General features: G+C 45.9%; 107 protein-coding genes, 1 pseudogene and 1 riboswitch (2 of these 109 cut by a window edge). Of the genes and pseudogenes, 72 read left to right on the top strand and 36 right to left on the bottom strand.

What is annotated here, in order from left to right; all coding sequences use genetic code 11:
* Nucleotides 1-895: the 5' portion of a styrene monooxygenase/indole monooxygenase family protein gene (locus G395_RS0111825; RefSeq protein WP_026630228.1), read on the bottom strand. 356 nt of this gene lie to the left of the window's left edge; the window shows 895 of its 1,251 coding nt (coding positions 1-895); it begins with the start codon at nucleotides 893-895; its stop codon lies off the left edge, out of view.
* Nucleotides 896-1,088: 193 nt separating this feature from the next.
* Between G395_RS0111825 and G395_RS0111820 the strand changes: the two genes are divergently transcribed.
* Entirely contained in the window at nucleotides 1,089-6,683 is a 5,595-nt protein-coding gene (locus tag G395_RS0111820; protein ID WP_026630227.1) for a hybrid sensor histidine kinase/response regulator, read from the top strand.
* Nucleotides 6,684-6,702: 19 nt separating this feature from the next.
* Here G395_RS0111820 and G395_RS0111815 read toward each other — a convergent pair whose 3' ends face one another.
* Together G395_RS0111815 and G395_RS0111810 are read right to left on the bottom strand one after the other, a co-directional pair.
* Nucleotides 6,703-7,020, bottom strand: a complete 318-nt coding sequence (locus G395_RS0111815; RefSeq protein ID WP_084439579.1) for an Hpt domain-containing protein — start codon at nucleotides 7,018-7,020, stop codon at nucleotides 6,703-6,705.
* 3 nt (nucleotides 7,021-7,023) lie between these two features.
* Entirely contained in the window at nucleotides 7,024-7,716 is a 693-nt protein-coding gene (locus G395_RS0111810) for a response regulator transcription factor (protein ID WP_026630225.1), read from the bottom strand.
* A 260-nt stretch (nucleotides 7,717-7,976) separates the two neighbouring features.
* On the opposite strand from G395_RS0111810, the gene G395_RS0111805 reads away from it, so the two are divergent.
* Nucleotides 7,977-9,389: a mandelate racemase/muconate lactonizing enzyme family protein gene (locus G395_RS0111805; protein ID WP_026630224.1), complete on the top strand. Its 1,413-nt coding sequence runs from the start codon at nucleotides 7,977-7,979 to the stop codon at nucleotides 9,387-9,389.
* A gap of 2 nt (nucleotides 9,390-9,391) precedes the next feature.
* On the opposite strand, the gene G395_RS0111800 is transcribed toward G395_RS0111805, so the two are convergent.
* The 3 genes from G395_RS0111800 to G395_RS0111790 form a co-directional block, all read right to left on the bottom strand.
* Entirely contained in the window at nucleotides 9,392-9,694 is a 303-nt protein-coding gene (locus G395_RS0111800; protein ID WP_026630223.1) for a hypothetical protein, read from the bottom strand.
* 222 nt (nucleotides 9,695-9,916) lie between these two features.
* Nucleotides 9,917-10,279 carry a hypothetical protein gene (locus G395_RS0111795; protein WP_026630222.1) on the bottom strand — a complete coding sequence of 121 codons (363 nt, stop codon included), beginning with the start codon at nucleotides 10,277-10,279 and terminating at the stop codon, nucleotides 9,917-9,919.
* Nucleotides 10,276-10,479 carry a hypothetical protein gene (locus G395_RS0111790; RefSeq protein WP_026630221.1) on the bottom strand — a complete coding sequence of 68 codons (204 nt, stop codon included), beginning with the start codon at nucleotides 10,477-10,479 and terminating at the stop codon, nucleotides 10,276-10,278. Before G395_RS0111790 ends, G395_RS0111795 begins: the two co-directional genes overlap by 4 nt.
* A 199-nt stretch (nucleotides 10,480-10,678) precedes the next feature.
* Here G395_RS0111790 and G395_RS0111785 point away from each other — a divergent pair, with 199 nt between their 5' ends.
* The 10 genes from G395_RS0111785 to G395_RS0111740 all read left to right on the top strand — a co-directional run bounded on the left by G395_RS0111785 (nucleotide 10,679) and on the right by G395_RS0111740 (nucleotide 21,966).
* Nucleotides 10,679-11,197: a GFO_1088 family ECF-type sigma factor gene (locus tag G395_RS0111785; protein ID WP_026630220.1), complete on the top strand. Its 519-nt coding sequence runs from the start codon at nucleotides 10,679-10,681 to the stop codon at nucleotides 11,195-11,197.
* The gene (locus G395_RS0111780; protein WP_026630219.1) at nucleotides 11,181-11,954 is read left to right on the top strand and encodes a HEAT repeat domain-containing protein; all 774 of its coding nucleotides are present in this window, start codon (nucleotides 11,181-11,183) and stop codon (nucleotides 11,952-11,954) included. Before G395_RS0111785 ends, G395_RS0111780 begins: the two co-directional genes overlap by 17 nt.
* A gap of 57 nt (nucleotides 11,955-12,011) precedes the next feature.
* Nucleotides 12,012-12,797, top strand: a complete 786-nt coding sequence (locus G395_RS0111775) for a DUF4097 family beta strand repeat-containing protein (protein ID WP_026630218.1) — start codon at nucleotides 12,012-12,014, stop codon at nucleotides 12,795-12,797.
* Between the two features lie 21 nt (nucleotides 12,798-12,818).
* Nucleotides 12,819-13,520 carry a DUF4097 family beta strand repeat-containing protein gene (locus G395_RS0111770; RefSeq protein WP_026630217.1) on the top strand — a complete coding sequence of 234 codons (702 nt, stop codon included), beginning with the start codon at nucleotides 12,819-12,821 and terminating at the stop codon, nucleotides 13,518-13,520.
* Between the two features lie 273 nt (nucleotides 13,521-13,793).
* The gene (locus G395_RS0111765) at nucleotides 13,794-14,003 is read left to right on the top strand and encodes a hypothetical protein (protein ID WP_026630216.1); all 210 of its coding nucleotides are present in this window, start codon (nucleotides 13,794-13,796) and stop codon (nucleotides 14,001-14,003) included.
* 472 nt (nucleotides 14,004-14,475) lie between these two features.
* Entirely contained in the window at nucleotides 14,476-14,973 is a 498-nt protein-coding gene (locus G395_RS29270) for a sensor histidine kinase (RefSeq protein WP_051350132.1), read from the top strand.
* A 78-nt stretch (nucleotides 14,974-15,051) separates the two neighbouring features.
* Nucleotides 15,052-15,708, top strand: a complete 657-nt coding sequence (locus G395_RS0111755) for a response regulator transcription factor (RefSeq protein ID WP_026630215.1) — start codon at nucleotides 15,052-15,054, stop codon at nucleotides 15,706-15,708.
* 425 nt (nucleotides 15,709-16,133) lie between these two features.
* Nucleotides 16,134-19,109, top strand: coding sequence for a glycosyltransferase family 117 protein (locus G395_RS0111750; RefSeq protein WP_026630214.1), 2,976 nt, complete (start codon nucleotides 16,134-16,136; stop codon nucleotides 19,107-19,109).
* A 91-nt stretch (nucleotides 19,110-19,200) separates the two neighbouring features.
* Nucleotides 19,201-20,829: an alpha-amylase family protein gene (locus G395_RS0111745; protein ID WP_026630213.1), complete on the top strand. Its 1,629-nt coding sequence runs from the start codon at nucleotides 19,201-19,203 to the stop codon at nucleotides 20,827-20,829.
* Nucleotides 20,830-21,084: 255 nt separating this feature from the next.
* Nucleotides 21,085-21,966 (top strand): hypothetical protein, encoded by an 882-nt coding sequence (locus G395_RS0111740; protein WP_229204147.1) that lies wholly within the window; start codon nucleotides 21,085-21,087, stop codon nucleotides 21,964-21,966.
* Here G395_RS0111740 and G395_RS29265 read toward each other — a convergent pair.
* Nucleotides 21,941-22,348, bottom strand: a complete 408-nt coding sequence (locus G395_RS29265; protein ID WP_035361136.1) for a winged helix-turn-helix transcriptional regulator — start codon at nucleotides 22,346-22,348, stop codon at nucleotides 21,941-21,943. The two genes, G395_RS0111740 and G395_RS29265, sit on opposite strands and share 26 nt — an antisense overlap.
* A gap of 100 nt (nucleotides 22,349-22,448) precedes the next feature.
* Between G395_RS29265 and G395_RS0111730 the strand changes: the two genes are divergently transcribed.
* Nucleotides 22,449-22,823 carry a DoxX family protein gene (locus tag G395_RS0111730; RefSeq protein ID WP_026630211.1) on the top strand — a complete coding sequence of 125 codons (375 nt, stop codon included), beginning with the start codon at nucleotides 22,449-22,451 and terminating at the stop codon, nucleotides 22,821-22,823.
* Here the strand turns inward: G395_RS0111730 and G395_RS32725 are convergent.
* The 4 genes and pseudogenes from G395_RS32725 to G395_RS29255 all read right to left on the bottom strand — a co-directional run bounded on the left by G395_RS32725 (nucleotide 22,820) and on the right by G395_RS29255 (nucleotide 26,576).
* A complete protein-coding gene (locus G395_RS32725; protein ID WP_229204146.1) occupies nucleotides 22,820-23,497 on the bottom strand; it encodes a c-type cytochrome in 678 nt (225 codons plus the stop codon). The two genes, G395_RS0111730 and G395_RS32725, sit on opposite strands and share 4 nt — an antisense overlap.
* Nucleotides 23,494-24,948, bottom strand: a pseudogene (locus G395_RS33230) (outer membrane protein assembly factor BamB family protein). The gene G395_RS32725 and the pseudogene G395_RS33230 overlap by 4 nt, the downstream one beginning before the upstream one ends.
* Before the next feature lie 32 nt (nucleotides 24,949-24,980).
* On the bottom strand, nucleotides 24,981-25,757 hold the full coding sequence (locus G395_RS0111720) for a DUF899 domain-containing protein (RefSeq protein ID WP_035361133.1): 777 nt from the start codon (nucleotides 25,755-25,757) through the stop codon (nucleotides 24,981-24,983).
* A 285-nt stretch (nucleotides 25,758-26,042) separates the two neighbouring features.
* A complete protein-coding gene (locus tag G395_RS29255; protein ID WP_211237771.1) occupies nucleotides 26,043-26,576 on the bottom strand; it encodes a hypothetical protein in 534 nt (177 codons plus the stop codon).
* A gap of 143 nt (nucleotides 26,577-26,719) precedes the next feature.
* Here G395_RS29255 and G395_RS29250 point away from each other — a divergent pair, with 143 nt between their 5' ends.
* The 9 genes from G395_RS29250 to G395_RS0111670 all read left to right on the top strand — a co-directional run bounded on the left by G395_RS29250 (nucleotide 26,720) and on the right by G395_RS0111670 (nucleotide 33,783).
* On the top strand, nucleotides 26,720-26,926 hold the full coding sequence (locus G395_RS29250) for a hypothetical protein (protein WP_211237770.1): 207 nt from the start codon (nucleotides 26,720-26,722) through the stop codon (nucleotides 26,924-26,926).
* A gap of 176 nt (nucleotides 26,927-27,102) precedes the next feature.
* Nucleotides 27,103-28,680 carry a M1 family metallopeptidase gene (locus tag G395_RS29245; protein ID WP_051350131.1) on the top strand — a complete coding sequence of 526 codons (1,578 nt, stop codon included), beginning with the start codon at nucleotides 27,103-27,105 and terminating at the stop codon, nucleotides 28,678-28,680.
* Nucleotides 28,677-28,847, top strand: a complete 171-nt coding sequence (locus G395_RS31680; RefSeq protein WP_084439577.1) for a T9SS type A sorting domain-containing protein — start codon at nucleotides 28,677-28,679, stop codon at nucleotides 28,845-28,847. Before G395_RS29245 ends, G395_RS31680 begins: the two co-directional genes overlap by 4 nt.
* 53 nt (nucleotides 28,848-28,900) lie before the next feature.
* Entirely contained in the window at nucleotides 28,901-29,770 is an 870-nt protein-coding gene (locus G395_RS29240; protein WP_051350130.1) for a ThuA domain-containing protein, read from the top strand.
* Between the two features lie 83 nt (nucleotides 29,771-29,853).
* Nucleotides 29,854-30,087, top strand: coding sequence for a type II toxin-antitoxin system Phd/YefM family antitoxin (locus G395_RS0111690; RefSeq protein WP_026630209.1), 234 nt, complete (start codon nucleotides 29,854-29,856; stop codon nucleotides 30,085-30,087).
* Nucleotides 30,084-30,482, top strand: coding sequence for a type II toxin-antitoxin system VapC family toxin (locus G395_RS0111685; RefSeq protein WP_026630208.1), 399 nt, complete (start codon nucleotides 30,084-30,086; stop codon nucleotides 30,480-30,482). Before G395_RS0111690 ends, G395_RS0111685 begins: the two co-directional genes overlap by 4 nt.
* A 46-nt stretch (nucleotides 30,483-30,528) precedes the next feature.
* Nucleotides 30,529-31,953 carry a sulfatase gene (locus tag G395_RS29235; RefSeq protein WP_084439575.1) on the top strand — a complete coding sequence of 475 codons (1,425 nt, stop codon included), beginning with the start codon at nucleotides 30,529-30,531 and terminating at the stop codon, nucleotides 31,951-31,953.
* A 97-nt stretch (nucleotides 31,954-32,050) separates the two neighbouring features.
* A riboswitch (SAM riboswitch) is annotated at nucleotides 32,051-32,144 on the top strand.
* A 168-nt stretch (nucleotides 32,145-32,312) separates the two neighbouring features.
* Nucleotides 32,313-33,488 (top strand): cysteine desulfurase family protein, encoded by a 1,176-nt coding sequence (locus G395_RS29230; RefSeq protein ID WP_051350129.1) that lies wholly within the window; start codon nucleotides 32,313-32,315, stop codon nucleotides 33,486-33,488.
* A gap of 43 nt (nucleotides 33,489-33,531) precedes the next feature.
* Complete coding sequence (locus tag G395_RS0111670) at nucleotides 33,532-33,783, top strand: hypothetical protein (protein ID WP_026630207.1); 252 nt, start codon at nucleotides 33,532-33,534, stop codon at nucleotides 33,781-33,783.
* A 22-nt stretch (nucleotides 33,784-33,805) separates the two neighbouring features.
* On the opposite strand, the gene G395_RS0111665 is transcribed toward G395_RS0111670, so the two are convergent.
* Nucleotides 33,806-34,753 (bottom strand): EamA family transporter, encoded by a 948-nt coding sequence (locus tag G395_RS0111665; protein ID WP_035361130.1) that lies wholly within the window; start codon nucleotides 34,751-34,753, stop codon nucleotides 33,806-33,808.
* 134 nt (nucleotides 34,754-34,887) lie between these two features.
* Between G395_RS0111665 and G395_RS0111660 the strand changes: the two genes are divergently transcribed.
* From G395_RS0111660 to G395_RS0111650, 3 genes are read left to right on the top strand one after another with little or no spacing between them, the layout of a single operon-like run.
* Nucleotides 34,888-36,846: a UbiA family prenyltransferase gene (locus tag G395_RS0111660; protein ID WP_026630205.1), complete on the top strand. Its 1,959-nt coding sequence runs from the start codon at nucleotides 34,888-34,890 to the stop codon at nucleotides 36,844-36,846.
* A complete protein-coding gene (locus G395_RS0111655) occupies nucleotides 36,839-37,534 on the top strand; it encodes a methyltransferase domain-containing protein (RefSeq protein ID WP_026630204.1) in 696 nt (231 codons plus the stop codon). Before G395_RS0111660 ends, G395_RS0111655 begins: the two co-directional genes overlap by 8 nt.
* On the top strand, nucleotides 37,518-38,654 hold the full coding sequence (locus G395_RS0111650) for an NAD(P)/FAD-dependent oxidoreductase (protein ID WP_026630203.1): 1,137 nt from the start codon (nucleotides 37,518-37,520) through the stop codon (nucleotides 38,652-38,654). Before G395_RS0111655 ends, G395_RS0111650 begins: the two co-directional genes overlap by 17 nt.
* Here the strand turns inward: G395_RS0111650 and G395_RS29225 are convergent.
* From G395_RS29225 to G395_RS0111620, 6 genes are all read right to left on the bottom strand, one after another.
* Nucleotides 38,631-39,356, bottom strand: a complete 726-nt coding sequence (locus G395_RS29225) for a lycopene cyclase domain-containing protein (RefSeq protein ID WP_035361127.1) — start codon at nucleotides 39,354-39,356, stop codon at nucleotides 38,631-38,633. The two genes, G395_RS0111650 and G395_RS29225, sit on opposite strands and share 24 nt — an antisense overlap.
* Nucleotides 39,353-39,826, bottom strand: coding sequence for a sterol desaturase family protein (locus G395_RS0111640; protein ID WP_026630202.1), 474 nt, complete (start codon nucleotides 39,824-39,826; stop codon nucleotides 39,353-39,355). The genes G395_RS29225 and G395_RS0111640 overlap by 4 nt, the downstream gene beginning before the upstream one ends.
* A 39-nt stretch (nucleotides 39,827-39,865) precedes the next feature.
* Nucleotides 39,866-40,387: an isopentenyl-diphosphate Delta-isomerase gene (gene idi / locus G395_RS0111635; RefSeq protein ID WP_026630201.1), complete on the bottom strand. Its 522-nt coding sequence runs from the start codon at nucleotides 40,385-40,387 to the stop codon at nucleotides 39,866-39,868.
* Between the two features lie 69 nt (nucleotides 40,388-40,456).
* Nucleotides 40,457-41,293 (bottom strand): phytoene/squalene synthase family protein, encoded by an 837-nt coding sequence (locus G395_RS0111630; RefSeq protein WP_026630200.1) that lies wholly within the window; start codon nucleotides 41,291-41,293, stop codon nucleotides 40,457-40,459.
* Nucleotides 41,294-41,296: 3 nt separating this feature from the next.
* The gene (gene crtID, locus G395_RS0111625; RefSeq protein ID WP_026630199.1) at nucleotides 41,297-42,799 is read right to left on the bottom strand and encodes a bifunctional phytoene desaturase/3,4-desaturase; all 1,503 of its coding nucleotides are present in this window, start codon (nucleotides 42,797-42,799) and stop codon (nucleotides 41,297-41,299) included.
* Nucleotides 42,771-43,688 (bottom strand): MerR family transcriptional regulator, encoded by a 918-nt coding sequence (locus tag G395_RS0111620; protein ID WP_026630198.1) that lies wholly within the window; start codon nucleotides 43,686-43,688, stop codon nucleotides 42,771-42,773. Before G395_RS0111620 ends, crtID begins: the two co-directional genes overlap by 29 nt.
* A gap of 100 nt (nucleotides 43,689-43,788) precedes the next feature.
* On the opposite strand from G395_RS0111620, the gene G395_RS0111615 reads away from it, so the two are divergent.
* The 6 genes from G395_RS0111615 to G395_RS31120 all read left to right on the top strand — a co-directional run bounded on the left by G395_RS0111615 (nucleotide 43,789) and on the right by G395_RS31120 (nucleotide 51,228).
* Nucleotides 43,789-44,637, top strand: a complete 849-nt coding sequence (locus tag G395_RS0111615) for an XRE family transcriptional regulator (RefSeq protein WP_229204143.1) — start codon at nucleotides 43,789-43,791, stop codon at nucleotides 44,635-44,637.
* A 380-nt stretch (nucleotides 44,638-45,017) separates the two neighbouring features.
* Nucleotides 45,018-47,108, top strand: a complete 2,091-nt coding sequence (locus G395_RS0111605) for a choice-of-anchor A family protein (RefSeq protein WP_026630196.1) — start codon at nucleotides 45,018-45,020, stop codon at nucleotides 47,106-47,108.
* Nucleotides 47,109-47,318: 210 nt separating this feature from the next.
* Nucleotides 47,319-47,735, top strand: a complete 417-nt coding sequence (locus G395_RS0111600) for a DKNYY domain-containing protein (protein ID WP_229204142.1) — start codon at nucleotides 47,319-47,321, stop codon at nucleotides 47,733-47,735.
* A 162-nt stretch (nucleotides 47,736-47,897) separates the two neighbouring features.
* On the top strand, nucleotides 47,898-49,022 hold the full coding sequence (locus tag G395_RS0111595) for a phage tail-like protein (protein WP_026630194.1): 1,125 nt from the start codon (nucleotides 47,898-47,900) through the stop codon (nucleotides 49,020-49,022).
* A 37-nt stretch (nucleotides 49,023-49,059) separates the two neighbouring features.
* Nucleotides 49,060-50,070 carry a T9SS type A sorting domain-containing protein gene (locus tag G395_RS31125; RefSeq protein WP_051350128.1) on the top strand — a complete coding sequence of 337 codons (1,011 nt, stop codon included), beginning with the start codon at nucleotides 49,060-49,062 and terminating at the stop codon, nucleotides 50,068-50,070.
* 21 nt (nucleotides 50,071-50,091) lie between these two features.
* Complete coding sequence (locus G395_RS31120; RefSeq protein ID WP_051350127.1) at nucleotides 50,092-51,228, top strand: FAD-dependent monooxygenase; 1,137 nt, start codon at nucleotides 50,092-50,094, stop codon at nucleotides 51,226-51,228.
* Between the two features lie 98 nt (nucleotides 51,229-51,326).
* Here the strand turns inward: G395_RS31120 and G395_RS0111580 are convergent, their stop codons facing one another.
* Both G395_RS0111580 and G395_RS0111575 read right to left on the bottom strand, forming a co-directional pair.
* Entirely contained in the window at nucleotides 51,327-52,478 is a 1,152-nt protein-coding gene (locus G395_RS0111580; RefSeq protein WP_051350126.1) for a glycosyltransferase, read from the bottom strand.
* A 4-nt stretch (nucleotides 52,479-52,482) separates the two neighbouring features.
* Nucleotides 52,483-53,502 (bottom strand): lysylphosphatidylglycerol synthase transmembrane domain-containing protein, encoded by a 1,020-nt coding sequence (locus G395_RS0111575; protein WP_035361122.1) that lies wholly within the window; start codon nucleotides 53,500-53,502, stop codon nucleotides 52,483-52,485.
* A gap of 7 nt (nucleotides 53,503-53,509) precedes the next feature.
* On the opposite strand from G395_RS0111575, the gene ruvC reads away from it, so the two are divergent.
* Nucleotides 53,510-54,094 carry a crossover junction endodeoxyribonuclease RuvC gene (gene ruvC, locus G395_RS0111565; protein WP_051350151.1) on the top strand — a complete coding sequence of 195 codons (585 nt, stop codon included), beginning with the start codon at nucleotides 53,510-53,512 and terminating at the stop codon, nucleotides 54,092-54,094.
* Nucleotides 54,095-54,122: 28 nt separating this feature from the next.
* On the opposite strand, the gene G395_RS0111560 is transcribed toward ruvC, so the two are convergent.
* Nucleotides 54,123-57,266, bottom strand: a complete 3,144-nt coding sequence (locus G395_RS0111560) for a M12 family metallo-peptidase (protein WP_169720030.1) — start codon at nucleotides 57,264-57,266, stop codon at nucleotides 54,123-54,125.
* Between the two features lie 282 nt (nucleotides 57,267-57,548).
* On the opposite strand from G395_RS0111560, the gene G395_RS0111555 reads away from it, so the two are divergent.
* Genes G395_RS0111555 through G395_RS0111540 form a run of 4 tightly spaced genes read left to right on the top strand, consistent with a single transcriptional unit; the run spans nucleotide 57,549 to nucleotide 62,237 of the window.
* Nucleotides 57,549-58,193, top strand: a complete 645-nt coding sequence (locus tag G395_RS0111555; protein WP_026630189.1) for a TetR/AcrR family transcriptional regulator — start codon at nucleotides 57,549-57,551, stop codon at nucleotides 58,191-58,193.
* Nucleotides 58,171-59,505: a TolC family protein gene (locus G395_RS0111550; RefSeq protein ID WP_229204141.1), complete on the top strand. Its 1,335-nt coding sequence runs from the start codon at nucleotides 58,171-58,173 to the stop codon at nucleotides 59,503-59,505. The genes G395_RS0111555 and G395_RS0111550 overlap by 23 nt, the downstream gene beginning before the upstream one ends.
* Before the next feature lie 15 nt (nucleotides 59,506-59,520).
* A complete protein-coding gene (locus G395_RS0111545) occupies nucleotides 59,521-60,630 on the top strand; it encodes an HlyD family secretion protein (protein ID WP_026630187.1) in 1,110 nt (369 codons plus the stop codon).
* A gap of 32 nt (nucleotides 60,631-60,662) precedes the next feature.
* A complete protein-coding gene (locus tag G395_RS0111540) occupies nucleotides 60,663-62,237 on the top strand; it encodes a DHA2 family efflux MFS transporter permease subunit (RefSeq protein ID WP_026630186.1) in 1,575 nt (524 codons plus the stop codon).
* A gap of 86 nt (nucleotides 62,238-62,323) precedes the next feature.
* Here the strand turns inward: G395_RS0111540 and G395_RS0111535 are convergent, their stop codons facing one another.
* Together G395_RS0111535 and G395_RS0111530 are read right to left on the bottom strand one after the other, a co-directional pair.
* Nucleotides 62,324-62,728 carry a putative toxin-antitoxin system toxin component, PIN family gene (locus tag G395_RS0111535; protein ID WP_026630185.1) on the bottom strand — a complete coding sequence of 135 codons (405 nt, stop codon included), beginning with the start codon at nucleotides 62,726-62,728 and terminating at the stop codon, nucleotides 62,324-62,326.
* A 3-nt stretch (nucleotides 62,729-62,731) separates the two neighbouring features.
* A complete protein-coding gene (locus tag G395_RS0111530; protein ID WP_026630184.1) occupies nucleotides 62,732-62,950 on the bottom strand; it encodes a DUF8507 family protein in 219 nt (72 codons plus the stop codon).
* A 141-nt stretch (nucleotides 62,951-63,091) separates the two neighbouring features.
* On the opposite strand from G395_RS0111530, the gene G395_RS0111525 reads away from it, so the two are divergent.
* The 4 genes from G395_RS0111525 (at nucleotide 63,092) to rodA (ending at nucleotide 69,099) form a co-directional block, all read left to right on the top strand.
* Complete coding sequence (locus G395_RS0111525; RefSeq protein ID WP_026630183.1) at nucleotides 63,092-64,150, top strand: PLP-dependent cysteine synthase family protein; 1,059 nt, start codon at nucleotides 63,092-63,094, stop codon at nucleotides 64,148-64,150.
* 36 nt (nucleotides 64,151-64,186) lie between these two features.
* Nucleotides 64,187-65,758 (top strand): NFACT RNA binding domain-containing protein, encoded by a 1,572-nt coding sequence (locus G395_RS0111520; RefSeq protein ID WP_026630182.1) that lies wholly within the window; start codon nucleotides 64,187-64,189, stop codon nucleotides 65,756-65,758.
* 118 nt (nucleotides 65,759-65,876) lie between these two features.
* Complete coding sequence (gene mrdA, locus G395_RS0111515; protein ID WP_026630181.1) at nucleotides 65,877-67,802, top strand: penicillin-binding protein 2; 1,926 nt, start codon at nucleotides 65,877-65,879, stop codon at nucleotides 67,800-67,802.
* 13 nt (nucleotides 67,803-67,815) lie between these two features.
* On the top strand, nucleotides 67,816-69,099 hold the full coding sequence (gene rodA, locus G395_RS0111510) for a rod shape-determining protein RodA (RefSeq protein WP_026630180.1): 1,284 nt from the start codon (nucleotides 67,816-67,818) through the stop codon (nucleotides 69,097-69,099).
* A 13-nt stretch (nucleotides 69,100-69,112) separates the two neighbouring features.
* On the opposite strand, the gene G395_RS0111505 is transcribed toward rodA, so the two are convergent.
* Nucleotides 69,113-69,490, bottom strand: a complete 378-nt coding sequence (locus G395_RS0111505) for a DUF423 domain-containing protein (protein ID WP_026630179.1) — start codon at nucleotides 69,488-69,490, stop codon at nucleotides 69,113-69,115.
* A gap of 193 nt (nucleotides 69,491-69,683) precedes the next feature.
* Between G395_RS0111505 and G395_RS0111500 the strand changes: the two genes are divergently transcribed.
* Entirely contained in the window at nucleotides 69,684-70,730 is a 1,047-nt protein-coding gene (locus G395_RS0111500; protein WP_026630178.1) for a glycosyltransferase family 9 protein, read from the top strand.
* On the opposite strand, the gene G395_RS0111495 is transcribed toward G395_RS0111500, so the two are convergent.
* On the bottom strand, nucleotides 70,722-71,384 hold the full coding sequence (locus G395_RS0111495) for a YggS family pyridoxal phosphate-dependent enzyme (RefSeq protein WP_026630177.1): 663 nt from the start codon (nucleotides 71,382-71,384) through the stop codon (nucleotides 70,722-70,724). The two genes, G395_RS0111500 and G395_RS0111495, sit on opposite strands and share 9 nt — an antisense overlap.
* A gap of 140 nt (nucleotides 71,385-71,524) precedes the next feature.
* On the opposite strand from G395_RS0111495, the gene G395_RS0111490 reads away from it, so the two are divergent.
* From G395_RS0111490 to rplI, 4 genes are all read left to right on the top strand, one after another.
* A complete protein-coding gene (locus G395_RS0111490) occupies nucleotides 71,525-72,466 on the top strand; it encodes a DUF8428 domain-containing protein (RefSeq protein WP_026630176.1) in 942 nt (313 codons plus the stop codon).
* 137 nt (nucleotides 72,467-72,603) lie between these two features.
* A complete protein-coding gene (rpsF, locus tag G395_RS0111485) occupies nucleotides 72,604-72,984 on the top strand; it encodes a 30S ribosomal protein S6 (RefSeq protein ID WP_026630175.1) in 381 nt (126 codons plus the stop codon).
* A 3-nt stretch (nucleotides 72,985-72,987) separates the two neighbouring features.
* Nucleotides 72,988-73,239 (top strand): 30S ribosomal protein S18, encoded by a 252-nt coding sequence (gene rpsR, locus G395_RS0111480; RefSeq protein ID WP_026630174.1) that lies wholly within the window; start codon nucleotides 72,988-72,990, stop codon nucleotides 73,237-73,239.
* Nucleotides 73,240-73,259: 20 nt separating this feature from the next.
* Nucleotides 73,260-73,706: a 50S ribosomal protein L9 gene (rplI, locus tag G395_RS0111475; protein WP_026630173.1), complete on the top strand. Its 447-nt coding sequence runs from the start codon at nucleotides 73,260-73,262 to the stop codon at nucleotides 73,704-73,706.
* A gap of 128 nt (nucleotides 73,707-73,834) precedes the next feature.
* On the opposite strand, the gene lysM is transcribed toward rplI, so the two are convergent.
* Complete coding sequence (gene lysM / locus G395_RS0111470; RefSeq protein ID WP_026630172.1) at nucleotides 73,835-74,293, bottom strand: peptidoglycan-binding protein LysM; 459 nt, start codon at nucleotides 74,291-74,293, stop codon at nucleotides 73,835-73,837.
* Nucleotides 74,294-74,486: 193 nt separating this feature from the next.
* Between lysM and G395_RS0111465 the strand changes: the two genes are divergently transcribed.
* On the top strand, nucleotides 74,487-76,121 hold the full coding sequence (locus tag G395_RS0111465) for a glycerol-3-phosphate dehydrogenase/oxidase (protein ID WP_026630171.1): 1,635 nt from the start codon (nucleotides 74,487-74,489) through the stop codon (nucleotides 76,119-76,121).
* A gap of 17 nt (nucleotides 76,122-76,138) precedes the next feature.
* On the top strand, nucleotides 76,139-77,182 hold the full coding sequence (locus G395_RS0111460) for a beta-ketoacyl synthase chain length factor (RefSeq protein WP_026630170.1): 1,044 nt from the start codon (nucleotides 76,139-76,141) through the stop codon (nucleotides 77,180-77,182).
* Here G395_RS0111460 and G395_RS0111455 read toward each other — a convergent pair.
* Genes G395_RS0111455 through G395_RS0111445 form a run of 3 tightly spaced genes read right to left on the bottom strand, consistent with a single transcriptional unit; the run spans nucleotide 77,172 to nucleotide 83,871 of the window.
* On the bottom strand, nucleotides 77,172-78,431 hold the full coding sequence (locus tag G395_RS0111455; protein WP_026630169.1) for an NAD(P)/FAD-dependent oxidoreductase: 1,260 nt from the start codon (nucleotides 78,429-78,431) through the stop codon (nucleotides 77,172-77,174). The two genes, G395_RS0111460 and G395_RS0111455, sit on opposite strands and share 11 nt — an antisense overlap.
* 2 nt (nucleotides 78,432-78,433) lie before the next feature.
* Complete coding sequence (locus tag G395_RS0111450) at nucleotides 78,434-79,966, bottom strand: phytoene desaturase family protein (RefSeq protein ID WP_026630168.1); 1,533 nt, start codon at nucleotides 79,964-79,966, stop codon at nucleotides 78,434-78,436.
* 38 nt (nucleotides 79,967-80,004) lie between these two features.
* The gene (locus G395_RS0111445) at nucleotides 80,005-83,871 is read right to left on the bottom strand and encodes a trifunctional MMPL family transporter/lysophospholipid acyltransferase/class I SAM-dependent methyltransferase (RefSeq protein ID WP_229204140.1); all 3,867 of its coding nucleotides are present in this window, start codon (nucleotides 83,869-83,871) and stop codon (nucleotides 80,005-80,007) included.
* Nucleotides 83,872-83,988: 117 nt separating this feature from the next.
* Here G395_RS0111445 and flxA point away from each other — a divergent pair, with 117 nt between their 5' ends.
* The 20 genes from flxA to G395_RS0111345 all read left to right on the top strand — a co-directional run bounded on the left by flxA (nucleotide 83,989) and on the right by G395_RS0111345 (nucleotide 101,442).
* Complete coding sequence (gene flxA, locus G395_RS0111440; protein WP_026630166.1) at nucleotides 83,989-85,518, top strand: flexirubin biosynthesis tyrosine ammonia-lyase FlxA; 1,530 nt, start codon at nucleotides 83,989-83,991, stop codon at nucleotides 85,516-85,518.
* Nucleotides 85,515-86,246: a flexirubin biosynthesis SDR family reductase FlxB gene (gene flxB / locus G395_RS0111435; protein WP_026630165.1), complete on the top strand. Its 732-nt coding sequence runs from the start codon at nucleotides 85,515-85,517 to the stop codon at nucleotides 86,244-86,246. Before flxA ends, flxB begins: the two co-directional genes overlap by 4 nt.
* Before the next feature lie 3 nt (nucleotides 86,247-86,249).
* Entirely contained in the window at nucleotides 86,250-87,470 is a 1,221-nt protein-coding gene (locus tag G395_RS0111430) for a beta-ketoacyl-[acyl-carrier-protein] synthase family protein (protein ID WP_026630164.1), read from the top strand.
* A gap of 195 nt (nucleotides 87,471-87,665) precedes the next feature.
* Nucleotides 87,666-87,932, top strand: a complete 267-nt coding sequence (locus tag G395_RS0111425; RefSeq protein ID WP_084439573.1) for a phosphopantetheine-binding protein — start codon at nucleotides 87,666-87,668, stop codon at nucleotides 87,930-87,932.
* Nucleotides 87,933-87,934: 2 nt separating this feature from the next.
* Nucleotides 87,935-88,801, top strand: a complete 867-nt coding sequence (locus G395_RS0111420; RefSeq protein WP_026630162.1) for a lysophospholipid acyltransferase family protein — start codon at nucleotides 87,935-87,937, stop codon at nucleotides 88,799-88,801.
* The gene (locus G395_RS0111415; RefSeq protein WP_026630161.1) at nucleotides 88,801-89,220 is read left to right on the top strand and encodes a hotdog family protein; all 420 of its coding nucleotides are present in this window, start codon (nucleotides 88,801-88,803) and stop codon (nucleotides 89,218-89,220) included. The genes G395_RS0111420 and G395_RS0111415 overlap by 1 nt, the downstream gene beginning before the upstream one ends.
* Before the next feature lie 21 nt (nucleotides 89,221-89,241).
* Complete coding sequence (locus G395_RS0111410; protein WP_026630160.1) at nucleotides 89,242-89,658, top strand: acyl-CoA thioesterase; 417 nt, start codon at nucleotides 89,242-89,244, stop codon at nucleotides 89,656-89,658.
* 7 nt (nucleotides 89,659-89,665) lie between these two features.
* Complete coding sequence (locus G395_RS0111405; protein ID WP_026630159.1) at nucleotides 89,666-90,748, top strand: beta-ketoacyl-[acyl-carrier-protein] synthase family protein; 1,083 nt, start codon at nucleotides 89,666-89,668, stop codon at nucleotides 90,746-90,748.
* Nucleotides 90,745-91,365 carry a hypothetical protein gene (locus G395_RS0111400; RefSeq protein ID WP_026630158.1) on the top strand — a complete coding sequence of 207 codons (621 nt, stop codon included), beginning with the start codon at nucleotides 90,745-90,747 and terminating at the stop codon, nucleotides 91,363-91,365. The genes G395_RS0111405 and G395_RS0111400 overlap by 4 nt, the downstream gene beginning before the upstream one ends.
* A 35-nt stretch (nucleotides 91,366-91,400) precedes the next feature.
* Nucleotides 91,401-91,661, top strand: coding sequence for a phosphopantetheine-binding protein (locus G395_RS0111395; RefSeq protein ID WP_026630157.1), 261 nt, complete (start codon nucleotides 91,401-91,403; stop codon nucleotides 91,659-91,661).
* A gap of 9 nt (nucleotides 91,662-91,670) precedes the next feature.
* Complete coding sequence (locus G395_RS0111390; protein ID WP_026630156.1) at nucleotides 91,671-92,855, top strand: beta-ketoacyl-[acyl-carrier-protein] synthase family protein; 1,185 nt, start codon at nucleotides 91,671-91,673, stop codon at nucleotides 92,853-92,855.
* 30 nt (nucleotides 92,856-92,885) lie between these two features.
* Nucleotides 92,886-93,851 carry a beta-ketoacyl synthase chain length factor gene (locus G395_RS0111385; protein ID WP_026630155.1) on the top strand — a complete coding sequence of 322 codons (966 nt, stop codon included), beginning with the start codon at nucleotides 92,886-92,888 and terminating at the stop codon, nucleotides 93,849-93,851.
* Nucleotides 93,841-94,605 (top strand): polysaccharide deacetylase family protein, encoded by a 765-nt coding sequence (locus G395_RS0111380; RefSeq protein ID WP_026630154.1) that lies wholly within the window; start codon nucleotides 93,841-93,843, stop codon nucleotides 94,603-94,605. The genes G395_RS0111385 and G395_RS0111380 overlap by 11 nt, the downstream gene beginning before the upstream one ends.
* The gene (gene lolA2, locus G395_RS0111375; protein ID WP_026630153.1) at nucleotides 94,598-95,227 is read left to right on the top strand and encodes a flexirubin biosynthesis/transport protein LolA2; all 630 of its coding nucleotides are present in this window, start codon (nucleotides 94,598-94,600) and stop codon (nucleotides 95,225-95,227) included. Before G395_RS0111380 ends, lolA2 begins: the two co-directional genes overlap by 8 nt.
* 15 nt (nucleotides 95,228-95,242) lie before the next feature.
* Nucleotides 95,243-95,599, top strand: a complete 357-nt coding sequence (locus G395_RS0111370) for an ApeI family dehydratase (protein WP_026630152.1) — start codon at nucleotides 95,243-95,245, stop codon at nucleotides 95,597-95,599.
* Nucleotides 95,600-95,617: 18 nt separating this feature from the next.
* A complete protein-coding gene (locus tag G395_RS0111365) occupies nucleotides 95,618-96,772 on the top strand; it encodes a DUF2062 domain-containing protein (protein WP_026630151.1) in 1,155 nt (384 codons plus the stop codon).
* Nucleotides 96,773-96,928: 156 nt separating this feature from the next.
* Entirely contained in the window at nucleotides 96,929-99,157 is a 2,229-nt protein-coding gene (locus G395_RS0111360) for a sodium-translocating pyrophosphatase (protein ID WP_026630150.1), read from the top strand.
* Nucleotides 99,158-99,297: 140 nt separating this feature from the next.
* Complete coding sequence (locus G395_RS0111355) at nucleotides 99,298-99,564, top strand: nucleotidyltransferase family protein (protein WP_229204139.1); 267 nt, start codon at nucleotides 99,298-99,300, stop codon at nucleotides 99,562-99,564.
* A 157-nt stretch (nucleotides 99,565-99,721) separates the two neighbouring features.
* On the top strand, nucleotides 99,722-100,033 hold the full coding sequence (locus tag G395_RS0111350) for a hypothetical protein (protein ID WP_157486679.1): 312 nt from the start codon (nucleotides 99,722-99,724) through the stop codon (nucleotides 100,031-100,033).
* A gap of 176 nt (nucleotides 100,034-100,209) precedes the next feature.
* A complete protein-coding gene (locus G395_RS0111345) occupies nucleotides 100,210-101,442 on the top strand; it encodes a multidrug effflux MFS transporter (RefSeq protein WP_035361111.1) in 1,233 nt (410 codons plus the stop codon).
* On the opposite strand, the gene rbsK is transcribed toward G395_RS0111345, so the two are convergent.
* Nucleotides 101,439-102,335, bottom strand: coding sequence for a ribokinase (gene rbsK, locus G395_RS0111340; protein WP_026630146.1), 897 nt, complete (start codon nucleotides 102,333-102,335; stop codon nucleotides 101,439-101,441). The two genes, G395_RS0111345 and rbsK, sit on opposite strands and share 4 nt — an antisense overlap.
* A gap of 3 nt (nucleotides 102,336-102,338) precedes the next feature.
* Nucleotides 102,339-102,938, bottom strand: coding sequence for a class I SAM-dependent methyltransferase (locus G395_RS0111335; RefSeq protein ID WP_026630145.1), 600 nt, complete (start codon nucleotides 102,936-102,938; stop codon nucleotides 102,339-102,341).
* A 278-nt stretch (nucleotides 102,939-103,216) separates the two neighbouring features.
* On the opposite strand from G395_RS0111335, the gene G395_RS0111330 reads away from it, so the two are divergent.
* From G395_RS0111330 to G395_RS0111320, 3 genes are read left to right on the top strand one after another with little or no spacing between them, the layout of a single operon-like run.
* Nucleotides 103,217-105,538, top strand: a complete 2,322-nt coding sequence (locus tag G395_RS0111330) for a PSD1 and planctomycete cytochrome C domain-containing protein (protein WP_035361107.1) — start codon at nucleotides 103,217-103,219, stop codon at nucleotides 105,536-105,538.
* A gap of 39 nt (nucleotides 105,539-105,577) precedes the next feature.
* Nucleotides 105,578-107,032 (top strand): DUF1501 domain-containing protein, encoded by a 1,455-nt coding sequence (locus tag G395_RS0111325; protein WP_026630143.1) that lies wholly within the window; start codon nucleotides 105,578-105,580, stop codon nucleotides 107,030-107,032.
* 45 nt (nucleotides 107,033-107,077) lie between these two features.
* Entirely contained in the window at nucleotides 107,078-109,249 is a 2,172-nt protein-coding gene (locus G395_RS0111320) for a c-type cytochrome domain-containing protein (RefSeq protein WP_026630142.1), read from the top strand.
* Between the two features lie 7 nt (nucleotides 109,250-109,256).
* On the opposite strand, the gene G395_RS0111315 is transcribed toward G395_RS0111320, so the two are convergent.
* Nucleotides 109,257-110,435 (bottom strand): AGE family epimerase/isomerase, encoded by a 1,179-nt coding sequence (locus G395_RS0111315; RefSeq protein ID WP_026630141.1) that lies wholly within the window; start codon nucleotides 110,433-110,435, stop codon nucleotides 109,257-109,259.
* 115 nt (nucleotides 110,436-110,550) lie between these two features.
* Nucleotides 110,551-110,880 carry a hypothetical protein gene (locus G395_RS0111310; RefSeq protein WP_026630140.1) on the bottom strand — a complete coding sequence of 110 codons (330 nt, stop codon included), beginning with the start codon at nucleotides 110,878-110,880 and terminating at the stop codon, nucleotides 110,551-110,553.
* A 218-nt stretch (nucleotides 110,881-111,098) separates the two neighbouring features.
* Between G395_RS0111310 and G395_RS0111305 the strand changes: the two genes are divergently transcribed.
* The gene (locus tag G395_RS0111305; protein ID WP_026630139.1) at nucleotides 111,099-112,382 is read left to right on the top strand and encodes a PQQ-dependent sugar dehydrogenase; all 1,284 of its coding nucleotides are present in this window, start codon (nucleotides 111,099-111,101) and stop codon (nucleotides 112,380-112,382) included.
* Nucleotide 112,383: 1 nt separating this feature from the next.
* Here the strand turns inward: G395_RS0111305 and G395_RS0111300 are convergent, their stop codons facing one another.
* Both G395_RS0111300 and G395_RS0111290 read right to left on the bottom strand, forming a co-directional pair.
* A complete protein-coding gene (locus G395_RS0111300) occupies nucleotides 112,384-113,148 on the bottom strand; it encodes an SDR family NAD(P)-dependent oxidoreductase (protein WP_026630138.1) in 765 nt (254 codons plus the stop codon).
* A 143-nt stretch (nucleotides 113,149-113,291) separates the two neighbouring features.
* A complete protein-coding gene (locus tag G395_RS0111290) occupies nucleotides 113,292-114,077 on the bottom strand; it encodes a 3-keto-disaccharide hydrolase (RefSeq protein ID WP_026630137.1) in 786 nt (261 codons plus the stop codon).
* A gap of 275 nt (nucleotides 114,078-114,352) precedes the next feature.
* On the opposite strand from G395_RS0111290, the gene G395_RS0111285 reads away from it, so the two are divergent.
* Complete coding sequence (locus tag G395_RS0111285; protein ID WP_026630136.1) at nucleotides 114,353-114,862, top strand: hypothetical protein; 510 nt, start codon at nucleotides 114,353-114,355, stop codon at nucleotides 114,860-114,862.
* 51 nt (nucleotides 114,863-114,913) lie between these two features.
* Here the strand turns inward: G395_RS0111285 and G395_RS0111280 are convergent, their stop codons facing one another.
* Nucleotides 114,914-115,343: the final stretch of a prolyl oligopeptidase family serine peptidase gene (locus G395_RS0111280; RefSeq protein WP_026630135.1), read on the bottom strand. Its footprint extends 1,946 nt past the window's final position; 430 of the gene's 2,376 nt are visible here — the last part of the coding sequence; its start codon lies beyond the right edge, outside the window — the gene reads right to left on this strand; its stop codon occupies nucleotides 114,914-114,916.

Here is a 115,343-nt window from a genome sequence, read left to right as displayed (position 1 = left end):
GGATCACCGTGTCGCCGATTCCAAGCACCGCAGCCGTGGAATTGAGCTGCACAACCGGCTTGCGCACAACGGGTGCGAACGATCCTTTCAGGAAAGCATCATCGCGGATGATTTCAGCATTGGCAAAGGCTTCATAACGCCACGGAAGCACCTCGCGGATCATTTTCTTGGCTTTTTCCAGTTGCTCGCTACCGGATTTTACGTCGTCAAAAACATCCATAGGACCTCCCGGAACGCTTTCTACAAGCATGAATGAGCATTGAATGTCGTCCTTTTGATAAAATGGGGCTGTAATGATCTCGCCGGCTCCCATTACTGCGTCCAATGTAATGGAAGTAAACTTGGTTTTGCCCGGATGTTCGAAGTTATTAATGTGTAATTGCAGCAGTTTACGGGCAGGTTTATCTCTTGTGGATTTGGCCTCGTCGCGCTGAAAAAGCTTAGCAAGCGGACCTTTGCCGGATGAAACCACAACGAGATCGAATTGCTCCGTACAAGCCAGCAGGTCCGAAGGCGTCGTGTCGCTGACGATGAACTTGCCGCCGTTTCTTTCAAAGAGTTTGATCCACTGATAGAATTTCAGGCGCTGATCAATAGACACGCCCGGTTTGCTGGTTTTGGAATTGATGCTCAATGCCAGATTGCCATCAGGCATTCCGAAATTAATGTTAAAGCCCGTCGAATGATAGGCTGTGTCACTCCAAAGGTCAAGCCCAAGCTCTTTTTCAAGCTGCAACGTGTCGTTGAACAAATATGTAGCGCCCGTTGGCGGGCCATTGAAGATCTCTCCTGCCGATCTTTCTGAAATGATGGTCACGTCGTAACCACTTTTCAAAAGGCGGATTGCCAGGTGCAAACCTGATTGCCCGGCACCCATGATCGCGATTTTTCTCATTGTATAGAAGGTTAGTTCATTTTGATGTTACAAATCTACCTTTCGCCATTACTTCATAATCTAAGCAAAAATTAAAAAGTATAAAAAATTATAAAAATCCGCATGTCGCTGTTTCAGTTCATAAACGGGGATACTACTTTTATTAAGTGCAGTGATAATGTGGGGTTTGTATTAAAACAAAAGACTTATACGCATGATATCCATTCCTGGTTACGAGATCGTCAGTGAAATTTACAAAGGCACATTGCATGCACTATATAAAGCGGTGCGGACAGTCGATTCGAGCCCGGTAACATTGAAAGTCGCCACGTTCCAGGAAACTTCAGATCCGATCTTTGGGGCCTTCGAAAGGGAATTCAGCACGGGTTATCAGCGTTTTTTTAATTCTGTTTTAAAATACACTCAAAAAACAAGATTTGAAAACAAGCTGATCCTGGAAATGGAGCCGTTTGACGGCCTGGCGCTGGAACATTGGCTTGTGCGGCAACGGCCTTTAAGCCAGCGCATTGAAATATGCATTGCACTTGTGAAGACGCTGGAAGAATTGCATTACGCCAATATTATTCACTGTGACCTCCAACCTGCGCATTTCCTGATTAAACCGCAAACGTTGGAAATCAAATTAACCAACCTTAGTCCCAAGAGCGAAACGGAATTGGAATATATGTCGCCGGAGCAGTCGGGGCGGATGAACATCAAGGAAGATTATCGGTCTGACTACTATGCCCTTGGCGTCGCCTTCTACCGGATTTTCACGGGCAGATTGCCATTTGCGCATTCGGATCCCAATGAGCTGGTGCATTCACACATTGCCAAACAACCTATATTGCCTTCCGTCATCGATCCCGAAATCCCGGCAGTTGTTTCGGAACTGGTCATGCGCTTGCTGGAAAAGAAGCCGGAAGCGAGATATCAGACCACGAAAGGCATTCGCCATGACCTCAAAGCTTGCCTGGATTTCTGTCCTTCGGGCCGGGCCACGCCGTTCCAGGCCCGCCGATTCGATACACCTGGCCGGTTTGAAATCCCCGGTCGGTTGTATGGAAGAGAGCCTGAGATCCAAAATGTGCTGAATGCATTCCAGCGTGCATCTTCGAAAAATGAAATGTTGCTGGTGTATGGAAATTCAGGAATAGGAAAGTCGTCGCTGGTGGCGGAAGTGCAGGATATACTCACGTGCCGGGGAGCGCTTTTTGCGACCGGGAAATTTGACCAGTATGTTGAAAACATTCCGTTTGAGGCGGTTATCGAGGCCTTTGATCAGCTGATCACTCAGATTTCTGCCGTCGATCCCGAAGCGCTCCGCGGCTGGAAATGTGACATTATGCAGGCAATGGGCGCTTACGGGCAAGTGATCGTGGACGTGATTCCAAAGCTTGAATTTATCATCGGCAAGCAGGCAGAGGTTCCGCCGCTTGCGCCGGTAGAAGCGCAAAACCGGTTCATTAATGTCTTCACGAATTTCATCAATGTCTTTACCAAAAAAGAGCATCCGCTGGTCATTTTCCTCGACGATCTGCAATGGGCCGACACTTCGAGCCTGCGGTTCCTGAGTCGCGTCATGGGTTCGGTGGAGGGCAAATATCTCTTTATAATCGGTTCCTACCGCGATAATGAAGTGCCTGTGAACCATCCGCTTGCCGTTACGATCAGGGAAATGGAGGAATCCGGTGCCAACTTCCGGCAACTTGGCCTTTTCCCACTGACCACAGGACAAATTTCATCGCTGATTTCCGATACATTTTCCTGCCCGTTACATATTGCCGATACACTCGCAGAACCTATTTCCAGCCGGACCCTTGGAAATCCCTTTTTTATCAATGAAACACTCAGATCATTGTATAAGGATGGGCTGATCCATTTTGACCAGCAAAGCAAAAAGTGGCTGTGGGATGCGCAGTCTATCATTGATTATGCCGATTCGGGCTCATCGCAAGAATTACTGACCAACAAGATCAACCGGCTCTCTGAGCATGCTAAACAGGCGTTGACGTGCGCCGCGTGCATTGGAAAAGAATTTAATCTTGAAATGCTCTCTGCGCTGAATGATAAAACGCCGCAGGAAACGGGAGAAGATCTGAAAGAGGCCATTACCGAAAACCTGGTGCTGGTTTCCATGGAAAAGCCAAAAACGGATCGGGACAAATATCTGTTTAAAACGCGTTATACTTTCATCCACGACCAGGTGCAGCAAGCTGCATACGCATTGTTATCCGGCGAGCGAAAACAGGAACTGCATCTTGATATCGGCTATTTTATGCTGGAAAGATTGTCTCCGCATGAAATTGACAACCAATTGTTCAGCATTGTAAACCATCTCAACTTCGGTGCGGAAATAATTGATTCGGACAGCCAAAAGTACAAGATCGCACAGCTCAATTTTGATGCGGGTAAAAAAGCCAAAACCTCAGCCGCTTATTCCGTTGCCTTGGAATACTTCAGAACAGGAATGCGCTTTTTGAATGAAAAGGATTGGAATGATCCGGAAAAGCTGTTCAGAAATTTACATACCGAATATGCCGAATGCGCTTACCTGACGGGCGACATTGCAGCCACTGAAAGGCTTACAGCGACATTGCTTGACCACGCAAAATCTGTGGAAGAGCGTATGAATGCAAGCCAGCTTCGCATTCAGGCACTGATCTTCTCAAAAAATCTGGATGGTGCAATCCGGCTTTCGCTTACAGTTCTGGCCGAGTTAGGGATAAAATTCCCGTCTGTTCCCAACAATTTTCACATCCTGACTGCGTATGGCAAATCGAAGTGGCATTTGCGGGGACTGGCGATTGAGGATTTGGAAAATCTTCCCCCAATGCAGGATGCCCGGATGCTGGCAGCGATGCGGATCCTGCAAAATATCACTGCCATTGCTTTTGTCAGAATCCCGCTGTTATACCCGCTTATGGTGCTGAAAATGGTCGGCATTTCGGTCAGATACGGAAATGCGCCCGAATCTGCATTGACTTACATTACATATGGGGCCATCGTGAATGCGATTGAGACCCAGAACCCGGCATGTTACAGGTTTGGAAAAACGGGTTTGAAGCTGCTGGAAGGCGTTTCAAATATTGCTATCAAGGAACGGACGACGCTTGTTTTCAACATTGTAAGCAGGTCTTCCGGCGAACACATCAGCCACTCCCTTGAACCGCTGAAACGGGCATTCAAGGTTGGGATAGAGTTAGGTGACATTGAATATTGTGCCTATGCATCAAGTAGTTATAGTTTCTTTCTGCTGCTTTCGGGCAAAAACCTGAATTGGGTTAAAGATGAAATGATCCAGTTCAACCATTTGCCCAAGTCCATTTCTATCGACCATATTTCCAACCAGAATGAACCACTGATCCAGATCGTGTCCAATCTTTTAGGAGAAAATAGTGATCCTACTTTGTTGAGCGGGGGTTACTTTAACGAAGGGAACGACTATTCCAACATTCTGACATTGAGTGATAAAACACGCATTTTTGCCTGCTTTTTATACAAAATGATCCTTTGTTACCAGACCCGGGAACACGACAAAGGACTAGCCCATGCGGAAAAAGCCCTGATTTATAGCCAGAATGTGAAAGGTTTACTCTTCCAGCCGCTATTCTGTTACTATTATGCATTGCTGAATTACGCTGTCGCAGGCAAAAAGTCTTCGGCGGTAACACACAGGATTACAGGGAATAAGTATAAAAAAATGCTTGAAAAATGGGCGCAGCAGGTGCCCGTCAATTTTCAGCACCGGTATACACTCGTACAGGCCGAACATGCGCGCGTAAATGGGAAGAGTGAGCAAGCCGCTGTTTTGTATGATACGGCTGTAAGGCTGAGCAAGGAGAATGATTACTGTCAGGATGAGGCGCTTGCCAATGAGCTTTGCGGTAATTTCTGGATGGAAAAATCGCAGCCCCGCATTGGGCTTGTCTACATTCAGTCTGCCATTGAGTGTTACCAAAAGTGGGGCTGTGAGATCAAGGTTAGGCAGTTGAAGGAGCAATTCGGGGAGCAGCTGCGCTTGTCTCCCGACCTGTCCGAGCATGGCCAGCCCGCGAAGACAGGGGGCGGCAGCATTGGTTCTTCCTTGGATATTTCTACGTTAATGAAAGCCTCGACGGCCATTTCAAGCGAAGTGGTTTTTGCCAGGCTGATGGAAAAGCTGATGAAGTTTGCCATCGAAAACGCGGGCGCACAATCCGGCTTTTTTATTCTTGACTGGGGCGGGAAGTTGTACATTGAAGCGAGCCAGTCGGTTTCTAATGATAAGAGTGATATCCGGCAGATCCCGCTGGACGGTTCCGGACTCGTGCCGGAGAGCATTATCGAGCATGTTTTCAGGACAAAAACCGATGTGATCCTGAATGATGCCAAGTCTGACGAGCAATTCAGTCAGGATAGCATTATTTCCGGAAACGACATTCGGTCCGTGCTCTGCATTCCGGCCATGAACCAGGGGAAGATCGTGGGTGTGCTTTATCTCGAAAACAACCTCACTACCGGCGCCTTTACGCATGAGCGCACAGAACTGCTGAAACTGCTTTCTGGCCAGATCGCCGTTTCCATCGAGAACTCAATTTTATACGAAAACCTGGAAAAAAAGGTGGCCGTCCGGACGACCGAAATCCAGGTTCAGAAGGAGGAAATAGAGCGGCAAAAGATGCTTGTGGAGGAGAAATCAAAGTTTAAAGAGCAATTCTTTGCAAACATGAGCCACGAGATCCGCACGCCCATGACGGCCATCATTGGTATGTCGGAATTAATCTTCGACACGCCGCTTAGTCCCCGGCAGCTTGAATATGCCAAAGGAATCCGCTATTCGTCGGAGAATTTGCTGGCGATCATCAATGATATTCTGGATTATTCAAAAATCGAGGCAGGCAAGTTTTCATTCGTTCAAAAACCTTTTCATATACGCGACCGGATGAACCGTTTGGGTTATATTTTGAAGGTTATCGCGGAGGAAAAAGGCATTGGCCTGGACATTTCGGTGGCAGAAGATGTCAGCGATCAGCTGATCGGCGACCCGCTGCGGCTTCACCAGATCCTGCTAAACCTGGCTGGTAATGCTGTTAAATTTACTGATTTTGGGTCGGTTAAAATTGAAGTAAAACGCATATCAGCAGCCAGGGGCGTTGAAGAGTTGGTTTTTACGGTCAAAGACACAGGCATAGGCATTGCGAAAGAGAAATTGCAATACATTTTTGAAACATTCACCCGCCTCGACGAAGACCTGAACAGCAAGCAAACGGGAACAGGATTAGGCCTGTTTATCGCGAAGCGGCTTGTGGAGGAACAAGGTGGAGAAATGACCGTTTCCAGCCAGGTCCAGCAAGGCACCGAGTTCTCTTTTAACCTGTCATTTGAAGTTTGCGGCGGCAGTGAAGCTGATGATAATGAGGGCCGCGATGACGGCGTTTCACTTTCCGGGACGAGGATACTTTTGGTAGAGGATAACCTTTTCAATCAGGTTGTAGCGGAGGAAACATTGAAAAAATTGATCCCCGATGTGCAGATCGTCATTGCCGATAATGGCCAGATTGCGCTTCAAAAGTTACAGGAACACACATTCGACATTGTGCTAATGGACGTAAAAATGCCCGTTATGGACGGTTATAAGGCCACACGGGCGATCAGGGAAGGGGAGAAGGACCGCCGAATCCCGATCCTTGCATTTACTTCAAACGCCAACCCGGCCGAAGCCCAGAAATGCAAAGAAGCCGGGATGGACGATTATATCACAAAGCCCATCGAAGCGAAAAAGTTGAAGGCAAGGATCAGGAGGTTGTTGGCAGGGGAGGTTGTTTGAATGAACGGGCAATGATCCCTTATTGTAATTCTTTTTCAGAAAGAATTCGGAATTCTTTATTGAAGTGTTCCAGTAAGGGTTTCAGCTGGGTTTTATCGCCGTTGTCCACTTCGGACTCCATGATTTTCATTTGCTCCGATAAGTCGGTTAGTCCCATGTAGGCGAACTGTGTTTTGAGACTATGGACCAGGTTTGAGAAGTTTTCCCAGTCTTCATTGGCGAGTGATTCCTGGATTTCTTCTACCTGTTTAGGTGCTTGTTCGCGAAAGATCCGGACGAAGTTGCTGACCAGCCTTTCGTCGCCGTTCATGAGGTTGCGTAAAAAAGTTAGATCCATTTGCTATGCCTTGCTGATCAGTGTGTAACCTTCACCATGCAGATTCAGGATTTCGACCTTGGAATCTTCTTTGAGAAACTTGCGGATCTTGCTTACATATACGTTGAGACTATAACCGCGAAACGCCTCTTCGTCTCCCCAAATCCCAAACATCGCCACTTCGCGGGTAAGAACCTTGTTTTCGTGCTCGCAAAGCATTTTCAGTAATTTGGATTCAATAGAAGTCAGCTTGATAACTTTATCCATCACTGCCAATTCGCGCAAGCCGGCATTAAAGCTCGAACATCCGATGTTGAATTGATCAATCACCTGTACTTTTTCATGGATTTTGACCCGCTTCAAAATGGCGCGGATCCGCAGATAAAGCTCTTCCATACTGAAAGGTTTGGTCAGATAATCGTCCGCGCCGATGGTCAGGCCCTTGATTTTATCTTCTTTCAGCGACTGGCCCGTGAGGAAAATGATCGGGATAGTCTCGTTCATTTCCTTGATTTCGGCAGCGAGCGTAAATCCGTCCTTTTTCGGCATTTTCACATCCAGGACGCATAGGTCAAAAGGTTTCTGCTTAAATGCTTCCATGCCGGCCATTCCGTCGTGTTTGAGTGTGACCTTGCAGCCCCGCATTTCCAGGTATTCTTTTGTCAGCTCGCTATATTGTACTTCGTCATCAATTAAAAGCAAGTGCACGTCGTCCATACATTACATTTTTTGTAAAGAGCATTGAGTAATAAGTTCAGTTGGTTTATTAAGCTGCTATCATTAATGAAAACACAGCGAGAGGAGGATTAAGGCCAAATATACTGGTTTCCATTTTCAGATAGGAAAATCGGGACAATCCATTGCAAAAAACTTAGGCAACGGAAAAAACATGTGAATAATCCGGGAAATATGGCTCTGTCAGGGTAGTTGTGCATTCCTGAGTCCTTTGAATAAACTGTCTGTAAAAGGTAATTTCCATGTTCACAAAAAACGATGAAAACATTTCCCGGCGCGACTTCATCAACCGGGCAGGCGTCATCGCGGCAGCCGGCATGCTGGCGCCGGAACTCAAAAGCGCATCTATGCATCTTCCTAAACCCATGAAAACGATCCGGATCAAAAACGTTAATTCCAATTTTGAAAGAGAGCCGCTGAACCCGTACAGGTTTAAGGGAAGCGCTATTACAGACAGCTGGCAGGCGATCTCGCTGCTGGAATCCGAATCCGGGATCAGGAAAATTGGGATTGGCACACAGGGCGTGTTATGGTCTGATTCTAAGGTTTTTGCGGGACATTCAGAGAGTGCCGGAAATGCATTGATGTACGCCATGACGGAACGGGCTTTGCAAATGATCAAGGGCACGACATTCTCAGATCCGGTAAAATTGCTGGACGACATCCTGCCGGAGGTTTTGGCTTACGGAAAAAAGATCACGGGCAACCCTGACCTGCGTAAAACGTTTGCACTCAATGCATTGGTAAGTGTCGACAATGCTGCATGGCTTTTATATGCCAAGGAAAACAACATTGATCAATTCGATCAGCTTATTCCTGCGGCATACCAGCCCGGCTTGTCACACAGGCATGAAAAAGTGGCGAGTATTCCTTCTTTCAGTGTGGGTACTTCGGCGGAGCGGATCAAGCAGGCAGCAGATGAAGGTTATTTTATCATGAAATTGAAAACCGGCTCGGCGGGGACGCAACAGGAAATGATCGAGAAGGACATTGCCTTCCTGAGCGCTGTACACAAGGCAATCGGACATTACGAAACTCCCTACACGCAGAATGGCAAGATCCCGTATTATTTCGATGCAAACGGGCGATATGAGAAAAAAGAAACGTTGCTCCGCTTCCTGGATCATGCGCAAAAGATCGGTGCATTCGACCAGATTGCGGTGATCGAAGAGCCGTTTGAAGAGCGTAACGAGGCTTTTGTGGGTGATATGGGCGTGCGCGTAGCCGCCGACGAAAGTGCGCACACCGTGGAGGATGCAGCGCACCGGATCGAACTGGGTTACAGCGCTATTGCCGTCAAAGCAATCGCTAAAACGCTGAGCATGACCATGAAAATCACGCAGCTCGCCTACGAAAAAAAAGTCCCCTGTTTCTGCGCCGATCTGACCGTTAATCCGATTTTGGTAGACTGGAACAAGAATGTGGCGGCAAGGTTGCAGCCTTTTCCAGGCATGACCGTTGGTTTACAGGAGACGAATGGTCACCAGTATTACAAAAACTGGGAGAAATTAATGACCTATCATCCCAAAAAAGACGGTTCCTGGATTCGTACGCAAAAAGGTGTTTACCTCACCGACGCAACATTTTATGCCGAAAGCGGTGGCATACTCACGCCATCACCACACTACGAGGAGATGTTTGACACAGCGCAATGAATTTAAAGCGTAACAATCTGAGGCTCTGTCAATGACTCTTTTGTAAGATCTGAAACCCGGCTGCCGATCTTGAAAGAGAAATTGCTCTGGACAGTCGCGCACTTTTCTGTTGGACTGTAAGCCACGAGCTTATGGGCAATCTCGTCGTATACATATTTACAGCTCGGCACAGTTTCTATTGGTACAGCATTCGCTTCCAAGGCTTCCTGTGGCAAGGGCTTTTGTCCAACTCTGAGACAAATGGCCGTAATGGTTCCGCCGACAAGCACGGAGCCGAGGATAATAGTAGAAAATTTCAGGTTCATGGCTAAGAATATTGAGTAACAATGCATTTGATTTCATGACAAATTAGCCCCGTAATCCGCTTAATCCAGATTGAAGTTGTGCAATATGTGCTATCCGATCTCCGGATTGCAATTTCCTGTGTCTGAAATGTAATTAGGGGTTGTGCTAGTTTGGCAAGAAATGCCTTGATGTTGTACCAGAAACTGCCAATAGTCTTTTGGATACATTGCCTAGGGCGGAAATCAAAACCGAGCGTTAAGATCCTTTATGCGCCTTTCTATTAAAACTTTGCGCATATCGGCCATCTCTTTGTCGATTTGCTTTGATTCAATTTCATCGCATTCCGGATCCGTTTTTCTTAGCTTCAATTCTTTCACAAAGCGATTTACGCGGTTTTGAAAGTAAGCGAATGAAATTTCGCAAGCTACGACTGCATAAACCAGATGAAGCAAATACCCGAACAATGGACTCAAAGATACGAGCCAATCCTTGTAGGTGGGATCACTGACCTTATTAGCAATACTGGTCAGAACAAAAGTGATTCCTGTAACCTTGACAGCCTGTCTTTTTGGAACATTACCGGATTCAGAAGAAACACTGGTCATGAATTGAGCACATCCAGTAGTTTTTCTGCAAAACCAGGAGTAGGGTGGGCTCCCATTTTTATGGATTTGCCGGTTCTTTTGTTGGTTATAGTTAGATCTGCATTAGTAATCAGCTTGTAAAAAAGCTTCGCAGTTTTATAAACCACCGCCGCAAAGGCTGTGATGATGACGATAGAAGATAAAATGTTTAGTGCTTCCATTATAGCCTTGTTCCGTGTGTATTTTACTGAGCTTCAAATCTAAAAAATATTTTTTGATCTCATCCAAGTGCAAACGTTTAAAATCAGAAAAAGTCCAAATACAGCATACGGTAGCAAACACAAGACAATTTTAACCCCAATTGAAAAATATTCCTCCCAACCTGTAACGAAGCGCTGGCTTGGTCGTCTTTGTATGTGAATGGATTTACAAGCCTTTAACCAACGCATCCTTCCCGTGCAGGGACGCCTTTTCAGATTGGCGCAAATGTTTCTTCGCAACCGCGAGGAGGCGGAAGATGCCATTCAGGATGTGTTGCTGAGGTTGTGGACGAACAGGCAGCAGCTGGAAACATATCATAGCGTCGAAGCACTGGCTGTGCAGATGACGAAAAACCTTTGCATGGACAGGCTCAAATCGCATCATAAGCAGAAAATGCAAAACGGTGCAGACGTTACCAGCGTGCAGGCAGCGGAATTGTCGCCGCACCGGCAACTGGAAAACAGCGACAGCGCGGCGCTCATCCACAAGCTCATCGGCGAGCTACCCGAACAGCACAAACTCGTGCTGCATTTGCGCGATGTGGAAGAATATTCATTCGAGGAGATTGAGCAGGTTACGGGATTGAGCAATGCGAACATTCGTACGATCCTTTCGAGGGCGAGGCAGAAGCTTCGGGAGAATTATCTTAAAGCAAACGATTATGAATCAGGATATTGAGAAACTATTAGAAAAATATTACGAAGGTGAAACGACCATTGAAGAAGAAAAGGAACTTAAACGCTTTTTCCAAAGTGGTGACGTTCCCGAACATTTGATGAGCCACGCAGCACAATTTGGTTACTTTGTGGAGGCAAGAAACGAACATCCGTCCCTGACATTCGGCAGTGAATTATTAATGTTGCTTGATCCGCCGAAACAAAGTCCGATGCGCACTTTTGGCCGCTGGCTGGTCAGGATTGCTGCGGGGTTGGCGCTGTTGATCGTCGGGTTTTTGGGAGGGCGTGTATTTCAGGAGCGCGATAGTGCGGGGAATCCGTTGATAGCTTCAAAAGAGTCGGTGTCGCAGCTGGAAATGAAAAATGTGCTTGCGTTTGAAAAAATGAATTCCACATCGGCCAGCGAACGCATTCAGGCCGTGAATCAGAGCTATGCACTTTCAAACCTGGATAAGGACATTACGCAGCTACTGATCAATACACTCAATTTCGATCCGAATGTTAATGTGAGGCTTGCGGCTTGTCAGGCATTGCAACGGTTTGATAATGAGGATAATGTAGCAGAAGCGCTTATGCATTCCCTGGCTATTCAAACCGATCCCAACATTCAGATTATGCTGATCGAAATCTTGGTTTCGAACAAAGAAAAGCGGGCGGTTGAACCATTTCAGCAGTTGGCCAGAAACCAGGAAGTGCTGGAAGTGGTCCGGCTTAAAGCGCAGCAGGGAGTCAGTGAGCTTATCGCTGCGGACGTTTAAATGCTTCTGAACAAAGACATTACGCTTTTTTAATCCATTTACATTTTAATTAAAACCATGAAAAAAATACTTTTAATAAGTATGGGTTGCTTGCTATGCCTTGCCGAATCCATAGCTCAGACGCCAGAATACAAAGCCAAGCTGGCCAACTCGAAAGATAAAAAGGTAACCATCGAAATGGCTGCTAGTCAGGTGAAGATCGAAGGATATGCGGGCGACGAAATCGTGATCCAGACGACTTTAGGTTATGAAGCGCCGCCGGAGCGGGCGAAGGGTTTAAAACCATTGTATTATGCTGGTGTAGACAACACGGGAATGGGGCTGTCGGTTACAGCAGATGCGAGCGGGATCAAAGTGGAGAAAGTGACGCGCAAGGAGGCCAAATACACGATCCGTATACCCAGGCAGGTTTCGGTGCTTTTTCAGGAAGTGAACTGGCAGGGTGGGTCCAAGATCGCGATCAGCAATATGGATGGAGATCTTGAAATTAAAACCAATGGTGCCAACATTCAGCTGACCAATGTAACAGGGCCGGTGGTGGCCAACACGACGAGTGGTGACGTGGACGTAGTTTTTTCCGCACTAAACCAGAGTAAGCCGACCGCAATTTCGTCCATCAGCGGCGAAGTGGATGTGACGTTGCCTGCAACCGCAAAGTCGACGATGAAGCTGCGTTCCATTAACGGTGAAATGTACACAGATTTTGACCTCGGCACCAGAAACACCAAAGACGGGCTTTCCAAAGTGGGTGGTGGAAGCAACATTGAAGGCTCAACGAACGGCGGCGGGGTTGAAATGCAGCTCAATACGATCAGCGGTAACATTTACATCAGGAAAAAATAACCACTTTGGCCATATAATGTTATGAAAAACAGACTTTTAATAATCGTTTTAGCATTGCTCGCAGGGCCTTTATCTGCCCAGAAAATCATCGAAAAAAAGTTGCCTTACAAGGAAGGCCAAACCGCAAACCTGAACTTGAAGTTTGCCGACAGCATTCAGGTCCGCTATTGGGACAAAGAGGAGGTTTACGTGAAAATCCGGGCGGTCATTAATAATAACCAATTAAACGACGCACTGCTCGTAACCGACCGCGCAACGTCCGATGAAGTGATTGTAGAAGTTGGATTTGATGATAAACTGCTTAGGCAGGGCAAAGCAGAAGATTGTCCCGGAAACAATCGGAGCTCATGGAATGATAAGGACGGAAAGCAGCGATACTATTTGTGCAAAGAAATAAATTACCAGGTGTTTTTGCCGCGCAATGCCAAGCTCAAACTGGAAACGATCGACGGGAACATCGACATTCAAGGCGCTACTACAACCGTTCATGCGAAAACGATCAGCGGATTTGTGGATATGAGCTGGCCCAAATCCAGAGGAATTAATGTTGCCATGAAAACCATAACCGGACAAGTCTATTCCGATTTTGACATTGATTTTAAAAACAAAAAAGAGAAAAACCCGATCGTGGGCTATTTGCTGGAAGGCACACTGAATGGCGGCGGGCCGGAGGTGAAGCTGGAATCGATTAGCAATGATGTGTACCTGCGGAGTAAAGAATAGTTTTCAATATAAATTAGCCATGAACAGTAAGGGCTGTACGCATTGCGTATAGCCCTTATCGCATATATAAGGACTGGCATTACGAAGCCGGTTGGGTTAGCTGCAAAGAGGGTTTCCCCGCCAAAATCACATTACACCCTGAAAAAACGAGGGATCACCCCAAAAATAAAATTGCGAAAAAATGAATAATTATAATTGCATTCGATTAAAGGAAGAGTCTGCCTGTTTCAGACTTAATTTAAACACATTATCATTATTAATTAAACATTGCACATGAGAACGCAGAGTCAGTATTTGGAAGAGATTAACCGGTTACTTGCAGATTATCTAAAGGAAATTGAAAATTCAGATTTGAAACCTTTGTCCGCACAGGTCTACCAGGTTCAATCAAAGAATTTTGTAAGATGGATCAATGGTGAGTTTACGCCGGGGGAAGTGAAAAAATCCAAAAGACAGGCACAGGAAAAAGCCAGGGAAAACTAGCACTTCCGACAATTACTAAAATTTAAGTCGTTCCTCTGTTGCAATAAAAAAGTAAGCACATTACCTGCTCTCTTTCCTCTGCTTAACTTCTCCCGGTTTCTCAACGCCGTATCATAAAAAACAAAACACCTTCACGGCAGGGCCGGAAGGTGTAAGATATACTCAACGTTTATAACGTATTTCATTACGTTCACTCCTGGGTGATTCTTTCTGCCAATAACACAAGCCATTCCAAAAGAAAGAACAGACAAATTTACAATGTCAAAGCAATTTTGGTTGTAGATAGCTGTAAATTCTCTTGTAGCGATTTCTCTACATTGCGAGTGACATTTATTTAGGTAGATTTGGGTTTTTATTTCAGGTATCCTCCCTCTTTCAAAAGTCGTTACAACCCATCATTATTGTTTCGGAGCCGTGAGACTTGCCTACGATCCGCGCTATAAGCCAGTCGAGTTACCGGCTTTATCATTTTATGAAAAACCTGCTTGAATACACGCAGTTTCGCTACAGGAATACGCGTGTGACTTTCAATTATCTCGACGTGCACGAACTGGTTGATCAGAAGTTTGCCATTTTTATGGCCGAAGCGGAAAGCAGCGGCAATCAATTTATCAATACGGTGTCGCAAGGCGTAATCCTGAAAAGCAATTTACAATTACTCAGCATTGTGCTCCATAACCTGATCGACAATGCAAACAAAGTGACCAGCAGGGGCATCATTGAAGTAACGCATACAGATTATCGTGATTCGCTTCACGTCATCGTGAAGGACACCGGGCCCGGAATGGAGCCCGCGATCATCCGGTGGATCAATAGCGATGAGAAAGTGCCCAGCGCCGGACTGGATCCCGATAGCTTTGGAATGGGGCTGGTGATTGTAAAGGAAGTAAGCGCATTGATTAACGCGCGCCTGCTGGCCGAATCCGACAAAACACACGGTGCATCGATTCACATCATTTTCCAGAAATGAGTTTATTGTAGCCTGGCTTCTATGCAATATTCCTTGATATTAAACTACTTTTAGAGGAAATAAGAAATAACAGTGTTGATGAAAACGATTTTGTTAGTAGAGGATCATTCAATAGTGCGGATGGGCGTGAAGTTGCTGATTGAGGACGTTATACCAGCTGTGGATATCAGAGAAGCAGCCAGTTTCAATGAAACACTTAGAGTGCTGCAAACCAGGCATTTTGACCTGGTCATATTAGATATTCGGATTCCCGGCGGCGAGGCTTTCAATATGATCCCGAGGATCAGGTCTGTGCAGGAAAATGTTAAGATTCTGGTTTTCTCGTCACAGGAGGAAGAACTGTATGCGTTGCATTATGTGAAAGCCGGCGCGAATGGCTTTTTGCCCAAAGATACTAGTAATGAAGAGTTGGAAAGGGCAGTAACTTCGGTATTGAACGGAGGTACATATATCAGTAATGTGGTTCAGCAGCAGCTGGTTAACAACACATTGGTGGAAAGAGAAAGTCGCGAAAGCCCCTTGGAGATTCTCTCAAACCGGGAATTGGAAATTATGGATATGCTTCTCACCGGGAAGTGGACCAAAGACATTGCCATCGAACTTAACATTAAAGAGAGCACGGTAAGCACTTACAAGGCAAGGATCTTCGAAAAGCTCGAAGTAACCAATGTTCTCGAGTTATTCAAGAAAGTAGAAATCTACAAAAAGGACAACTCCGGCTTTTATCATTCCTAATTTGTCGAATATTTGCTACAAGGTGTCAATATGTTCGCACAAGTAGTTTCTGGATACATGAATTGCACTAATTCAACAATAATTATATTTACACAAAGATGGCCGCTCCGGTCAGTGCATAACCCTATCAGAAAATTATTGCAGAAAGAAGAAGATGGCCAGACTTATCCAATTCGAAATGAACTCCCGCGCTCTGCCTTTTATCGGAGCCCTTGTTTTTACTATCACCGCCGGATCGCTCCTTTGGCTTTCCGCTATATACGCACTTTATCAAATTTTAGGCAGATAGTCACTGGCCGCTCGTCATGTTAAATTAAGTTAAATAGTTGATTCTGAGTTATTCGCTTAACTTTTTTTAAGAGTTAGGCGGATATTGCTTCAAAGCGCTTTCCATAGCTTTGGGCACAGAAAAAACGGGACTTGACATGACACATTTCAAAAAATGGAACAACATTACGGGCTGGGCAGTCTTCTCAACTGCATTCCTTACTTACGTACTAACTATGGAGCGTACGGCGAGTTTTTGGGATTGCGGCGAATTCATTGCCGCGGCCTTTAAATTACAGGTGCCCCATCCGCCGGGAGCACCTTTTTTTCTGCTCATCGGCCGGCTCTTCTCCTTGCTGGCGCTTGGGGATGTGACGCGTGTAGCGTACTGGGTCAATATGGTTTCGGTGCTCAGCAGTGCCTTTACCATTCTCTTTTTGTTCTGGACCATTACATTGCTGGTTCGGAAATTCATTGGTAAAACAGCGGAACAGCTCAGCCAATCCGAGGCAGTACTCGTCATTTTTTCCGGCCTTACCGGCGCCCTGGCATACGCCTGGTCGGACTCATTCTGGTTTTCAGCAGCAGAGGCTGAGGTTTATGGAATGTCATCTTTTTTTACGGCCATTGTAATCTGGGCCGTGTTCAAGTGGGAGGAGACACAGGACCCATCTACGGCAAACCGCTGGCTGATCCTGATTGCGTATCTCACTGGCATTTCTATCGGTGTGCATTTGCTCAACCTGGTCACGATTCCGGCCCTGGCTTTGGTTTATTATTTCAAAATATATCCCAAACCGACCATTATAGGCCGGAGTCTGGCATTCGGCGGTGGATTGGCTGTATTAGCGATCATTAACTCCGGCATTATTCCTGGCTTGCCGGATCTGGCGGGAAAGTTTGAGATCTTTTTTGTCAATACGCTGGGCCTTCCGTTTAACTCCGGAATCATCTTTTTCGTCGTGCTATTTCTGGGAACATTAAGCTGGTCGGTGCGCTACGCGCACAAGAGGGGGAAAGTGCTACTCAACACTGCTTTGCTGTCATTGGTTTTTGTGCTCATTGGCTATTCGTCTTATATGATGGTGCTGGTTCGTTCGGAATTTAACCCGCCTATTAATGAGAACAATCCAAGCGATGTGCTGCGTTTCGTTTCTTATTTGAAGAGGGAACAATACGAAAGCAGACCGCTCTTATGGGGCCCGTCCTTCACTTCGAAGCCAATCAGCCAGGAGCGCGGAGCGCCGGTTTACCGCAAGAAAGATGGCAAATATGTCGTCATTGATTACCGGCCGGTTTACAAATATGCGCCAGGCAGTAACATTCTTTTTCCACGCATGTACAGCGCGCAGCCGGGCCACCCGCAGCTTTACCAGCAGATGACAGGCCTTGCGGAAGGGAAGCAGCCAACCATGACGCACAACCTTCTTTACCTGTTCTCACACCAGATGGGGCATATGTACTGGCGTTATTTTCTCTGGAATTTTGCCGGGCGTGAAAGTGATAAGGAAGGAGCGGGGACGGTGATGCCCTGGCAGGCTGTCGGCAAATTTCCTTCGTCTATTGCCACAAACAGGGGCCATAACAACTTTTATATGCTGCCGCTTTTGCTGGGCATTGCAGGCCTCGTATGGATGTACGGGAAACGGCGGAACGAGTTGCTGGTGCTCGGCTTGCTGTTCGTTCTTACAGGAGTAGGGCTTGTCGTTTATCTCAATTCACCGCCCGCAGAACCGAGGGAGCGCGATTACATTTACGTAGGCTCATTTTACATTTTCTGCATCTGGATCGGATTTGGCGTAATGGCTGTTGCAGGTTTTTTACGCAAATTAATTAAAACACCTAAGCTTAGGACTGCGCTGGCCGTGTCTGCGAGCCTGTCGGTGCCACTAATCATGCTGGCGAGAGGATGGGATAATCACGACCGGAGCGACCGATATCATTCTGTCGACTTTGCCAGAAATCTGCTCAATTCGTGTGCGCCTAATGCGATACTTTTTACGGGAGGCGATAATGATACGTTCCCATTGTGGTATTTGCAGGAAGTGGAGGGCGTTCGCACGGACGTGCGCGTATGTGTGCAGACATTCCTGGGTATAGACTGGTACATTGAGCAGCTAAGACGCAAAACGAACCTTTCGGAAGCCTTGCCACTCTCGCTGGATCTGGACGATTATGCAACCGGGAAGAATGAATTCGTGCCCTTTTACGAAATCCCGTCCGTCAGGAACGGAATTAACCTGAAAGAATATCTTGATTTGATCAATCAGGAAAATAAGGCGATCCAGGTTCCGCTGACGAGCGGTGATATGACCTCAATTTTACCTTCTTCCACACTTTTTTTACCCGTCGATGCGCAAAAGGTCCGGTCCATGAGCATTGTCAAAAATGATTTGCTGCCTATGCTCACCGATTCAATGAGCTGGGACATTGGAACCAATGATCTTTACAAAAGCGACCTCGTGATGCTGGACATTATCGCAACCAATAACTGGAAGCGGCCCGTCTATTTTTCATCCACAATGGGCGCCACGCACAATCTGGGTTTACAGGAATATTTGCAGCTCGAAGGTTACACTTACCGACTGTTGCCTGTACGCGTTCAGGGCGCTTCGGATGGTTACGTCAATTCTGAAATTATGTATGATAACATGATGAAAAAAATGCAGTGGCGTTCGCTGAATAACCCCAAAGTGTATCACGATGACACGTATCGCGGCTCGCCCGTTGCTACGGCCAGGATCTCGTTCCTACGCCTCGCAGGCCAGCTAATCGCCGAAAATGACTTGAAAAAAGCGAAGAAAGTAGTGAACACGGCCATGACCGTAATGCCGGACGACACCATTCCGTTTGACCAGTTTTCAGTGGGTTTTGTGGGCATGTTGTTTGATGTCGGCGAGGATAAAAAAGCTTTGGATTCCGCCCGCATTATGGCACTGCGATCGGACGAAAACCTGACGTGGGCCAAGGAGAACGGCGGCACCAGGAACCGCGATGTGAATGTGGATCTTTATATGCTGCAAACCATTGTTCAGGAATGCAAACGCGCGAAAAAGGATGCCGAAGCAGAAAAGTATGAGGCTATTTTCAGGAAACATTTACTAGCATTTAATATGTATAGCGGAGGCAATTAGCACGTCGGTGCCATGCTGGCAATGCCATGAGACGCAGGTTTCATGGCATTGCTTTTTTACGGTTTTTGCAAAATCAACAAATCTCAAACCTATGCTCGAAGACCTTTGGTATAAAAACGCGGTGATTTACAGCCTCGATCTCGAAACATTCATGGATGCAAATGGTGACGGAACGGGCGATTTTGAAGGACTTTGCAACCGGCTCGATTATCTGCATGCATTAGGGTTAGACACGATCTGGCTGGCACCTTTTCAACCCACACCCAACCGTGACAATGGTTACGATATCAGCGACTTTTACGGCGTAGATCCACGCCACGGTTCCAGCGGCGACTTTGTAAGCTTCATTCATAAGGCCCGTAAACTGGGCATAAAGGTCATTATCGATCTTGTTGTGAATCACACTTCCGACGAGCACCGCTGGTTCAAGGAAGCACGGTCTTCAAAGGATAGTCCAAAAAGGGACTGGTATGTATGGTCGGAGAAGAGGCCGGCGGACTGGAACAAAGGCATGGTTTTTCCGGGTGTACAAAAGGCCACCTGGACAAAGGATAAGGAGTCAAAAGAATATTATTTTCACCGTTTCTACGAATTCCAGCCCGATCTGAATACAGACAATCCCGAGGTAAGGGAAGAAATAAATAAGATTATGGGTTACTGGCTCGAACTCGGGATCGCAGGTTTCCGTGTGGACGCCGTGCCATTTATACTTGAATCGAGCACTTCCAAAAAGGGCGGTGAACCCGCATTGCATTTTGAATACCTGAAAGAAATGCGGAAGTTTCTGCAATGGCGGAAAGGCGACGCAGTGCTTTTGGGAGAAGCGAATGTGTTACCGGATGAAAGCAAAAAGTACTTTGGGGAAGACGGTGACGGCATTCATTTAATGTTTAATTTTTTTGTCAACCAATATACATTCTACGCCCTGGCCACTGCCGACACGCGTCCGCTGATTAAGGCGCTGGAAGCGACAAGGGACATTCCCGGCACCAGCCAGTGGGCGCATTTCCTCCGCAACCACGACGAGCTGGACCTGGGCAGGCTGACCGAGGAAGAGCGGCAGATTGTTTTCGAAAGGTTTGGTCCTGAAAAACATATGCAACTTTATGATCGGGGCATCCGGCGCAGGCTTTCACCTATGCTCGGCAGCAGGCAGCAAACAGAACTAGCTTACAGCCTAATGTTCTCCTTGCCGGGGACGCCGGTTATCCGTTATGGTGATGAAATTGGCATGGGTGATAACCTCGAACTGGAAGAGCGCGACGCCGTAAGGACGCCTATGCAATGGACGGGCGAAAAACAAGGCGGTTTTTCACAAGCTGAAACATTGGTGCATCAGGTGGTTGAGGAAGGTTACTATGCTTATGATCACGTGAATGTCGAGAATCAGCGGCGCGAGCCCAGTTCCCTGCTGAACTGGATGACCTCCCTGATAAGGATGCGAAAAGAGTGTCCGGAAATTGGTTACGGCAACTGGGAAATTATGGATACGGGTCAAAATCAAATCCTGGGCATGCGTTACACCTGGAAAAATAAGATCTTGCTCATATGGCATAATTTCCAGGAAAAATCTTTGGAACTGGTCGTTCCTGAGGAAATGGCAGGGGCCACACGCATTGCGGACCTGATGAGCAACATTGAAAGTGTAACAGACAAAAAGGGCCGACATACGATCACCTTAGAAGCTTACGGTTACCGCTGGTTTCGCGCAGTTCCGTAATGTCGAAGCAGCCATTTGATAAATTTGCGATCCGTTCAGGAATGCATCAAATGTTCACACTGGCTTAATATTCAAATACTTAAAATTGCATTGTATAGCGTTGCCGGTTACAGGTCTGCAGATTTTTGTGACTGGTACCGCTATAACCATGCACTTGAAACATTATATTGCGGCAGAAAAACAACTCAACGATTCTTTTTTTTACTACACATGCTTTTAAAACAGACTCTGAACATACGGGTGTGTTCCCTATTGATGGCCTGCATCACAGCGCAAACGACTATCGCACAAAACACGCTTGAATTTGTACAGGATGGCGTTAATAACAGTTACCGTCCGCCCGTCCCCAAGGGCCCGACCTCAATTCCGCAAACACTCTCTTTTTTTGTCAACAACAACGGCAGCAAGGACGAAGGCATTTATTTCCAAAAACCCCAATCCGACCTTACCGTCACATTCAGTTTCGATGATCAGCCTTACATTACTGTTCCCCAGCACGTGACTGGAATGACATTCGGGGCGGCTTCGGGCGCGAGTGCCACGCAGGTGAAATCTGTTCCGGTGGTCAATAACAATTATTATTTTGAGGATTCTGCACGAACGCTTTTTACGTCGCATCCGAAGGGAGAAGCGGGGCGCGGGGTGAATTTGTACACCAATGTAGGAGTGCAGGTCTTTTTGTCGGCAAAACCATTGCAGGCTGCGAATGCTTCTACTGCTGATACAAGCCGTTATTATTACGGCAAGCTGCGTTTGCAGTTCAGCAGGCCGGTCAATAATCCGGTGATCACATTGGCTGGGCTAGGGGCAACGACCAATTTTGCGAATAAACGCCTCGGTTTTACCACAGAGCTGGAACTTCAAACGCCCGGCAGAACATTAGTCAAACTCTCGGGAAGTAAAGAGCTGGTCCTGGACGATTCCAAAACTAAAATTTTACATACCAAATCCACCATAACCGGCCATTGCGGCAATGGTGCCGCCTGCGGAAGCCTGATGGTTACCGGCTCAGACGTTACCAGCCTGGTTTTCGGTGTATATCTCCGGACCGATGGCGGCCCGGGTGTTTGGGGCACGCCGAAAGTGACAAATTCGGGAGACATGTGGCATATTACAGTATCGCTTCCTGAGCAATAGGCTTTGTAGTCTGCATATCATCCTCGCGTATTTTAATCCGGTGCATTTCGCCCCATTCCACAAGTGCTCCCATCACGCTGTCCAGAGTGCGGCTATATGGTGTAAGCTTATATTCCACAACAACCGGCGTGTCTGTAAAAACATTTCTGGTTAGAAAGCCGTTTATTTCCAGTTCTTTGAGTTCGTTGGAAAGGACACGCGGCGAGATTCCCGGCAGCATGCGCTGCAATTCATTGAACCGCGAGCCGCCTTCCGTTAGCGCCACGATGATCCGTAACCGCCATTTTCCGCCAATTACATAAAGCGCATCTCCGATTGCACCTAATTTGCTATTACATTCCGCACCGGAATGTGGTCTTGAAAATCCATGTAATTGATCCATAATTATTGCTGAGAATAACCAAAAGGATACTGCTAACCTTTTGTATATTACTATATATTCGTAAGTAAAGGTATCTATTTTTGCTGAAAATAAAACAATTATGAAAGCAAAGAGAATTACCACCATTGGAGTAACAATAGTCGCCAGCGCGCTTGTCGTTATGAGCGGGGTCATGAAATTATCAGGAAGCGAAGAGGTTGTCAGTACATTAGCGAAGGTTGGTGTGGGCGATTACCGCGTTCCGCTCGGGTTGATGGAAATCGGCTTTACAGCATTATTTATTTACCCGAAAACAATGAAGATTGGCTTTATTCTGCTATCCTGCTACTTTGCCGGGGCCCTGGCCACCGAACTTTCTCACGGGACACCATTCAATGCATTGCTTCCGATGATTTTGATCTGGGTTGCGGCATTCCTGCGCGATAGCAGCATTTTTCTGCCAGGTTCGAATGCTGAAAAAGCTGCCTGGTATTAAGGCAACGCGAACGCCATGATAGAACCCGATGGGTTTTCCTTCGTTCCGCCCACCGACAATGCAACATATTGCTTGCCCTTATGCATGTAAGAGCAGGCAGTTGCATTGGCGACGCCGGGTAGGAGGGTTTCCCAAAGGATCTTTCCGGTTTTTTTGTCGATCGCGTGGAGCTTTTTATCATGGGTGCCGCTGATGAAAATGAGCCCGCCGGCGGTTACGATGGGCCCTGCAGAGCCATCCTGTCCCGTTTCTTGCGCATCCTTGGCGCGTAGCCGTTCGTTATTTCCGAGTGGGATCTGCCATTCATAATTCCCGGTTGTGAGATTAATCGCATTCAATGTGCCCCATGGCGGGCGAAGCGTTGGGTTGCCGTCCGGATCGCGGAAATGCCCGTATGCAGTCAGGTTGAGATATTTATCAGCCCCGGCTTTGGTCTGACCAGTTTCCATTTTACTGACTTTGCCCGAGTTTTGTTCGCGTTCATAAAGGAATGCAATGATTCCCTTTTCCTTACCTTTCACTACGCTGGCGAATGCAGGCATTTTCCCCCCACCTTTTTTGATCTTACCCAATGCTGCCTCCGGTGTCATCCGGTTTTTCAGGCCGATCAGGGAGGGATAATTCGGCTCGTCACCGTTTTTGTCTTTGCCATGACATGCCACGCAGTAGGTCATATAAACGGATTTCCTTGTTCAAAAACCGTCTGATCCTTGGCTTCCTTTTCTTCGTCCACCTTCTTCATCGACTGGATTTCCGGCGAATCATTTGATTTGACAAAAAGAACAGAAGTCAACGGGTCATATGCCGCCCCGCCCCATTCTGCCCCACCGCGGCTGCCGGGTAGCATTAACGTGCCTTTCAGGTCGGGTGGGGTGAAAAGTCCTTCATATCGCATGGACCTGAATTTTTTGCGAATAGAATCCCGGCCTGCATCTGAATAGTGCGTCAGATCAGCTTCGGTCATCCATTGTCTTGCAAATGGTTTGGGTTTGATCGGGAACGGCTGGGTAGGCGACGCCACTTCGCCGGGAATGTGGGAAGCAGGCACTTTTCGCTCCTCGATCGGGAAGAGTGGCTCACCGGTTTCTCGGTTAAAAACAAAAACAAATCCGTGCTTGGTAACCTGGGCAACTGCATCCACATTTTTGCCAGCCCGCGCTACGGTTACAAGATTGGGCGGAGCCGGCAGATCGTAATCCCAAAGATCGTGATGCACGAGCTGATAATGCCAAATTTATTTGCCAGTTGCAGCATCGAGCGCCACGACGCTGTTGGCATATAAATTGTTTCCTTTCCGGTCGGCTCCGTAAAAATCGTAGCTGGGGGAGCCCAATGCGAGAAAAACAATGCCTCGTTTTGTGTCCAGGCTCATTCCTGCCCAATCGTTCACACCGCCTGCATATTTATAAGCGTCCTTCGGCCAGGTTTCATAGCCAGGCTCTCCTGGTAGCGGAATGGTGTGAAAGGTCCATTCCAACTTACCCGTCATGCAATTGTAAGCGCGGATATAGCCGGGCTGTGCACCATACAATTCCGACACTTCTGCACCCATAATGAGCAGGTCGTTGTACACAATTCCCGGACTGGTAGGAATCACAGAAATAGTTTCCGGATCGTCCCTAAGGCCTACATTCATGCTTACTTTTCCTTCTTTCCCAAACGTTGGGATAGGCTTACCAGTCTGTGCATTTAGTGCGAAAAGTATATCGCCGCCGGTGACCAGTATTCGTTTGTCATCGCCATTTTCCCAATAAGTGACACCACGGCTCACGCCGCCGCCTTCGGCCCCATCAAAGGGGTCAAAGGACCAAAGTTGTTTTCCAGTTCCTGCGTCCACGGCGTACACGAGGTGTTTTGCTGAGGTTGCGTACATTACGCCATCGATAATAATGGGATTGCATTCGCTGTTCGCGGGTCTGGATCCTGGCTTCATATCGCTCAGTGCGAAGGTCCACGCAGGTTGCAGCTGATGCACATTGGCTGTATTGATTTGAGCGAGCGGCGCGTAACTCGTGCTTTCGGCATCGGCCTTATAGATAGCCCAGGTGCGGTCATCATCTTTCGTTTGATAAGCTGCAAAGGCTGCGAAAGCGATAACAGGCAGTAATAAGGTGAGTTTTCGCATGCACACTTAAATAATTTCAACCCTATCTATATTTAATGGCAGCAGGAATTATTATCCTTTTTGTACTCATCGTATTTATCGTGATGCCGCATCCAATCCATGGCGCCGTCTTCATTTCTGCCTTTTGGGGTGATATCCAGGAAATTGTGGGCACCCACCAGAATGTCGCCACCGCGGGCATAACTGGAATAAGTGTGATAAATGTTGCCCGATTTATCCTTAAAAAACACACTTGTTCCCGGAGACTCGGTTCCGTCATCGTGTTTTAAATTTTCATAATTGTAATAAATCGACCCGTTATTGAGCTGCTCCGGGGTAAAGGAGACATAGTAATCATAATTAAAATCGCTGCCGAACGATGAAACCCACTCGAACTTCCATTCCATGCGGTTCTTAAAAGGCAATAATTCCTGCAACGGAGCACGGGAAACGACTACAACAGAAATATCGTGATGGGCAAGGTGCAGGTTAGCACCATCAATATGATCGGCCAGGAACGAGCAGCCAGGGCAACCTTCTTTGTCGCCGGGCGCAAACATGAAGTGGTAAATAATCAGCTGACTTTTACCATCAAAGAGGTCGGATAACGTTTTCCGGCCCTGCTCGCTCTCAAATATATAGTGCTTATTAACCTCAACCCACGGCAGCTGACGGCGCTGACGGGCCAGCTCATCATTGAGCCGTGTGAGTTCTTTTTCCTTTTTAAGCAGGTGCTTCCGTGCTTCAATCCATTTCTCCTGCGATACAATGCGATGGTTATCAGTGCCTTCTGTCGCGATAGCAGCTGAAAATTCATTCTGTTTTTCCATGTGTATATGATTGTTGTTTACAAACTTCCCCAATAATTGGGTAAATAAGGGTGTGTAAAAACGTCGAATCCGGGGGGTGTTTGGGACAGAAAAACGTGGAGCCGGATTTCACGGGGATAATTGGGGAAGTTTGCTTAATGATGTGCCGCATTGGTATGATTCTTTTTACTTACCCATTATAATGTCGTAAAACAATCAAAATTCATCACTAAAACCAATTGTCATGAAAGCTTTAAAGTTAAACATATTAGGAATCGCATTACTAGGGTCAACAGCTATATTTGCTCAAACGACAACACCATCAAGCGGTTCATCGTCAAGCAGTTCGCCATCCAGCACGACGCAGCCGTCGACCACGCCGGGCAGCTCGTCAACACAACCAAGAACGGTTCCCGGCAGCACAACGCAACCATCAACTTTACCTGGATCGAGCCAGCCAGGTTCAACAACACAGCCTCGTTCGTCAACCCAGTCAGGTTCGACGACGCAGCCGTCGACAACCACATCTGGTTCTACAACCAGGCCATCATCAGTTCCCCCGGGAACTGTGCCTGACAGAACTACACAGCCATCGAGCACTGTGCCAGGATCGTCTACTACACCGGGTTCATCCACTACACAGCCATCGACAACAATTCCTGGAAGCGCAACGCAGCCATCATCAGGTACAACGCCAAACAGCAATGTGCCAGCTTCAAGCATTCCTAACAATACAACACAACCTTCAACTGTTCCGCAGGGTACAACTATCCCATCATCAACAGTGCCGGGAAGTACTACCACGCCATCATCGTCATCGACAGTTCCAGGTAGCAGCACTTCAAGACCATCAACTCCTCAGAAATAATAGCTGAGACATAGTTAGGTTTTGAATATAAACGGCCCGCCCATCGGCGGGCTGTTTTGTTATATCCAAAATCTGGTACGGGAATTTATAAACGTCACTAAAAACACAGAACATTATGCCAAATATCAAAAATCTGGATCCTTCGGGATCTGTTAAGTCGGGAGTTACGCTTTCTGTATCCAATGTTGCATCTGAGGATGAAGCGATCCTGGCTGTCGAGAATTATTTGCGGGTCAATAAAAGCGAAGGACTTGAAATGTCGCTGCCCGAAAAAGGCGATGACGGAGTTTATACAATTCAATTAAACGACGCCTTGGATTAATGCCGTAATAACCCTCCTCTGCTGCGTACATGTTGTCGGTCCAGGCGCAGTTTATTACCGTTAGAAAAATTCATATGGTCACTGGGTAAACCATTTCTCGTTAGCAGCATCCTTTTACTCATTTTAGCGAAAAGTTTCAATGTCTGAATTACCACCATTGACTAAACAAATCGCTTATGAGAACAATTCTGGTGTTAGTCTTACTTGTTGTCCCTTGTTGGGCACGAGCGCAGCTCAGCAAGAGCTATCTTGAAGATTTAGAAAGCATTTCCCATAAGGAGCAAAAAGGGTTTCAGCGAAGGCTAGAAGGTGACCTAATAAATGCTCGAACAAGCGCTTCACAGAATTTCGACGTCAAATATTATCGTTGTGAATGGGATATTGACCCTGCGTTAAGATATGTGAAAGGCAAAGTCACTATATACTTTAAAATGACATTGGCTTCGAATGTTATTTCACTTGACCTGGTAAATAACCTCACTGTTCTGTCCGTGTTAAGACAAGATGAGCCTTTGTCTGTATCACATGTGAATAACAAAATAGATATTAGTTTTCCCGTGCCACTTCAAAAAGGTGTGACTGATTCTATAACGGTGACTTACAAAGGAATTCCTCCATCAGCTGGGATGGGTTCATTTGAAACATCTCTTCACGGAAATGCACTACCGCTATCACCAGTTCTTTGGACTTTGAGCGAACCGTATGGCAGCAGTGATTGGTGGCCTTGCAAAAATGGATTAAATGATAAGGCAGATTCTTTAGACGTATTTATTACACATCCGTCACCATTCAAAGCGGTGTCTAATGGAATGCTACAAGGTGAGATTCTCCTACCAAGTGGTAAAATCGTTACTCATTGGAAGCATAGATATCCTATTGCCACCTACCTTATATGTCTCGCTGTAAGTGATTATTTAGTTATAAATGACAAATTCAAAACAGGAAATCTAGAAATGCCTGTTCAAACGTTTTGCTATTCCGAGAGCAAAATGTCCTTTGAGAAAGGAGCACAAGATGCGATCAATGCACTAACGCTCTTCAGCGGGATTTTTGGCACTTATCCATTTTTAAAAGAAAAGTACTCACATGTTCAGTTTAATTGGGGAGGAGGCATGGAGCATCAGACGTGCTCGTTTATGTATAATATGAGCGAGCAACTTATTGCGCATGAACTTGCTCATCAATGGTTTGGCAATAAGATTACATGCGCTAATTGGGAAGATATTTGGCTTAACGAAGGCTTTGCTTCTTTTTTAACAGGTATATACTTAGAAAATAAATACCCTGAAAATATATTGTCTAGCAGGCAGACAGAAATAGATTTCATAACCAGTCAAGATGGAGGCTCTGTTTGGGTCGATAATATAAATAGCGTCGGTCGTATTTTCGATCAGAGGCTTAGTTATGCAAAAGGTTCGTACCTGCTATATATGCTCCGGTGGATATTAAGTGATGCAGTGTTTTTTTCAGGAGTTAAAAATTATCTGCAAGATCCGGCACTGGCTTACGGCTTCGCTACGACCAATGATCTTAAAAGCCACCTGGAAGCCGTTAGCGGAAAGGACCTGACATATTTTTTCGACCAGTGGTTCATCGGTGAAGGCTATCCGTCTTATAAAGTGCAGTGGTTCCCTGATGGCAATAATGTCCAGATCAAGGTTAGCCAGTCGACTTCTCATGCTTCTGTTGGGTTTTTCAAATTGCCCTTGCCGTGCTGCATTTCAGAACGAACGGGGAAAATCGGGGCGAAATGAATGTTTCGATTTACAATGCAGAAGGCCATTTAGAGCGATTGGAACATGTTTCCCAGTCAAATAGCAATTCCATCCCTGTTTCGGCATTGCAGCACGGAGTGTACATTTTGCAGGTCGAAGATGTTGTTAATAAAAGCATTAAGGCGGTAAGATTCATGAAGGAATAATGTGCATGGCGTGATTTTTTACCAGCTGTATTCATAACCGACTATATACGAGGATGAAGCGGATACTCAAAATCACATTATTACTGGCCTTCGTGAGTGGTCATATTTTGGCCCAAAAAATTGTCTTCATCGCCGGGCCTGACAGCCACGGTAAAGGAGAGCATGAGCACCAGGGCGGCAGCACATTGCTTGTGAAATCCATCAAAGAAGGATTACCGGGCGTGAATGCTGTGCTGCTTCAAAGTGGTTGGCCAAAGGACCGTGCTGTCTTAAATGATGCCGATGCGATTGTGATTTATGCGGATGGGGGAGGCGATCATTTGTTGATTCCGCATCTGGCAGAAATGGACCGGTTGATGAAAAAGGGAGTTGGGTTGGTAATGCTGCATTTCTCGCTTGAAGTCCCGGCGGGAGACGTTGGAAATCACTTTAAGGATTGGATAGGGGGTTATTTTGAGATAAATTGGTCGGTTAACCCGGTCTGGGAAGCTGCTTTTTCCACTTTTCCTGACCACCCGATCACTAATGGCGTAAAGCCATTTTCCATCACAGACGAATGGTATTATCACATGCGTTTTGCCGATGGGATGAAAAATATAACTCCGATTTTGCAAGCCTTACCGCCAGAATCTACATTAAAAGGAAAGGACGGAACGCACTCTAATAATCCGGCCGTTCGCGAAGCAGTGCTTACCAAAAAAGAGCTGCAACCTGTGGCCTGGGCATTGGAAAGACCAGACGGTGGTCGCGGGTTTGGGTTTTCAGGCGGGCATATGCACAAGAACTGGGGCAATGATAATTTCAGAAAAGTAGTCCTGAACGCTATTGCCTGGACTGCCAAAGCCAAAATACCGGATGAAGGAATCCGCTCATCAACGCCCACGGAGGCAGCGTTGAATGCGTTAACAAAAAAGTTAGACTGATACAGATCCAAAGCTCAACGCTCATTACATAAGCAACTTGACAACTTGACAAATAAACTTTATATTTGATTAAAAAGCTGATTATGAAAACAATGACTGTTGGAGAATTCAAGACACATTTTTCCCAAGTCCTGAAAGACGTCGAAAAGGGAGAAAAGATTGGTATTACTTACGGAAGAAGTAAGGAAGTAAAGGCGCTGCTCGTACCGAATGATGTACAAAAAGAACCAAGAAAATTAGGGGTACTTCAAGGCAAAGGAGAATTCTTTATGAGTGATGATTTTAAAATTACAACTGATGAAGAATTCGGAATATGACCTACCTATTAGACACACACATTTTACTCTGGGCATTTTTTGAAACTGAAAAATTAACCGGGCGCGTTAAGGAAATATTGTCCAGTAGTGACAACAAGATACTGGTAAGCTCCATAAGCTTTTGGGAAATATCTATTAAAGTGAGTTCGGGCAAACTCCGGATAGGAGAGACAAGTCCATCCTTAATGCCCGACATTTGTGAAGGAGCGGGATTTAGCATCTTGAACCTGAGTGCGAGTGAAACAAGCAGTTTCCATCAGCTTACAGCAACCTACCACAAAGACCCGTTCGACAGAATGCTCATTTGGCAGGCGCTTTGCCATAAGTATACATTGATCAGCGATGATGAGAACATTCGTAAATATGCTTCGGAGGGATTGAAAGTCGTTTGGTGAGAGGGTACACTGGGCGTAAAGCAAGTTTAAACTAAACCTAAAACCGATGATAAAAAGATATTTCGTTTCCGCGTTTTTTGTCTGCACATTTTCTGGCGGTATTGTTAAAAAAAGCTACGCAGCAGAAGAAGAAAAAGGAAAGGCAGAAAGGAAGCTGAATGTTCTTTTTATCGCAGTTGATGATTTAAACACGGATTTAGGTTGCTATGGAAATAAATTTGTCAAAACGCCGAACATTGACCGCCTTGCCAAACGCGGGGTGAAATTTGACAAAGCTTACACTCAATTCCCACTTTGCAGCCCGAGTCGCTCTTCCCTCCTAACCGGCCAGCGACCTGATGTTACCAAGGTGTACGAACTGCAAACACACTTCCGCAAGAATCTTCCCAACGTGGTAACATTGCCGCAGCTATTTAAGAACAACGATTATTACAGCGCCCGAGTCGGGAAAATATATCATTACGGCGTTCCAGGGCAGATCGGGACGGACGGTCTGGACGACCCTATTTCCTGGGACCGAAAGATCAACCCAAAAGGGCGTGACAAAACCGAAGAATCATTAGTTAAAAATCTGACACCGGCCCAAAGCCTTGGCAGCGCACTCGCCTGGCATGCTAGCGAAGGAGCGGATGAAGAGCAGACAGATGGAATGGTTGCGAGCGAGGCTATAAAATTATTGAAGGAAAAGAAGGCTGGGCCGTTTTTCCTGGCGGTTGGTTTTTATCGTCCGCACTCGCCTTATGTAGCGCCAAAAAAATATTTTGACCAATATCCGCTGGCATCAATCCCACTTCCAAAGGAAATTCAAAATGACCTAGACGACGTTCCGGAAGCAGCAATTTCTACCAAACCGGCACATTTAGGCCTTTCAGTAGCGCAAAGAAAAGAGGCATTGCGCGCCTATTATGCATCTATTTCATTCATGGATGCGCAAGTAGGAAGGGTGCTGGACGAACTGGACCGGTTGAAACTAACAAACAAAACGATCATCGTTTTGTGGAGCGATCACGGTTATAATGTAGGCCAGCACGGCCAGTGGATGAAACAGAGCCTTTTCGAAAATGCTGCGCACGTTCCATTAATCTTCTCAGTGCCGGGCGGAACTGCTGGAAAGGCATCGGGCAGGACCGTGGAATTGTTAGACATTTATCCAACATTAGCTGAGCTCTGCGGACTAACGCCTACCCAAAAACTCGGCGGCAAAAGTCTGGCATCATTACTCAAGAATCCGGATGGCATTTGGGATAAAGCTGCTTACACCCAAGTTCGCCGGGATAAAATTATCGGCCGCAGCGTAAGAACGGAGCGCTTCCGTTACACGGAATGGGATGGAGGCAAAGCAGGCGTAGAATTATACGACCACCAGAAAGACCCCAACGAATTCACGAACCTTGCCAAAGAAAGCACCTACATTATCACCGTCAATGAACTAGCCATGCTCCTCCAAAAAGGCTATCCGGAAACCAAATAAACGGCAGCTAACCTGCGCACCACGCATTTTCTCAAAAATTTTTCACTCTTCTTGCATCTTTAAAATCTTTATTACATCTTTGTCTATCGAATTAGTAGATTTATAAAGAAGGAAGGGAGAGGTTAGGCTCTATGATCTTCTGGCAACCTATGACTTTTTAAGGTGCCCCAACCTAATTCTAATGATAAATCTGAGAATCCAACCACCGGAGTAACAGAGTACAATCGAGTTAAGGAAAGCCAGAGGCTTGTCCGTGCATGGTCGTTACGCTTTCGTATTTGGCGGAATTGTTACGATTATCCAGGCAAGGTGCGGCATTTGGAATCAATAAACTGATAACATTTAACACTTAGATCAACATGGAAATTTATTGTGATAACGCCGCCACAACTGCGCTGGATCCGGAAGTGATTGAAGCGATCCTTCCATTTTTTACCGCCAGCTTCGGCAACCCGTCGTCCACCCACTGGGCAGGACGGAAGGTGAAAGCTGCGATCGAAGATTCGCGGAAGCTGGTTGCGAATGTTTTAAATGCTTCTGCGGAAGAAATATATTTTACGTCCGGTGCCACTGAGGCCATCAACCTTGCCATTTCCGGTGCGATTGCGAAATATGACATTAGCCATGTCGTGACGAGCAAAATTGAACATAAGGCTGTTTTACAAACCATTCTCCAACACGAAAAATCGGGTGATATTGAAACGAGTTTTGTGCAGTTGGACGAGCGCGGCAATGTTGATCTTTACCATCTTGAAAACCTTTTAAGAGCCAATCCACAGACATTGATCTGTCTGATGCACGGCAATAATGAAATTGGAAATCTGACAGATATCCACGCGATCAGTAAACTTGCTCAACGTTATTATTCCATTTTTTTCACGGACACCACCCAGACAATCGGGAAGCAATGGATCGATCTGACCCAGACGCCTATCGATTTTCTGGTGGGTTCCGCCCACAAATTCCACGGACCTAAAGGTGCCGGATTTATCTATATCAATAAAAAACACCGCATTCATGCCCAAATTTTTGGCGGAGGCCAGGAAAAAGGACAGCGCGGAGGAACAGAGAATGTGACCGGCATTGTAGGGCTGGCCAAAGCGCTCGAAGTGGCTTACCGCGACCTGGACAGCAACCATTCCGTAGTCAGCAAGTTGAAGCAATATATGGTCTCCAAACTGGCGATCAGTGGTGTGTACGGCATTTGTTATAATGGCGAAAGTCACTCTGTTGAAAACAGCCTGGCAAACATCCTGAACGTTTCATTTCCATGTTTGGCTGCGGGAAGTTTGGTTAAAAGTCTTGATAATCTGGGCATTGCAGTTTCCGGCGGCAGCGCTTGTTCCAGTCAGGGCAGCTCGCATGTGATCAGCGCGCTTCCTTGTCAGAAGGATAAAGAAAATGTCCGTTTTTCGTTTAGCAAGTTCAACACATTCGATGAGATTGATCACATTGTGCAGGCCGTTGTGAACATTTATAATGCCGATCCTGCATCACGCGGCCAGTCACATTTCCGTCTGGAATTAATGCATTGAGCCGTTGGTTCTTCAATTATTAGCCACGATAAAAAGTACTAAAATGAGCAAAATTTTCTTTCTCAAAATCATTTACAGAAGTGCTGTAAGTCTCCATAAGATCACATCCATCGTTGAATCGTTTAATGGTGCAAGGATCAAACACCTTAACTTTATCAGCAAGGGAAGAGTTTTCGTAGGCGTCATTGCCTTCGAAGCTTCACAACTTGTTGATTTTGAACGGATCTTAAATTTGATCAAAAGAAACAGGGACATTTCAGAGGTGGAGCAGATCACAGAAGCTTCCTTGTGTTAACTGCTCACATTCCTCCAAGAGATCAATAAGCGGATACGACTTGTTTTGGCTTCCGATATTTGTGCAGGTTGATCAGCAACACGCTGCCGAGAATAATGACCAGCCCCACTATTTGCAGGACAGAAATAGATTCGTTTGCAAAAAATATCCCCAAAAGGACAGCTACGACGGGATTAACATAGGCGTAAGTGCTAACCTTGGTTGCCGGCTGGACTTTTAGCAGCCAGACATATGCTCCAAAACCGGCAATCGACCCAAAAACAATCAGGTATAATGTCGATAGCCAGGCTTCCATCGGAATGGCTGCAAGATTCAAGGTCGCCAGTTCGCCCGAGATAATGCTGCCTGGAAGGAAAGCAAATCCGGCTGCCAGCATTTGCCAGGTCGAATTAACACTTGCCGAGTCGGTGCCTGATTTGTATTTGGAAAACAAAGAACCGCCAGCCCAGGCCATCGAGCCAAAAACGACGAGCGCCATCGCGAACAGATCACGCGAACTGTTCATGGACGACATGGAAATCATTATTTTTTCACTGAACAACAGCACTACCCCTGCAAACCCGATCAACAGACCTACAATCGTCGATTTGTTGCTAAGATTTTCAGACCATTTCGGTTTATCCAGGACGATAAACCATAGTGGAGATGAGGAGATCATGATGGCGACCATTGCGCTGGGAAGAAACTGCTCAACCCATATGACAATGCCATTGCCGATGAAAAGCAACAAAAGTCCGGTAATGATCGCGGGCTTGATCGCTTTGAGAGAAAATACATTTTCGCCTTGTGCAACACTCCAAGCCAGCATAATAAGCCCAGCAATAATGAAGCGGAAAGCGCCCAGGAAAAACGGCGGAAAACCTTCCAGCGCGCGCTGAATGAAGAAGTAAGTCGATCCCCATACGATGTAAACGGTGGCAAAAGCCAATACCACCATGAGGGTGGAAGGTGCTTTACTTTGTGCTTGCATGATCTTTTATTTTTCCGGTATGACTAATTGTTATTCTTCTTTAACCGTTTCCGGCACAATGGTGTTCCTGGTAGAAAGTATATTGTATCTGTGACAGCCTCAAATGTTCAAAAATTTTTTTCTTAAATTAGGCCATGGGCATAGATGGAAATACAATTAAACTTCTGCGCATTCCTTTTTCTTTTTTCCTGATGCCGTTGTTTCTGTTTGCTTACAGTCAGGCAGATACGGTTGTGCATCATCATGCACTCTTCGCTTTTTTGATCATTCATCTGCTGATTTACCCGGCTAGTAATGGTTACAACAGTTATGTGGATAGGGACGAAGGGAGCGTTGGCGGGCTCGAAAAGCCTCCTATGCCTACGGTCGCACTTTTTTACCTCACCATGTTTCTGGATTTTACCGCGATCGTTTTAGCGCTCCTTTTCGTAAATACATTGTTCGCTTTTTGCCTGGTACTTTACATTGCGGCGTCGCGGGCATATAGTTCACGGCAGATCAGGCTGAAAAAATATCCGGTTGTCGGGTTTCTGACTGTTGTAATTTTCCAGGGTGCGTTTACCTACTATATGTCCATTGCGGGCGTTTCAGAAAGTGCGCTGATGTTGAGTAGAGAGCATATTTATGTGCTATTGGCCTGTTCTTTTCAAATTGCCGGCGTTTATCCGCTTACGCAGGTTTATCAGCACCAGCAGGACCTGAAAGATGGCGTCGTAACATTAAGCTATAAGCTGGGTTACAGGGGCACATTTCTGTTTACGGCGGCGATGTTTCTGCTGTGCAATGTATTTTATTATTTGTACTTTACATCGAAAGGCCTTGGAATGGTTTTTTATATTATTCAGGTGTTCTTCCTGCCGATCGTCCTTTATTTCGGCTATTGGTTTTACCTGGTTTTGAAGGATAGGAGTGAGGCGAATTTCAGGAATACCATGCGGATGAACTGGATAGCAGCCATCTGCATGAACAGTTGTTTCATTATTTTAATTGTAATTAACAGAATCCCTTTGAGTTATATATCTGCTATTGAGACAGCCGTTCCCGAACATTGTTACTCGCAGGAAACGTTGACTTCATTTTACATGAATTCGACAGAAGACATTACCAATAAGAGAAAGATCAAGGTAGTAGCGGGGAAAACTGGCATAGCAAACCGGTATTCTGTGATTGCCGATTTTGATAAAGCGCCGGAAGATTATCAGTTTTTTAACAAAACAGCCACATTACTGCCGGAACCGACATTGACCAAGCGTATGCAGCTTTATCAGCAGCATGCCACAAAACTTTCCATAAGTGCTGTCGAGAAAATGAAGGGGTTTACTGAGATCAAACGCAAATTAACTCACTTGATAACAGTGACTTGCACAGGCCTGTTTGCGCCCGGCCTTGAAGTGGAGCTGATGCGGGACCTGGATCTGAATCCTGCCATACAGCGCAGCAGCGTAAATTTTATGGGATGCAATGCCGCTATTATTGCGCTCAAAAACGCAGATGCCATTTGCAGAAGCCAGCCGGGTGCCAAAGTGCTGATCGTCTGCACCGAGCTTTGCACAATACATTTTCAGAAGCGATATAATGATGATTACCTGCTGTCCAACCTGATCTTCGGAGACGGTGCGGCAGCGGTTTTGGTTACTGCCGAGGCGGGATCGGATTATGCGCATCACGTTGAGATCGATGCATTCAATTCCTTGATACTGCATAATGGGTATGCCGATATGGCCTGGCAGTTGTCGGAAACAGGCTTTATTATGAACTTGACTTCTTACGTGCCTGACCTGATCCGGAAAAACATAAAGCCGATGATGGAAAAGATCGGGCTTGCGCCGGATGCATTTAAACATTGGGCTGTTCATCCGGGTGGAAAGCGCATTGTGGATGATTTTGTCGCTGCTTTGGAGCTGGACAAGGGCTGTCTGGCAGCCACTTACGATGTGCTCAGAAATTTCGGAAATATGTCATCTCCTACGGTCTTATTTGTATTGAAGCAAGTCCTTGAAAAGGCTAAGCCGGAAAATATAGGCAACAGAATTTTTGCGGCGGCATTCGGGCCAGGAGTAAGCATTGAAACGATGCAGCTGCGTTATGTTTAAACACCGCAGCCAGGATAAGGAGCTGCTTGATCAGGAGGATATCCCATCGGCCGACTTGTTCCAGAATTTAAGGGAACTTGACTTCATTAATCATTGGCTGGGTGGATACAACATTTCCTTTAACGCGCTAAAAAAGGTCATTAAGCCGGGAAAATCTCATATTCTCGTTGATATCGGATGCGGCGGCGGCGACACATTAAAGCGCATTGACAATTGGAACAAAAATGAGGGCTATGCGCTGGATTTATATGGCGTTGACATTAAGCCCGTTTGCATTGCCTATGCAGAGGAAAATCTGAAAACAGCGCCGGTCAAATTGATTTGTGACGATTACCGGCATATTTTCAGCCATTTAAAACAGGTCGACATTATCCATGCTTGTCTCTTTTGCCATCATCTAACAGAAGAACAACTCATTGATCTTGTGCGGTTTGCATTGGCTAGCAAGGCGGTTTTGGTTATTAATGATCTGGAAAGAAATCCTCTGGCTTACTACTCCATTAAATGGCTTACGCAACTGTTTTCTAAATCTTATTTGGTCAAAAACGATGCACCGCTGTCGGTTTTGCGGGGGTTTAAGAGGGCAGAATGGTTGGCAATCCTGAACAAAGCCGGAGCCGTCAAATATTCTGTTCGAAACAAATGGGCATTCCGACATGAAGTGATTGTTTATGGAAACGCAAGCTAAAACCTACGATTGCGGCATTATTGGCGGCGGATTAGCCGGCCTTTGCCTGGCTATCCAGCTTGCGGACAGGGGTGTTTCGGTGGTTTTGTTTGAAAAAAATCAATATCCTTTTCATAAGGTTTGCGGGGAGTACATTTCCATGGAGAGCTGGGATTTTATCAAAAGCCTGGGGTTGAATCTGGATGAACTCAATTTACCCATCATTAACAAGCTCGGAATCAGTTCAGAAAAGGGATTTATGCTTGAACATACCTTGCAAATGGGAGGGTTCGGAATCAGCAGATTTAGCCTTGACCACGCACTTGCAAGCATTGCTGCCGCAAAAGGCGTCGCTGTTCTTGAACATTGTAAGGTAAATGGACTGGAAAGGATTGGTAATGAAGGTTTTGTAGTTAAATCTTCCAATGGGAATTTCAATATTGGCGTGCTGTGCGGCAGTTATGGAAAATATACCCCGCAGTTCCTGGCGCGCAACGCAACGGATGCCGGGCAGGAGATTAACAATTATATCGGTGTGAAATACCACATTAAAACCGATCTGGCACCTGACCGCATTGAACTGCACAATTTTAAAGACGGCTATTGCGGGGTTTCAAAAGTGGATCAGGACTTGCATTGCCTGTGCTATCTGACCACCTCCCGAAACTTGCAGGAAAATGGCAAGGACATTCAGGAAATGGAGGCCAACGTTTTGCACAAAAATTCTTTTCTCAAAGCATATTTTACCCAGGCTGAATTTGTTAACAAACATCCGTTAGTGATCAGCAACATTCATTTTTCCAGGAAACAGACACAAACAGACGGCGTCTTCCTCCTTGGTGACGCGGCGGGTTCTATCACGCCGCTCTGCGGCAACGGCATGAGCATGGGTATGCGCGCTTCCAAAATCCTGGCCACTGAACTGATCCTGTATTTTGAGAAAAAGCAAAGTATTGACAGCGTCTCGGCTAACTACAAAAAAGCATGGGACCACGCATTTGGACGCAGAATTACAGCCGGTTATTATTTGCAGGGATTGTTCGGGAAAAGGACTACAACCGATCTGGCCCTGAGAGCTTTAAACAATTTCCCGGGCGTTTTGAACAAGCTTGTGTCCTTAACCCACGGAGACCGTTTCTAAGTTTTTCTTCTCTGGAACGGGGTATTTGGAAAGCAGATATTCGAATAGGAACGTGTTCAGAAGCAACATTAACATGCCATAAAAGATGTCCTCAAAAGGGATCGTAAATATCCGGATACCCATATTTTCCGCATTATTATACCAAACAACCGGCTCGTCCAGTCCTGATCCTGTTAGAATCCCGTTTACGATGAAGAAAGGGATCAGCAGGAACATGTGCGAGAAATAGAACAGGCTCAGCCAGCGCGGTTTGACAATAAATTTCAGAAATAATAGAAACGCCACCAGCCCAACTGCGGTCCAGGATGTATAGTAACGATCGTAAAAAGTTACGCCCATGGCCAATGTGAAACACAGGAAGATGGCCGTAATTAAATTCTCGTTTTTAAGCTTATAATCAGTTCCGAAATAGATCCGGAAGCAATAATAAGTGAAAAGGCATGCGTAAGGAATGCAGATGAAAAACAGGATTTCTTCAATAGGAAGCCCAAACAGGTAAGTGCCTACGAGATATTTCGGTGTAAATCCCCACACGGCGATTGTTGTAAAATAGCTGTCCCATATCACGAAAGGAATCAATGAAAGAATAATCGCCGGCCAAAGCAAATGCCATCTTTTATACAGCTGAATTTTAGGATGAAAAGAAAACAGCAACGGAACAGCAATGGCACCAAGATCGACGAGCAGATATAGGAAATTCATTTGGACGCCGTGTTTTTCGCTTCCCGGAAATATTTTAGCGGCACCCAGAGCATCCCAAAACATTCGCCCTGATGCTTTCCAAGGTGCTTATGGTGCATTTTGTGCGCACGACGGATGGCTTTCAGATAAACCGAATCCGTGTTACGGAACATTTTAAAGCGCTGGTGAATGAAGATGTCGTGCACCAGAAAATAGGTGAAACCGTAAATCGTAATGCCCAGTCCGATCCAGAAAAAATGATTAAATCCTTGATTTACACCAAATAAAAGGCAGAGTATGCCTGGCGTGGCGAAGATGGCAAAGAAGTAATCATTTTTCTCAAAAAAATCGCCGTCATCACGCTGGTGATGATCGTGGTGCAAAAACCATAAGGCGCCGTGCATCAAGTATTTATGAGCAATCCACGCCACACATTCCATGCCAATAAAAGCGGCCAGTACGATCAATGTATTTACTATCCAGGGACTCATTGTAAATTCAAGCTGTCAGCTTCCGGCAGTGGCCGTCGGCTATTGTTTTGGTTTTATTTTGTCGGCTACTTCGGCGAAACAAATCTTGAACCACTCGGTGTAAGCCTCCGGGTTCTGGTTTATATCTGCCTTAATATCAGCCATTTGCATGTATTTAAAATCATTCGCCTCACTCACATTGATGTTCGGCTCGTCGTCTGAAATGCCCCAGAAGACGTGGTCGAGTTCGTTTTCTGTCAGCCCGTTTTCGAGTTTAACGCGATATTGGAATGTGAAAAGAAACTGCAAATCGGCTGAAATGCCCATCTCTTCCGAAAGCCTCCTCACCGCTCCATGATGCGCGGATTCGGCAGGAAGCGGGTGGCTGCAACACGTATTGGACCAAAGCCCTTCCGAATGATATTTCCCGAAAGCCCTTTGCTGCAAAAGCATTTCACCATTTGAATTAAAAATAAAAACTGAGAATGCACGATGCAGAACGCCCTTTTGATGCGCCTCTAACTTTGGCATCAAGCCAATTTCCATATCGTCTTCATTCACCAGCACAACTTGATCAGTCATAAAATCGGGTTTTAGGTTCATGGCCAACAGTCCAATGTTCAGCTCCTTTTTTTAACTAACAAAAAAACGTCATAAAAGGTCGAACTGATGCCTTACCAACGAACGAAACATGAGTCCTACCTTATCATGGTCCGGAATCCTGATTCGTGCGTTCATTACTTTTTCAGGCGGTGTTTCCTTAATCCGCAGGAAAAGTTTTTTGTAATAATAATAAGCCAGATAAACGCCACGCCGTGCACCGCTCGGGAGCCGCTTAATGCCGATCAGCGCCTGCTCAAATTCCTCTTCAATCTCCTGCTGGATCTTTTCTTTTTCTTTGCTCGAAAAATGATCAAAATTCACGCCTGGGAAATAAGTGCGGCCAAGATCCACGTAATCCGCTTTCAGGTCGCGCAGGAAATTTACTTTCTGGAACGCGGATCCCAGTTTCATAGCGAACGGTTTGAGTTCATCGAACTGCTGCTGATTCCCTTCTGTAAAAACCCTAAGGCACATTAAACCAACCACTTCCGCAGAACCCAGAATGTATTCATTATAGGAATCCGAAGTATATTCCTTCTTCATCAGATCCATTTCCATGCTCTTCAAAAACGTGTCAATCAGCTCCCATTCAATGTTATACTTTTTTACAACATGCTGGAAACTGTTCAGGATCGGATTGATACTGATCCCGTCGCGGAGCGCTTCCACCGTATCCTGACGGATTTTGTTCATCATGAACTCCTTGTTGTAGTCATGAAAACTATCCACAATTTCATCTGCAAGCCTCACAAAGCCGTAAATGCCGTAAATGGGTGCCCGCAAAGCCGGTTTTAAGAAATAAATGCCCAGCGAAAACGACGTACTATATAGTTGTGTGGTTGTTTTGCTGCATGTCGCGGAAAGGTTGTCGTATAAGCTTTTCATGACTTACTTGTTTAGGTATTTTTGAAGTTCAGTAGCCGCAATGCGACCCGAGATGATCGAAGGAGGAACGCCAGGCCCGGGAACAGTCAGCTGACCAGCATAAAAAAGGTTTTTAACCTTGCTGCTTCTAAGTTTAGGTTTGAATATGGCCGTCTGCATCAGCGTGTTGGCAAGTCCGTAGGCATTTCCTTTATAGGCATTGTAATCACTGATGAAATCCGACACAGAATAACTCTTCTTGTAAACCACATTTGATCTGATGTCCTCGCCCGCAAATTTTTCGAGCCTATCCATAAGTACGTCAAAATACTTTTCCCGGATCGAATCAGGATCATCCAGATCGATGGCAATGGGCATCAGTACGAATAAATTCTCACTTCCCTCCGGCGCAACGGACGGGTCCGTTTTCGACGGGCAGCAGACGTAAAATAACGGTCGCTCAGGCCATTTTTTGTCTTTGTAAATTTCAACGGCGTGCTGGTCAAAGTGCTCGTCGAAAAACAGGTTGTGATGCCGGAGCTTATCAATTTTCTTATTTACACCTAAATAAAATAGCAGGCAGGATGGGGCAAACGTCCTGTTTTCCCAATATGCCTCATCATATGTGCGATGATTTTTACCCAATAAATCCTGTTCAATGTGATGATAATCAGCACTTCCGATTACTGCATCCGTCCTTATGCTCTTTTTGTTGGTATGTAAATGACTGATGACGTCGGAAGTCACTTCAAGCTTTTCAATGTTCTGGCAGGTTAAAAAATTAACGCCAGCATTCTCGGCAATTTGCCTGAACGAATCCGCCACTTTTCCAAAACCACCCATCGGATAGAATGTGCCTTGTTTAAGGCCTGCAAAGTTCATCAGGCTGTAAAGGGCAGGTGTGTCCTTCGGCATTGCACCCAGGAATAGCACTGGAAATTCGATCAGTGCAAGCAGCCTCGGATCTTTGAAATAACGCCTAACATGCTTACTGAACGACGTAAATAGTTGGAGTTTGAGCGCGTCTTTGAATAATTTCAGGCTGAAAAACTCGGTAACCGAATGTCCCGGCTTGTAAACCATGTCATTCATGCCCACTGTATATTTGAATTCTCCTTCTGCAATGAATTTCCTGAGCTGGTCGGCGCTGCCCGTTTCAATGCTTTCGAAAAGCTCACAAACCGCATCGAAGTTGGCTGGAATGTCCATTACCTCGTTTTCGAAGATGACGGCAAAGCCCGGATCCAGTTTCTTTAATTCGTAGAAATCAGAAGTGGATTTGCCAAACAGCGAGAAGAAGCTGTCGTAAACATCCGGCATCCAGTACCAGCTCGGCCCCATGTCAAAGACGAAACCGTCCTGAGAAAACGTGCGTGCGCGGCCTCCTATGCTGCAATTTTTTTCAAAAACTGTGACCTCATTCCCGCTTTCGGCCAGCATTGCGGCCGCCGCCATGCCCGCGAAACCCGAGCCGATGACTGCAATTTCGTGTGATTTATCAGATTTGGGTAGGCGTCCGTTGTGCATTGGGAGAGATAAGAATATCAGTCAGATTTTCAATTGTTTCTATCAAGATAACTCCTTTTTTAGAGGCAATTTTCTTTAATTTTTCACTGCCTCCGGAGACGCAGACATTTATTTGCGGAAACTCAGTTGTGAGATTCCCCAGGAGTGTTTCTATCTGATCATCAAATTGATTGCGAACAAAAAAAGAATATGCGTGCGTTGGCTTGCAGCCTGAAATAACCGGTGAAAGATCTCTGAAAGGAACCCGAGCGCCCAGATAAACCACTTCCTTTCCCATCTGCCTGATCATGTAATAGGCAAAAAGCAGGCCTATCTCATGATCTTCTTCTTCATTTAAAAACAGGATCCATTTCTGGTCCGCATGCTCGGCCATGGGCAACGCGTCTATGGCCGCAAAAAGTTTTTGTCTGATAAGGTTGGATAAAAAGTGTTCCTGCGAAGGAAGCAGATCGTCCTTTACCCACATTAAGCCCGTCCGGACGAGCAGCGGATACAGGATCTTTATATAGGTCTTTTTCAGACCAAACCTTTTTACAGCATTTGAAAAGATCTCGTCAAAAAGCGGAACATTAAAAGTTGTGATGCCGATGAGTGCCTGGTTAATGATCGCTTCCACATGCACATCGCCCTGAAAAGAATCGTGAATGACCTTCTCAATCTCACTCGCCATTTCAGATTTTGAAAGCTTGCCGATCTTCGAAATTTTCATTCCCCTGTCCAGCAACGTGCAGACATTCAGCAGCTTCTTAACCTGGTCATCATTATAGGACCGGATATTGGTATCCGTCCTGTCGGGTTCGAGCAAGCCATAACGCTGCTCCCACATGCGAATGGTGTGCGCTTTCATGTTGCTGATCCGTTCGAGGTCTTTGATAGAATATGACGACATTTTGTTTAACGTTTTTCAAAAATAGTTAAACAAAATTATTTTAGCCATATTTTGTAGGAAAATAAAAAAATGCTGCTACTTTTGATATTATTAATATCATATGATTGATTTACAAGATATCATTCACGTTATGAGAAATCAGGAGATTTATTGGCCGGTGAACATCAGATTCCTTCGTTCACGCCTGAAACTGAGTCAGGAAGCATTGGCTGAGCGTTTGGGGATTACAAGGGTGAAATTGAATGCGCATGAAAGTGGCCGTACCGCCAATCCAACTATTGACGATCTGATCCATTTTTCTGAGTTTTTCAGAATGAGCATTGATAGTTTGCTTAAAATCGACCTAAGCAAGCTCTCGGAACAAAAAGTGAAAGACCTGGAAGAAGGCAGCGAACTCTTTATGAAAGGCGATAACATTCGTGTGCTTGCCATAACCGTGGACCGCGAGGAGAAGGAAAACATTGAGTACGTTCCCGTGCAGGCCAAAGCAGGTTACCGCTCGGGTTACAGCGACCCTGAATTTCTGGCCACCTTACCAAGGTTCAGCTTGCCTACGCTTCCCAAAAATGGCACATTCAGGATGTTCCCAACCATTGGTGATTCCATGTTACCGGTTCCGGAAGGAAGTGATATCATTACAAAATATGTTCAGGACTGGACCACGATCCGGCCGGAGACACCTTGTATTGTTATCTTAAAAGGTGACCAGGATTTTGTTTTCAAACAGGTTACCATTAATAAGGATGGCACCATGTTGCTGCAATCGTTTAACAAGCAATATTTCGCTTACACCGTCCCACTTTCAGAAGTGATCGAGCTTTGGGAATATTACAGCTTCCACAGCAAGCAGCTTCCTGAGCCGCAAACAGACATGCAACAGCTGATGAAAATGTTGCAGGAAATGCAGAATGAGATCAAAGAAATAAAGGGACGCCCTGCATCCAAATAATTGGGTAACGAACATACGCAAGCACAAAGTGGTGTAAGTATGTAAATGCCATTATGGGAATCGTTATAATGTTAGACAACGATTAAAGCGGATCGATTTGATTTGAATGTAGAAGTAGTGTAAATCAAAGTCCGCTATTGCATGTATTCAAGTTGGTTTTTGTAGAAATAATGCGTGTTTTGGGAGAATAAATAAATAGCAGCAGGGTTCAATTTAGTTGTTGAGTCGATTGCGGTGATATGGGGAAAGTACAATTTATGATTTTTGGAAACCCCTGAATTTTCAGAAATCACCCCAAGCATTCACCGGGTTGTCACAAAAAGAATTACAAACTTTTTGCCGTCGGCTACTTTCGTTGAGTAATTAAAAGTAACTCAACAATGTCTGCCAAACTTTTACTCGTAACCCTCCTCGCATCTGTCATATTTAATTTGAATGATGCCCGGGCGCAAAGCCCAACCGCAGCCGCTAAGCGATTTAATATCTTCGTAAAAGGTGATGCAACTTTTATCTCCAATGAAACGGAAGGTCCTGTTGCCATAGGCGGTAATCTGACTACTAATCAATATCAGATCAGCTTTAATAAAAATCATGGCGTATTCTTTGTGGGTGGTGCGTCAATCGGGCTGGCTGTGCGGGGCGGGGTGAAGCTCAATAGCGGAAGCCTTACCATCAATGGCGACAATTATCTGAAAATCGGGCAGTGTGCACCGGCAGATGCCAATGTCGCAACGCCTTTGCGTGTCTGGTATAAGGATAATAACAATGCGGAGTCGACCATCCGGATTACGGGAAGCACAGCCAATTACAGCGATACGCCAAACATTACGATCAATGCCAATGTAAATACCTGGTCTCCGAAAGTAAGCGATAGTGAGAATCCGATTTGCCAGAACGTGTTCGGGACAGGCAGCGATCAGATCGATATAGATGGAGCTTTCACCACTTTCATGAAGCGCTCGAACCAGCTGAGAGACATGAAAGACAACCTGGCGATCCGCGATCAGAATGGGAATATCATTACGGGAATGGAAACAGGACCTTACCTGGACCCTTCGAAAATCGGGAATAACCCAAAGATCATCGTTGACCCGAACAAGATCAATGTCCTGACCGTTTCAGCAGCAGTTTGGGATAGAATCGGAAACACAAACATCGAACATATCCCACAAGGCCCGCAACTGGGAGATGGAAGCTATACAGGTCCATTTGCATTGATTATCAACATTGTAGACTTCCCAACATTTGCGGCGTCGAAGGGTAACAATCCAATCATTAACTTCCCAAGCGTGGGCGGGTTGTCCGATCCGCAAGGAAGCTACGTGATCTACAACTTCCCGGATGCGACCGACAAATTGATGTTAGGCGGCAACACGCCGATCCACGGGACCATTTTCGCTCCCTGTGCCAATTTGATCAAAGAAAACAATGGAAATATCAACGGACAGATCATTGCCAAAAGCTTTGTACACACCCGCGATGAAGTTCATTTCTGGCCATTTTTGCCTTCCATTCCTGAGCCGGTCGAAAAAGCGATCGAAGTGACCGTTGTATCAAAGTGCATTAACAATGCGCCATGGTTGGAATATACAATAACACCAAATTACCCTGCAAGCGGAGAGACTGCGAAAATAGAATGGATCAATTCTGACGCAAGCATTATCCAGGAAAACAGTGAGTTACCATTGAAAGGCAGTATTTTATTCCCGGGCGCAGCGGTGGACGAGAACGGAGCGGGAATGGCTTGGCCGGGTTGGGAAAAGGATGGCGAAAAGTGGGTAGAAGTTACCGATCGCTATTCATTGATCCTCAACGAAGGCGCAAAAGTAAGGATAACTGTTACTCCCTGGAAGATCGTAGAAGTTTCATACCCGACGTCTACCCCTGACGGAAAGTGCTTCACAACACCTCCACCAACAGGCGCATTGCCTGTAACATTGGCAAGCTTTACAGCAAAAAATGAAAATTGCGACGTGCAGTTAAAATGGGCAGTTACCGAAGCGAAAAACTTCTCACACTTTGTAGTGGAGCGCTCGACGGATGCTAAAAACTTTACCTCACTCAACCGCATTAATTACAGCGCAACGCAGGATACATATACATACAGCGACGCCCCTTACAGCAGAGAATCGGCTCCTTCGAAATTTTATTATTATCGCCTGCAACAAGTAGATAATGATGAAACGTTTGAATATAGTGCGATCCGCAGCGTCGAGGCCGGAACATGCGATGCAAGGCTTGCAGTAGGTTTTTACCCGAATCCAACGCAGGACGAAGTGACGGTGAAAAGTTACTCACCAGTGAAGAAATTCGAAATTCTGACATTAAATGGAAAACGCGTTTACCAAGCCACGCCCACCCAAAACCAGACAGAGCTCAAAGTAAATGTTCAGTCTTACGCAACGGGTTTGTACATTGTAAACATTGTGAATCAAGAAGGCGCATATTCTTCCAAGATCCTGAAAAAATAAGTAAGAGTTTATATAGCGTTATGTGATCAGGAAAAGGCTGTCTCGTTTTGAGACAGCCTTTTTTTTGTGCCCGGGCCACGCGCTTGGCTTTTTTGTTCTTAGCAACCAGCAACGACCTATCCCTCAATGGCGCCAGCCGGAAAATCATCGGATTTTGAGGCTATGGACAAATGCGATAACCTTATTGATTCATCTAACTTTTATGAAGAAATGAGATATCTGCTTGGCATATTGGTGGTTATTTGTCTTGTATGGATTTGTTCAAAATGCATTGGATGTTCTTATAAAAAAGGCGTTTTCAAGCCCGGTGCGCTCACACCCGCAGGCTATCACACAAGAGATCACAGGGTCTATTATTATGGTGGATTAATGAATGCTTCGATTAAGGAGCTGATAGATGTCGATGCGGCGACATTCGAGATAGTACGGCTGAACACCGACGTTCCCGGCTATGTAAGCAGTTCTTATTACGCCCGTGATCATAAACAAGTATACTATCGAGGATATACTGTTCCCGGCGCCGACCCCGGCTCATTCAAAGCGACAGGGCAATATCGTGGCGAGGATAAAAACCATGTTTACGACCAAGCAAGGGTGCTCCCAAACGATCCGGAAAATGAGAATTGACACGTTTTCCGCTCACCGTAAATCTCAACCCTTAAATAACTCAACCTCACCTCAGGCTCATTGGATTGCTTTCCTCTGCGAATAAATCCAGAAAATTAAGCTCAAATAAGCGCATCGCCCCAGGCCATGCACATTCATTATGCTAAAAAAACAGATTAAACTATGAGAAACAGGACTCTACACTTACACATTCGGGCGGGAAAGCAAGTCTATCGAAAGTTCAAGACCGCTGTCGTCGCATTTGCGTTCCTATGCGCAGGGCAAAACGCTTTTTCACAAAGCGTAGGCATAAACACAAATAACCCAGATCCAAGCGCCTCGCTCGAAGTGGCAGGAACAAATAAGGGATTGCTTATTCCAAGAATCTCGCTTCAATCATTGACGGATAACGCAACGATTCCAAATCCGGCCACGGCATTGCTTATTTACAATACGAATGCAGGATTAGGGAAAGCAGGATTCTATTATAATGCGGGAACGCCTGGGAATCCATCTTGGACCGGATTGTCCGGTGGAGGTTTGACCTTTCCATCTCTTAATACGACAAGCCTAAATGGGGCAGCATTTTATCTGGAGAATGGCGCCCTAAATACTGATGCAATTGCGATACAGTCAACGGCGAATTATGGAATTGGTATTCATGGATCTACTTTTTTTGGTAAGGGTGTTGTTGGACATACATTTCAGAATGGAGTAGGAGTTCTTGCCTCCTCGGCGACAGTGAACGCTATGGCGCTTGATGTTAGTGGACGAATGAGAATTGCAGGGCCTGGGCAAAATCCTGGCGCTGGAAAAGTGCTTACTTCCGATGGTAGTGGATTTGCGACTTGGCAGAATTCTGTAAATAGTGATGTGGTCACCTTCGCGGCGAGCGGAGTTGCTGGTGGAGGAAGCGTGAATATACCTGCAAATACCAAAGTGAAAGTAGCGTTTGCAAACGAGGAATACGATCTGTCCGGGAATTACAATGATTTAAATCAATCTCCTCATAGTACATTTATCGCTCCTCAAAAAGGGATTTACAATTTTAATGCTACTGTTGCTTGGTCAACGTCTGGTGTAAATAGTACACTTTTTCTTTTTAGAACCAGAAATGGAGATGTGACGGAGATTAGGGCAGCGGCGGTTGAAAACTCCTCTAACATGTCAATCACTACTGACGTTGCTTTGGAAGTGGGAGATCAGATTGACTTGCGTGTTCAACAATACAACTTACCAACTGCGAAACTGGCGTTCAATAATACCCATGTTTACTTTACAGGGCGTTTAGTAACAAAGCAACAGTGAACGCCAATAATCCTACAACGTTTAATTGCTTTAAATTATGAATTACTATAAGACATTTTTAGGCGTTACAGCTTGTCTATTCACAACAATTCAAAGTTATGCGCAGATCAAAATACAAGGGAACAGCATTTTAATCCAGAGCGGTGCAACCGTTCATATAGACGGATTGTCATTGACACCGGCTTCTGCTATAAATCTGATAAACAAGGAAATTAGTCATTTGGAGTCGACAATGGTTGGTACACCTCATCCAAGTATAAACCGTATTTACAAGGTTGATAGTAAAACTCCATTCACCGGAAAAATCGGGATGCGTTATGATCCTTCTGAATTGAATGGTAATGATGAAAGTCTTTTGCAATTTTCGTTTGGAACGGAGAATCTGGTTTTTACCGTCCCAACCAACAAGAGTATAGTTGATTTAAACAATCACTACATTGAGGAGGATGTGGTTAACCAAGACCTTTGGGCAATTACCGCAACCACATCGGGTAGTGTTCTTCCTGTTAAACTTATTGATTTTAAATGTATGCTAACAGATGAACTAGTAGTGTCAGTCACTTGGAGCACTTCCGAGGAAACCAATAGCGACCATTTCGAAATCCAGCACAGCATTAATGGTAAGTATTGGAGCGAGATCGGTCGGGTGAAGGCTGGTGGAGAGAGCAATGTGACAAGGACATATGCATTTGAGCACAGCAGCCCGGTGAAGGGCGATAATCTTTACCGGCTGAAAATGGTGGATCAGGACGGGACTTATGCGTATAGCCGCATGCGTAACGTGTATTATGGAGGTGAAGGGGGGCTGACGTTTCATCCGAATCCGGTTGTAGACAGGCTTTCGATTAATGCCAGAGATTGGTCTTCATTGGAAAATCTTAAAATTACAAATGTGTCAGGCGCGAAAGTAGCAGAGTTTAATTACGCGCAACTGCGGGATATGGCCGGGAAGGAGATTGATTTTAAGAAATATCCTTCCGGCGTTTACATCATCAGCATTGCAAGGAATGATGGAACGGTGCAGTCGGAGAAGATCATAAAAAATTGAGAAACTAACAGCCCAAACCCAATGCACACAAAGGACATTGCGATCATAGGTGGCGGAATTGCAGGTTTAACCCTGGCCATTTGCCTGAAAGGTTCACGCTTTAAGTGCCATATATTTGAGAAAAATCCGGAGTTTAGGGAGATCGGTGTGGCAATCAGTTTATTCCCTAACGCATTACGGGTATTGAAGCAGCTTGGGTTGTTGCCGGAAGTCGTGGAAATAGGCAGTGCAATCACCAGGATTTTTATGAAGACAGATAAGGGGAGAATTCTCGCCCAGACCGAGCCGCGTTATCAGCTTCCGGCACTCGGAATGCTTCGCACAGATCTTTACGCAATCCTACTCAAACATGCGGAAGCGACATTTTATCCGAATCATACATTGGAATCTTTTGAAAGCACGGGTGATGGAAAAGTTAAACTCAGTTTTAATAATGGCGAATCCAGAATGTTCGATGCGCTGATAGGAGCCGATGGGATCAATTCTGTTGTGAGGCAGGGCATTATGAATGATGGGAAGCCGGTTTTTCGGGGTTATAATATGTGGCGTGGCATTGCAGCGTCCAACTCGGAAATCCATTACGCGAGCGAAAGTTATGGAAAAGGTAAACGGGTAGGCATCGTCCCGCTCCCGGACGGGCGATACGGCTGGTGGGCTACATTGAACGAAAAATTCATGGCCGATGATGAGCCCGAAGGAACCAAGCCAAAGTTACAAAGGCTCTTTGGTTACTGGCACCATCCCATTTCAGAGTTGATTGCCAAAAGCGACTACATCGTTAAGGATAGCCTGTCGGACAGGATTCCCGTCAGGGGTTGGACCAGGGGAAATTGCACATTAATAGGCGACGCAGCACACCCGACTACGCCCAATCTGGGGCAAGGCGGGTGTCTTGCTATTGAAGGTGCTTACTTATTAGGTGAGATCATGAGAAAATATGGCATTACAGACACAGCATTTCAACTATATGAATCGATCCAGTTTCCGCGGGCAAAATCAATTGTGGACGACAGCCTGATGTTAGGAAAAATGGGACAGTGGGAAAATAGTATGGCCGTTATCCTAAGAAATATGGCCTTGGCCGTAGCACCTCAATCGATTACGCTGAAAGTAATCGACAAATACTTTCTGCAAGACGTTACTTCATTGAAAATTTGAATGCAATACATCCTTATAAAATTGCATTGCTCGCGTATGTTGGTTTTCCAGCTCAATTATTCCTCGCCAAATGCCACTCCAAAAGTGATTTTTTTGGTTCAAACCAACTTCCTCCCTTTCCACTCATACGCGGGCTTCTGCGCTGCCAGCCCGAAAAAGCACACATAAAGAGGATAGATAATCTGTGTGATTGGAATGTAGAGAATCGATTTCTGCTTTTTAAGGAAAGTCAAAACGGAGCCGAGAAAAAGCCACTCCGGCAAGCATTTGGCAGATAACAGGCTTAGAAAAAAGTAGCCATCCACCAGCCCGAACGCAAAAAGCAATCCGCTTACGATCAGCGAAAAGTTGCAAGCGAAAATGTAGATCGCCAATAACAGCGGTGTTTTGCTTTGATAATGTTTCCACTTACTCGCCCAGCGCTTCCGCTGCCGGAAGAAAGCCTGCCAGTTATCATGCGCCTTCGTCGTCACCGTCGCCCTTGGATCTTTTAAGAAATGAACCCCTTTCGGATACTTGGCTGCGATTTTATGCATCAAAAATTCATCGTCACCCGAGGCAATGTGCCGCACGCCTTCAAATCCATCGACTTCAATAAACGCATTCTTTTCGTAAGCCAGGTTCGCCCCGTTGCATAAGGAGGGATAGCCAGCCGCAATGGCACTCGCGCCGCTGCCGATAAGGCTTGCGAATTCCACAGTCTGTAAATGATCGGTAAGCGTTGTTTCCTCAGAAAAGGTGACCGGTGCACTGATTAATTTAGCATTTGTGGCCGCATAACAGGCTGCAATAGACTGTAACCAACCCGATTCTACGCGGCAATCGCCGTCGGTGGTGACGATTAAGTTGCCCTTTGCACGTGATATGGCTTTTTCAATCGACCGCTTTTTTGGGGAAGTTGTTGCCGTGTCGGGCAGCGGGATCAGATGAAGGTTTACCTGCGATTTGGCAGCCAGCGCCTGAACGATCGCAGCAGTCCGGTCAGTGGAATTGTCGTCCATGACAAGCACTTCGAATTGCTCATGCGGGAAATGTTGCTTATCCAGGTCATTAAGCAGCAAACCAATGTTATCCCCCTCATTCCGCACCGGGACAATGACCGTGATGAAGATCCGTTTATCAAACTTAAAAACACCAGATGGCTTGATCCGATTCCAGAAAAAGGTAAGAATGAATGTAAAAACAGAGTAACTCAGAATGACGAGCCAGAGTAGGGGAATCAGCCAGGAAGTTATATAATGGGTTGTCATTGAATTAGTTATTGGAGCCTGAAAATTTCATCTTACTCCATTTATATTTCCAGATCAGGAAAATCCCGATCAGGATCGGTCCGAGCACATTCAGTATCCAGACCAGAAAAGTTGCCGCAATGATCTCTTCCGCAGGCAAATGATATTGTTCAAAAACCAGCAAAGCAGTGAATTCCCTCAGCCCCAGATCACCCAGCACATTGATGGCCGGAATCAGCGTTTTGGCCAGAAAAATCAACGAAACCGCAGAGGCGAGTTCAAGCGCAGGAACGGGAAAGTCGAAAAGGGATAGCGCCAGGACGAACTGGCTCAGAAACACCGCGTAACGCAGCGACCCATATAACGTAGAAACACCAATATCCCATGCAGCGTAATTGCCGATGATGCGAAGATAAGTGTGCATTTTCTGGAAAACCTTGCGCTTAGGATGCCAGTTGGTGAGTGGTTTGCGAAACTGTATAACCAAAATTCCTGAAATAATAACCACCGCCAGCAGCACATTAATCACCTGTTTGCTTTGTAAAGAAAGCCCGATTTTTTCCTGCAAATGGAACCAGCCCAACGCACCGGCCACCACGGAAATGTAAAACTGAATGCCATTGGAAACAATCGCCGCCCCAATCGCTTCCAGCCGCCGGTCCGACTTCAATGCAGCCACGCGCCCGATGGTGTCGCCAAGCTGCGCCGGGGCCGCAACGCCAAATGCAAGGCCGGTTAATGTGCCCCGAAATGCGTCCCGGAAGCTGATATCAACCACTTTTTTTGCCAGTTGCTGCCATTTCAAACTTTCCAGCGCCCAGTTAACAGGCACCAGCAGCAGCATAATAAACAAGATCGGGAAATGATCAACCACCAGAATATCATGAAAAACAGCGCCGACGTCGCCGATGCCTTTTTGCTCATTCCGGAATGTTTTGTAGATGTAACTCAGGATCAGGAGCGTGATGATGAGCTTGCCCAGCCAGAGGAGGTTTTGCAGGTTTCTTTTTTCTTTGGCAGGGGAGAGTTCCTTATCTTGCACCATGATTAAAATGCAGCAAACCGACGCTACCGAAAAAGTGATTATTGGAGTGGATCCCGGCACCCAGGTGATGGGTTACGGGGTGATTTCGGTGAAAGGCCAGCACATTACTTTGGTTCAATATGGTGTGATTCATCTGAGCAAATATACTACGCACGAGTTGAAGTTAAAGAAAATCTTTGAGCGCATCACCCAGCTCATCGAGGAATATCTGCCCGACGAAATGGCGATTGAAGATCCATTTTACGGCAAAAATCCGCAATCCATGCTCAAACTTGGCCGCGCGCAAGGTGTGGCGATGGCAGCCGCCCTCGCCAGGGACATTCCGATCGTCGAATATTCGCCCAAAAAGGTGAAACAGTCGGTGACAGGCAGCGGGAGCGCTTCCAAGGAGCAGGTTGCCTATATGCTGGAAAAAATCCTGAACATGGAACTGAGCCGCGAATTCATGGACGCCACCGACGGAATCGCGATTGCCATTTGCCACCAATATCACGCCAATTCACCTGCTTCTGTTTCAACCGGCTCCTCCAAAAAATCCAAAAAAGGCGGCTGGGGCGCGTTTGTAAGCGAGAATCCGCAACGCGTTAAATGACCTTAGCGAACCATTTTTAGTGTTTTCGTCACATGGCCGGCTTTAAGCTGATAAATGTAAATCCCCGAGGGAAGCAACTGCCCGTCAAGCTTCGCAATGTGCCAGCCTGCCGGAAATTTGCGTCTGCTAATAAGCTGATTTTTTGACCTTTAACATTAAATAGAGTCAATGTCATCTGTTCATCGGCTGGTAGGAAAAAAGCAATGTCTGTGCTCGCACCGGCCGGGTTAGGGACATTCTGCATCAAAGTAACTTCATCAGGCATGTTAGCATTGGGAGATGCTGTGATTTTGAATGCAACACTTTCGTTGCTAGTCACTTCCGGTTCTGTGGTTGCGGTTCTTAGTTGGTAGGTGCCGCCCATAATGTCTTCGGGAATCGTTAGAGTGTAAGCCCTGTCCGTCATGTTCACGTCGGTAATTTTTGTGATTGCGTTGTTGGCGGTGTTGCGCAGGATAAAGGTTGTTTCGTTATTTTTTCCAAAAGTCGTGTTTGTGGTCAGTGTCACGGTTATTTCTTCGCCGGCATTGTAGGAAGCTTTGGGCTGGAAGCGCTGGAAATCGTTTTCCTGAAACGAGTGGATTTCGCCTCCGGTTGTGAGAATCAATAGCTTATCATTGAAAATAGTAATGTCAAACGGCTCTTTCAGTATATTCAGGCCATCGGCATAAACGGTTGTTTTTTGGTCTTTATATTTGATCAATGCATGCGGCTCGTAATTCTGATCGGGATAACCGTAAGCAGCCGCCCACATTTGATTGTTTTTGTCAAAAATGATTTTTCGGATCATGTAACCTGGCAATGAGAAGAGCGGCTCCCAGGTTTCGGAATTTTTTCTCAGTTTCGAAACACCCCATTCGCCATAGGCAAAAAGATTCTGCTGGCTGTCAAAAGCGATGCCCGCAATGCCTGGATAACCGTTCAAATGAGGCTGCGGAGCCCAATGATTATCTTTAAATGAATAGACCAGGCCACCCTCCATCACCGCCCATACATTATCCGCGGCATCTGCTGCAACGCAAATCACGTGATTGCTGCCAAGGACATCCTGGCCGTAAAATGTCCATTCGCCATTCAGGAACCGCCCGACGCCGCGGTCAAATGTTTTGAAAAATATACCTGTTGAAGCGGTGATCACAAGCGGCGCCAATTCGTCCGAGAAAAACTTTTCGTTTGCAAAACTTCTGTCATATGTTCCGTCGACCTTGCGTCTGAGCATTGCATTGAAGCTCATTGCGAAAACGTCATCCCACCTGGCGCCGAAAAAATGGATTGTGTTCGGGCTTTTGCCTTTTGTCGTTGCTATGGTGCTGGCTTGCCAGGTTTTGAGGTCCTTTGTCGCATAAAAGCCATTGCTGAATTCGTAGACATATAATTTATCACCAGCATTAAAAAACCGGTTTTTCAGCACACCATATCCATTTGTAGTGGAGAGCAGGTTTTTGGAAACCAGACCCAGGAATTCAAATCGCGAATCATCCCAATTGGTTTTTATCTCAAAATTTTTCCAGGCAGTGAAAATGCCCGGCATATATTGTGCTCTGGTGCGACCGAAATAGCCTTTGTTTTCGTGTAAATTGGGCTGGAAAATGCCTTTGTTCGTGAAAGCACCATTCATTTCGCTGAGCGCGACTGAATCTTTGAAAACAACATTTTTGAATGCCGCGTCACTGGCAATCTCAATGCTTTGCCAGAATCCTGTATGTATGGAAAAGACTTGCGTGGAAACGGCGATGATTGGCTTAGCAGCGACATTGGACAGTTCTGTGGAGGCGGTAATGGTTGTGTTCCAGGGCGGGAAAAAGTATTGTGCGTCAGTCCACTGACTCCAAATGTTGTTTTTCTTCACCCGAAGCCGAACGGCATATCGCTCATAGCCTTCCGGCTTTAGCAAGATATCGAAATGCTGAATTTTTTCATTCGTAGCAGGAAAATCATGATACACCACATGGTCATTCTGGTTCTTATTAATCATTTCAATCTGATAAGATTCGATGCCTGCGTATTTCTGTAAACGTCCCGAAAATGAACCGTCACTTTTCCATAAAATATTCATTAGCAGCGGGGGAGCGGATTGTTCTGTGAACGTTGAAACGGAAAATGGCAACACGGGCGACCATAAAATGGCCGTGGGAATCTGCACGGTGCCTACGCGAGCAAAATACGATCCTTCGCTTTGTCCGGCGGAAGTAAAATGCGACTGCGCAATCAATGTATCTTCAACAATGTCCGTAAAAGCAGCATCGCGGGCAATCTGGAAGCGATATTGGTCTACACCAAAAGGCGTTTTCCAGCGAAATGAAGGCGTATGGGATGCATTTTGAGCATCATCCTCATAAACGATCAATGAATCCGGCGCGCTCGGGTTTGCCTGAACGGCATTTAGTCTGAAATTCCCATCCATATTGCCCTCGGCATAATTCCGCATCAGGTTTTGGCACAAAGGATGAAAACGCAAAACAGACCGGCAATAGGACATCAGAGAACCATTGACAGATTCCTGATAACCTTCTTCGCACTCCGAATTCGAACCTTCCAAAGTCGTACAACGGTCGATCGGGCCGCCTGGCCACGAGCAGTTATGCGTATGCGGAGAGCCTAATGTGTGCCCAAGCTCATGACAAAGCAAATCAACGGCAAGATCAGGCATTTCGGGCCGTGGAAAATTGGAAGAACACATGCGATAGCCGCCATAAAACCAGCCATCCCGGCTCGAAAGGCTTACCACTGCGTCCCTTTCGTCATTTCGGTTGGATGCCCAGTAATTCTGAACATTGCCATAATATTGAAAATCTTCATCCAGGGCATACGGCTCGGGTTTGTCCCAGATCAGGATTGACGTGATGGTCAATTTCACACTGATATCGCGCTCGAAAATAGCCGAAGCACGATTGATAAACTCGACGGCGCGCCTTGTAATCAGGGCTTTATCGCCGTCGTAGAGCATATATGTTTTGTAATTAATGTCGAGGGCGAGCCTGTATTCCAGTTTTTGCTCATTGGCCATTCTGGCGCGGGTAAGGTCTTTTACAAGAGCGAATTTTTGAAGCCGGGACGCTGATAATGAATCGTTTGTACCACAGACTGGAAGACTCTGCTGAGCCGAGGCCACATTACAAGCTGCCAAAAAAAGAAGGATCAGCCCAAGGGTTTTGGTAAAAAGTATTTTCATGGAACGAGGAGTTTTGCCGAAACGCAGGCCTGCCGAGCAAACGGGTGCCGTCATGTGCCCGTTTGCCTTAAAAATAGGACAATGTTCCCATCATTTTCGTTGCAACCGGCTTTCTCGCGAGATTAAAAAAATTTTAATGGTATTAAAGCAACATTTCATTTTACTAATCAAACGTTTGTTTAGTAAAATCAAACAATCGTTTGATTTTTGTTTTGGACCAGCTTAAATTTGCATCATCATTAACGGAAAGCTAGTACTAACAACTGTTAATGAGTCATTAAAATGGAATATAACACAAAGCAAATACAAATTATAGAAGTCGCTGAACGCCTGTTCGCCGACAAAGGGTTTGCTGGAACTTCGGTGCGGGACATCGCGCAGGAGGCCAATGTGAATGTGTCGATGATCTCCTATTATTTCGGATCCAAGGAAAAATTGATCGAGGCACTTTTTGCGATGCGGATGGGTGAGTCCCGCTCGCGGATGGAAACCTTGCTTAGTAACGAAGATCTAATCCCCATTCAGAAAATCAACATCCTGATAGACAGTGCAATTGACCGCCTGATGGGAAACCAATGCTTTCACAACATTATGATGCGCGAGCAGCTTTCCTCGGAACGCACGCCCACCATTTCGGAGCACATCAGGACTTTAAAAATGCGCAATATTCAATTGATGCAGAAGCTGATCGAGGAAGGACAAGCCCAGGGCGCATTTCGCAAGAACATTGACCTCAGCCTGATGACCACAACATTATATGGGACGATCAATTACGCGATCGCGACACAAGAATTTTACAAGCGGATCAACGGTCTGGAAGACATGGAGGAGGTCGAATTTCAGACGCATCTGAGAAGAAAGTTAAGCCAGCACTTAAAAAGTTTATTTAAATCAACAGTAACTAATGAACACCACAACCAGGACTAAAAGAATGGTTTTTGCGATCGCCAGCGTGTTCTGGCTCGCCGCAACCGCTCATTCGTTCGCTCAGGAACAGCGCAAATTGACGCTGGAAGAAGCGATTGAAATGAGTTTACAAAACAGCAAACAGCTCAAATTAAGTCAGACCAATGTGGACCTCGCGGGTCTGAGTATTAAGCAGATCCGGGAGAATCAGTTGCCTAGTCTGAGCGTTTCGGGATCTTACCTGAGATTAAATTCTCCGAACATTAACCTCAAATTACCCAGGAACGGAAACGACAGCACACAAACCAGTTCTCCCGAAGTGCACCAGGTAATGTACGGAATGGCGAGCGCATCTCTTCCGATTTTCTCGGGGTTCAGATTTAAATATGGCCTGGAATCAGCACATTACCTGGAACAGGCAGCTAAACTGGACGCCGAAAACGACCGGGATGCCGTCATCCAGAACACCGTGGCAGCGTATAGCAATTTGTACAAAGCAAAAAAATCGGTGGATCTGGTTGCAGAGAACCTGTTGCGGGAACGTGAGCGCGTAACTGAGTTTACAAACCGCGAAAAAAACGGAATGCTGGCCAGAAACGACCTCATGAAAGCCAAATTACAGGAATCGAACATTGAGCTTGCGTTGCTGGACGCTGAAAACGATCTGAAAGTAACAACCATTAATATGAACCTCCTGCTGGGCATGCCTGAGAACACCGTGCTTGCAGCGGATTCGGCCAGCTTTATCACATTGAAGGAGGAAGGCATCGCGACGGAGTGGGAGCAAACGGCCATTTCTCACCGCAAAGACATTGCCGCGAATGGCATCCGTCAGAAAGCAGCAAACTCGGATATCAAGGTTGTTAGGGCGGATTTTTATCCAAACGTGGCCTTAACCGCCGGCTATGTGGCCCTCAGCATTCCAGGAGTCGCCACAATCCCGAATGCAATGAATGCGGGGATTGGCGTACGATATGACATTGGTTCACTTTGGAAATCGGGTGCAAAAATGGAGCAGGCTAAAACGAGGGTTTATCAGCTGAAAACGAATGAGCAGATCCTCCTGGACCGCATTCATCTGGAAGTTAACACGGCTTATTACAATTATGTTTTGAGCAAAAGAAAAATCGATGTGTATGCCAAAGCGGTGGAGCAAGCGGATGAAAATTACCGGATTACTAAAAATAAATACGATAACAGCCTGGTAACCACCACAGAATTGCTCGATGCAGACGTGGCCCAGGTGCAGTCCCGCATCAACTACGAAGCCGCCAAAGCCGACGCCATCGTAGCCTACAAAAAACTAGAACAATCAGCCGGAGTGATTAATTAAAATTCAACATCAGAAATGGAAACCAGACAAAATACATTGGAAACAGAGGAAGCTCCAAAAAAGAAAAGCTACACATTCGTGATCATTCTTTGCGTGCTGATTGCGATCGGCGGAACGTGGGGTTTTAACAAATACAACCACGGATTGCACCACGAAGAAACAGATGACGCGCAGATCGACGCGAACATTAGCCCTGTAATTCCCAGGATATCAGGTTATGTGACAGAAATTAAAGTAAAGGATAACCAAACCGTTAAAAAAGGCGACACATTGATCGTGCTCGACAACCGCGATCAGCTGATCAAGCTGGAACAGGCGAAAGCCGGATTGGCGGGATCGCAGGGAAGCTTGGTCGTGGCCAATGCAACCACGAATGCATCGCAGGCAAGCGGCATCACGTATCAGGCGAATGTGTCGATCGTAGAAGCGCAGATTGAAGAGGCGAAAGTGAATGTATGGCGTGCGAATCAGGATTTTGCGCGTTATGAAAATCTGATCAAAGACCATTCGATCACGCAGCAGGAATATGAGCAGGCTTCTGCAACGAAACAAAAAGCAGAGCGTCAGCTGGCTGTTTTGGTGGCGCAGAAAAACGCCGCGGAACGTCAGGCAAAAGCAGCAGGCAGCCAGACTCGGGCAACTTCTGTGCAAACCAATGTGGCTAATGCCAACATTAAGGCACGCCAGGCAGAAATCGCCAATGCAGAGCTAAACCTATCTTACACAGTCATTACGGCTCCTACGGATGGCCGCGTTTCTAAGGTGAATGCGCAGGTGGGGCAGTTTTTACAGGCCGGTCAGCCGCTGTTCAGCATTATCTCCACTACGGAGCCCTGGGTGGTAGCGAATTTCAAAGAGACGCAATTGACCAAGATGAAATTGGGACAACACGTGAAAATCCATGTGGATGCTTATCCGGATCATGAATTTGAAGCAAAAGTGGCTTCTTTCTCGCCTGCAACCGGCGCAAGGTTCGCATTGCTTCCTCCTGATAATGCAAGTGGGAATTTTGTTAAAGTGGTGCAGCGTCTGCCGGTAAGAATTGAATTCACCCAGCCAAACGACCAGCGCATAGCAGAATTGAGACCGGGCATGAACGTGTTCGTGGATGTGGAATTGAACTAAGGATCAGTACACTGACCTTAAACTGAAATTAAATGGAATTACAGGAATCACTCGTCGAATATGGTTTCCGCAGGGTCATCATTACGATTACAGCTGTACTGTGCGCGTTGCTCGAAATCGTTGACACCACCATTGTTAACGTGGCGCTCAACGACATGCGGGGAAACCTGGGCGGTACATTATCCGAAGTGAGCTGGGTTATTACGGCTTATGCCATTGGTAATGTGATCATTGTGCCCATGACCAGCTGGCTTTCGCAGCAGTTTGGCCGCCGCAATTACTTTGCAGCTTCGATCATTATTTTTACGGTTGCCTCCTTTCTTTGCGGCAATGCAAACAACATCTGGGAACTCGTGTTTTTCAGATTGATACAAGGTCTCGGCGGTGGCGCCTTGCTTGTAACTGCGCAAACTCTGATTACCGAAAGTTACCCACCCGAAAAACGCGGAATCGCGCAGGCTATTTACGGTTTGGGTGTGATCGTGGGACCTACATTGGGTCCGCCGCTGGGAGGTTACATTGTGGATCATTACAGTTGGCCTTACATTTTTTATATCAACATTCCGCTCGGCATCATTGCCGCAATGCTGACTTTACAATTTGTAAGAAGTCCAAGATTTTCGCAAAAGAAAGCAGCGAATGAAATCGATTACTGGGGCATTGTGCTGCTGGCCGTTGCCGTGGGTTCGCTTCAATATGTGTTGGAAAAAGGGCAGGAAGAAGACTGGTTCAATGACGAAATCATCATTCTGTTAACGGTAACCTCTGTTTTTGGCTTCTTTTTCTTCATCTGGCGCGAATGGACTTATAAAAATCCGATCGTTAACCTGCGTGTTTTGGCCAATGGAAACCTGCGCGTTGGGACCATTTTATCCTTCATTCTCGGGTTCGGATTATATGGTTCAACATTCGTCATTCCATTGTACACGCAGGCCACATTAGGCTGGACGGCGACGCAATCGGGGATGCTGATGGTGCCCGCAGCGGTTGTTACGGCCATGATAATGCCCATTGTGGGTCAGCTCATTCAGCGCGGTGTGAAGCAGCAATATCTGGTTTCGGCCGGGATGGTCTTCTTCTTTATATACAGTTACTGGGGTTACCTGATTCTTACCCCCGACACCGGAAAAGATGCATTCTTTAACATGCTGATCGTGCGTGGAGTTGGTTTGGGATTGTTATTTGTCCCGATTACGACATTAGCCTTATCAACATTAAAAGGAAGGGAAATCGGTGAAGGAGCCGCATTTACCGGAATGATGCGGCAGCTGGGCGGTTCGTTCGGAGTTGCGGTGATCACAACTTACCTGGCCCGCCAGAATATGCTGCACCGCAATGATCTTGTGAGCAAGCTGGACATCAATAATCCGTCTGTCATGCAGCGCGTCGAAGGTCTGAAACAATCATTTATGGCCAAGGGAATGCCAGCGGATGTGGCGCTGAAAAGCGGTTACAAGATCCTGGATTACACGGTCACTAAACAGGCGCAGGTAATGTCCTACATGGACGTGTTCCTTTACCTGGGACTCATGTTCCTCATCTGCGTCCCCTTCGTACTCTGGACAAAAAGCGGCAAAACCAAAGTCGACCCATCCTCCGTACATTAAGATTTCAAGTGTAGTGGTAATATTGCAGAAGCTTCCCGGGTTTGGGAAGCTTCTCTTTTTTTGGGGCTAAATCTTTTTTGTCGTTATTAAATTTCCAAATGTGCTTTTAATTCCTGCATACTCAGAATATTGACTTTTGGAAAAGGAATGGATGCGAGTACATTAAAGTGTTTGTCATGCGTCACGATGTAATCAGCCTGACAAGCCAAAGCACAGTCTACGAACTTGTTATCATCCTGATCACTGATCAAATTCCAGCGATAAAAAGGCGTAACCCAGATTGCGTTTTCCAGATTTGGGAGTAGTTCAACCACATTGGTGGCCAGGTTAGGGGAATAAAATCCGCCTATAACCTCTTCATATTCTTCAAGGATTTCAGTCGAAATGCCAAACTCAAAAATTCCTGCTCTCAAACCATCAAATAACCATCGCGTGGCTGATAGTTTGGGAATGCTTACCATCAGGCAGTTGGTGTCGATGACGAGAACCATTCATTAATATTTAGTGCGTTTGTGTGTTATCAGCGCTTCATCCAAATCTTCCTGCGATAGTCCGCGCTTTTTCCAAATTTCATCCATTTCATCATCAATCTGCTTTGCAAAATACTCCGAAAGCAACTGCTTGATTTCTTTTTCCTGTTTGCTGTTCAGCTGCTTCTCGAACATTTTGAGCATAAACAACTGCATGGAGTTTAGTTTAGTCGCCTGTTCCATTCTAAGTGATTAAATTTTTTTACAAATTAACAACCTTTTATATAAGGTCAAAGGAAGTAGTGTTCCCTACAAGAAGAACTGAAAATTGATTCGAAATATTCCGTTCTTGCTGACATTATTAACAAATGTTTCAAAACAATTATGTCAAATTCCTGGGTAACCGCTGCCATTACCAAGATTGAGGCGGATTATCAGCGGTCGGCGGATACGCATTTGATTCCTTTGCAATTGCCTGCTTTTGAAGGGGTTGATTTTTATTTTAAAGATGAATCGACGCATCCTTCGGGGAGTTTGAAGCACCGGTTGTCGCGGTCGCTGTTTTTGTATGGGCTTTGCAATGGCTGGATTCATGAGGGGACGACGGTTGTGGAGGCATCGAGTGGCTCTACTGCGGTTTCGGAAGCCTATTTCGCGCGGTTACTGGGTTTGCCATTCATTGCGGTAATGCCAAAAACGACAAGCCAGGACAAGGTGCAGGCGATTGAATTTTATGGTGGAAAATGTCATTTTGTCAATCATCCTGCCGAGGTTTATGACGTTTCCAGACGCGTTGCAGAGGAAAATAATGGTCATTTTATGGACCAATTCACTTACGCAGAACGGGCAACGGACTGGCGGGGAAATAACAACATTGCGGAATCGATTTTCCGGCAAATGCAGTTTGAAGCGCACCCGGTTCCGACCTGGATTGTTGTGGGTGCGGGAACCGGCGGGACTTCGGCGACATTGGGCCGTTATGTGCGTTACGAGCGTTATGCGAGCCGGATTTGTGTGGTGGACCCCGAAAATTCAGTTTTTTACGATTGCTGGCAAACCAATGATCCGGGCGTTTGCAGCGATTTTGGATCATGGATTGAAGGCATTGGCCGGCCGAGGGTGGAGCCTTCTTTTATTGCAACCGTGGTGGACCATATGATCCGCGTGCCTGATGCGGCGAGTTTTGCGGCGATGAAAACATTGTCCAAACTCCTGAACAGAAGGGTAGGCGGTTCCACGGGGACTAATTTCTGGGGCGCGCTGCAACTGGCGCAGGAAATGAAGGAGCAGGATTTGACAGGTTCAATCGTCACGTTGATCTGCGACTCGGGTGAGCGTTACCAGGATACTTACTATAATGATGCATGGCTGGCGAAAAATGGTTTCCTCGATGCGGTTCAGGAAGAGGGGCGGAGATTGGCCAGCGTGACCGGGTTAGGGTAAAAGTGCCTACTTTTGCGCTGAATTATCCGAAACGACGTGCATCAGAATTATTATTTCTTAAAACAGCTTGCCCCGGCCTTGCATCAGCGACTGGCCGGAAAAACCTTTATTGAAGCTTTCAGTCAAGAAAAAGACGAAATTATCCTCGTGTTTGACTCTTCCGTGAATGACGAAAATCTGGCTGATCCGTTTTTTATCAAAGCCACATTAAGATCCAATTTCGCCTGCCTGAGCTTCCCGGATAGTTTCGATCGGGCGCGCCGAAATAGCGTTAATCTTTTCACTGATTTTCAAAATCAAAAAGTCGATTTTGTTCAGGTTTATTTAAATGAACGCGCGATTCAGATTAGTTTTCAGGATGGTAAAAAGCTAGTTTTCAAGCTTTTCGGTAACCGGTCTAATCTGATTGCGTTGAATGAAGCAGGTGTTGCCACACAGCTTTTTAATAACAAACTTCCGGCAGACAAATCGATCACATGCGAATCACTCAACCGCGACATTTACCAGGCTTACGAAGCATTTATCCAGAATAATGAGCGTTTTGAAACCTTATTTCCAACATTCGGAAAGCTGGTAAATGCTTATTTGTCAGAGAAAATAAGTGGTTTAAATGATGCCGCAGAGAAGTGGAACATTATTCAGCAAACACTGACCAAATTGAATGCGCCGCCTTATTATTTAACCAAAATCGAGCTCGTTCCGACGCTTTCACTTTTGCCCGTGGGCGACCTTATTTCCGAATATAATGATCCTATTGAGGCGCTGAATGGTTTTTATCTGGCCTACATCCGGCTAAGCGGCATTGAGAAGGAAAAGGCGGAGATCATCCGGATGCTGAAAAAAAGGCTTTCGCAGACGGATAATTATTTAGAAAACACATTTAAAAAGCTCGTCGAACTGGAAGAAGCGACCAAGAATGATGAGATTGGCAACATTATTATGGCCAACCTCCACGCCATTCCGGAACGCACCGAAAAAATAGAACTCTTCGATTTTTACCGCGACCAGCCCATCACCATCAAGCTCAAAAAAGACCTTACCGCCCAGAAAAACGCAGAAGGTTATTACAGAAAGGCCAAAAACGAAAAAATTGAATTAGGCAGATTGAACGACAGCCTCGCCGCCCGGGAAACGGAGCGTCAGAATCTGGCCAAACATTTAAGTGCAATCGAAGCAATCGAGTCGTTGCGAGAACTGCGGGGTTACATTAAAACGCACAGTCTCGACCAGACAAAAGCCGTTGCAACAGCCACAGATCTTTTCAAAAAAGTCGAATTCATGGGTTACACCATCCTGATCGGCCGCAATGCGAAGAACAATGATGTGTTAACCAAACAATTTGCTTCCAAAGACGACCTTTGGCTCCACGCGAAGGATGTTACCGGCTCGCATGTGGTCGTCAAAAACCAGCCTGGACGCAATTTTCCGGCATTAGTGATCGAGCGGGCAGCCGAATTAGCGGCTTTTTATTCCAAAAGAAAAAACGATTCGCTGTGCCCGGTGATCTACACGCCCAAGAAATTTGTGCGCAAACCAAAGGGCTTGCCGGAGGGCGCGGTGGTGATTGATAAGGAAAGTGTGGTGATGGTGGAGGCGAAGGGGGAATAGGCGATTTATTCTTTTTAAAATCAAGTTTTTAGTGCGTGAATCCCGAAAACGGGCTTTGATAAGTCTTGCGATATGACGAACTTCGTGTGAAAATTGAGAACAGGAATTTTAGTGCAGAATGCTTGAAAGTCGTCGCTTTGTCATCATTGGTTTTTTTGCGTTAGTAGGTCTCATCTACTTGTTTCGACTTTTCTACTTGCAGGTTCTGGACGAAAGTTATTCCATCGAATCGTCCAGCAACTCCATTAAGCGCGTCATCGAAATTCCCTTCCGGGGCCAGATTTACGACCGCACAGGAAAGCTCATCGTTTATAACACGCCCGTTTACGATTTATTGGTCACGCCTTACAAGGCGAGAGTCGATGATACACTGCGTTTTTGCCAGGTTTTGGGCATCGAGCGCCGCGATTTTGACAGCTTAATGAATGCCGCGAGCGCATACAGCCGCGTAAAACCATCGTTATTTCTCCGCCAGTTGTCCAAAGAGGATTTTGCCTCCATTCAGGACATTATGGTCGATTATTCGGGTTTTGAATTTGCTAAAAGCTCCCTGCGTACGTATACAGCGCCTACACTTGCGAACACACTGGGTTATGTGAGTGAGATCACGAGAGGCCAGCTGGAAAAGCAGGAAGAGCCTTACTACCGCCAGAGCGACTACATTGGACAGAGCGGGATCGAGAAAATTTATGAAAATGAACTGCGTGGTAAACGCGGAACGAAGTTCGTGATGCAGAATGTGAGCGGCGTTTACAAAGGCCCGTGGAAAGGCGGCGAGCTGGACACCATGGCCGTTGCGGGCGACAATCTCTATTCGGGAGTAGACCTGGAAGTGCAGCAATATGCAGATAGTCTGATGGTTAACAAAGTGGGCAGCGTCGTGGCGATCGAACCGAAGACGGGGCAGATCATTTCCATGGTTTCCGCGCCGACTTATGATCCGAACATTCTGGCGAGCCGATATTTTTCGAAAAACTACGCTGCACTGGCACGAAATCCTTACAAGCCGCTCTTCAACAGACCGGTTATGGCGAGTTACCGGCCTGGGTCTACATTCAAGTTGATCCAGGCGCTGATTGGTTTGCAGGAAGGTGTGATCACGCCGGAAAGTGGTTTTACGCATGCAAACTGCCCGGTAGGCTGCCACAATCACCCCGCCACCGGAACCGTCGCCTTGGGCGTTATGCACTCTTGTAACCCGTATTTTTACAATGTTTTCAGAAGAATTATTTATAAAAACAACATTCAAAATACATTCAAAGCCTCGGCCGTCGGGTTGGACGCATGGCATGATGCGATCAGTAAATTTGGGATTGGACAAAGGTTGGGGATTGACCTTCCGAGTGAATACAAGGGGAACTTGCCAAATAAAAAATACTATGACCGCTTCTATGGCGAATATCGCTGGAAATTCTCCAACATTTACTCCCTAAGCATTGGCGAGGGCGAGTTGCTGATCACGCCTTTGAAAATGGCCAATGTGGCCGCGATCATTGCGAACAAAGGTTATTTCTATACCCCGCACGTGATCCATGGCATTGGTGATGCGAAAAAAGTGAACCCTGAATTTTTGGTAAGACATGAGACGGGCGTTGATGCCCACAATTTTGATCCGGTTATTGAAGGAATGATCGGCGCGGTGGAAGGCGGAACGGCCCGCCGGTCGCGTGTTGAGGGGATTACCATTGCCGGGAAGACCGGGACTTCGCAGAACAAACGCGGGGATGACCACTCGATCTTCATCGCCTTTGCGCCGGTTGAAAATCCAAAAATCGCCATTGCTGTATTTGTTGAAAATGCAGGAGCAGGAGGTTCCGCAGCAGCGCCGATCGCAAACTTGATTATCGAGAAATATCTGACTAGGAAGGTCACCAACAAAGCGCTGGAAGAGCGGATGTTCAAAGCCGACCTGATGAGCAAAGTAATCCTGCCCGGACAGAAAAAACCGATCTCCGTCGATTCGTTAAAGAAAAAGCTGATCACTGCGGATTCGGCTAAAAAAATACCGATTACGAAGACAGTCACTGCACCTAAGAAACAATAACCAAAGACTTAAAATGGCTGAAAATAAGCCCATAACGAAGAATGTTGACTGGATGGTGGTGCTTATCTACATCGCTTGTCTGGGGATTGGCTGGGTGAACATTTACGCGGCCGTTTATAACCCGGAGGTGAACATGAGCATGTTCGATTTGGGTAACAATGCGGGTAAGCAGCTGATGTGGATCGGAACTGCAGCCCTGCTGATCATTTGTATTCTGGTGATCGATTACAAGTTTTACGAGACTTTCTCCTTCATTATTTATGCGGTCATTGTTTTCCTGCTGATCGTGGTCTTGTTTGCCGGGTCCAACATTAACGGATCGCGTTCCTGGATCAAATTTGGCGCTTTCTCGCTCCAACCTGCTGAGTTTTCCAAGCTGGCGATCAGTCTGGCGATTTCAAAATATCTGAGCGATCCGGCGATCAGCCTTACGCGCAAGCTCAAAGATTATTATCCCATTATGGGAATCATTGCACTGCCGGCATTTCTGATCCTTTTGTCTAATGAAACGGGTTCGATGCTCGTGTTTGCTTCTTTTGCCATCGTGCTTTACCGTGAGGGAATGCCCGGGTTTATTCCGGCTATTGGGATGGTTACGGCGGCTTTGCTGATCATTACATTGCTTTTCGTGAAGTGGTATATCGCAGCGGTGATTATTGTGATTGCAGGTCTGGCAATCTGGCTGATGCCGGTGATGACACGTAGGCGGGGTGGACTTTGGGCCACGATCATCATTGCATTCGTCATGATAGGGATCGTGTTCGGGGTGGACTTTTTTATGAATAATGTCCTTCAAAAACACCAGAGAGGCCGTATTATGGTTCTCCTGGATCCCGATTCCGATCCGCGTGGCATTGGCTGGAACGTGATCCAATCCAAGATTGCAATCGGCTCAGGCGGATTTTCTGGGAAAGGCTTTTTGCAGGGAACGCAGACCAAATTCGACTTCGTACCAGAGCAAAGCACTGACTTTATATTCTGTACAGTGGGCGAGGAGCACGGCTTTATCGGCTCGGCAGTCGTCGTTGTGCTTTTTGTGTCATTGATCGCCAGACTCGTCGTGCTCGCCGAACGACAGCGAAGCCGGTTTGCGCGGGTGTATGGCTATTGCGTGGCCGGGATTATCTTCTTCCACTTCATGGTCAATGTTGGCATGACAATCGGGCTCATGCCCGTAATCGGAATCCCGCTGCCGTTTTTCAGTTACGGCGGTTCCTCACTCTGGTCATTCTCAATCCTGCTTTTTGTATTCCTGAAAATTGACGCCCAGCGTCCGTTTACGTTGTCGCGGGGTTAGGAATTTTGAATGATCACATTTTCCCTGCTGCCAAAATCAGCAACACCCATCCCACTATTAACGCCACGCCTCCAATAGGCGCGGTGGCGCCGAATTTGGTGATGCCGGTGAAGCAGATGGCGTAAAGGGAGCCTGAAAAAATGATTACGCCAATAGCGAATGCATTGCCCGACCAGCCTAGTAACTTGATAGCATCTGTGCCAGCACGTTGCATCAGCAATCCTACCAAAACCATGGCTATGGCGTGGTAAAACTGGTATTTTACGGCTGTTTCAAAAGTTTCACTCCTGCCGGATGCTTCGAGCATTCCCTTCAATGCATGTGCCCCGAATGCGCCCAAGGCAACCGCAAGCGCACCCAATATTCCACCGGCCTGAATCATGAATTTCATAGTATTTTGTATTAATCTGGATAATTGAAAATGAGGTCTGCGCTGCTCTTTGACCCGCCAAATCGGGGCCATGCAGCCCGGTAAAGTTATGCCTGGAATGCAGCGTAACCAACTCTTTGTTTCAATTTTATTATCTTGCGAGCTTGTAAAGGCGGATTGGACGTTGCCGCACATTGTAGATTATACTTAGCAAATGACTTTAAAAAGTTTTATAGCGCTCTGGACTCATCGTTATTACAAATACACGCACATTGGTAAAGCGCACCTGCTTGGTTATCAGGCTTATTTACATTTCAAAGGTGTCAAAGGCAAGCTAAAAAAAGGCCAGAAGCTGATCGCGATCATCCGTACGGAGCATTTCGGGGATATTGTGGCAGCGGAACCGATCTCTCGTTACGTGCGGTCACTGCATCCCGATGCGCACATTGTTTGGTTTGTCAAGCCCTCGTTCAGTGAGTTGGTCTCGCATAATCCTTCTATTGATGAAATTTTCAGGGAATTTTGTGTGACCCAACGTAAAACATTGCTGGATACAGGCATTTTTGACGAGGTTATCCAACTGCAATTCACAAACAACAACCATTGTCCCAAGTGTCAGGTATTTGTTGATAATCCGGTTGCAACGCGGCGTAACATCAATATTTACAACTATTTCAACTACGGCAATCTGCTGCAGGTATTTGCGCAAACGGGTGATTTGATCCCCGAAAAAGCTACATTTCCTGCGGATGATAAGCCGAAACTTTATTTGCAGGAAAGTCATCGGCAAAAAGTGGATTCCTTAAATTTAAAAGAACCTTTTATTGTCCTGCATTGCCAATCCAATTACGCACCGAAGGACTGGCCTGCCGAAAAATGGGAACAGCTTGTGCAGTGGCTTGCGGACAATTATCCTTATCAAATTGTCGAAATCGGCCTAAAAAGCAATTTGAATGTAAGCACAAAAACCTATCGCAACTTGTGTGGCCAGCTTAGCATTCTGGAAACAGCCGAGGTGATCCGCCGCGCTTCTTATTTTATCGGGCTGGACAGCGGACCTTCGCATTTGGGCAATGCTTCGGGCACTTTTGGGGTAATTTTGATGGGTTCGCTGAATGATTTTCCTGAGTATAATCCCTATTCGGGCGGTTATGGAAGTCAGGAAAATGCTGTTTTCGTGCGCCAGAAGGGCCTTCCATGCGCGCAGCTTTCATTTGACTTCGTGCGGGACAAAGTGGCTGGCGTAATCTCCTTACCTTGATCCAAAAATAGAACTTCCGACCCGGATCAATGTGCTGCCTTCTTCCATCGCGATCGTGTAGTCCGCACTCATGCCCATGGAGAGTTCCTGCATGCTAATCTGCTCATTCTGATAGGACTTGAAGGATTCAAACAATGCTTTCAACCCCTTGAATTCCGCACGAACAACTTGTTCATCCTCCGTGTTGGAAGCCATTCCCATCAGGCCTGCAATGCGGATATTTTGTAGTTCCAACAGCTCCGACGATGTGATAATTTCCAGCGCTTCTTCTTCCGAAAGTCCAAATTTTGTTTCTTCCTGCGCGATAAAAATTTGAAGCAGGCACGGAATGATCCGGTCGTTTTTAGCAGCTTCCTTATTAATCTCTTTCAGCAACTTAAGACTGTCAACCGAATGAACCAGAGTCACATAGGGTGCCATGTATTTTACCTTGTTGGTTTGTAAATGACCGATCATGTGCCACTCAATGTCTTTGGGCAGCGCCTCGTATTTGGCGGTCATTTCCTGGACCTTATTCTCTCCAAAACGCTTGCAGCCAGCGTTATAAGCTTCCATGAGAACTTCTTCGGGCTTGGTTTTTGTTACTGCAATTAAACGGGTTTCCTGTTTTAATCCTTTTTCTATTTGGGCAATGTTGTCAGCAATTGTTGGCATTTTGAGATTCTAATTTTTTGATAATTAAAGGATTAAAGAAACAAATTCACCGCAGGCGCTTAGAAATAGATGTTAACATATTTCAAAATTGAAAAAAACATAGTTCTTTTACCAACGAATTAAAAAATATAACCTTCTGTATGGACTATAATCAGGAACAAAAGCAAGACAGGAAAACCCTCCTATGGGCCGCTTTGGCCGTATTGCTATTGCTTAATTTGGTGCTTGTTTATTTTATCTATCACGAAAAACAGGAAAATCTCGCTAAGGATGACATTATAACTGCTAAAACAGAGGAAGTTCTCTTTATCAAAACGAAGCTCGATTCCATTTCGCAGGAACTGGACATTAAGATTGCCGAAATCCAGAAACTGGGCGGAAGTGTGGATTCATTGATGGCAATGAAGCTGCAACTTGAAAAGGATAAGCAGGAATTAAAGAATATGAGCAGTTACTCGGCTTCCGGTTATAATAAGAAGATCAAGGGTTACGAAAATGTGTTGAACGAAAAAGACACGGAAATTGCCCAGCTAAGGCAGGAATTGGGAATTGCGACCACGAAAAATCAGGAGTTGAACGAGAAAGTAACCGGGCTGGAATCCGAGAAGCAGTTGCTTGCTGATTCTGTGACTAATTATTCTGTTCAAAATAGGGAACTGGCTGAAAAAGTAAGCATTGCCTCTGCATTAAGGGCTGAAAATCTGACGGTTAATGCAGTTTCTGCAAGAGGAAAAGAGCGCGAAGGCGGAAAATACAAGGCAAAACGCATCGACAAGCTGCGTGTTAATTTCTCACTGGCGCCAAATGCTGTTGCCAAGCAGAATGAGAAAGAAATGTATCTGCGTATCCTGGATCCGGACGGAGCGGTTTTATCGGATATGGCCACAGGTTCGGGGTCATTTATGCACGACGGTAAAGAGTTGATTTACAGCTCACGCCAGACTGTCAATTTCACAAACAGCGGCCAATCTGTGGATATTTTGTACGGACGCGGCGGCATTCCTTTGAAAGACGGCAAATATGCCATTGAGGTTTACAGTGAAGGATTTAAAATAGGGCAGGGCGACTTCGAAGTCAAGTAACGAGGCTGAATAACTTGAATTTAAGTAAGATCAGGGCTTGGAATTATGGATTTCAAGCCCTATTTTTGCACCCTCATTTTGGTATGAACCCAAAGTGAGGGTTTTTATTTTACATTATATAATTAATCAATTACCGTATGTCTAAGCAATATGAAACGGTGTTCATTCTAACTCCCATTTTGTCTGAGGCCCAGGCAAAGGACGCCGTTGAAAAATTCACGACAATCATCACCGCAAATGGTGGATCGATTGTACATGAAGAAAATTGGGGATTGCGCAAGCTGGCCTACCCCATCCAAAAGAAAAACTCAGGTTTCTATCATGTTGTAGAATACACAGCAAATGAAGGAAACGTGGTTGACGTTTTGGAGACCGAATTCCGTCGTGACGAGCGCATTTTGCGTTTTATGACAATCGCCCTGGATAAGCATTCAATTGCTTACAACGAGAAAAAACGTAAGGGTCTGGTTGGAAGAAAAAGAGAAGAGTCAACTGAGTCTAAAACCGAAAACGCATAAGCTATGTCACTAGTAAACGAACCGGTTGAAAAAAACAATAACCGTAAGAAATACTGCCGTTTTAAGAAAGCAGGCATTAAATATATCGACTACAAGAATCCGGATTTCTTATTGAAACTGGTGAATGAGCAAGGTAAGATCTTGCCACGCCGCCTTACAGGAACAAGCTTGAAATATCAACGCAAAGTTTCTCAGGCAATTAAAAGAGCGCGTCACTTGGCTTTATTGCCTTTTGTTGCTGATCAATTGAAATAATATAGAAAGAGCTACAAACAATGGAAATCATACTTATAACGGATATAGCAGGTGTAGGTTATAAAAACGATATCGTTACTGTGAAAGCAGGTTACGGTCGTAACTACCTTATCCCTCAGGGTTTTGCATTATTGGCGAATGCCTCTAACCGCAAAATCGTTGCTGAAAACGTGCGTCAGGCTTCGCACAAAGCTGAAAAGCTGAAAAAAGACGCAGAAGAAATTGCAGCAGCAATCGGCGATCTTACAATCGATATCAAAACTGTGGTAGGGGAAAGCGGCCGTATCTTCGGACGTGTTACCAACACACAGGTTGCTGATGTCCTTAAAGCAAAAGGTTTCAATATCGACCGCAAGAAAATTACTTTGGATGATGTTAAATCCATCGGAACTTACTCTGCAACAATCGACTTGCATAAAGAAGTGAAACACAAAATCGCCCTGAACGTTATCGCGCAGGAAGACTAATTGTTTCAAAAAGACATAAAAAAAGCAGCCCTTAAAGCTGCTTTTTTTATGTCTTTTTGAATGAGTAAATAAGTGAATGAGTGAATGAATAAGATAAACAATCACTTATTCACTCATTTAAAATCAAATTAAAGCGCCGGGATTCTCAAAACCTGGCCTGGATAGATCTTATCCGGATGCGTGAGCATTGGTTTGTTTGCTTCAAAAATGATAGGATACTTCATCATATCGCCATACACTTCCTTCGCTATTTTGGAGAGCGTGTCGCCTTTTTCCACAGTGTGATAAGTTGCTTCGGGAGCCGGCGTTGCCACTTTCAAGCGGTTGTCCACCACTTCTACGCCTTCAACATTCCCTACTGCAAGGGCTATCTTTTCTGCATCTTCCTGCTGAGCTACTTCGCCTTCTATGGTCACCGTGTCACCCGATGTTTTGACTGTCAGATTGTTATATGCGAGCCCGAGTGCTTTTACGTGCGATAGGAGCGCGCTGGCGCGTAATGGTTCTGCTTCCGGCGTGGGAACAGCAGTTTCTTCTTTTTTGAAAACTTTTTCTCCTACGCCTTTAAGAAACGATAGTAAGCCCATGTTTTAGTTGGTTTATGTGAAACAGATAACTTGTAATGCGGTCGTTGACACACATTATATTGCTGATGTGGCAATTATTATACCAAACTTTTTCTGAGCAAACTTCAAAAGACCGTTCGGCAGCGGCCAGTTTTAATGCCTGACTTTGTACTTTTGCAACAGGTCAATCAAATGCTGGATATACTGCCAATCAATGGATCGTAACGCATCGCTGGATAAATTAAGAAGTGAAGAATTTGATATTTGTATCATCGGGGCAGGGGCAAGCGGGGCTGGTTGTGCATTGGATGCCGTTTTACGAGGTTATAAAGTCGCTATTATTGATAAAAAGGATTTTGCATCAGAGACTTCATCCCGTTCTACCAAGCTGATCCACGGCGGTGTCCGTTATCTCGAACAGGCATTTAAAAAATTAGATTTCGCGCAGCTCAAACAGGTCCGTCACGGCTTGGAAGAGCGGCATACCGTTCTTAAAAATGCACCGCATCTGGCGCGGCCATTGGCATTGATGACGCCTGTGAGTTCCTGGTTCGAGGGTTTGTACTTCAAAATCGGCTTACAACTCTATGATACATTTGCCACAAACGATTCGCTTCCTAAAAGCAAATGGCTTTCAAAAAAGGAAGTGCTCGACAAAATTCCAACCCTGAACAGCAAGAAGCTGCACAGCGGCGTGCTGTATTACGATGGCCAGCTCGACGATGCGCGTTATTGCCTGGCACTGGTGCAGTCGGCTGCGGAAGCAGGCGGCGTTGCTGCTAATTACCTGGATGTTACAGGTTTTACCAAAAATGATTTGGGCAAACTTGTTGGTGTTCAGGTTAAGGATACGCAGCAAGGAGCTGAATTTATCATTAAATCAAAGCTGGTTATCAATTGCACAGGGCCGTTTTCTGATAAGATCAGGTTGTTGGCCAATCCTGCATTGCCTGAGCGGCTTCGTCCCAGCAAAGGCGTTCACGTAGTGCTGCCCTATAATACATTGAATAGCGAATATGCTATGCTCATTCCTAAGACTTCGGACGGACGCGTGGTTTTTGCTATTCCTTTTGAAGGCGCCATGATGATCGGGACTACGGATACGGAGTCGGATAGCATTGATTCTGAGGCCACATTGAATGAATCGGAAAAAAAATATCTGGTTGATACGCTGAATCCATTCCTGGCGACTCCCATTGACATGACAACATTGAAAGCGGGTTTTGGTGGATTGCGCCCGCTCCTGGCAGCCGATCCTTCCAAATCCACCAAAAGCCTGGTCAGGGATCATGAAGTTGAGGTAGACGCTGCAAGCGGGCTGTTGAGTCTGCTGGGCGGGAAGTGGACGACTTACCGGTTGATGGCCAAGGATACGATCGACGAAGCCGACGCGATCTTTTCCAAAAGAAATGAATGTCTTACTGCAAACCATACGCTTGCCGGCGGGGAACATTATGATGCTTCTTTATCGGGAAAGCTTACCACGAAATATGCATTACCGGAGGACGTGGCGCTGCATCTGGTTAGAAAATACGGTTCCCGGGCAACATTGGTTGCGGATTTAACAGCGACTGACATTTCCTTAAAAGAACGGCTCAGCGCTTCCTATCCCTACATTAGAGCAGAAGTAACTTACACGGTCCGGAATGAAATGGTCATCACGCCGCGCGACTTTCTGGCGCGCAGGGTGAGGCTGGAAATTACCGATTGGAAAGAAACCTTAAACTGCTTACCTGTTGTTGCAAACCTGATGGCACGGGAATTGAATTGGGATGAAAGCGAAACGCAAAGACAAATCGATGACTATGCGTTTCAGCTCAAACAATTCATTGCCGACGCCGGCAACTAACTCACATTAGATCCCGAATGTACGTAACCGACTTAGCCTGCATCTCACCTCAGTTTACCTTTGATAATGCCTTTTTTGAGGAAAAGATAAAAGTGCATCACGGCAATCGTTACGCGGCCATTGAACCGGATTACGGACAATTAATCCCCGCAAGCTTGCTACGCAGAATGGGTAAGGCCGTTCGGATGGGCGTAGGGGCGGGCTTGCCGCTGATCCGGAAATCCGATATGGACGGGATCATTCTCGGCACAGCGAATGGCGGATTAGGCGATTGCCTCAAATTCCTGAACCAGATCGTTGACTACGAGGAAGGCACATTAACGCCCACTCATTTTGTCCAGAGCACACCTAACGCAGTTGCAGGCAATCTTGCTTTGATGAGCAAGGTAACGGGTTATAACACAACGCATGTGCACAAAGGACTGGCTTTCGAAGCTGCGTTACTGGATGCGATGATGGTTTTGGAAGAAAAAAAACTGCGGCGCGTGCTGGTCGGCAGCGTGGAGGAGATTTCTGATTATAACCATAACATTGATTTCTTAAACGGTCATTTTAAAACAGAAGACATTACGTCAACTGATTTGCTGACAGCCGATTCTCCCGGATCCGTTAATGGGGAAGGGGCGACGATGTTCGTGGTAGAGTCTTCAAGAAGCGAAGGAACACTGGCGCGGATTATGGATGTGGATCAGATCAATAGTCCAAAAAATAATGACCTGGAAGAAAAGCTGAATTACTTTCTGGAACGAAACGGGCTCGCATGTGAGGATATCGATACTTTGATGCTGGGCATCAGTGGGGATAACCGCACAGACCATTTGTACGCAGATTTTCGCAAGAAATTTTTCCCGGATAGCATCAGCTACACTTATAAGAACATGGTGGGAGATTATCCAACTGCTTCGGCTTTTGCAACCTGGATGGCCGTAAAAATGCTTTCAGGCCACCCAGTTCCTTCACAATGTATTCATCAGAGTCCAACAGTGGAAAAAGCGAATAATGTGCTGATTTACAACCATTATAAGGCCGTTCAGCACAGTTTTATTCTGCTTACTCCGTAGCGTCTTTCAATTTGGATTTTAGATTTTTTTCCTCCATTTTAATGACTTTGGCAAGCGTAGGCAGAATTGTATCATGCTTTTTTACAAAAGGATTAGACTGGTCCCAGACATATCCTGCGAGCACCGAGCAAATCTGTTTTTTGATGTCGTTATTAATTTGGTCTGTGAATACAATGGTTTGAAAATCACCGCTGTACCACCCGGTAACATAGCTTCTGAAAACGTTGATCCCGCGTTGGATCACTTTTTCGTATTCATTTTCCCAGTCCACCGTTTCACCCTGCAAATGCTTGTGCGTCATTTTTGCCGAAAGTAATCCCGAAGCAGTTGCGAATGTTACGCCGGATGAAAAGATCGGGTCAAGAAATTCGGTGCTGTTTCCGGAGAGCACAAAACCTTCCCCGAACATTTTGGTGACGCCAATGGAATAGCCCAGGATGTGCCGCGGCTCAAATTTCAATTCCGAATCTTTAAAGCGGCCTGCGAGATCCTCAAATTCACGAATGAATGTCTTATAAGCTTCTCCACCGTTCTCCGCCATTTGTGTTATCTTTTCCCTGTCGCCAACAATGCCCACCGAAGTGGAGCCATCGGAGAACGGAATGGCCCATATCCACGATTTGTTATTGTCAAAAGAATGCACGAAAATGTTGTTGCTGGTTGTTTCCGTGCGGTTTTTATCTTCCAAATGTGAGAAAATAGCGCCTCTCGGGCTGAATGCAGAGGGTTTGCTCAAATTAAACAGCCGTGGGAGCACACGGCCGTAGCCACTGGAATCAATGATGAACCTGGACTGGATTTCGTAGAGGTTGCCGTCTACATCCTTATATTCAATGTGCTGACTATCAGCGCTGCACGTCACTTTCAATACTTCGCATTCAAACTTAACATCAACACCTTTTGCCCGGGCTGCTTCGGCCAGCGTGAGATCGAAATCGGCGCGTTTTACTTGCCATGTCCATTCCCAGCCCTTGGCGAATTGTTCGGAAAACAGGAATTCGCATCTTTTTTGACCGCGCATGAAGGCTGCACCGGTTTTCTTCTGAAAATTCCTGGACCTAACTGCTTCTAGCAGACCGGATTCGTCCAGATGCTCCATGCAGCAGGGCAGCAGGCTTTCGCCGATCTGGAAGCGGGGAAATTTCTCTTTTTCTAAAATTGTGACATCGTAACCCTGGTTTCTGAGGTAAGAAGCTGCAACTGTCCCGGCTGGTCCGGCACCAATGACCACAACATCAACTGTTTGCATGATTAGGCATTTTTAACTTTTTGGATGAGTTTCTCTTTGTCTACAAATGGAAAGCATGTTACAAAAGCGCTTACCGTGACGCCCAGTATGCCATGCATCGAAATATTTTGACCTGTCAAATGCAGGTTAGGGATTCTTGTTTTTGTATTGATCTGCGTCCGCGTCGGCGAGTGGGAATTTTTCAGCACACCATATAAGGAACCATCTTTATTACCAATGTAATCCCTGAATGTCAGTGGAGTAGCACTATGAACGGCCTTGATTTTTCCTGAAATTCCGGGGAAAACTTCTTCGAGCCGCGCCAGCACTTTTGCTTCTTTGTCCTTCTTAAACTGTTCGTATTCTGCATCGCGCGTTCCCGGCTCAGCCACTGTGCTGAAAGTCCCGCTCCACTTTTCAGTTTCGGAAGCATTCATGTAGGTCATAATGGACATAGAATCAGCGTATTGACCGGTTTTGGAAATGTATGGCGTGCAGATAAAATAAGTTTGCGGCCAGGTTTCCTTATCATAGTCAATGCCTCCCCAAACGTCCTCAATATGGTGCTGATAAATGTTGTAGTTCAAATATTTAAAACTCTCCGCCTGGAAAGTAACATGTACGAGAAATGTTGAAATGCTGTTTTCCAGCCCCTGAACGCGGTTTTTGTACACATTAAGAAACCTTTCCGCGCCGAAAATATCAATGGTCACGGACGGATGCACATTTGATATAAACTGTTTGCCTTTAAATGTTTCCCCGTTTTCCAAAACCACCTCCGTGATCTTACCATCTGCATCATAATTGGCCGAAACTACCTTCTTATGCTTGTAAATTTCTCCTCCCTGCGCCCTGATGGCCTTACTCATCTGAATTGCGATTTGAGAACCGCCATTGATGAATTTGTAGGAGCCTGACAAATAGCTTTTCATAATCAGGGCATGCACATAAAATGGTGTCTTGTCCCGAACGCCTGCATACAGCAGATTGGATCCGGCCAAAACATTCCGAAGCCGCTCATTATCAGTGACTGACGTAATGAAATCGTGAGCGTTCAGTCCTACAACGTCGCCGTCCATCTGGTAATTTTCTCCTGAAACTCTGAGATTATAGAGTGGGAATTTTTCACAGACTTCCAAGATCTTGTCGCAATAGGTTTCAATAGCAGCCTTTTCTTCCGGGAAATATTCGATTAACCCGTTTTTGTATTGATCAAATCCCTGGGCGTAAGCATATTCCGAGCCGTCCTGAAAGCGGATAACGTCAAATTTGTCATCGTCCATCCGTTTCATTTTCAGCTTGTCGAGTATGCCGAAATATTTGAAGAACTGATACAAATTCTCACCCTCGTCCAGGCTTCCTACATAATGTACGCCCGTATCGAAAATGCTTTTTCCCCGGCTATACACCTGTAAATGACCGCCAATCTGATGGTTTTTTTCGAGTACAACCACGCTGTAACCTTCCAAAGCCAGAATGTTCGCACAAGCGAGGCCGCCCTGGCCACTGCCTACAATCACAAAGTCATATTCTTTTTGCAAGGCGGAAGATTGCATTAAAATGGTTATTGAAAAAGTTTATAATACACCAATTATTATCTGGTCAGCGGCCGTAAAATGAACAGCACATTGGATGTATTGCTGGAGTGTTCCTGCATCTCAACATGCATATGGTGCCTGGTGGCGAAGTCCCTGATATCGCCGGATGAGAAGAAGTGAAATTCATCTTCTTTGCGGTTAAAAGAGAAAATTCCTGTCGATAATGCTTCCGTTTTCTGCGTATTCCGGTGCTTTTCCTGATTGTCGGTAATGCCGTCGCGGATGAAAAGAATGCCGTCCGGTTGCAGCGCTAATGCACACCTTTCGAGCAATTTAAGCTGTTTTTCTTTTGATAAATAGTGAAGCACATCATTTAAAAATATCACATCCTGACTGCCGAGATCGGCCTGCATAATGTCGCTGCAGACGAAGTTCAGATTAGCCGTTTTGCGATAACTGTTTTGCGCAACGCTGATCTTTTCCTCATCATAATCAATGCCTGTGATCAGGCGGTCCTCGTTCTTATAATGCAGAAAAAAGGACAAGTAGCCGTATCCGCAGCCAATGTCCAGAAAGTTCTTCCGAGCGCCGATCAGCTCATTATAGTAGGCGAAATTCTTGCTTTCCAGCCGCCACTTGATCTTGAAATACCATTCGAGGACTGGGCCTTTATACACATAATTGGTAAAAATTTTATGTTTGAGATAAGCCGTGTCTTCCATTTCATTTTTATAGGAAGCAAATGCAGTTTTAAAATGCGCAGCGATGTTCTTGGTCTTATCCCGCAGCTGGCTGCCCCATTCCGGATCGGACAGGCGTATGCGCGGGAGCACGCGGACATTGAGTGCGCCGGGGCGGATCAGAAAATCGTTTTTGGGCAAAACATCAGAAGCACCATGGATCAATATAGGCTGAATGTCGAGGCCAAGCTGCTCGGCGAGGTGAAAAGCGCCCTTATGGAACCGGGTGATCTGCCCGTCTTCCGATCGTGTTCCTTCAGGAAAGATGAGGAGCGAATAACCGTCTGCAACCAACGCTTTCACCTTATTAATGTTCTCCTCGGGGCCGTCATCCGTGTACACATAACCTGCATGACGGATGATGGGCCCGAAAAACGGCGAATTGTACACCCATCCTTTGACCATTAAAACGATTTTAGGATTGAGCATAATGGCCAGCAAAATGTCCAGAAACGAGGTGTGATTCGCAATGAAAATGACTGGTTTCTCTGGCTGCAAGTTTTCCAATCCTGAAAAATTCTTTTTTACATGTGGTCCCGAATAGATCACGGTTTTTGCATAAAATGAAAGCGAACGGTTCAGCATTGCCTTCTTCCGCACCTTTGAAATGGGCAGCAACAGAATCGTAACCAGTTTGGAATGTAAAAACAGGCAGCCCGACAGGAAGTAGGTAAAGCTGGAAATGCTGATCAGGAATGGCAATAATGTTACCGGTGCCTTCTTTCTTGCTATTCTGTTTTGGACAAAAAAACCAAAAAGGACGGGCTGAAAAACAAAGGAAATGAACAGGATGCAGACAATGCCCAACACGCTGATCAGTGCAATGGATTGAATGGCGGGATGTTTGGCGAAGATCAGGACACCCGTTCCGATGATCGTAGTGGTGGCCGATAAAGCGATGGCTGCCTGGTAGGAGCGAAGTGAATCCTTGCCGTATTTGTATTTATTGAGCAAGCCGTCCGTGACAAAAATGCTGAAATCGTCGCCAAGCCCGAAAATGAATGTGGTAACAATTACATTAACGAAATTGAATTTTATGCCCAAAATAGCCGCTATACCCAATATCCAGATCCAGCTGATCACCATTGGCAGGAAAGTTAACAGTGTTAATTCAATCCGCCCGTAGACCAAAAGCAATGTAAGGAAGACGATCGACGCCGAAATAAGCAGGAGATAATTGAAGTCGTCCTTTACCAATTTGAGCAGATCACCGGCCAGTTCACCGCGATCAAATAACGCGATTCCTGGGATTGCCCTAAGTTCATTTTTAACGATAGACAGCTGGCTCTGCGGAACGATCAATGTGGTGATGAATGTCGTGCCTCTGACATTCGCCTCGATCAGATTATCCAGGCCAAGTTCGGCCAGCAATGTATCCACGGGGACAGCGCCTGGTTGCTGACCTGCGACCCATGATTTGAAATCACTGAATGCATTGGTGCTAAATCCTTTCTTTGCCGCCGCTTGATCCAAAGCATTATAGGTGGCCTCTTTCCGGCGCAAATCCCAGAAATCATGCCATTTGCGATTGCGTTCGCGCCGGAGTTCCTGCGGAATAAGAAATGAGCCCGAGGAAACGAAGCTGTTTATTTTTCCCTGATCACGCAGCTTGACCAGGTTTTGATAAATCTGGTAATTGATTGATTCCGCCTTTGCCGTGACCGGATTGCTAGCGAAAATATAGATCCTTTTTTCTGCCTTTGGATCAATGCCTGTGAGCGCCTCCTCACGTTTTTGTAGATCCTCATCCTGAATGCTGAGGTTTTCAAAACTGCTGTCAAACTCCGTAAACCTGGCGAAATAGAGGAATATCAACGTCATTATAGCAATAAATCCCAGAATCATCGGCCTGGCTTTTTCCTGAATTTGCGGAAATCGAAACGCACGGCTTTCTGCGGGTATCTGCTTTTTCTCAAATGCAACCGACGACAGGATAACGGGCAGCGCGATCAGTGTAAAAAGTGCAGCGCCTAGCAAACTAAGCGAAGAAAACAACCCAAAATCCTGCAAAACTGCCGAATTGGCAAAATGCAATGCACTGAAAGCCATCACGGTCGTGAAACTGCCGGTAAGCAAGGGCGCGCTTACTTCCTTAATGGCAGTGGAAATAGAATTGGTATGCCTTAAATGTGTGAAAAAGTGAAATGCATAATCCAGCAAGATGCCAAAAACAACAGCGCCGGTTGCCAGCGAAATGCCCGATATTTCGGGCCGGATATAGCCGATAATGCCCAGCGCGAAAATCGCCCCGAAAACGCCGGGTAATATAATGTATAGCGGAATAAGGAATTTGCGGTAGTACAGGATCAGCAAGAGCAAAATGCCCCCCAACGCGATGAAGGATGTTAAATAGGAATCTTTTTTGACCTGAATGGCATTGCGGGCAGCGATTTCGAACGTGCCGAAATAAGAGAAATTGTGATGCTTCTGCCGCTTATTCCAGCGGGATTTGAATGCTTCAACATCTTCATACAGCTCAACATTTTTTTCTGAATCGCCTGAATCAAAACTCGTTGCGGCAAAAATGATCATTTTCTTGCGATCGCCCGTAAACATCACGCCATCTTCGAGCACCATGCCATTCGAGTTGCTATTGGCATTTAATTTCCGAAAATACGGGCCGGTTATGCCAAGCGGATCATTGACAATGAACTGTTTGAGAAATGTCCCCCCGGGCGTAGTAAGCTGATTATAAGCCGAGTTAACCGAAGCTTTAACCGTATCCGCGTTTAGTCGGCTGGTAATGTGGGAATAATAGGAGGAATCAATGAGCTCCGGAAAACGGCTGTAAATAAACTGGTAAACATCCTCCTGAGCAAAAGGGCGTTCGATTTGAATGTTCCGGATGGCGCCGTTGGTATATCTTGTCAGCGAGTCGGAAAATGCTTCTCCGAGCAATTTAGCTTCATCAGATGTTGTCTCTTCGGGAATATCAATCGAAAAGACGATCTGATTGATGATGTTCTTGCTTTCGATGAGCCGGTTGAATTCTTCGAAGCTCTTACCCTTCGGTAAGGTTGCAAAAATGCTTTCCGTTACCTTTAACCGCGAGATTCCCAGGATCAGAAAACTTGTAAGGAAAACCAGACTAAGGAAAAACGCGGGCTTGTGTCTGGAAAGGAACTGATGTAACCTTAAAAGTAAATCTCCGATCATTGAAAGGGGAACGTGAATGTCAGACAAAAGTAAGCAAATGTAAAATTCCGGCAACTTCCGGTGGCACGTTTGCCGATTGCGGCATGTTTGTCAAAACCGCAAAAAAAGATTTATTTTACGTAATATTAATTATGCAATCTCTAAATGAATAGTATTTCCTTAGCTCATATCGAGCAGTATGCTTTTGAAAAGAAGGAATTTATCTTAGCCGAAGACGCCCTCAATAAAGTTTCTAAGTCCTTTACATTTCTTACGAATTTCTCCAAAGATAAAATTATATACGGAATCAATACCGGTTTTGGCCCGATGGCTCAATACCGGATAGAGACTGATAAGCTGAGTAACCTGCAATACAACCTCATCCGCAGCCATTCCAGCGGTATAGGAAGGCCGCTCAACGAAATTTATGCCCGCAGTGTCATGGTAGCGCGCCTGAATTCATTTTTGCAGGCCAACTCGGGTGTTAGCACGGGTGTTATCAAGCAACTTGTCGCTTTTTTAAATAAAGGCATTGTTCCTGAAATCTTCGAGCACGGAAGCGTCGGCGCGAGCGGTGACCTTGTTCAGCTTTCCCATCTCGGCCTTAACCTGATCGGCGAAGGGCACGTTTATGAAGGCGGCATCAGAACAAATACGGCCGATGTTTTAGCAAAAAATAACATCGAGCCGCTTAAAATGGAATTGCGCGACGGCCTTGGGCTGATCAACGGAACATCCTGCATGACCGGCATTTCGGCGATCAACATTATTTATGCTAAAAGGCTGGTGCAATGGGCGGTAGCAGCGTCGGCGATGCTGAATGAGGTTATTGAAGCATTTGACGATTCGTTTTCCAAGCAATTGAATGCGGTTAAACATCATAAAGGACAGCAGATTATTGCGCAGCAAATGCGTGATTTTGTGGCTGGCAGTCAGTTGATACGCAGTCGCGAAGAATTATTTAAGGATGATACGGCACTGCAACGGAAGGAATTTGAACGGAAGATTCAGGAATATTATTCGGTAAGATGCGTTCCGCAGATCCTGGGGCCAATCCTTGATACATTGCAATATGCGCAGGAAGTGATTGAGAATGAGCTTAATTCAACCAATGACAACCCCATTGTAAGCCCGGAGGACGATAATGTTTTCCACGGAGGCAATTTCCATGGTGACTACATTTCACTGGAAATGGATAAAGTTAAAATTGTCCTTACCAAGCTTTCAATGCTGATGGAAAGGCAGCTCAACTTCCTGATGAACAGCAAACTAAATGGCAAGTTTCCGCCATTCCTGAACGCTGGAACATGGGGGTTGAATTTCGGTTTCCAGGGCGTGCAGTTTACAGCGACTTCCACAACAGCAGAAAACCAGGCGCTATCCGGTTCAGTTTACGTGCACAGCATTCCTAACAACAATGATAATCAGGACATTGTAAGCATGGGGACCAATAGTGCGGTGCTTGCCAAGCAGGTTCTGGAAAATTCATTCCAGGTAATGTCAATTCACATTATGGCCATTTGTCAGGCTATTGATTTGCTGGAACCGGGTGAGCAGGAGCGGTTATCGCCTAATGCAAAATCAATTTACAGCCAGATTAGGCAGCATGCGCATTTTGTGAAAGAGGATATTCCACAATCCGAAAGCATTGCAGCAGTTTTTGAATACATTAAAGAAACCCCGTTTAAATTATGAGCTGTGCATTGGTAACAGGCGCGTCACGAGGATTGGGCCGTGCCATAGCGGTTCAGCTTGCAAAAGATCACGGGTTATATATCTTGGTCAATTATTCTTCCAATCAGGCCGCAGCAGAGGAAACGCTTGCAGAGATCGTGGCTGGCGGCGGGAATGGTGAATTATTGCAATTCAATGTTCAGACAAAAACGGAGGTGGACGAGGCCCTGAACAAATGGAGAGAGAGAAACGAAGAAAAGCATATCAGTGTTTTGGTGAATAATGCCGGCATTACGCGTGACGGCCTGTTTATGTGGATGCCGGAGCAGGATTGGGACGATGTGATGAACATTTCCGCGAAAGGCCTTTTTAATGTTACACAAAATGCCATTCAGCAAATGCTGCGCAAGCGTTCGGGCCGGATTGTGAACATTGCATCGGTGTCCGGAATGAAGGGCGTGGCAGGGCAAACGAATTATTCCGCAGCCAAAGGGGCAATTATTGCTGCCACAAAAGCGTTGGCACAGGAAGTCGCTAAGCGTAAGATCACGGTAAATGCAGTTGCGCCGGGTTTTATCACGAGCGATATGACCAAAGACCTGAACGAAGCAGAATTAAAGCAAATGATCCCGATGAACCGTTTCGGGCAAGCGGAGGAAGTTGCTCATCTGGTTAGTTTTCTGGTCTCAGATAAAGCCGCCTACATTACGGGCGAGGTGATTAATATCAACGGAGGAATTTATTCATAATTAATGGATCACAGAGTTGTCGTAACCGGAATTGGGATTTACTCTTGTTTAGGTGAAAACCTGGACGAGGTCACAAAATCTTTGTATGCCGGTAAAAGCGGGGTTGTTTTTGATCAGGTTAGAAAGGATTTTGGCTTTCGTTCTGCGCTAACGGGCATGGTTCAGGAGCCGGACCTGAAAAACTACCTATCCAGAAGGCAGCGCCTGGGTATGCACCAGCCCGCTATTTATGCATATATGGCTACGCGTCAGGCGCTTGAACTCTCGGGACTGGATGTGGATTTTCTCGAAACCACAGAAACGGGCATCATTTATGGAAACGACAGCACTGCCGCATCGGTGGTGGAAGCAGTTGAAAAAGCCAAAGAAAAACACGACACCACATTAATAGGAAGCGGCGCTATTTTTCAAAACATGAATAGCACTGTTAATATGAACCTTTCGACGATTTTTAAATTAAAAGGCATCAATTTTACACTCAGCGCGGCTTGCGCATCCGGCTCACATTCTATCGGGATGGGTTACATGATGATCCGGCAGGGATTGCAGGACAGGATCATTTGCGGTGGTGCACAGGAAATTAACATTGCTGCCATGGCCAGTTTCGACGGTCTGGGAACATTCTCCGTACGCGAATCCGAGCCTGCAAAAGCTTCCCGGCCATTCGACCGCGACCGCGACGGGCTGATCCCCAGCGGAGGCGCAGCCACAGTTATCCTTGAATCCTATGAGTCTGCTGTGAAGCGCGGTGCTCCTATACTGGCGGAACTCATCGGCTACGGATTTTCTTCCAACGGCGATCACATATCCAATCCCAGCATCGACGGGCAGGTTCGCTCACTTAAAATGGCCATGTCCCAGGCGGGAATTGCTGCTGATAAGGTGGATTACATTAATGCGCACGCCACGTCGACGCCAGTAGGCGATGGGAGTGAAGCAAGGGCAATTTTTGAAGTTTTCGGGGCTGAAACACCGGTAAGTTCAACCAAGTCGATGACGGGCCATGAGTGCTGGATGGCGGGTGCCAGTGAGATCGTTTACTCTTTACTGATGATGCAGAATTCTTTTGTAGCGCCCAATATCAACTTCGAAAACCCGGACGAAGATTCGGCGCGGATCAACATTATTGCCGAAACTAAGGAGCAGGAGATCAATTATTTCCTTTCAAATTCGTTTGGTTTTGGCGGAACAAATTCAACATTAATTCTCAAAAAGATCTCCTGATCAGGACCATTTGCGGAGCTCCAACTTCGTAAGCGGCGGTTCGCGGCCACCATAAATTTGTATTTTTGTTCTGCTCCGAATGGATGCATCACATGCAATGGTTTTTGGATTAAATTATTGTGTGAGTCGCAGAATTTAATTTAAAAAAGAGCAATATCTTTAAACTATCAGCAAGAATAAATTAATTTTGTAGCCATGTATGCTAACGACGTAAAAATGAGTTGGGAAGAAGTTATCGAAGAAACGAGGGATTTTTTATCGGAGGAGTTTGAGGTGGACCGGAATCTGATTCTTCCTGAAAACAGTCTCAAAGATACGCTCGATTTGGACAGCCTTGACTATGTGGATCTTGTGGTGCTCATCGAAGAAAATCTCAACATCAAAATTACAGGCGAAGACTTCAAAGAGATCGTGACATTCGGCGATTTTTACCGGCTAGTTCGTAAGAAACTAAATTTATAAGAATGAGCCGTTGGGATGGTAAAACCAAAGGATCATTAGTCGGGTATAAAATCTTTCTCTATTTCATTAACAAGCTTGGGCTGGATTTTGCCTACCGCCTGTTGCAGCTGGTAACGTATTACTACTATCTTTTTGCAGCGAAGCAAAAAAGCGCGTTACTGGATTTTTATCAAAATACCCTCCATCTTCCAGTTTCAGAGGCCAAAAAGCTGGCCAGGAAAAACTTTTACATTTTCGGACAAACATTGGTAGACCGCGCCGCGTTCCTGCTTGGGAAAACGGAGAAGTTTACGCATGTGTTTGAAAATGAGCAATATCTGATTGATATACGAGAAGGTGGAAAAGGTGGGATACTGCTGAGTGCGCATTTGGGCAACTGGGAAACGGCCGGTAACCTGCTGAAAGGACGCATTACACCGACCATTAACATTGTAATGCTGGACGCGGAGGTAGAAAGCATTAAACAGTTTATGGACAGTTCCACAGGCGGTTCGAGGTTTAAGGTTATTGCGATTAAAGATGATCTTTCACACATTATCGCAATTCGCAACGCACTGGTTAATAACGAGTTCGTGGCCATTCATTCAGATCGTTATATGGATGGCGTCAAGTTCATCGAGTTGGATTTTTTTGGCAGGAAGGCGAAATTTCCTTACGGACCGTTCATTATCGCCTCGAAGTTTGATGCGCCGGTAACATTCGTTTTTGCCGCCAAAGATGGAAAATACAGTTATCACCTCAGCGCAACATTGCCTTTGACGGGAAAACGCAAGCCCGAAGAGATCGCTGCCTTGTATGTTGCTGAACTGGAACGAAAAGTGAATGAATATCCTGAACAATGGTTTAATTATTTCAACTTTTTTGTTTAATGATTGTACCCAAAAGCGCTATAAATCAATACATTCCGCACAGAGCGCCATTTATCATGATTGATAATCTGGTAAGCGTGACTGCGGAAAGATTTGAGTCGGATTTTTATATAGAACAAGATAATGTGCTGGTTGAGGACGGGTATTTTCAGGAGTCGGGTTTAATGGAAAACATTGCGCAGACTTGTGCTGCCTCATTCGGTTATTTAGACCGTGAGGAAGCCGGAGAGCCTAAGATTGGCTTTATAGGAGCCATTACAAAAGTGGAAGTGCATGAGCTGCCAACGGCCTCCGTAACGATCCGGACAATCGTAGAACCACTACATCAACTAGGAAATATTTACCTGGTTAAAGGGGAAAGTTTCTTGGAAGGGCGTATATTGCTCGGCTGTGAAATGAAGATCGTGGTGACACACTAACCCTTAACTAGATAGCATAATATGATTGCTTCGGAAATCGAAATTGATATACGTTTTAGTGAAACTGACGCAATGGGCGTGGTTTGGCATGGCAATTACCTGAAATTTTTCGAAGATGGGAGAGAAGCTTTTGGTAAAACCTACGGATTGGAATATCTGACAATTTTCGACAAAGGCTACTTTACACCCATCGTAAAATCCGAAATTGACCATAAGGCTCCGGTTTATTACGGGCAGATCATTAAAGTGATAACGAAATATGTGCCTGCAAAATCAGCCAAAATCCAGTTTGAATATGAGGTTGTGAACCTTACAACTGGCGAATTGTGCGCTGTGGGCAAAACCATGCAGGTTTTTTTGAATAAGGAAACACGCACATTGGAACTGATTACCCCCGATTTTTACCGGGATTGGAAAGAACAAAATAAGGTTTATTGAAACTGGAATGACCTACATTGGTGCCGAAGTAATCATAAGTCCCTTGGGTGGGACCACAGCTGAAAACTGGGCTGCTATGCAGGCTAATCGGTCGGGAATTTCTTTGGTAACGCAGGCCGGATTTGACAGTGCAGACCTTTATTTGTCTAAAATCCTGGATCTCGTCGCTGATTTTAAATTTGAAAAGCTGATCTCGGACGCACTTTCAGCTGTTTCTGAAAATATTGACCCCGCAATCCTGACCTCGGACAGGACCATTGTCATTGTGAGTTCGACAAAAGGTGAGCTTGATAAAAATATCACCGATCAGTTTGGCAAGAGCATAGAGGCGTTGGTTTCCAGGTTTCGCCTGGCCAATCAGCCCATCGTTCTCTCAAATGCTTGCATATCAGGTGTGTTAGCGATCAATGTGGCTAGTAATCTCGTTCAAGCGAAAGTATACGAGCATGCCATTGTGATAGGCTGCGACCTGATTTCGGATTTTGTCGTTTTTGGATTTCAATCTCTCTTTGCGATCAGTGATCAGCCATGTGCCCCTTTCGACGCATCGCGCAAGGGCATAACAATGGGCGAGGGGTGCGGTGCAGTGGTTGTTTCTGAGACAAAGGAAATTTTCAAAAATAGAGCTTTACGGCTCTTTTCCGGCGCGAGTGCCAATGATGCCAATCACATTTCAGGCCCTTCCCGAACGGGTGAGGGATTGTTTCGAAGTGTGAAAAAGACATTGGAAGCCAATGACGTAGCGCCCGATGAACTCGATTTTATCTGCGCACATGGCACGGCAACGGTTTATAATGATGAGATGGAGTCCATTGCCTTCGACCGGATAGGCTTGACGAATGTGCCGCTGAGCAGTTTGAAAGGCTATTTCGGACATACGCTGGGTGCGGCGGGTGTGATAGAAACAGCTGCCTCTATGCAAATGATGCGCAACGGAGTTTTGTTAAAAAGCCTCGGTTATAGGGAAAGCGGCACTTCAAAAACCTTGAACGTCATTGCGGAAAATATTTCCAGCATGCCAGCAACCATTCTGAAAACAGCGTCGGGCTTTGGCGGCGGTAATGCATCTTTGATTATCAAGAGTTTATGAGTTTGATTACAACATATTGTCATTTGTCGGCTGATCATTTTTCGATAAATGGTGAGTTGGTGGCAACGCGTGAAAAAGATGCAGCGGACAGTTGGTTCAAACAGATTTATAAGGAGCAGGAAATCGTATATCCTAAGTTTTATAAAATGGATGCGCTGTCGCAAGCGGGATTTTTAGCTTCGGAAGTGATAAAGCGTGCTAACGAGGGCTTGACGAGCAAGTATCAGGACGATGAAATTGCAATGCTGTTCGCAAACCAATCGTCCAGCGCGGATACAGATCTGCGATTTTTACATTCCTATGACCAAAATGGTACACCAAGCCCTTCTTTATTTGTTTACACATTGCCCAACATTGTTTTGGGTGAAATAGCGATCAGAAACAAGTGGTATGGCGAAAATATGTTCACTGTTTTGCCTAAATTCGCCCCCGGTTTTTTCGTCGATTATGGACAGATTTTCCTGTCCACCAGCGCCAAAGCAGTCCTGATCGGATGGCTCGGGGTAATGGGCGACCACATCGACGTTTTCGTTGCACTGGTAGAAAGCGAATCAGAAGGCGGCATGGATTTCAATAAGGAAAATCTTTCAAAACTCGCCGATTTGAACCACGCATAACAATCCGAAAATCAAAGTATACACATTAATTGACAATGGATAATTTAAAGGAAGACCTTAAAAAACAGATAATAGAGCAGTTGAACCTTGAAGATATCACGCCGGCTGACATTGCGGACGATGCGTTGCTTTTTGATGAAGGAGGTCTCGGACTGGATTCCATTGACGCGCTGGAATTGATCGTGTTGCTGGAAAAATACCATGGGATTCAGGTGGTCAACCCAGATGAAGGCAAGGTGGCTTTCAAGTCAATCAATTCAATGGCAGAGTACATCCGTAACAGGGCAGTCGAATAAAATCACGAAATGGGCGTCCGAATAACCGGTATGGGCATTGTATCTGCAATTGGACTGACTGTTGCAGAAAATTTGCAGGCGCTGATGGAAAGCAGGTCGGGCATTGAGCCCGTGCAGTTTCTGAAAGAGGCAGAAGGGCTCTTGGTTGGAGAAGTGAAAATGTCCAACGAAACATTGCAGCAAGCGCTTGATACAGGTCCCAAAGGCATTTCCCGCACCTCATTGTTGGGGTTAAAAGCCGCAAAAGAAGCCTGGGGCGATAACAAGCACATCAGCGGACTCCGAACAGGCATTATCTCGGCAACTTCCGTCGGCGGAATGGATCGGACAGAGGACTTTTACAAAACCTATCTCGCCGGCACTAATCCCGATTACAATATCCTAAAAACCCACGATAGTGGCAGCACGACGGAACGAATCGCTGCTGAACTGGGCATTTCCGGTTATATCAATACACTTTCAACAGCTTGTTCCTCAGGCGCTAATGCCATTATGCTGGGCGCGCGGCTGCTTCTAAATGGTAAGCTCGACCGGGTCCTGGTAGGCGGTTCGGATGCATTAACCAGGTTTACGATCAATGGTTTTCGCTCATTAATGATCTACGACGATGCATGGTGCAGGCCGTTTGATGAAAGCAGAAGTGGTTTAAATCTGGGGGAGGGCGCTGCGTTCCTGCTGTTGGAAAATGAAAAGAGTGTGCAGATTTCAGGAAACAAAACGATCGGATATGTGAATGGTTGGGCCAACGCAGCTGACGCATATCATCAAACTGCATCGTCACCGGAAGGAAAAGGGGCAACCCTGGCGATAAAGAATGCTTTGGCCAAGTCCGGTGTTGCCTTGTCTGATATTTCTTACATTAATGCACACGGGACCGGGACGAAAAATAACGATCTATCCGAATCAGTAGCGCTGATGAATGTTTTTGGGAATGATATTCCGGCATTCAGCTCAACAAAACCATATACGGGGCATACCCTTGCTGCTGCCGGTGCTATTGAAGCCGTCTTTTCGGTTCTTGCCATTCAGCGCAACCTGATTTTTCCAAACCTGAATTACAAAACGCCCATTGCGGAAACCGGGCTCAATCCTGTTACTAGACTGCAAAGTGATAAGCCTATTAAAGCTGTATTGTCCAATTCGTTCGGTTTCGGTGGGAACAATTCATCGCTGGTTTTTTCAAGCCATAATTAGTTCAGATTACATAAATTCAAGATATCCTAGTTGTATTACATTTCTGCCGCATCCACCATTTCACATCAGCCAACATTCCGGAATGTTGGCTTTTCTGCCAGCATTGAGCCGTTGCAGGAATCGTCAGCACTGTTAAGTCCCGATTACAAAGTCTTTATTGACGCCGGACTTTTGCGGAGAATGAGCAAGATTTTAAGGATGTCGGTGGCTTGCGCAAAGGATTGCATAGGGCAGGCAAAAATCAAGCAACCAGATGCAATCATCGTTGGGACTGGATTAGGCTGTCTTTTAGACACCGAAAAGTTTCTTAACAATGTTATAACCATTGAAGGGTTGCTTCCGCCCACTGCCTTTATCCAATCGACCCATAACACGATGGCAGGGCAAATTTCACTAAGCATTGGAAACCACGGGTATAACATGACGCATACGCAAAATACCCTATCATTCGAGAATGCGCTCCTAGATGCTATGTTGCTTTTGGATGAGAATGGAGTTAACATTATGGTTGGCGCTGCTGATGAAGCCATTCATTTTTTAACAGATATTTCGGAAAACCTGCACTTAAAGATTGTTAATCCCATCACTTCCGGGGCATCATTTTTTATGCTTTCGGGTAATAGGAATAAAGAATCAATTGCTGGTATCAAGGACTCTCGTGCCATTGGTTTGGTGCGAGATATTACTGGTGAGATTAACAATTTTCTGAGAGAAAATGAGCTGAGTGCAGCGGATCTGGATCTGGTGCTGGTTTCTGATGTACATAAGCAAGATTCGGAAGGCGTCTTATCTCAAATTCAGAACCTGGGGATAGACAAAAGTAAATGTGTGGATTACTTGGCCTACTCTGGCATTTATCCAACGACTTCCGCATTCGGTGTACATTTGGCTGTGGATAGGATGAAAGCTGACAAATCACTCAGAAATGTGCTGGTTTGCAATACATTAATTCAAAGTAATCTGGGGTTAACACTCTTGCAATCAATTGAAGCATAACATTGTCACAGGAACCGCCATCACCATTTTTGCACTCAGCGGGATTATCTTCTGGGAAACAGGCTTCGCGTGGCTGATTTTCATTTTCATTGCCCTCGCATATCTTGCCCTTACTGCCTACGGCTCGTTCAACATTCAGGCCAATTATTTCCTAAAATCAATAAACACGGGTAAAAGAAAATCCATCGCCCTAACGTTCGATGACGGCCCGGATCCTGACACCACACCAAAGATTCTCGATATTTTAAAGGAAAAAGGAGTGAAGGCCACGTTTTTTGTCATTGGAAAACGGGCAGAAAAATATCCGCAGCTGCTTCGCCGCATTGATGAGGAGGGGCATATCATAGGAAACCATTCATACAGCCATCATACAATGATCGCTTTCTTCTCGAAAGACAAGCTGGCAAAGGACCTGGAACATTGCAACAGCATTATCAGTGGAATTCTTGGAAAAACACCAAAATTCTTCCGTCCACCCTTTGGCGTGACCAACCCGCGTTACGCGCGTGTCTTGCGTGATCTGAAACTGGATTCTGTGGGCTGGTCTGTTCGAAGCTTTGATACAAAAGCGCAAAATAAATACGAGGTTATCAATCGCGTCATGTCAAAAGTAAGAGCCAGGGACATTGTTTTGCTGCATGATAACCGGAAAGTCACAGCCGATTCAATGGAAGATCTGATCGAACATTGTTTACAGCAAGGACTGAAAATTGAGCCGCTTTCCAAGCTAATTCAACGTGAGCCCTATGAATAAAATTAGTGCTATACTGACTGCATTCTGTCTGACTATTGCCTGGGCGCAAGGACAGACATTCAAACCATCAGCAAACCCGGAAAAGGTTTTCCAGCAACTACGCAAGACTTCACAAGAGGTGAATTCCATTCAGGCTGCGTTTACCGAGGAGAAATTTTTAGCTGTTTTGAAAGAGCCGGAGCATTCATCGGGTAATTTTTATTACAAGAAAAATGACAAGATGCGGTGGGAGCAAAAATCGCCCGTTAAATATGTAATATTAATTAACGGTGATAGATTACGCGTCCAGGAGGCTGGAAAGGAGAAAAGTGTTGGTCAGGCTGGTAGAATGGCAGCGCAGATCAAAGAGCTTATGATCGGCTTGGTCAACGGTGATTTTCAGCAAAATAAAGCATTTTCGCAAAGTGCCATGGAAAGCACAGATCAGTATATGGTTGTGTTAACTCCTGTTAACCGTAGGCTGAAAAACATATATTCCAAGATAACCCTGGTTTTCCCGAAGAGCACAATGCATTTGAAGGAATTGTCTTTTTATGAAAAAGGCGGCGATAAGAGCGTGATGAAATTTCAGAATGAGAAGTTTAATCAACCGATAGATGACAATCTTTTTATCAATTTATAGTAACCCAATTTCAGCATGTTTGCGAAAAGCCTTTACGCTGTAACCAGCACCGAAGTAACCCCCGAAAGCCTTGTTTCGGATATTGCTATCGATGCGCAGCATGCCATCTTTGCCGGCCACTTTCCAGGTGCGCCGGTTATTCCGGGTGTTGTACAAATGCAGATCGTGAAGGAGCTCCTGGAAACACATATGGACAGAAAGCTGGCCATGAAATCCATGCGGACATGCAAATTTCTTGAAATACTTGATCCGTGGGAAAATCCAAATGTTCGTATCAATATCAAATTCAAGCAGTCTGAACTTTTAGAAGTCATCGCCTCAGGGGAGGACAATGGGAAAGTTTTTTTCAAAATGCAGGCAAGCTATCTTTAACAGAAAGTCCATTTCATAATGACCTTACAGGACCTTAATTGCTGCATCATTGTTCCTACTTACAACAATATCAACACACTGGGCCGTGTCATTGACTCCCTTCTTCCTTATTCTCAAAACCGGGATATCATTGTTATCAACGACGGTTCTACGGACGGAACAGCCGCTTTGCTGGCTCAATATGGCGATCAACTAACTATTCTGGACAACGGCATCAACCGCGGAAAGGGCTACGCACTTCGCGCCGGGTTTGCAGAAGCATTAAGACAGCATTACGACAACGCGATCAGCATCGATTCCGACGGTCAGCACCTTGCATCTGATATTCCGTTGTTTCTGGAAGCAGCAAAACAAAATCCTGGCGCTGTGATTATGGGTTCGAGGGACATGGAGCAGGAAGGCGTGCCGGGCAAAAGTTCTTTTGGAAATAAATTTTCCAATTTTTGGTTCAAGTTTGAAACAGGCATTTCACTTCCTGATACGCAGACTGGCTTTCGCCTTTATCCTTTGCGGGAAATCGGGAAGATCAGGCTTTTTACTATGAAGTTTGAAACGGAAATTGAAGTGCTGGTAAGGCTGGCCTGGCGCAATGTCCCGATCGTCCCGGTGAAAATACATGTGATTTATGACAAAGACGAGCGTGTCACGCACTTCCGCCCGATCAAGGATTTTACCCGGATCAGCATCCTGAATACATTCCTGGTCATCCTCACTTTACTTTATTATTTGCCCAAAAGACTGATCCGACAAATTAATAAGAAAGGCCTTTGGAAGATTATCAGGGACGAGGCTGTAAAATCGGATGAGTCCAATTTAAGCAAGGCAAAATCCATTGCTTTCGGATTTTTTATGGGCATTGTTCCGGTTTGGGGCTTTCAGTTGCTTATTGGCATTCCCTTGTCGATTTATTTCAAGATGAACAAGGTCCTTTTTCTTACTGCCGCTAACATTAGCATCCCGCCTTTTATTCCGTTTATCATTTTTGGGAGCTACAAATTCGGCGGCCTGTTTTATCAGAACGGTGTACAACTCACTTCATTTGAGAATCTTACGCTCAGCTCGATCCATGTAAATTTCGTACAATATTTTATAGGCGGCACATTGCTCGCAGTTGCAGCCGGACTGGCAGGCTTCCTGATAACTTATCTTTTACTGGCTATTTTTCGCAAGTAACGGCGCTGGCCCGGCGCTTCCCCAATTACTAAATTCTACAAATTTTTATAAAATCTATACGAATTGATCAAAAATTAGCGGTTTCGCATTTTGTTATGAGGTCCCATTCTCTATATTTACGAGATTTTAAAACCTATAACCTAATTTGTTTATCGCATGAGTAACATTACCTATTTAGTGCCGGCTTTAGGCCTTGTTGGCTTGCTGGTTATGTTCTTCAAAAGAGGCTGGGTCGTCCGGCAGGATGGTGGAAGTCCTGAGATGAAAGAGATCGCGGACGCAATCGCAGATGGTGCCCTTGCCTTCCTGAAAGCCGAATGGCGTGTACTCATAGTATTTGGTATCATTGTTAGTATTCTACTCGGTTACTCGGGCACATTGGTTGAAAATTCCAGTGCCTTCATTGGTATTTCATTCCTGATTGGTGCGTTCATTTCAGCATTTGCGGGCTACATCGGGATGAATATTGCAACAAAATCCAACGTCCGCACCACGCAGGCGGCACGCACAAGCCTCACTAAAGCATTGGAAGTGTCGTTCACCGGCGGTTCTGTAATGGGCATCGGGGTGGCGAGCCTCGCCGTAATTGGTTTGGGCGGACTGTTCATCATTTTATATCATTTTTTTGTCGGTGACAGTACGGACGTCAATGGTCTGGGCATGGAAAAAGTGCTTGAAGTGCTTGCCGGATTTTCGCTTGGCGCGGAGTCTATCGCACTTTTTGCGCGCGTAGGAGGCGGTATTTATACAAAAGCTGCTGATGTTGGCGCCGACCTTGTAGGAAAAGTGGAAGCCGGAATTCCGGAAGATGATCCTAGAAATCCTGCAACTATTGCAGATAACGTAGGTGATAATGTGGGCGACGTAGCCGGTATGGGAGCGGACTTGTTCGGGTCATATGTGGCAACAATTTTAGCAACAATGGTTCTTGGCCGTGAGATCATTGCCGAGGGAACGGATAATTTTGGCGGCATAGCCCCGATTTTGCTTCCTATGGTTATTGCCGGAATGGGCCTTATCGCTTCCATCATCGGCATGCTGCTCGTTCGTGTTAAAAATGACCAGGGAAATGTGCAGGCCGCTTTGAATTTGGGTAACTGGGCCTCAATCATTCTTGTTCTGATCGCCAGCTATCCACTCACATTGTGGATGCTGCCCGAAGGAACATTAACCATTCGCGGCGTCGATTTCACCGCGCTGGACGTTTTCTGGGCAATTTTGCTGGGATCCATTGTAGGCGCAATCATGTCTATGGTGACGGAATACTACACGGCTATGGGCAAAAGACCTGTTCAATCCATTGTAAATCAATCTTCGACAGGTCACGCTACGAACATTATCGGCGGACTTTCTGTGGGTATGGAATCTACGGTTATTCCTACATTGGTGCTGGCAGCCGGTATTTTTATCAGTTATGAATTTGCAGGCTTGTACGGTGTTGCGATTGCCGCAGCCGGAATGATGGCCACCACAGCCATGCAATTGGCTATCGACGCTTTTGGGCCAATCGCGGACAATGCAGGTGGAATCGCCGAAATGGCACATTTGCCGGAAGAAGTTCGTGGTCGTACGGACATTTTGGATGCGGTTGGTAACACAACTGCTGCTTCCGGAAAAGGTTTTGCCATCGCTTCCGCTGCACTTACTTCGCTGGCGCTTTTTGCTGCTTTCTGCGGTGTAGCGGGCATTAGTTCTATTGATATTTATAAAGCCAATGTCCTGGCAGGCTTGTTTGTAGGGGCCATGATCCCGTTCATTTTCTCATCGCTGGCCATTGCTGCCGTGGGTCGTGCTGCCATGAAAATGGTTGAAGAAGTGCGCAGACAGTTCCGCGAAATCCCTGGCATTATGGAAGGCACCGCCAAACCGGAATATGACAAATGTGTGGCTATTTCTACGCAGGCTTCTATCCGTGAAATGGTTGCGCCGGGCTTGATCGCACTTATCGTTCCCGTCCTGGTCGGTTTTCTTTTCGGGCCGGAGGTGTTGGGCGGAACATTGGCGGGTGTGACGGTGTCGGGTGTGTTAATGGGAATTTTCCAGAACAATGCCGGTGGCGCCTGGGATAACGCGAAAAAATCCTTCGAAAAAGGTGCTGTCATCAATGGTGAAACCTTTTACAAAAAGTCAGAGCCGCACAAGGCAGCCGTGACGGGAGATACAGTAGGGGACCCATTCAAAGACACATCGGGCCCATCCATGAACATCCTGATTAAGCTAATGTCCATCGTCTCCCTGGTAATCGCCCCGCACATTGCTGTGGATAAGGACGATCTGGAAGGTAGTTTAAAACCAAAAGAAATTCAGGTTAAATCGGCTCAGGTTTCAACTGTTGACAGTGAGGCGATTGTTGCGGTTTATCCATTGAAGAAGATTGTGAAATAAGCGCTTATTATTATTTAAAACCGCCCGGCATCAGTTTGTCGGGCGGTTTTTTTTGTTTTTAGTTAATAAAATTGCATCTTTTGATAATTAATAACTTCGATCATGAACTAATATTGAGTAAATCGATAATACAGCAGCGCTTGAAGTCTTCAAAACCCCAGTTAAATAAATTGGGTATTAATAAGATCGGCTTGTTTGGTTCAGCACGTAGAAATAAAAGAAATGAGGACAGCGATATAGACATCTTGATAGATTTTGATAATGATATGGAGACCTATCTCAATTTTATTGCTGCGTGCGACTTTTTGGAATCAATGTTCCAAGAGGAGAAAGTTGACGTTGTTTCCTTGAAAGGGCTGAGCCCGTTTATAGGCCCTCATATTCTTAATGAGGTTGAATATGTCTAAGACATACATTGAATATTGACGCCATGTTTTACTGGAATGCGAATCAATAAGGAATTAACTCCCCCCGGAACGATTTTTGTTGAGTTATTTTGCTTTTGCCTGGATTGCTGATAAGGCGGTTGGTGCGGGGCGATTTATCTCATCAAAAAGAATGATCATGAAAAAAGTATTTGTTTTAGCTGCAATGATCGGATTGTCGACGGCAGCATTTGCACAACAGGACGACTCGAGAACAAAAACGGAAAAGGCTGTCGATAATACGAAAGCTGCTGGCAAAAAAGCTGGTAAAGAGATTAAAAAAGACGCTAAGGTGGTTGGTGAAAAAACCAAAGAAGGCGCAGAGGCAGTAGGTGATGGTGTAGAAAGAGGCGCTGACAAGGTTGAAAAAGGAAGCAAAAAAGCTTACAAAGCAACCAAAAGGGAAGCCAAAGAGGCCAAAGAAGACATTAAAGAAAAAGTAGATAACTAACGGAACTCCCGTTGATTTGCATGCCCATCAGAACATTCCCGTTTTGATGGGCATTTGTATTTTACAAAGAACATACTTTTAGATATTGATCAATGATGAAAATATTGTACTTATTGATAAACAGGAACTTAATTGCGTGAAACACCCGTTCATAATTAATAAGTTTTCAGAAATTCATGAGTCGCAAGCAGTATTTTTTCATTATTCTCATCCTTGGCTTCCTGGCCACAGTCAGCCCTTTCTCCATTGATATGTATCTTCCTGGTTTTCCGCGCATTGCGTCGGATCTGGGGACTACAATCGATCAGGTGCAGTTGTCCCTGACGAGCTATCTGATCGGGATCTGTCTTGGGCAAATATTGTATGGTCCACTGCTGGATCGTTTTGGTAGAAAAAAACCATTGTATGCCGGGTTAGCCTTGTACGTGGTTGCATCTTTCGGTTGTGCCCTTACATCTTCTGTGGATTCATTGATTGTGATGCGTTTCTTTCAGGCCATGGGCGGATGTGTGGGTCTGGTGGCTTCGCAAGCGCTTGTCAGTGACCTTTTTCCATCTGAAAAACGCGCCGAAGTTTTCTCCCTGATTACCCTCGTTATTGCCGTTTCACCCATGATAGCCCCTACGATAGGCGGTTATGTGACTGCTTCCATTGCATGGCAGTGGATATTCATCATTCTGGCCGGAATAGTTTCCTTGATTATAGGTGCCATATATTTCTTTCTTCCAACGGGCAGGCCGGCTGATACTACGGTTTCACTGCGTCCTAAGGCGGTTATGAACGGTTTCGTGACGGTTATCAGACAGCCGCAGTTCCTGATCTACACATTAGCAGGCGGTTTGGCAACAGCGGCTCCATTTGCTTATATCGCCGGTTCTTCGGATGTCTTCATGAACATTTACAACGTTTCCGAGCAACAATACGGTTGGATTTTTGCGTTTCTTGCCGCTGCGATGATCGGTTCCACACAATTGAACCACATTTTGCTTAAAAAATTCAAGAGCGAGCAGATCATAAAGGTCACTTTGTTTTACCAAAGTATTGTAGGCATTTTCCTTATAGCAGGTGTTTATAACAACTGGTTTAGCCTGTATTCGCTGATCGGGATGATGTTCGTTTTTCTTACCGGACAGGGCCTGACCGGGCCGAACAGTTCCGCATTGTCACTTGCGCCATTCCGCAAACATACGGGCAGCGCTTCGGCGTTGATGGGGAGCTGGAGAATGGGTGCCGGGGCAATAATTTCTGCTATTGTGAGTATTCTGCACAACAATACAGCCTTGCCAATGGTCGGTATGATGGCGGCCTGTTCTTTGGGTGGGCTCGTTATTTTACACGCCGGTAATGCGGTTGTAAAACATCAGGTAAGCAGAAAAGAAGTGGAAGACGATGTTTCGGTTTTGCTTTAATCGAGCTCACTGCTATACGGCGCAGAATTTTGCGCACCGGCGCGGGTTACGGATATGGCAGCCGCATCGCAGGCAAAACGGCAAGCATCCGGCCAGTCTTTGCCGGAAGCAAGTGCGGTGAGTAGGGCCCCGTTAAAAACATCCCCGGCAGCCGTCGAGTCCAGCGCGTTCACTTTTTTGGAAGGTATAATTTCAGCAAATCGTTGATTGGATAAATAAACTCCTGCACTGCCCAGCGTAATGATAACATGCTCAATGCCAGCTCGGTGAAAGAAGTTGGCAGCTTGGTGCATGGAGACTTCATTATCTGGATAAATGCCGGTCAGGATCCCGGTTTCCGTTTCATTGGGCGTGATCAGAAAAATACCTTCGAGCAGTTGTTTGCTTAACGCCACCGCAGGAGCGGGGTTGAGGATAACTTTAATGTTGGAACGCAGACACCTATTAATAATGTATGCAACAGTGTCCAAAGGAATTTCCAGCTGGATCAACACAAAGGCGACATCATTGAAAATCTCATCAGGAAGGTCTGTCGGGCGCAGATCCATATTCGCGCCGGATGCCACGACAATCTCGTTTTCACCATTTGCATTGACGGTAATAAGCGCGACGCCGGAAGCATAATCAGCGGTTTCAAGCAGATATTGAATGTCAAGGCCTTCTTTCAGAAAACCTTTTTTTGCCTCTTCCCCAAAAATATCCCGACCGATTTTAGCCACAAAGCGAACGTCATCACCCAGCCGCGCAGCTGCAACGGCCTGATTAGCACCTTTTCCCCCGGCATTCATCATAAATGTTCCACCGAGAACGGTTTCACCGGGTTTTGGAAATTCAACCGTTCGCACAACCATGTCCGTATTGGAGCTTCCGATCACGAGCACCTTATTTCCCATTCCTCAACGTTTTCTGGCAACTAAAATCCCTAATCCGTAATGCTGCGGATAGTTATAGAGTTTGTGACCCGTTTTTTTGGCCAGATCCTTCACAGCCCTCCGCACCTCGGGGAAACTTTCCGTGTCGTGAAAAATCGTGCAATCGCTATGTTGTGCCGCCCAGAGGCCACATTCAAATGTTTCTGCGTACTTATGGACAATGTCAACGTGGGCCAGGTTATAATGTTGATTATCAGTAGCGATCCAATCTTTGTAATCTGATTTTACGAGTTGAATGTTCGCATAGCCAGCAAGCCGCTTGCTGGTTTCTTCAAAATGCTCATTTTTATTGACTGTATGAACATCCCCCTCAAAAGTGTCCACGCCGGTGACGCTTTTAAAATAATTGGAAAAAACCACCGTGGAATATCCAAACTCCACACCAAATTCAATGCAGCGGTCCCGCTTTAAGTCAAATTGATCGATAATGTCCTCTACGATCATTTCAAGCCCTTTCCACGCCGAAACAATTTCCAGCATTTTCTCAGGCTTCCGAAAATTTTTTGGCTTATACGGCTTGATATCCGCAATAAAATTCTCCCGAATGAAAGTTCTTAATCCCATGGAATGTTGAGTATGTAGTTATTACAAACCTAGAATAAAAAATTCAGACAGGGACAACTGATTTCATCAAAACATGGAGCACAACAAAGGAAAAGCTTTCTGGATTGAGCGTATAGCAAACTTCTAAGCCGAACCCAATGGATATCCGTAACAAAACAGTACAGAGCAGGACAGTTAAGATATTTGAATTGGCATTATTGTATCAATAAATGTGTATTTTTTTAGTTAATTGATTATATTAAATAAAAAATTGCGCGTTTTTTCCTGAACCCACAGTTATGATTTTTAGAGGAAGATTGATTTTGCCCATGCTGCTGGCTGGATCGGCGCTTTGTTTCCAGTCCTGCAACAAATCGTCAGATAACCAGGCTGTTGAAGAAGATATTCCAAAGGAAGTCAGCTATAACTTTGATATCCGGCCTATCCTGTCTGACAAATGCCTCGCCTGCCATGGTCCCGATGCCAACAAGCGCGAGGCCGGATTACGGCTCGATGTGGCCGAAGATGCGTTTAAAGCTTTGCAGGAAAATCCAAAAGCGCACGCATTGGTCGCTGGTAAGCCCGAACTTTCACAGGTCTATCTGCGCATTACCACCGCCGACACGGCACTTCGCATGCCTCCCACAGGCTCCAATCTCAAATTAACACAACGCGAAGTTGACCTGATCGAAAAATGGATCAGGCAAGGCGCAAAGTATGAAAAGCACTGGGCTTTTGTGGCGCCGAAAAAACCTGCGTTGCCGGAAGTCGACGATAAGGATTGGCCTAAAAATGAGATCGACTATTTTATTTTACAAAAACAGGAACAAAAAGGGGTGAAACCCAACGAAGAAGCCGATAAAGAGCGACTGCTAAAACGCCTCAGCCTGGACATTACCGGATTGCCGCCGACATTGAAAATGATGGACGAGTTCATGGCCGACAATAGTGCAAACGCCTATGAAAAAATGGTCGACCAGCTCTTGAAAAGCCCTGCATATGGCGAGAAAATGGCCATTCACTGGCTGGACCTGGCGCGTTACGCGGACTCGCACGGTTACCAGGATGACGGTTACCGCACACAGTGGCCATGGCGCGATTGGGTGATTCATGCATTTAACAAAAACATGCATTACAACGACTTCGTAACATGGCAGTTAGCAGGAGATTTGTTGCCAAACAGTTCAAAGGAACAATTACTGGCGACAGGTTTTAACCGAAACCATAAAATCACCGAAGAAGGCGGCGTGATCCCCGAAGAATATCGAATCATGTATGTAACGGACCGTAATGACCTGTTTGGTAAGGGGTTACTCGGCGTTACGCTGGAATGTGCCCATTGCCATGACCATAAATACGATCCTTTTTCCCAAAAGGAATATTACCAGATGTTCGCGTTCTTCAATAATGTGAAAGAAGTAGGGATAGAGTCCGTGATCGGCGGGCCGGAAACTTATGCGAAAAAGCCCTTGATGGAGATCAGTAATGACGACGTAAAGAACATTCTGACATTCATTAACAAGCCTGACACGAACCGGTTGATCGTCTCGGTAATGGGTGATCTGGACACATTGCGGAAGACGCATATTTTGGAACGTGGCGTTTACGATGCGCCGGGTGATGAAGTGCAGCCCGCGACGCCCACTTCGATTTTGCCATTTGATAAAAGTTATCCCAAAAACAGGTTAGGGCTTTCCAAATGGCTTTTCGATAAAAAAAATCCTTTGACTTCGCGGGTCTACGTGAACATTCTCTGGCAGGAATTCTTTGGAAAAGGAATTGTCAAAACGTCCGGAGATTTCGGCATGCAAGGCGAGCTTCCTTCCCATCCTGCATTGCTGGACTGGCTCGCGACTGATTTTATGGACCACGGTTGGGACATTAAACGGCTTGTAAAACAAATGGTTACGTCTGCGACTTACAAGCAATCCGCTGTTGTGACGAAAGATAAGCTCGCGACGGACCCGGACAACATTCTCCTCGCTCGCGGGCCGCGTTACCGCATACATGCGGAATTTATCAAAGATCTCGTGCTTGCCAGCAGCGGCCTGCTCAACAAAACCATTGGCGGACCCAGCGTGAAACCGTATCAGCCCGCCGGGCTCTGGGAAGGCGCAACGTCAGGACGTGGGTTGCTATCCGTTTATAATCAGGATCATGGCGGTGCATTGTATCGGCGGGGGATGTATACATTAATCAAAAGGACGGTCCCGCCGCCGACCATGAGCATTTTTGATGCGAGTAACCGCGACTTGTGCGAGGTGAAAAGGCTCAAAACAAACACACCATTGCAGGCGCTAGTGATGATGAACGATCCGGCTGTGCTGGAAGCGTCGCGTGTGCTGGCGACCAAGCTGTTGCAGGAAAAAAGTGAGGCAAAAGAGAAGATCATAAAAGCATTCCGGCTGATCGTTTGCCGCAAGCCGAGTGATAAGGAACTGGACGTGCTAAGCGCGTATTATGACAAACAGTTGCAATCCATTAAGCCTGAAAAGGCGGAGAAAATGGTAACGGTAGGAGAGTACCCGCTGACCAAAAAGGTGGATAAAAAGGCGCAGGCAGCATTAATGCGCGTCATTTCAACCATTTATAATCTGGAAGAAACCATAACAAAATCTTGAAGCCGACAGCAAAAGCTGAAAGCCAAAGTTTGAAATAATATGGAAAAGGAAATATTAGAACACGGGATCAACTTCAACAGGAGACGTTTTTTGTCTTCCATGAGCCTCGGGATCGGCGGCGTGGCATTAGGCTCTTTGCTCATGCCCGATCTGTTGAAAGGCGGAGGATTTGAGGAAGACGGTTTGGCGCCCGGCATTCCGCATTTTGCACCGAAAGCAAAACGGGTGATTTATATGTTCCAAAACGGCGCTCCTTCGCAACAGGAACTGTTTGATTATAAGCCAAAACTGCGCGAAATGCTCGGCAAGGAAATTCCGCCATCGGTTCGCGGCACGCAGCGGTTGACCGGCATGACAGCCAACCAAGCGTCGTTTCCGCTGGTCGGGTCCTTTGTGGACTTCAAACAATATGGCGAGTCGCGTGCTTGGGTGAGTGATCTGATGCCTTATACGGCCAAGATCGTGGATGATCTCTGTTTTGTGAAATCCATGTATACCGAGGCGATTAACCACGATCCTGCCTTAACATTCCTGCAAACGGGCTCGCAGCAGGGAAACCGGCCCAGTATGGGTTCCTGGCTGAGTTATGGGCTTGGTAATGAGAACAAAAATCTGCCCAACTTCACGGTTCTGCTTTCGCGTGGCGTTGGGAACGGACAAGGGGTTTATTCTAAATTATGGTCCAATGGCTTCCTGGATTCGGTGCACCAGGGCGTGCAGTTCAGTAAGGGCGAGGACCCGGTTCTGTATCTCCGTGACCCGGAAGGAATGGACCGGCACGATCGCCGGGATATGCTCGACAATCTTTCGCAACTGAATGAACTTTCATACCAGGAGTTTGGCGATCCTGAAATTACGGCCAAAATCAAGCAGTATGAAATGGCTTACCGCATGCAGACTGCCGTGCCGGAGGTGATGGATTTGTCCAAAGAATCGGACGACATTATCAAATTATACGGACCGGAATGTCTGGTTCCGGGCACTTATGCGGCCAACTGTCTGCTCGCAAGGAAACTATCCGAAAATGGCGTACGCTTTGTGCAACTTTATCACCAGGGCTGGGACCAGCATGGTAACCTGCCTTTTGAGATTACCAAACAGGCCATGGACGTAGATCAGGCATCGGCAGCATTGGTTACAGACCTGAAACAGCGTGGGTTACTGGATGAAACACTCGTGATCTGGGGCGGAGAATTTGGCCGGACCAGTTACACGCAGGGAAAACTAACGGCTGATAACTACGGCCGCGACCATCATCCTAGATGTTTCACGATATGGATGGCTGGCGGTGGCATTAAGCCGGGAATGGTGTATGGAGAAACGGATGAACTGGGCTACAACATTGCCAAAGATCCCGTGCATGTGCATGATTTCCAGGCAACTATCCTGCATCAGCTGGGCCTGAACCACGAAAAGTTGATCTTCAAACATTTGGGAAGAAGATACCGGCTCACGGATGTTTCCGGTAAAGTGGTGAAAGACATTATCAGCTAAAATATCTGGCAGTAAACGATTGATCAATTTATCGGCTAAATTTTAATGCATTTAAGATTCAGGGTTTTTGCAGAACAGTTATTAGTTGCCTCTAATATTGTCATCCTATTTTTACTGATCTTCGAAGACAAACTGGTCATTCCGGCGTGGTTACAAACGGTCGGGCGCATGCATCCGCTGATCCTGCATTTCCCGATTGTGATCTTGCTCATTGCTATGTTGCTGGAATTTTTCCGGTTCCGGCCTGAGTATGCGACCAATCTTTTTTACAAAAATTTTCTGCAAAATATGCTGCTGGTAGGCTCGCTTTTCGCTGCTGTAACGGTGGTGATGGGGCTTTTTTTGTCGCAGGAGGAAGGTTACTCCGGCGATATTCTTGATTACCACAAATGGACCGGCGCGGGCATTTTCTTTTTCGCATCACTCATTTATTTTGTACGAAATACAACCTGGTATAAGGCGTCTATTGCCAGGGCGGGCGCTTTTCTGACGGTCGCAGTATTAGTGTTGACGGGACATTATGGTGCTGCATTAACGCATGGCAGCAACTTCATATGGGAACCGATCGACAGTCAGAAAACCATGGCGGCGGTTCCTTTGGAGCATGCCGTTGTGTTTACCCATGTGATCCAGCCGATATTAGAACAAAAATGCACCAGCTGCCATAATCCGGACAAGCTGAAAGGCAAGCTGAATATGACGGATGCTGAATCTTTGCTGAAAGGCGGTAAATCCGGAAAATTGTTTGTGGCAGGAAATCCAGAGGTGAGCTTGCTGCTGAAACGCGTGCATTTGCCCCTGGATGACAAAAAGCATATGCCTCCGACAGGCAAGGCGCAACTGACATTGCAGGAGATTTCTTTGCTCACACTTTGGGTTAAAAAGAATGCGGATTTTACGAAAAAGCTCACCGAATTGCCTGCAAACGATTCACTAAGGATATTTTCCGCTGCCTACTTGAAGCCCGTTGAACAGGAGATAGCCTACCAATTTGATGCTGCTGATGAAGAAACTATTGCGAAACTGAATACAGATTACCGCACCATTTTGCCGCTTGCCCGGGAATCCCCCGCGCTGGCCGTCAACATTTACAACAGCGCAACATATGATGTGAAGCAACTGGAAGAACTGAGCGAGATCAAACAGCAAGTTATATCATTGAACCTCAATAAAATGCCTGTAAAAGATGCGGATTTAAAGAGTATTACGCAATTTGAAAACCTGCGCCGGCTCGACCTGAACTTTACAGATATTACGGCTAACGGTTTAAAGACATTATCATCATTGAAACAGCTGGAAAACCTAACATTGTCCGGTACAAAAGTCGATTTCAATGATCTGAAAGCATTATTGCCGAATCTTAAACCACTAAAAACAGTTGCAGTCTGGGACACGAAGCTGACTGCTGCGGACGTGCAAAACCTACAAAAGGCGAATAAGAACATTGACATCATCGGCGGGTTCAAAGACGATGGCAAAAGTCCTTTGAAACTCAACCCGCCACAGGTGAAAAACAGCTCCACGATTTTTGCAAAATCGCTTGATCTGGAGCTCAGGCACACGATCAAGAATGTAGACATTCGTTACACGACCGATGGCTCGGAGCCGGACAGCGTCAAGTCGCCGTTGTTTGATAAAATGCTGGTTACCAAAAGCGGGACTATTAAAGCCAAAGCATATAAAGATGGCTGGTATGGAAGCGATCTGGCTATTTTTGAGTTTTTCAAAAGTGCCTATAAGCCAGACAGCGTCAACTTGTTAGCGCCGCTGAACCGTGTTCACCAGGCAGAGGGAGCGAAGACGTTTTTTGATCATAAGCTGGGTGTTATCGGAGCAAACAATCCTGCCTGGGCCAACAACTGGGCGGGTGTGAAGGACAATGACATGGCATTCATTTCAGAATTTAAAAAGCCAGTCCTGTTATCGTCTCTCGGCGTGCATTATATGGTAGAAGAGGACACGGGAATTTTCCCCCCCGAATCGATTGAAATATGGGGTGGTGATAATGCGCAAACTCTGAACTTACTGACGAGGTTCAAGGCGAAGATGCCAAAAAAAGGGGATAGGCCCAGTTTACAAACCGTGGAAGGAACATTCAAGCCACAGAGCCTTTCTTACGTGAAAATCATAGCGAAACCATTAAACAAGATTCCCGACTGGCACAGAAGCAAAGGCAATAAAGCACTGCTGCTGGTGGATGAAATGTTCCTTAATTAACTGATTTCTAGCTTGTAGAGACGCGTCTTAACATTTCCGCACATGCGCGCGCATTGTGATACGGACATTTCCAGAAGTTGACCTTGTCGCCTTTTACGGGCGTGCCGTCGGCCTTTACGGTGCCGTGCCATTCACCCTTTTCGTGATCTACGAACTTGCCTACAATGTAATCCCAGCTGCGTTCAGCCTTAACTTTATATTGTTCGTCTTTGGTCAGCTGGTAAGCATTGTAAAATCCGACCATTTGTTCCGCCAAAACCCACCAGGAGCGATCCGTTTGCAAATGTTTTGTTTCAGGATCAAATTCATAATTCAGGGCACCATCCGCTGCCAGTCCCTTACTCGCAGAATCGGCCATCGCTATTGCCACTTTTTTGAGTTTGGCAATCAGGCGCTCATCGTGCAGGATCTCCGCAGTTTCAAATAAAAGCCAGGAAGCTTCAATGTCGTGCCCATAGGAAACAATGTGGTCTTTCGATTTCCATTTTTCGTCAAAAAACAGCTCCATACTGTGCGTTTTCGGGTTCACGATCCTGGTAATGATCGCTTCCAGCATGTTAGCGGTTTGTTTTTTCAATTTCGGGTCCGGCCACACGCTGTATAAATTGGCATAAGCCTCCACCAGGTGCAAATGCGTGTTCATACTTTTGATCCACGGACTTTTGCTCAGAATGTAATCGTCTGTGCTGGACCAGTCGCGGTCAAATGCTTCGCGGTAGCCGCCATTAACCGGGTCAAATGCGTGTTTTTCAATGACATTAAATAGTTCTTTTGCCTTATCTAATGCAGGTTGAAAATGTGTAACGCGGAAATATTCGCTGAGCCCGTACATGGCAAATGCATTGCCGTAGATCTGCTTTTTGGTTTCCAAAGGCGATCCGTCCGCTCTTACAGACCAATACACGCCACCATGCTCATGATCAAAAAAATACTTTACCAGTTGCTGGTAAGCGCGGTCGGCCAATGTCAGATATTTGGCTTCTTTAAACAGCCGGTGCGCGAGTGAGTAAGTCCATAAAATACGGCCTGTCAATACAACCGAGCGATCAGCATCTTTAACAGGCTGGTTTTCATAATTCACCCGACCATAAAATCCGCCTTTTTCTAGGTCAGGGCCGTGTTTTTCCCAGTAAGTAAGGATGCTGATCAGTTCTTTCTTGAAAGCTTCGGGAGTAAATTCGGCCATGTTCCAATTTGTTTTTAGCAAAAGTATGGGGCCTACTAATCATACTTATGGCGAATCCGGACATAAAAAAACCGGGCAAGGAAGTTGTCCGGTTTTATGAATATGTTTGAAGAGACTAGTCGCCCTGGTTTTCTTCCAGGTTATCGTGATTGTCTCCGCCGAGGCTGTAATAGTTGTTTTCTTCGTCTTCTCTGCCGATCATTTCGTCCTCGTCATCGTCCTCTGATCCCGGAACGTCCAGGTCGTCGCCAGTCAGATCATCGTCGAAGGATTTTTCATTCCAGTCATCCGATTCCAGTTCGATCTCACTCTTTACTTTTGAAATGTCCTCAGGATCAATATCCGGATCAATCAGGCCCTGACGAAAAATGTCTTCTTCCGCGGGATAATTTCCTGGCAAATCGTCGTCAAACAATTCATCGTCATCATCGTCATATGGATTCATAGCTCAAAATTTATTGGTTTGCTGGTTGTTAGCGAGGTTTTTCTAGTTCTACGGTTCAAATATGTTAAAAAAAATCATTCCAATTTACATTTATATAAGGAAAATTGAGCGGGCACAACAAGTAATAAAGTTTCGGTGAAATGCTTTCTAATACAGACACGGAATTTGTCCGCACGGCGGTCAGCCTTTTATTTATTTAACTCATTATTACTCATTGCATGAGCAAAAAATTATCAAAAATCACAGGGGCATTTCTGGCATTAGCAGGCGCCACCGGCTTGTTTGCTTACACAAATGTTCCGGCTAATCCTCCCACATCCGGTAACAAAAAATTCCCGATTGAAGCAGCTGAGCTTAAACTGCCCGCCGGCTTTTCGGCAAAAATCCTGGCAACAGACCTCGGCGCAACCCGGCACATGGTGATCGGGAAAAATGGTGATATGTATGTGAAGCTTTCCAAGCTGAAAGACGGCAAAGGGATTTACCACATCAAAGACACAAACGGCGACGGTGAAATTGAGAGCAAAACGCTTTTCGGGGATTACCAGGGAACGGGCATTGCAATCAAAAACGGTTATTTATACAGCTCTTCAAACAAAGGGGTTTTTCGTTATAAACTGAATGATAAGGAGGAAGTTGTAGATTTTGAAAAACCTGAAAAGATCATTGAAGGACTGACCGATCATGGCCGCGACAATGCCAAGCCGATCACGCTGGATAATGCGGGTAACATTTATGTTACAGTGGGTTCGTACAGTGATAATTGCCGTGAAACCGGCTCGGGCAAGGGAATGTCTCCCTGCACGATTCTGGATTCTGCGGGTGGAGTCTGGAAATTCAAGGCGGATAAAGCCGGACAGACTTTTTCAGACGGCGTACGTTTCGCGACGGGTGTAAAGAATGCAGTAGGAATTGACTGGGATCAAAAAACAAATGCATTGTACGCAACCGTGCATGGACGTGGAAAGTTTGATGATTTTTACCCTCAATACTACACCCCAAAACAAAGTGCTAAACTTCCTGCCGAAACGCTTTACAGATTAAAAGAAGGCGACGATGCAGGCTGGCCCTACATTTACTACGACCATTTCCAGAACAAAAAAATCCTCGCACCTGAATATGGCGGTGATGGTAAGAAGACGGCGGGTGAAAAAGCAATCAATCCTCTGGTTGCATTTCCGGCGCATCTCGGTCCTAATGCGATCATGTTTTACACTGGTAACCAGTTCCCGGCGAGATATAAAAATGGCGCATTCATTGCATTTCACAGCCAGTCTGCGGAGCTGAAAAAAGGCTATCTGGTTGCATTTGTGCCATTTGTGAATGGTAAACCAGGCAAATGGGAGATTTTTGCGGATAATTTTGCGGGAACGGACCTGGCTAAACCAACCGGCCCGATCCAGCATCGCCCATGCGGGCTCGCACAAGGCCCCGACGGCGCACTTTACGTAACCGACGACCTGAATGGCACTATTTTTAAAATTGATTACAAGAAAAAGTAGCTTAGAGGCTTAACCCGCCATCTACATAGATATTCTGGCCCGTGATGAAGCGCCCTGCTTCGGAACACAATACAACGGCCATGGCAGCACAATCCTTCGGGTCACCAATCTGGCCCGAAGGTGTTTCCAACCGCTTGTTGATCCTTTCTTCCACCTCCGGAACATCCTGTTCAAGCCGGGGTGTTCCGATTACGCCGGGAGCCAGATTATTAACGGTCACGCCTTTGTCAGCGAACTGCATGGCTAGATTCTGCACCATATTAAGGACAGCCGATTTTGTAGCAGCATAAACGAGCATGGAAGGATGCGGCCTGGTTTGCTGTACGCTGCCCAATGTCACAATGCGTCCCCAACCATTCTGGATCATCAGCGGAGCGAATTGCTGGATTAGCAAGAGCGTAGACCGGAAGTTGGCATTAATCTGTGTGTCGAAGTCCTCGAAACCGATTTCATCCCAGTTCTTTGGGATCTGGACAGAAGCATTCAGTACGAGAATGTCCACATGCTGTCCGTTTTGTTTAACATGATCAAAAATTTCAGAAGCAACATTGGCCTTCGCAAGGTCCGACTGGACAACAGAACATTTGACCCCCAATTCCCTGATTCTTTCCGCCACTTTTTCAGCTTCATCTTCGTCGCTCCTACAATGCAGAATGACATTTGCACCATATTCGGCGAGGGCCAGTGCAATGCCTTCGCCGATACCCTGGCTCGAACCGGTTACCAGCGCAGTTTTTCCTTTTAAATTGAAGTTTTCAGAGATCATAACGTTCGTGTATTAAGACGTTCGTGTTTAAAAAATCCCGAAAACAATATTTTCATGCCAATGTTGCTGGCCCATGCCCTGCAAATTGGCCAAAAAAATGCCTGCCCGAAAAATCAGGCAGGCTGTAACAACGGTTATTTTCTTTAAAAATCCGTATTTGGCTTATCTAGGGATTCCTCTTTTATCCAGATATTCCGGTAATAAACATCATGGCCTTCTGATTGCAGTTTCAACCCGCCCGGTGTGTCCGTAATGCCTTTTCCTCCATCATTTCCACCATCGATTCCGGAATTAGGACCGCCCCAAACCTGGCTGATCTGCTGATTGGTATGAACCTTTTTACCATTGAAATACAATGTTACCATAGGCTTTTCAACCAGCTTGCCTTCCTTGAAACGTGCGGCCCGGAACAGAATGTCATAGGAATTCCACTTGCCTATGCCATTATAAGCGGCATAAGGAGACCTGGACTCGTTGATGACGGCAGCCATTCCGTGAGAAGTGGTATCGCCGTCCAAAACCTGGATTTCGTAACGGTTTTGTAAATAAACGCCGCTATTGCCGCCTTCTTTTGTGATCAGAAATTCGACGTGCGCGCGGAAATCCTTAAACTGCTTTTTGGTAACAATGTCCGCTGAGCCATACTTTCCGCCAGCCGATGCAGGATCGTTGCAGTTGATAACTGTTCCTTTGTCCACCGGATCGTTTACAACGGTCCACTTGATAGGAGGCTTGGCCGAAAAGCGAGGACCTTCCCAGTAAATCCACTTCTCATCCAGCATCTTGCGGCTGCCATCCATGAAAACCTCCGCACCTTTCGGCGCTTTCGTCCCAACGCCCACTTGTGCATGAGACACCGCCACAAATGCAAAGGCAAGTATGCCCTGGACTGTCACAGCCATTTTTATTCTGGAAAAAATCTGCTTCATATGGAAGATGTTAGTGATTGAAATCAGTTTGTACCAGTTCAGTCTGGCATTGTTGATAAGGCTTGCTGAATTTGTAAATACTCCTTTTGCTATATCTTTTGTTACCATGTAGAACAAAAGCCACATGTAACCCGACGTATAATATCGTAAAAATCAGACGGTTCCACACTCATAGCTCTTTCAGGAATAAAATCACGCATTTCGCTGATGGAACGGTTCTTTACTCTGTGCGCATAAATTATTTAAGTAGATGTTGAACTATTACGAGGAGAGAGATGATGAACAGCACACATACCCAAAGAAGCGTCAATACCGTAACGAGTGTATTTGCGACCAGAACAGATGCGGAAAACGCATATAAGGCATTGTTAAAACTTGGCTATGAAGCGGAGGAAATTACGCTGATCATGTCAGAAGAAACGAGCGAAAGACTTTATCAATATCATGATAAGGACTATGATAATAAAGGAGAATCGGATTTAGGAAAAGGTAAAAAGCTACAGGTAACCAGGATCTCGGATGCATTGGATGTGTTAGGTAGGTTTGTGGCGATTCCGGGACTGGCACTTGTAGTGGCAGGGAAATTGGACGAAAGAGGTCAGCGGGCTATTGCAAGCACTGTTTTGTCGGACGAATATGCAACCTATTTCCAAAAACGCATTCAGGAAGGCGAAATCCTGATCGATTTTGGCTTGCATAATATAAAGGAACGCAACCTGATTATAAACCTTTGGGAAAATTACGGCGGTTATTCGCTGGTCCGCAGGGTCAACAACGCAGCATAAGGGTGTTTTCAATTTGAGAAGCCGTGCAGGATTTCCTGCACGGCTTTTGTCTTATAGTTTCTCCTCAAAAAGCTTTAATATCCGCTTATATTCATCCGTCCAGGACGACGCTTCCACAAAAGCGTGGTCTTCCATGGGGTAGGATGCTAGTTCCCAATTATTTTTACCCAGTTCGATAAGCCGTTGTGAAAGCCGTACAACGTCCTGATAGTGAACGTTTACATCCACCATTCCGTGGCACATGAGCAAGTGGTTTTTAAGACCGGCTGCGTGATATATCGGTGAGCTTTTTCGGTAAGCGAGGCTGTCGGATTGTGGTTCGTTGAGAATGTTGGCTGTGTAGGGATGATTGTATGCAGCCCAGTCCGTAACCGGGCGCAATGCTGCACCGGCGGCGAAAACGTCGGGCGTTGTAAAAAGGCCCATTAATGTTATAAAACCGCCGTAAGAGCCGCCATAGATCCCAATTTTCTTTGGATTG

It is taken from the genome of Dyadobacter alkalitolerans DSM 23607 (genome assembly GCF_000428845.1).
GTDB classification, from domain to species: domain Bacteria; phylum Bacteroidota; class Bacteroidia; order Cytophagales; family Spirosomataceae; genus Dyadobacter; species Dyadobacter alkalitolerans.
The sequence above is the reverse complement of the archived record's forward strand: the minus strand, read 5'-3'. Positions and strand labels throughout refer to the sequence as shown.

What these genes read in the sequence shown, in the direction of transcription:
- G395_RS0111505 (WP_026630179.1), bottom strand. Translation starts at nt 69,490, where the DNA reads ATGAAATTCATGATTCAGGCCGGTGGAATATTGGGTGCGCTTGCGGTT.
- G395_RS0111670 (WP_026630207.1), top strand. Translation starts at nt 33,532, where the DNA reads ATGAGCAAAATTTTCTTTCTCAAAATCATTTACAGAAGTGCTGTAAGT.
- G395_RS0111815 (WP_084439579.1), bottom strand. Translation starts at nt 7,020, where the DNA reads ATGGATCTAACTTTTTTACGCAACCTCATGAACGGCGACGAAAGGCTG.
- G395_RS0111575 (WP_035361122.1), bottom strand. Translation starts at nt 53,502, where the DNA reads ATGGTGCAAGATAAGGAACTCTCCCCTGCCAAAGAAAAAAGAAACCTG.
- G395_RS31680 (WP_084439577.1), top strand. Translation starts at nt 28,677, where the DNA reads ATGAATGTTTCGATTTACAATGCAGAAGGCCATTTAGAGCGATTGGAA.
- G395_RS0111465 (WP_026630171.1), top strand. Translation starts at nt 74,487, where the DNA reads ATGGATCGTAACGCATCGCTGGATAAATTAAGAAGTGAAGAATTTGAT.
- G395_RS0111455 (WP_026630169.1), bottom strand. Translation starts at nt 78,431, where the DNA reads ATGCAAACAGTTGATGTTGTGGTCATTGGTGCCGGACCAGCCGGGACA.
- G395_RS0111300 (WP_026630138.1), bottom strand. Translation starts at nt 113,148, where the DNA reads ATGATCTCTGAAAACTTCAATTTAAAAGGAAAAACTGCGCTGGTAACC.
- G395_RS0111745 (WP_026630213.1), top strand. Translation starts at nt 19,201, where the DNA reads ATGCTCGAAGACCTTTGGTATAAAAACGCGGTGATTTACAGCCTCGAT.
- G395_RS0111580 (WP_051350126.1), bottom strand. Translation starts at nt 52,478, where the DNA reads ATGACAACCCATTATATAACTTCCTGGCTGATTCCCCTACTCTGGCTC.
- G395_RS0111685 (WP_026630208.1), top strand. Translation starts at nt 30,084, where the DNA reads ATGACCTACCTATTAGACACACACATTTTACTCTGGGCATTTTTTGAA.
- G395_RS0111460 (WP_026630170.1), top strand. Translation starts at nt 76,139, where the DNA reads ATGTACGTAACCGACTTAGCCTGCATCTCACCTCAGTTTACCTTTGAT.
- G395_RS0111345 (WP_035361111.1), top strand. Translation starts at nt 100,210, where the DNA reads ATGAGTCGCAAGCAGTATTTTTTCATTATTCTCATCCTTGGCTTCCTG.
- G395_RS0111650 (WP_026630203.1), top strand. Translation starts at nt 37,518, where the DNA reads ATGGAAACGCAAGCTAAAACCTACGATTGCGGCATTATTGGCGGCGGA.
- G395_RS0111350 (WP_157486679.1), top strand. Translation starts at nt 99,722, where the DNA reads ATGAAAAAAGTATTTGTTTTAGCTGCAATGATCGGATTGTCGACGGCA.
- G395_RS0111750 (WP_026630214.1), top strand. Translation starts at nt 16,134, where the DNA reads ATGACACATTTCAAAAAATGGAACAACATTACGGGCTGGGCAGTCTTC.
- G395_RS0111595 (WP_026630194.1), top strand. Translation starts at nt 47,898, where the DNA reads ATGAGAAACAGGACTCTACACTTACACATTCGGGCGGGAAAGCAAGTC.
- G395_RS0111550 (WP_229204141.1), top strand. Translation starts at nt 58,171, where the DNA reads ATGAACACCACAACCAGGACTAAAAGAATGGTTTTTGCGATCGCCAGC.
- G395_RS0111425 (WP_084439573.1), top strand. Translation starts at nt 87,666, where the DNA reads ATGTATGCTAACGACGTAAAAATGAGTTGGGAAGAAGTTATCGAAGAA.
- G395_RS0111785 (WP_026630220.1), top strand. Translation starts at nt 10,679, where the DNA reads ATGGATTTACAAGCCTTTAACCAACGCATCCTTCCCGTGCAGGGACGC.
- G395_RS0111740 (WP_229204147.1), top strand. Translation starts at nt 21,085, where the DNA reads ATGGCCTGCATCACAGCGCAAACGACTATCGCACAAAACACGCTTGAA.
- G395_RS0111490 (WP_026630176.1), top strand. Translation starts at nt 71,525, where the DNA reads ATGGACTATAATCAGGAACAAAAGCAAGACAGGAAAACCCTCCTATGG.
- rplI (WP_026630173.1), top strand. Translation starts at nt 73,260, where the DNA reads ATGGAAATCATACTTATAACGGATATAGCAGGTGTAGGTTATAAAAAC.
- flxB (WP_026630165.1), top strand. Translation starts at nt 85,515, where the DNA reads ATGAGCTGTGCATTGGTAACAGGCGCGTCACGAGGATTGGGCCGTGCC.
- rbsK (WP_026630146.1), bottom strand. Translation starts at nt 102,335, where the DNA reads ATGGGAAATAAGGTGCTCGTGATCGGAAGCTCCAATACGGACATGGTT.
- G395_RS0111500 (WP_026630178.1), top strand. Translation starts at nt 69,684, where the DNA reads ATGACTTTAAAAAGTTTTATAGCGCTCTGGACTCATCGTTATTACAAA.
- G395_RS31120 (WP_051350127.1), top strand. Translation starts at nt 50,092, where the DNA reads ATGCACACAAAGGACATTGCGATCATAGGTGGCGGAATTGCAGGTTTA.
- G395_RS0111810 (WP_026630225.1), bottom strand. Translation starts at nt 7,716, where the DNA reads ATGGACGACGTGCACTTGCTTTTAATTGATGACGAAGTACAATATAGC.
- G395_RS0111600 (WP_229204142.1), top strand. Translation starts at nt 47,319, where the DNA reads ATGAGATATCTGCTTGGCATATTGGTGGTTATTTGTCTTGTATGGATT.
- G395_RS0111730 (WP_026630211.1), top strand. Translation starts at nt 22,449, where the DNA reads ATGAAAGCAAAGAGAATTACCACCATTGGAGTAACAATAGTCGCCAGC.
- G395_RS29240 (WP_051350130.1), top strand. Translation starts at nt 28,901, where the DNA reads ATGAAGCGGATACTCAAAATCACATTATTACTGGCCTTCGTGAGTGGT.
- G395_RS0111770 (WP_026630217.1), top strand. Translation starts at nt 12,819, where the DNA reads ATGAAAAACAGACTTTTAATAATCGTTTTAGCATTGCTCGCAGGGCCT.
- G395_RS0111365 (WP_026630151.1), top strand. Translation starts at nt 95,618, where the DNA reads ATGACCTTACAGGACCTTAATTGCTGCATCATTGTTCCTACTTACAAC.
- G395_RS0111285 (WP_026630136.1), top strand. Translation starts at nt 114,353, where the DNA reads ATGATGAACAGCACACATACCCAAAGAAGCGTCAATACCGTAACGAGT.
- G395_RS29265 (WP_035361136.1), bottom strand. Translation starts at nt 22,348, where the DNA reads ATGGATCAATTACATGGATTTTCAAGACCACATTCCGGTGCGGAATGT.
- G395_RS0111390 (WP_026630156.1), top strand. Translation starts at nt 91,671, where the DNA reads ATGGGCGTCCGAATAACCGGTATGGGCATTGTATCTGCAATTGGACTG.
- G395_RS0111410 (WP_026630160.1), top strand. Translation starts at nt 89,242, where the DNA reads ATGATTGCTTCGGAAATCGAAATTGATATACGTTTTAGTGAAACTGAC.
- G395_RS0111405 (WP_026630159.1), top strand. Translation starts at nt 89,666, where the DNA reads ATGACCTACATTGGTGCCGAAGTAATCATAAGTCCCTTGGGTGGGACC.
- mrdA (WP_026630181.1), top strand. Translation starts at nt 65,877, where the DNA reads ATGCTTGAAAGTCGTCGCTTTGTCATCATTGGTTTTTTTGCGTTAGTA.
- G395_RS0111535 (WP_026630185.1), bottom strand. Translation starts at nt 62,728, where the DNA reads ATGGTTCTCGTCATCGACACCAACTGCCTGATGGTAAGCATTCCCAAA.
- G395_RS32725 (WP_229204146.1), bottom strand. Translation starts at nt 23,497, where the DNA reads ATGACCTACTGCGTGGCATGTCATGGCAAAGACAAAAACGGTGACGAG.
- G395_RS0111395 (WP_026630157.1), top strand. Translation starts at nt 91,401, where the DNA reads ATGGATAATTTAAAGGAAGACCTTAAAAAACAGATAATAGAGCAGTTG.
- G395_RS29270 (WP_051350132.1), top strand. Translation starts at nt 14,476, where the DNA reads ATGAAAAACCTGCTTGAATACACGCAGTTTCGCTACAGGAATACGCGT.
- G395_RS0111775 (WP_026630218.1), top strand. Translation starts at nt 12,012, where the DNA reads ATGAAAAAAATACTTTTAATAAGTATGGGTTGCTTGCTATGCCTTGCC.
- G395_RS0111790 (WP_026630221.1), bottom strand. Translation starts at nt 10,479, where the DNA reads ATGGAAGCACTAAACATTTTATCTTCTATCGTCATCATCACAGCCTTT.
- flxA (WP_026630166.1), top strand. Translation starts at nt 83,989, where the DNA reads ATGAATAGTATTTCCTTAGCTCATATCGAGCAGTATGCTTTTGAAAAG.
- G395_RS29250 (WP_211237770.1), top strand. Translation starts at nt 26,720, where the DNA reads ATGCCAAATATCAAAAATCTGGATCCTTCGGGATCTGTTAAGTCGGGA.
- G395_RS0111755 (WP_026630215.1), top strand. Translation starts at nt 15,052, where the DNA reads ATGAAAACGATTTTGTTAGTAGAGGATCATTCAATAGTGCGGATGGGC.
- G395_RS0111605 (WP_026630196.1), top strand. Translation starts at nt 45,018, where the DNA reads ATGTCTGCCAAACTTTTACTCGTAACCCTCCTCGCATCTGTCATATTT.
- G395_RS0111335 (WP_026630145.1), bottom strand. Translation starts at nt 102,938, where the DNA reads ATGGGATTAAGAACTTTCATTCGGGAGAATTTTATTGCGGATATCAAG.
- G395_RS0111615 (WP_229204143.1), top strand. Translation starts at nt 43,789, where the DNA reads ATGATTGATTTACAAGATATCATTCACGTTATGAGAAATCAGGAGATT.
- G395_RS0111805 (WP_026630224.1), top strand. Translation starts at nt 7,977, where the DNA reads ATGTTCACAAAAAACGATGAAAACATTTCCCGGCGCGACTTCATCAAC.
- G395_RS29245 (WP_051350131.1), top strand. Translation starts at nt 27,103, where the DNA reads ATGAGAACAATTCTGGTGTTAGTCTTACTTGTTGTCCCTTGTTGGGCA.
- G395_RS0111530 (WP_026630184.1), bottom strand. Translation starts at nt 62,950, where the DNA reads ATGGAACAGGCGACTAAACTAAACTCCATGCAGTTGTTTATGCTCAAA.
- G395_RS0111450 (WP_026630168.1), bottom strand. Translation starts at nt 79,966, where the DNA reads ATGCAATCTTCCGCCTTGCAAAAAGAATATGACTTTGTGATTGTAGGC.
- G395_RS0111305 (WP_026630139.1), top strand. Translation starts at nt 111,099, where the DNA reads ATGAGCAAAAAATTATCAAAAATCACAGGGGCATTTCTGGCATTAGCA.
- rodA (WP_026630180.1), top strand. Translation starts at nt 67,816, where the DNA reads ATGGCTGAAAATAAGCCCATAACGAAGAATGTTGACTGGATGGTGGTG.
- idi (WP_026630201.1), bottom strand. Translation starts at nt 40,387, where the DNA reads ATGACTGATCAAGTTGTGCTGGTGAATGAAGACGATATGGAAATTGGC.
- G395_RS0111400 (WP_026630158.1), top strand. Translation starts at nt 90,745, where the DNA reads ATGAGTTTGATTACAACATATTGTCATTTGTCGGCTGATCATTTTTCG.
- G395_RS0111525 (WP_026630183.1), top strand. Translation starts at nt 63,092, where the DNA reads ATGTCAAATTCCTGGGTAACCGCTGCCATTACCAAGATTGAGGCGGAT.
- G395_RS0111660 (WP_026630205.1), top strand. Translation starts at nt 34,888, where the DNA reads ATGGGCATAGATGGAAATACAATTAAACTTCTGCGCATTCCTTTTTCT.
- G395_RS0111780 (WP_026630219.1), top strand. Translation starts at nt 11,181, where the DNA reads ATGAATCAGGATATTGAGAAACTATTAGAAAAATATTACGAAGGTGAA.
- lolA2 (WP_026630153.1), top strand. Translation starts at nt 94,598, where the DNA reads ATGAATAAAATTAGTGCTATACTGACTGCATTCTGTCTGACTATTGCC.
- G395_RS0111290 (WP_026630137.1), bottom strand. Translation starts at nt 114,077, where the DNA reads ATGAAGCAGATTTTTTCCAGAATAAAAATGGCTGTGACAGTCCAGGGC.
- G395_RS0111310 (WP_026630140.1), bottom strand. Translation starts at nt 110,880, where the DNA reads ATGAATCCATATGACGATGATGACGATGAATTGTTTGACGACGATTTG.
- G395_RS0111560 (WP_169720030.1), bottom strand. Translation starts at nt 57,266, where the DNA reads ATGAAAATACTTTTTACCAAAACCCTTGGGCTGATCCTTCTTTTTTTG.
- G395_RS29230 (WP_051350129.1), top strand. Translation starts at nt 32,313, where the DNA reads ATGGAAATTTATTGTGATAACGCCGCCACAACTGCGCTGGATCCGGAA.
- G395_RS0111545 (WP_026630187.1), top strand. Translation starts at nt 59,521, where the DNA reads ATGGAAACCAGACAAAATACATTGGAAACAGAGGAAGCTCCAAAAAAG.
- G395_RS29235 (WP_084439575.1), top strand. Translation starts at nt 30,529, where the DNA reads ATGATAAAAAGATATTTCGTTTCCGCGTTTTTTGTCTGCACATTTTCT.
- G395_RS0111720 (WP_035361133.1), bottom strand. Translation starts at nt 25,757, where the DNA reads ATGGAAAAACAGAATGAATTTTCAGCTGCTATCGCGACAGAAGGCACT.
- G395_RS0111665 (WP_035361130.1), bottom strand. Translation starts at nt 34,753, where the DNA reads ATGCAAGCACAAAGTAAAGCACCTTCCACCCTCATGGTGGTATTGGCT.
- G395_RS0111800 (WP_026630223.1), bottom strand. Translation starts at nt 9,694, where the DNA reads ATGAACCTGAAATTTTCTACTATTATCCTCGGCTCCGTGCTTGTCGGC.
- G395_RS0111555 (WP_026630189.1), top strand. Translation starts at nt 57,549, where the DNA reads ATGGAATATAACACAAAGCAAATACAAATTATAGAAGTCGCTGAACGC.
- G395_RS31125 (WP_051350128.1), top strand. Translation starts at nt 49,060, where the DNA reads ATGAATTACTATAAGACATTTTTAGGCGTTACAGCTTGTCTATTCACA.
- G395_RS0111360 (WP_026630150.1), top strand. Translation starts at nt 96,929, where the DNA reads ATGAGTAACATTACCTATTTAGTGCCGGCTTTAGGCCTTGTTGGCTTG.
- G395_RS0111495 (WP_026630177.1), bottom strand. Translation starts at nt 71,384, where the DNA reads ATGCCAACAATTGCTGACAACATTGCCCAAATAGAAAAAGGATTAAAA.
- ruvC (WP_051350151.1), top strand. Translation starts at nt 53,510, where the DNA reads ATGCAGCAAACCGACGCTACCGAAAAAGTGATTATTGGAGTGGATCCC.
- G395_RS0111540 (WP_026630186.1), top strand. Translation starts at nt 60,663, where the DNA reads ATGGAATTACAGGAATCACTCGTCGAATATGGTTTCCGCAGGGTCATC.
- G395_RS0111330 (WP_035361107.1), top strand. Translation starts at nt 103,217, where the DNA reads ATGATTTTTAGAGGAAGATTGATTTTGCCCATGCTGCTGGCTGGATCG.
- rpsR (WP_026630174.1), top strand. Translation starts at nt 72,988, where the DNA reads ATGTCACTAGTAAACGAACCGGTTGAAAAAAACAATAACCGTAAGAAA.
- G395_RS0111370 (WP_026630152.1), top strand. Translation starts at nt 95,243, where the DNA reads ATGTTTGCGAAAAGCCTTTACGCTGTAACCAGCACCGAAGTAACCCCC.
- G395_RS0111640 (WP_026630202.1), bottom strand. Translation starts at nt 39,826, where the DNA reads ATGAGTCCCTGGATAGTAAATACATTGATCGTACTGGCCGCTTTTATT.
- G395_RS0111430 (WP_026630164.1), top strand. Translation starts at nt 86,250, where the DNA reads ATGGATCACAGAGTTGTCGTAACCGGAATTGGGATTTACTCTTGTTTA.
- G395_RS0111325 (WP_026630143.1), top strand. Translation starts at nt 105,578, where the DNA reads ATGGAAAAGGAAATATTAGAACACGGGATCAACTTCAACAGGAGACGT.
- G395_RS0111820 (WP_026630227.1), top strand. Translation starts at nt 1,089, where the DNA reads ATGATATCCATTCCTGGTTACGAGATCGTCAGTGAAATTTACAAAGGC.
- G395_RS0111655 (WP_026630204.1), top strand. Translation starts at nt 36,839, where the DNA reads ATGTTTAAACACCGCAGCCAGGATAAGGAGCTGCTTGATCAGGAGGAT.
- G395_RS0111690 (WP_026630209.1), top strand. Translation starts at nt 29,854, where the DNA reads ATGAAAACAATGACTGTTGGAGAATTCAAGACACATTTTTCCCAAGTC.
- G395_RS0111765 (WP_026630216.1), top strand. Translation starts at nt 13,794, where the DNA reads ATGAGAACGCAGAGTCAGTATTTGGAAGAGATTAACCGGTTACTTGCA.
- G395_RS0111620 (WP_026630198.1), bottom strand. Translation starts at nt 43,688, where the DNA reads ATGTCGTCATATTCTATCAAAGACCTCGAACGGATCAGCAACATGAAA.
- lysM (WP_026630172.1), bottom strand. Translation starts at nt 74,293, where the DNA reads ATGGGCTTACTATCGTTTCTTAAAGGCGTAGGAGAAAAAGTTTTCAAA.
- G395_RS0111415 (WP_026630161.1), top strand. Translation starts at nt 88,801, where the DNA reads ATGATTGTACCCAAAAGCGCTATAAATCAATACATTCCGCACAGAGCG.
- crtID (WP_026630199.1), bottom strand. Translation starts at nt 42,799, where the DNA reads ATGCACAACGGACGCCTACCCAAATCTGATAAATCACACGAAATTGCA.
- G395_RS0111320 (WP_026630142.1), top strand. Translation starts at nt 107,078, where the DNA reads ATGCATTTAAGATTCAGGGTTTTTGCAGAACAGTTATTAGTTGCCTCT.
- G395_RS29225 (WP_035361127.1), bottom strand. Translation starts at nt 39,356, where the DNA reads ATGAATTTCCTATATCTGCTCGTCGATCTTGGTGCCATTGCTGTTCCG.
- G395_RS0111420 (WP_026630162.1), top strand. Translation starts at nt 87,935, where the DNA reads ATGAGCCGTTGGGATGGTAAAACCAAAGGATCATTAGTCGGGTATAAA.
- rpsF (WP_026630175.1), top strand. Translation starts at nt 72,604, where the DNA reads ATGTCTAAGCAATATGAAACGGTGTTCATTCTAACTCCCATTTTGTCT.
- G395_RS0111630 (WP_026630200.1), bottom strand. Translation starts at nt 41,293, where the DNA reads ATGAAAAGCTTATACGACAACCTTTCCGCGACATGCAGCAAAACAACC.
- G395_RS0111795 (WP_026630222.1), bottom strand. Translation starts at nt 10,279, where the DNA reads ATGACCAGTGTTTCTTCTGAATCCGGTAATGTTCCAAAAAGACAGGCT.
- G395_RS0111315 (WP_026630141.1), bottom strand. Translation starts at nt 110,435, where the DNA reads ATGGCCGAATTTACTCCCGAAGCTTTCAAGAAAGAACTGATCAGCATC.